Here is a 112,627-nt window from a genome sequence, read left to right as displayed (position 1 = left end):
TCCCGAACAGGACCGTGAAACGACTTTGCGCCGATGATAGTGCTGCAACCAGTGTGAAAGTAGGTCATCGTCAGGCTTTTATTAAAAAACCCTCTAAGCTTAGCGCTTAGAGGGTTTTTGCTTTGCGAAGCCACTTCGTATTGCCCTTCAAAATGACCGCAGATATCTTCAAATCTACTTGAAAATCAACGCTGCGCTGAAATTCGCTGAAGATTCACGCCGCAGACGGCACTGCAATATGGAGAAATGCTGCCTCAGATGCTAAATCTCTCCGATATTTCCTATACCGCCCAGGGAAAATAGGCAAAAAAAAGCCAGTCAGCTTTCGCGACTGGCTTTCTTGCTTACGTATTCTGCTCTTATTTTGATCAACAATCGCCATTAGAACGGATAAGCTACCCGCAATACGGCAAAGTTTGCGCCGCTGTTCGGCTTCTTGATGCCGCCGTTGGAGAAATGCTGCAGCTTGATGCCGACATCAAGGCCGTTGCCGAATACATAGCCCGCGCCCAGGTGGTCGCCAAATTCAAATGCGGTCGAAAAACGGCGGCTGTTGTTGTCATACAGGTGCGACATCAGGTGCACGCCGATGCCGGCTTCACCGTACAGGCCTCTTTTATCGTTGCTCTGGAAGCGGAACACAGGCGTGAAGCCGATGTCAGTCAGGTTCTTCGATTGACCGGGAACATTCTGGTATTGGTTTTGACGGAATTCAGCCAGGCTCAAATCCCAGTAGCCGCCGAGTTGCGTGCTGCTGCCTTGCCACAAAGGCGAACCCCAGTTCCATTGCGCGGCAATCCGGGCCAGTTGGCTCTTGTTGCCGGTGCCGACTTCAAATGAGGCGGAGTCGACGGCGAAGCTATTTGCGTGAACGCCAGCCAGCAGGCAGGCCGCGGCTAGAATCTTGAGTCCGGTTTGTTTTTTTTGCATAAAAGACTTTCGAGCGTAAAAAATAAAAAGCGAATGAAAGGCAAGTCCTCACCCTATTCATGGAACGGTTGCGCTGGCCGACTGGCGCCGACAGGTGCGATTACTTCCCTTGCCGGACTGCCGCGGCGCGCAGCTACAGCCCTAAAGAATAGTCGAAAACGGAGATTGCTGCCGAACTACAGATAATTCCTGTCGCAAAACGGTGACCCTGTGCTTTGCAATCAGGGGATATAAAAGGGTTCTGCGCGGCCAGGCACATCCACGTGCAGCGCTAGGACACAACCTGATAGCGGATATTTTTCCAGTTCCGCCGGACTACGCTTCTCGCGCACACTGGTGATATACAGCGTACGCAGATCAGGCCCGCCAAACGCCATCATGGTCGGGCAGCGCACCGGCACGATCACCTCTTGCAGAACTTCACCTTCAGGCGACAGACGCAGCAGCCGGCCGCCTTCATACATGGCGCACCAGTAAGCGTCTTCGCTGTCGACCGCCGCGCCGTCAGGACGGCCGCCGTAATCCGGCGCATTCTTGTCCATGGCGAACTGCCTGAGCACACGGCCGGCGCCGATCTTGCCGCTGGCCAGGTCGAAGTCGTAGCTGGTGATCCTGTGCGCAGTGGTGTCGCTGTGATACAGGGTACGGCTGTCGCCGCTGAAGCCAAGGCCATTGGAGACCGTCACCGGATTTCCGGCGGCGCGCACCACGCCTTTTTCGATCGCATACAACTGGGCGCCGGCATGGTCGCGCGGCTCATAGATGGTGCCCGCCCAGAAGCGGCCCGCAGCATCGCAGCGACCGTCATTGAAGCGTGCGGTGGCCATGTCATAAGGCGCATCGGCGATGTGCGTGAGCGCGCCGGTGTTCGTATCCAGGTATGCCACGCCGGTGCGCATGGCGACGACCAGGCCGCCGCCGGCGCGCAGGCCGATGCAGCCTGGCTCGGCATCCAGCTGCCACATGGTGTGCTTGCCGTCGGCAGGATGCAGTCGATGCACCTGCATTGCTGAAATATCGACCCAGTAAAGAGACGCTTCCGCTGCATGCCAAAGCGGGCATTCACCCAGTTGCATAGGGACGTCGTACGCGACTGCGATTTGATTCATGTGTGTGACGATGTGAAAAGAGAGGGCGGAAGGAGATCAGGCGGCGGGCTGCGAAAGACAGCTGAATCGCAGTCCGCCTGATCGAATCGTTATAGCGTCGCCGGCATGGCTAGCGACGCGGCAATCATTGCTTCTTCAAATACGTCTCTGCAAGATTAACCCAGTAACTGGCGCCAATCGGCAGCAAGTCGTCGTTAAAATCGTAGCTGGCGTTGTGCAGATTGCATGGGCCGAGGCCGTGGCCGCTGTCCCGGTGGGCGCCTTCGCCATTGCCGATGAAGACATAGCAGCCCGGTTTGTTCTGCAGCATGAAGGCGAAATCTTCCGCGCCCATGGTTGGCTCAACCTCGGGATTGACGTTGTCGCTGCCAACCATCGCCTGCAGCACCTCGACCGCAAATGCAGTCTCCTTGGCATGGTTCACCAGCGGCGGATAATTACGGTGGAAACGGAACTCCACTTCAGCGCCGAAGGCAGCCGCGGTATGCTGTGCCACTTCGCGCATGCGCGCCTCGATCGTGTCCAGCACCGGCAATGAAAAAGTCCGCACCGTGCCGATCAGCGTGGCGACATCGGGAATCACATTGGTGGCGCTGCCGCTATGAATCTGCGTCACCGACAGCACTGCCGGATCGTTGGGGTTGATGTTGCGCGAAACAATGGTTTGCCAGCTCTGCGCGATCTGCACCGCGACCATGACCGGATCGATGCTTTTGTGCGGCTGCGCAGCATGCGAACCCTTGCCCTTGACGATCACTTCGAATTCATTGCTGGACGCCATCATCGGCCCGGGCGTTACGCCAAAGCTGCCGGTCGCCATGCCTGGCCAGTTATGCATGCCGAACACCGCTTCCACAGGACATTTCTCAAACAAGCCATCGTCGATCATGCGCTGCGCACCGCCGCCGCCTTCTTCCGCCGGCTGGAAAATCAGATATACAGTACCGTCGAAATTGCGGTGCCGGGACAGATGGTGCGCCGCACCAAGCAACATCGCCGTGTGGCCGTCATGCCCGCAAGCGTGCATCTTGCCCTGATGTTGGGAGGCATGTGGGAAAGTATTCAACTCCTGCACCGGCAAGGCATCCATATCGGCGCGCAAGCCGATGGCGCGGCCGCTGCTGCCGTTCTTTATGATGCCGACAACACCGGTGACTCCCATCCCGCGCAGGATCGGGATCTGCCATTCAGTCAGCTTGCGCGCCACCACGTCGGAGGTGCGCTGTTCTTCATAGTTGAGTTCGGGATGTGCGTGCAAATCACGCCGGATGGCTTGCAGTTCCGCCTGGAAGGCGATGATGGGATCGATCAAATTCATATTCGGCTCCTGATATGTGGCATGCCTCTTGCCTGTAAAAAAAGGTCGGAGGCGTAGCGTCCAGAATGTGTATATTACGCCTACACGGTCCATCGGTGTTCACTCACAGGAGAGCATTATGCGTCTGATGTCTTGGCCAGCAACCGGATTGCGTGCATTCTTCATGGCTTGTCTGCTGACGCTGGCGGCGTCTGTCCTGCCTCCCGCGGCGGCCCAGGAATTCAAGCTGGCGATGAGTTCCCCGCCGACTTCGATGGATCCCCACTTCTATAATCTATTTCCCAATATCAACGTTTCCGATCATATCTTTGAACAACTGGTGGCGATGGATGCCGACAGCCACATCATTCCAGCGCTGGCCGAATCGTGGACGCTGGTGAACAATGTGACCTGGGAATTCAAGCTGCGCAAGGGCGTCAAATTCCACGACGGTACGCCGCTGACGGCGGAAGACGTAGCCTGGTCGCTGGAACGGCCGGCAACGATTGTCGGCAGCCCGGGAAAATTCGACACCTACACCAAAGCCATCGTCAATAAAAAGATCATCGATCCTTACACGATCCAGCTTACGACCAAAGAGCCGTATCCGCTGCTGCTGGCGGACCTGACCTCGATCTACATCGTGTCGAAGAAGGCTACGCAAGGCCTGAGCAGCGACGACTTCGCCAGCGGCAAGGGCATGGTCGGCACCGGCCCCTTCCGCTTCGTCAAATTCCAGCGCGACGACAGGGTCGAACTGGAACGCAATAACGACTACTGGGGCAAGAAGCCGGCCTGGAGCAAGGTCACCCTGCGCTTCATCCCCAACGACGCGACCCGCCTGGCGGCCTTGCTGGCCGGCGACGTGCAAGCCATCGAAAATGTGCCGACGCCGGATCTGGCCAAAGTCAGGGCGGACAAGAACCTGAGTTTCTACTCCAAGGTCTCGCACCGTGTGATTTATCTATATCCGGACACGCGCCGCGAAAAAACACCGTTCGTCACCGACAAAGACGGCAAGCCGCTCGACAAGAATCCGCTGATGGATCAGCGCGTGCGCCATGCCCTGTCGATCGCCATCAACCGCGATGCGATCCGCGACCGCGTGATGGAGGGATTGTCCGAGCCGACGGTCAACCTGGTGCCGGCCGCGCTGTTTGGCCATAATCCGGATCTCAAGCCGCCCAAATACGATCCCGAGGCAGTCAGGAAGCTGCTGACCGAAGCAGGCTATCCGAACGGCTTCGACCTGACTTTGCATACCCCGAACAACCGCTACATCAACGATGAGAAAATCGCCCAGACGATTGCCCAGATGTGGTCGCGCATCGGCGTAGCCACCAAGGTCGAAGGGGCGCCGATGTCGGTCTACGCGGCACGCGGTGCCAAGAGCGAGTACTCGATCGGCCTGCTGGGCTGGGGCGCGCAGACCGGCGAAGCCTCGTCGCCGTTGCGGGCGATGGTCGCTTGCGATAATCCGGCGAAAGGCATGGGTGCGGTCAACTGGCTGAAATACTGCAATCCTAAGATGGATGCGGTGCTGGCCAAGGCACTCGCCAGCGTCGATGACAAGGAGCGTTCAGGCTTGCTGCAGCAGGCCACCGCGATCGTCATCGACGACGGCGGCGTCATCCCGATTCACCAGCAAGTAACGACATGGGCCGCAAAAAAAGGTATCGTATATATCCCGCGCACCGATGAGCGTACTCACGCTTATCAGTTCTACCCGCAATAACGAGAGGGACAAAACGCGCGCATATCCGCTCACTGCTGGTGGCGAGCGGATTTTTTATGGATTCCGGGATATTCGATGCTGGCTTTTATCATCCGCCGCGTATTGCAAAGTCTGGCCGTGCTGCTGGTCATGTCGCTGCTGGTGTTTATCGGCGTGTACGCGATCGGCAATCCGATCGATGTCCTGATCAGCCCCGATGCCGATCAGATCGAGCGCGCCAAGGTGATCGTCGCCTTTGGCCTCGACAAGCCGCTCTGGCTGCAATATTTCATTTTCCTGAAGAACGCCATCGGCGGCGACCTGGGGCGTTCATTCGCCTATTCGACCCCGGCCCTGAGCCTGATTTTCGAGCGCATGCCGGCGACGCTGGAACTGTCGACCGCGGCGATCCTGCTCTCCATCGTGCTGGGGCTGCCGCTCGGCTTGCTGGCCGGCCTGCGTCCCAACGGCATCGTCGGCAAAGCCATCATGGCGGTTTCCATCCTCGGCTTTTCGCTGCCGACATTCTGGGTCGGCCTGATGCTGATCATGGTGTTTGCGGTGCAGTTGGGATGGCTGCCCACCAGCGGCCGCGGCGAAACGCAATTGCTGCTGGGAGTGCCGGTTAGCTTCCTTGGCTGGGACGGCCTGAAACATCTTCTCATGCCGGCTTTCAACCTGGCGCTGTTCAACATCGCCCTGGTGATCCGTCTCACGCGCTCCGGCGCCCAGGAGGCGCTGATGCAGGACTATGTCAAGTTCGCCCGCGCCAAAGGCTTGCGCAACAGCCGCATCATCGGCGTCCACGTGCTGAAAAACATCTTGATTCCTATCGTCACCGTGATCGCCTTGCAGTTCGGCTCGATCATTGCGTTTTCCATCGTCACCGAAACCGTGTTCGCCTGGCCGGGCATGGGCAAGCTGATCATCGATTCGATCCGCGTGCTGGACCGGCCGGTGATCGTCGCTTATCTATTATTGATCGTCACCATCTTCATCGTCATCAACCTAGCGGTGGACATGCTGTACTCGCTGCTCGATCCGCGCGTGCGCCTGGCAGAAAGCAAAGGCTGACATGCAACCGATCCAGGCAATCGAGACCGTAGAAACACCCTGGCAGCGTTTCGTCAGGAATTATTTCAGCAGCAAGATCGCCACCATCGGCTTCGTGCTGCTGGTGCTGATCCTGCTGGCGGCCATATTTGCGCCTGCGATTTCACCGCAGGATCCCTACGACCTGGCCAAGCTGGATGTCATGGACTCGCGCCTGGAACCGGGCAAGACTTTGGTCGATGGCAGCATGACTTATCTGCTCGGCACCGACGACCAGGGGCGCGACATGCTGTCGGCGATCCTGTACGGCATCCGCATCTCCGTGACGGTCGGCGTGGTCAGCACCGTCATCGCGCTGTCGCTGGGCCTGACGCTGGGCTTGCTGGCCGGGTATGCCGGCGGCCGCACGGAAGCGTTCATCATGCGGATAGCGGATATCCAGCTGTCCTTCCCACCCATCCTGATCGCCCTGATCCTGCTGGCGCTGACCGGCCGCGGCGTGGATAAGATCATCATCGCGCTGGTGGCGGTGCAATGGGCCTACTACGCGCGCACCACGCGCAGCGCCGCGCTGGTCGAACGCAAGAAGGAATATATCGAAGCTGCCACGGCGCTTGGCCTGTCGCCCTTGCGCATCATGTTCCGCCATCTGCTGCCCAACTGCCTGCCGCCGCTGATCGTGATTGCCGCCTTGCAGGTGGCGTCGGCGATTTCGCTGGAAGCGACGCTTTCCTTCCTCGGGCTGGGCTTGCCGATCACGGAGCCGTCGCTGGGACTGCTGATCGCCAATGGCTTCCAGTATCTGCTCTCCGGGAAATACTGGATCAGCGTCTTTCCCGGCATCGCCTTGCTGCTGGCCGTGGTGACCATCAACCTGGTGGCGGACCAGCTGCGCGACGTCCTCAATCCGCGCCTGCAGACGCAATAAGGCGATGATGGATACTCCGACGACACTGGTAGTAAATAATCTGCAGACCCAGTTTGCCACCCGCGCCGGACTGGTGAAAGCGGTCGACCAGGTGTCGTTTTCCATCAAGCGCGGCGAAATCATGGGGCTGGTCGGCGAATCGGGCTCGGGAAAATCGATGACAGGCTATTCCATCATGGGCCTGATCGACGCACCCGGAAAAATCGTCGCCGGCGAGATTCTGCTGCAAGGAAATGAATTGCGCGGGCTGCCGGCGGAAGCCATGCGCAAGATCCGCGGCAACCGCATCGCCATGATTTTCCAGGATCCGATGATGACCTTGAATCCGGTGCTGCGCATCGACACCCAAATGATGGAAGCGGTGCGCGCGCATCAGGATGTCAGCAAGATGGTGGCGCGCGAAATGGCGCGCGAGGCGCTGGTGCGGGTCGGCATCCCCTCGCCGGATGAACGCCTGCAAGCGTATCCGCATCAGTTTTCAGGCGGCATGCGGCAACGGGTGGCGATCGCCATCGCCTTGCTGAACAAGCCGGACCTGATCATTTGCGACGAACCGACTACTGCGCTGGACGTGACGATACAAGGGCAGATCTTGTACGAAATGCAGAAGCTGTGCCGGGAATCAGGCACGGCGCTGATCTGGATCACGCATGACCTGTCGGTGGTGGCAGGCCTGGCCGATACCGTGGCGGTGATGTACGCCGGCCGCATCGTCGAAAGCGGCACGGTGCAGCAAGTGCTGGAACATCCGCGCCATCCCTATACCCATGGCCTGATCGCCTCGGCGCCGTCGCGCAATCCGCGCGGCCAGCCGCTGCAGCAGATTCCCGGCATGACGCCATCGCTGTTGAATCTGCCGGAAGGCTGCGCGTTCCGCACGCGCTGCACCCATGCCACGGATGCATGCCTGCAGACGCCGCCGCTGCACACGGTCGGGCAGCGCATGCTGTGTTGTTTCCACCCGCTGGAGGATAGTCTGAATGGGACAGTGCAATGAGCGCGCTTGAAGATCGCCAGGCCGGCATAGTTCCAGCTTTGCCGCCGCTGCTGGAAATGCAGGCGGTCAGCAAGCAGTTCGTCAAGGGGCTGGACAGCGCGGCGAAAATCGCCAACCTGTTCGGCGCCCGCATGCAGCAGGAAGTGGTGCATGCGGTGGACGACGTCAGCCTGAGCATCGTGCGCGGCGAAGTGGTCGGGCTGGTGGGCGAATCCGGCTGCGGCAAGTCAACCCTGGGGCGGATGGCGGTCGGCCTGCATAGCCTTAGCGCCGGCATGCGCCTGTGGAAAGGGCAGTCGCTGGAACAGCTGGCCGTGCCTGAACGGCGCAAGAAGCAGCTGGCGATCCAGATGATTTTCCAGGATCCCTATGCCTCGCTGAATCCGCGCATGCGGGTGCAGGATATCGTCGGCGAGGCGCCGCTGGTGCACGGCATGGTGAGCGCATCGCAACAGCGCGAATATGTCGAGAGCCTGCTGCAAAGGGTGGGGCTGGACGGCGGCATGCTGCGCCGTTTCCCGCACCAGTTTTCCGGCGGCCAGCGGGCGCGGGTCGGCATTGCGCGCGCCCTGGCGGTCAAGCCGGAATTCCTGGTGTGCGACGAGGCCGTGGCGGCGCTGGATGTGTCGATCCAGGCCCAGGTGCTGAACCTGTTCATCAAGCTGCGCGACGAACTCGACCTGACCTATCTGTTCATCAGCCATGACCTGGGCGTGGTGCGCCATTTGTCGGACCGGGTGCTGATCATGTATCTCGGCCGCATCGTTGAATCGGCCGCGGCCGACACCGTCTTCGCCCGCGCGAATCATCCGTACACCCAGGCCTTGCTGGCGTCGGCGCCCAAGCTGGAAGTCAGGAGAACCGAATTCTTTGCGGTGAAGGGTGAAATCCCGTCGCCGCTGCATCCGCCCGCCGGCTGTCATTTTCATCCACGCTGTCCGCATGCGATGGCGCGCTGTAAAGAGGAAAAACCGGAATTGAAAGAAATCAGCAGCAACCATTTTTCGGCCTGCCACCTGAACGACGGCTAGTTTACCGGACAAATACAGGACAAATTATGACTACCCCGCACACTACAGCACCGACACCATCAGCCGACGTCATGGCAATGATCGAACGCCTGATCGCGTTCCCGACCGTATCGCGCGATTCCAACCTGGGATTGATCGAATGGACCCGCGACTACCTGGCCGGATTCGGCGTCAAATCGCGCCTGACCTACGATGCTAGCGGCAAGAAAGCCAATCTGTTTGCGACCCTGGGCGAAGGTCCCAAGCCCGGCCTGATCCTGTCCGGCCATACCGACGTGGTGCCGGTCGAAGGCCAGGCCTGGGACAGCGATCCCTTCAAGGCCGTCGTCAAGGATGGCCTGCTGTATGGCCGCGGCTCGGCCGACATGAAGAGCTACATCGCCACCGCGCTGGCGCTGACGCCGCAATTTCTGGCAGCGAAGATGGACGCGCCGCTGCATTTCGCCCTGTCGTATGACGAAGAAGTGGGCTGCATCGGCGTGCAAGGATTGATCAAGGACCTGCAGGAACTGGGACTGAAGCCGGCGGCCTGCATCGTCGGCGAGCCGACCTCGATGCAGCCGATCATCGCGCATAAAGGCACGCATCGTTTCCGCTGCTGCGTGCGCGGCCGCGAAGCCCATTCCAGCTACACCACCATGGGTGTCAATTCGATCGAATACGCGGCCCGCGTCATCGTCTACATTCGCCAGATGGCGGACCGCTTCGCCCAGCTGGAGACGCGCGACTATGGCTTCACCGTGCCTTACACCACCATGCAGACCGGCCTGATCCACGGCGGCCTGGCAGCCAACATCGTCCCCAAGGATTGCAGGTTCGAATTCGAGGCGCGCACCATGCCGGGCATCGATGTCGAACGCCTGTATCAGGAAATCCGGGATTTCGCCGCGACCCTGCTGCCGGAAATGCAAAGGGTGGAACCGAATGCCGCCATCGACTTTGAATGGCTGGCGTCAGCGCCCGGCCTCAACATGCAGGAAAGCGATGCCGTGGTGCAGCTGGCCAAGGCGCTGGCGCGCAATAAATCGCATGGTGCGGTGTCCTACGGCACCGAAGCCGGCCTGTTCCAGCGCGCCGGCATTCCGACCGTGGTCTGCGGTCCCGGCAGCATCGAGCAGGCGCACCGGCCGAATGAGTTCGTGGCGCTGGAGCAGGTGGCGCAGTGCGAAGCCTTCATGCTGCGCCTGATGGATCCGGGGATGCAGCTGCAAGCCGGCAAATAGAAAAAAGCCATCGCGTGTCATCCTGTGCGGCTGGATTTTGCTAAAGTAGCGTATTGAAGCGCCTTGGTTCTGATGACATTATGACTACTTCCATTGTTCGTGCCGCCTGCCCGCATGACTGCCCCGATACTTGCGCGTTGCTGGTGACGGTGACCGACGGCGTCGCCACCGAAGTCCGCGGCGATCCCGACCATCCCACCACAGCCGGTGTCCTCTGCACCAAGGTCTCGCGCTACACCGAGCGGACCTATCACAAGGATCGCCTGCTGCATCCGCTCAAGCGGGTCGGCAACAAGGGCGAAGGCAAGTTCGTGCAGATCAGCTGGGATGAAGCCATCGCCACGATTGCCGAACGGCTGGGCCAGATCGCCGCGCGCAATCCGCAAGCCATCCTGCCTTACAGCTATGCAGGCACCATGGGCCTGGTGCAGGGCGAGTCGATGTCGATGCGCTTTTTCAACCGCATCGGCGCCTCGCTGCTGGACCGCACCATCTGCGCCTCGGCCGGCGGCGCCGGCTACAAGTACACCCTGGGCGCCAGGATAGGCACCGACCTCGAACAATTCCAGAACGCCAAGCTGATCCTGATCTGGGGCGGCAATCCGATTGCCTCGAACCTGCATTTCTGGATGCGCGCACAGGAAGCCAAGCGCAACGGCGCCAGGTTGATCGCCATCGATCCCTACCGTTCCCTGACCGCCGACAAATGCCATCAGCATATTGCGCTGCTGCCGGGCACCGATTCGGCGCTGGTGCTGGGCATGATGCATGTGCTGATTGCCAAAGACTTGCTGGACCACGATTACATTGCGCGCCATACGCTGGGCTTCGAGCAGCTCAAGCAGCGGGTGCTGGAATGGACGCCGCAACGGACCGCGGAAGTGTGCGGTATTACTGCCGAGGAAGTGACCGAGCTGGCGCGCGCCTATGGCGCCGCGGCCTTGCGCGGCGAAGGCGCGGCGATCCGCATCAACTACGGTTTGCAGCGCGTCCGCGGCGGCGGCATGGCGGTGCGCAATATCAGCTGCCTGCCGGCGCTGGTCGGTGCCTGGCGCCACGCTGCCGGCGGCGTCCAGCTGTCGGCGTCGGACAGCTTTCCGAAGAACAGCCAGGCTTTGCAGCGTCCCGATTTCCTGACCAGGCAAGGCGTGGCGCCGCGCACCATCAACATGAGCACCATCGGCGACGATTTGCTGCGTGAGGCCTCGCCCGAATTTGGCCCGAAAATCGAAGCGGTGATCGTGTATAACTCGAATCCTGTAGCGGTGGCGCCGGAGTCGGGCGTTGTCGCCCGCGGCTTCGCGCGCGAAGACTTGTTCACCGTGGTGCTGGAACACTTCCAGACCGATACCGCCGATTACGCCGACATCGTATTGCCGGCGACCACCCAGCTGGAACACGTCGACGCCCATTCGGCCTACGGCCACTTGTACATGCTGGCGAACAATGCGGCGATCGCGCCGCTTGGCGAAGCCAAGCCGAACACCGAGATTTTCCGCCTGCTGGCGGCGCGCATGGGATTCGACGATGCCTGCTTCCGCGAGAGCGACGACGAAATCGCAGCGCAGGCGTTCGACCGCAAGAACGTACGCGCCATCCATTTCGATTGGGATACGCTCAAGCAGAACGGCTGGCAGAAACTGAACATGCCGGATGCGCCTTTTGCTGACGGCGGCTTTCCGACGCCCTCCGGCAAATGCGAGTTCTACAGCGCGCAAATGCTGAAAGACGGCCTCGATCCTTTGCCGACGTATATTGCACCGTACGAGTCGCGCGCCAGCAATCCCGAACTGGCCAGGAAATATCCGCTGGGGATGATTTCCCCGCCCGCGCGCAACTTCCTCAACTCCAGTTTCGTCAACGTCAAGAGCCTGCGCGATACCGAAGGCGAACCGCATCTCGACATGCATCCTGCCGACGCCGCACAGCGTGGCCTGGCCACTGGCGATGCGGTCCGCATCTTCAACGACCGCGGCAGCTTCAACGCCAGGCTGAGAGTCACCGACAAGGCCAGGACCGGCCTCGTGGTGGGCTTGTCGATCTGGTGGAAAAAAATGGCCAGCGACGGCAAGAACGCCAACGAGGTGACCAGCCAGCGCCTGACCGACATGGGACGCGCACCGACCTTCTACGATGTGCTGGTGGAGGTGGAAAAATTGCAAATTGGCGGCGCCGGCGGGATGAGCGCCAACGCATGAGAACGCGCCGGCTGCTTCCGCTGCTTGCCTTGCTGCTGGTATCGGGATGCGCCCAGCTGGCCTATTACGGACAAGCCGCCAACGGCCAGTTTTCCCTGCTCGACCGCGCCCATCCGATTGACGACTGGCTGGCCGATCCGAACGCCGATACCGCTCTCAAGGCCAAGCTGAAACGCAGCAAGCAGATGCGCCGCTTTGCCGTCACCGACCTTGGCCTGCCGGACAACCGCAGCTACACCGAATATGCCGACCTGCAGCGGCCCTTCGCTTTATGGAACGTGGTGGCGGCGCCGGCGCTGTCGCTGGAACCCCGGCAATGGTGTTTTCCAATTGCCGGCTGCGTGAATTATCGCGGGTACTTCAGCAAGGAAGCGGCGCAAAAATTTGCCGCAGAGATGCGGCGGCAAGGCTACGATGTCCAGGTCAGCGGCGTGCCGGCCTATTCGACGCTGGGCTGGTTCAACGACCCGCTGCTGTCGACCTTCATCAAATATCCCGACGGTGAAGTGGCGCGCCTGATTTTCCATGAGCTGGCGCACCAGACCGTCTATGTCAAAGACGATACCCAGTTCAATGAATCGTTCGCCACCACCGTGGAACAAGCCGGCGTCGAGCGCTGGCTGCAGGCGGTCGGCGACCAGAAAATGCGCGACGCCTACGTCCAGTTCGAAGGACGCAAGCAAGAATTCCTGGCGCTCTTGCTGAAGTACCGCCAACAGCTGGCAAGCAACTATGCCAGCGATCTCAGCGATGACCGGAAGCTGCAGCAAAAGGCCGCGATCTTCGGCGCCCTGCAGGAAGACTATCAGCGGCTCAAGTCCAGCTGGGGCGGCTACACCGGCTATGACCGCTGGTTCGCCGAGCCGCTCTCGAATGCGCACCTGGCGCTGGTGGCGACCTATTACGACCTGGTGCCGGGATTCAAGGCCTTGCTGGCGCAGCAGCAGACCTTGCCGAAGTTTTATATCGCCGTCGCCAGGCTGGCCAAGCTCAGCAAGGAAGAAAGACACCGCCAGCTGGATGAACTGGCAAAAGCGCCATCCGCATAAGATGCCGGCCGGACCGTCGTATTGCGACAGGCTATTGGTTACAATGACAAGATGACCTTCAATACCGACCTGCATCGCAGCACCTTGAAACTGCCCGGCCGCCTGACGCGCGACGGCAGCTCCGCACTGGAAATGAGCGTCATCGATGCCGGTCCCGAATATGGCCGCGGCGCGCGAAACCAGCAGCCGACCATGGTGTTCATCCACGGCTTCGGCGGCCGCGCCGCCTATTGGGAATACCAGCTGGAACAGTTCCAGGCCGACTACCGCGTGATCGCCCTCGATCTGCGCGGCCACGGCTACACCGATGCGCCGGCCGAGGCCGACGGCGCGCACTACGACGTGCCGGAGCTGGTCGCCGACATTGCCGCGGCCCTTGACCTGCTGGAGCTGCCGCCGCAATTCATCCTGGTGTGCCACTCATTCGGCGGCGCGCTGTCCGCCTTCTTCCTCAAGCAGTTTCCGGAACGCGTGTCGGCATTGATCATGATCGCTTCGGCCGCGCGTTTCCGCCTGCGCTGGGCCGGCCGCACCCTGCTGCGCATGCCGCCGCCGATTTTCGGCATGGTGCGCAGGCTGATGCCGTATTTCGGCATCGCCGCCGCCCGCATCTATCCGCCGCCGCATGTGGTCTACCTGCAAAACAAGAACGCCTTGCTGCCGTGGGACGGCAGCGAATATCTGCGCGCCATCAGGGTGCCGGCGCTGGTGATTCTCGGCCATCGCGATATCCTGTTCGATGAAGCCGCCTACAAGGAAGTCGCCAGCCTGATCCCCGGCGCCGAGGAAGTGGTGGTGCCGGTCTCCGCCCATCAAGTGATGGTGGAGCGGCCGGACGCCGTCAACCGCGCCATCGAACGCTTCCTGCAGATGCAGTCCGATCCGGCCGAGCAGGCCGAGCGCCGCCGGCGGCAAAAGGCGGAACGGCGCGCCGCCCGCAAGCAGCTGGAGAGCGAACGGCCGTGGCTGAAATTCTACGATGCCCGTACTCCCTACCGCATCAAGCTGCCGACGGTGGCCTTGCCGCGCCTGCTGGAGGCGACCGCCAGGCGCTTTGCCAAGACCACCGCCTTGTCCTACCGCGGCGGCAGGATCGGCTGGCGCGAGCTGGACCGCCAGGCGAACCGTTTCGCCAACGGCCTGATCGACATGCGCATCAAGCCCGGCGAGCGGATCTTGCTGGCCATGCCGAATATCCCGTCCCTGGTGATTGCCTATTTCGGCATCTTGAAGGCCGGCGCGGTGGCGGTGCTGAGCGATGCTGCCACCCCTGCGGAAATTTTGCTGACGCGGATTGCCGATGCCGACGCAGTGATGCTGGTGACTACCACCAGCCGCTACGACGAATTGCGCGACGTCTTGCAAAGCGATCGCCGCGCCGCGGCTTTGCGGCGTGTGATATTTGCCTCGATGATCGATCACATGGGCTGGCGCGAGAAGCTCAAGTTCGCCGCCCTGCATCATGTCCAGGAAGGCCATTGGCTGCCATGGTTCCGGCAAGACAAGCAGCACCGCAAGCAGGAGCGGCGCTATCTGAAATTCAAGCAGGTGCTGGGGCGCGGCACGGTCTATCCTGCCGAGCTGACGCAAGACGTCAACGATATTGCCGTGGTGGTCTACACCTATGGCGCCAGCGGCACGCCGCTGCCGGTGGCGCTGTCGCATCGCAACCTGGCGGCGAATGCCTTGCAGCTGCGGCACTGGCTGCCGGAGTCGCGGCCCGGCGACGAACGCTTCCTGGCGCAGCAGCCTTTGTCCAGCGCCTACGGCCTGACGGGCGTATTGCACCTGGGCGTCTACCTGGGCGCCACCCTGATCCTGCTGCCGGGGGCCGAGCTGGAACCCTTGCTGAAGACCGTGAAAAAAATGCGTCCTACTTATTTCCCGACCACGCCGCGCATGGTGCGCGAGCTGGCGCATACGCAGGGAGTACGGCGCTACGGCCTGGCGTCGATCCGCGTGTGCGCCGTCAGCGGTTCGCCGCTGGCGCAGGAAATCCGCGAGGAATTTGAAAAGCTGACGCGCGGCCGCCTGGTTGAAGCCTATGGCCTTACCGAAGCCTCGCCGGCGGTGCTGGCGATGCCGCTGTCGGCGCGCCGCAACCCGGGCGTGGTCGGCGTGCCGCTGCCGGATACCGAAGTGAAAGTGGTCGACCTGGATAGCGGCGAGCCCCTACCTGTCGACACCTTGGGCGAGCTATGGGTGCGCGGGCCGCAGCTGTTCGCCGGCTACGACCAAGGCCATGCCGATGACACAGGACACGGCGCTACCGCCCTCAGCCTGATTGCCAAAAAATTAAGCAAGGAACGCCTGCATGAAGGCTGGCTGGCCACCGGCGACGTCGCTAGCATCGACGAAGACGGTTTTGTCTCCATCATCGACCGCAAGAGTAATATGTTGATACGGGGTGGCCAGCGGGTATTCCCGCGCCAGATCGAAGAAGTCTTGTTCGAGCATCCCGCAGTAGCCGTCGCCCATGTGAAATGGAGTCCGGACGAGGAGGGCGTGAAGCACTTGCGGGCAGAGGTTTTGTTGCACCACAACATGACGCTGAGTGTCGACGATTTGCTCAAATATGCGTCAAAACGCTTGCATGTCGACGCTTTGCCCGATAGCATCGCGATAGAACAAAAAAATACAACCGTGCTTTTTTAGCGGTCACCGGCAATATCCCCTTACAGGCGCGTTTTCTTCCAGTGAAACAAGCCAAAAACAATGCATTTATAACAATCAGAGACTAAAGGCAGAACATGGATAAATTTTGGCTCAAATCGTATCCTGAAGGCGTGGCCACTGAGGTCGATTACACGCAGTACCAGTCGCTGGTGCAATTGCTGGAAGAAGCGTTTCAAAAGTACGCGGCACGCAATGCCTATGCCTGCATGGGCAAATACCTGACCTACGCCGAGGTCGACCAGATGTCCCGCAAGGTCGGCGCCTGGCTGCAAGGCAAGGGTCTGCAAAAGGGCGCGCGCGTGGCCATCATGATGCCTAACGTGCTGCAATATCCGGTGGCGATTGCAGCCATCCTGCGCGCCGGCTATACCGTGGTCAACGTCAATCCGCTGTACACCCCGCGCGAACTGGAGCACCAGCTCAACGATTCCGGCGCCGAAGCCATTTTCATCCTCGAGAATTTCGCCACGACATTGCAGCAAGTGGTTGCTCGGACCAAGGTCAAGCATGTCGTTGTGGCCAGCATGGGCGATCTGATGGGCGTCAAGGGCTTGCTGGTGAACCTGGTGGTGCGCCATGTCAAGAAGATGGTGCCGAGTTTTTCCTTGCCTGGCTCGACGCCGTTCAACAGCGTGCTGTCGCAAGGCGCGGCGACGCAGTTGAAGGCAGTCACGCTGGGGCCGGAAGATGTCGCCTTCCTGCAATATACCGGTGGCACTACCGGCGTCTCCAAAGGCGCAACCCTGACCCACCGCAACGTGGTGGCCAACGTGCTGCAGGCTGAAGCCTGGCTGTCGCCCGGCCTGGCCAGCGGACCGAAAGTCGAACAGCTGGCGTTCGTCTGCGCCTTGCCGCTGTATCACATCTTTGCGCTGACGGTGTGCGGCTTGCTGGGCATGCGCGAAGGCGCCTTGAACCTGCTGATCCCGAATCCGCGCGACATCGCCGGCCTGATCAAGGAAATGTCGAAGTACCAGATCAATACTTTCCCGGCCGTGAATACCTTGTACAACGCGCTGCTGCACCACCCTGATTTCGCCAAGCTGGACTTCTCCGGCTACCGGGTCTGCGTCGGCGGCGGCATGGCGGTGCAAAAGGCGGTTGCCGACAAATGGAAGGAAGTCACCGGCTGTCCGATCATCGAAGGCTACGGCTTGTCCGAAACCTCGCCGATCGCCAGCGCCAATCCTTGCACGATCACCGAGTACAGCGGCACCATCGGCTTGCCGCTGCCATCGACCGAGATCGCCATCCTGGACGACGCCGGCCAGCCGGTGCCGCTGGGACAGCCCGGCGAAATCGCGATCCGCGGCCCGCAAGTGATGCGCGGCTACTGGAACCGCGACGATGAAACCGCCAAAGTCATGACCGCTGACGGTTTCTTCAAGTCGGGCGATATCGGCGTCATGGATGAGCGCGGCTACACCAAGATCGTCGACCGCAAGAAAGACATGATCCTGGTCTCCGGCTTCAATGTCTATCCGAACGAAGTCGAAGGCGTAGTGGTGCAGCATCCCGGCGTGCTGGAATGCGCCTGCGTCGGCGTGCCCGACGAGCATGCAGGCGAAGTCGTGAAGATTTTCGTGGTGCGCAAGGATCCGTCGCTGACGGCCGAGCAATTGATGGCTTACTGCCGCGAGCAGCTGACTGGCTACAAGCGTCCGAAGTACATCGAGTTCCGCACCGATCTGCCGAAGACCAATGTCGGCAAAATCCTGCGCCGCGAATTGCGCGACGAAAAGCCCGCGGAGCAAAAGCAGGCTGCCTGATGGTTGAAAACAGCAGCATCTTGCCGGATGCCGCCGTGACGTAGTAAATACCCCGGATCTGCTACAAGCGGATCCGGGGTTTGTTTTTCAGGGCCATGGAGACGGCCTGTTCCTTACGGCTGCATGCAGCTGCTACCACTCGGCAAAGCTGCCGTCCTTGTGGCGCCAGATCGGATTGCGCCAGCGATGGCCGATGGCGGCGCGCTCCTTGACATACTCTTCATTGATCTCGATGCCCAGTCCAGGCCCTTGCGGGATGGTGACATAGCCCTTGTCATAGGCGAATACGTCCGGCTGCGTCACATAGTCGAGCAAATCGTTGCTCTGGTTATAGTGGATGCCCAGGCTCTGTTCCTGGATGAAGGCGTTGTACGACACCGCATCGACCTGCAGGCAAGCCGCCAGCGCGATCGGGCCGAGCGGGCAGTGCAGCGCCACGGCGACGTCGTAGGCTTCCGCCATGGTGGCGATCTTGCGCGTCTCGGTGATGCCGCCTGCGTGCGAGACATCCGGCTGGATGATGTCGACATAGCCTTCGCTCAGGATGCGCTTGAAGTCCCAGCGCGAATACAGCCGTTCTCCCAGCGCGATCGGCGTGCTGGTCAGGGGCGCCAGCTCCTTCAGCGCTTCGTAGTTTTCGCTCAGCACGGGTTCTTCGATGAACATCAGCTTGTAGGGATCCAGTTCCTTGATCAGGATCTTTGCCATCGGCTTGTGCACGCGGCCATGGAAATCGACGCCGATGCCGATGTGCGGGCCGACTGCTTCGCGCACCGCGGCGACATTGGCCAAAGTGGCTTCGACCTTTTCATAGGAATCAACGAACTGCAGTTCTTCGGTGCCGTTCATCTTCACCGCGGTAAAGCCGCGCGCTACCGCATCCCTGGCTGCCGCCGCGGTATCGGCTGGGCGGTCGCCGCCTATCCATGAATAGACGCGGATGCTGTCGCGCACCGGGCCGCCCAGCAGCTGGCTCACCGAGACGCCGAGCGCCTTGCCCTTGATGTCCCACAGCGCCTGGTCGATGCCGGCCAGTGCGCTCATGTGGATGGCGCCGCCGCGATAAAAGCCGCCGCGGTACAGCACGGTCCAGTGGTCTTCGATATGGCGCGGATCCTTGCCGATCAGGTAGTCCGCCAGTTCTTCGACGGCCGCTACCACGCTGTGCGCGCGTCCTTCCACCACCGGCTCGCCCCATCCGACCACGCCTTCGTCGGTTTCTATCTTCAGAAAACACCAACGCGGCGGTACGATGTAAGTGGTCAGTTTGGTGATCTTCATTAATCCGTTCTCCTGGTTACAGGCCGCGGCTCAGCCGCGCGCCCGGTCGACTATCTGCTGTTTTGTTCTTGTGCCGCGCACCATGCGGCGACAAACTTGTTGGCATGCTGGCCCACCTGTTCGGCGCTCAGGCCAGGCTTGTACAAAGCCGATCCCAGGCCGAAGCCGGAGGCGCCGGCATCGATGAAGGTCGCCAGGTTCTCGGGCGTGACGCCGCCCACTGGCAGCAAGGCGATCTCGCGCGGGATCACCGCGCGCCATGCCTTGACGACATGCGCTCCCAGCTGCTCGGCCGGGAACATCTTCAAGACGTCGGCGCCGGCCGCCAGCGCGGCAAACGCTTCGGTCACCGTGGCGACGCCCGGCGCGCAAGCCAGGCCGGCCTGCTTGGCGGCGGCGATCACCAGCGGATCGCTATGCGGCATGACAATGATTTCACCGCCGGCGCGCTTCACCGCCGCCACCTGGTCGGTGCTCAGGACGGTGCCGGCGCCCACCATGCAGTCCGCCGGCAGGGCGCTGCGCAACGTGCGGATGCTGTCGTAGGGCTCGGGCGAATTGAGCGGGACTTCGATGATCCTGAAGCCGGCCTCGTACAGCTTGAGCCCGATCGCCGCCGCTTCATGCGGCTTGACGCCGCGCAGGATGGCGATCAGCCCGCATTGTTTCATTGCGCTTTTTAGCATGATGTTTTCTCCGATGCCTCAGTCAGGTATGCAGCAATCCGGCGCTGAGCGCCAGTTGCCACAGTCCGCGTTCGGTGGCTTGCTGCGCCACCTCGATCTTGCCGAAGCCATAGGCGCGCAACGCCTGCGCATAGCGCTCGCACAAGCCGGCTTCGCCGACCAGCATGACCTGCGCCGGCAGCCGCTGCTGTGCCTGCAGCATGCCGCGCAAGGCGGCGATCTCATGGCCGATCAGCAGTCCCGACAGGTATTCGCGCTGGCCGGTGCCGTCCAGCACGCCGGTCAGTCCCAGGGTGCGGGTACTGAATATGGTCGACAATACACCAGCTTGTCCGGCCGCGGTTTGCGCCACCTGCAGCCCGCGTTCAAAGCTGCGCTGGGCGTCGCCCGTGTCGTTGTCGCCGGCAACCATGCCGCGGCCGAGAATGGTGTGTCCGCATAGCGCCGCATAGACTTCGCCGGTCATGAAGGTATCGAAATGCCGGACTTCGTTCTGTGTTTCCGCATGCCGGATCTGCACCCATTTGGAATGGGTGCCGGGCAGGCCGATCAGGATGTCTGCCGCTTGGCCTTGCTGCGCATGCAGTGAAAGTACGCCAACCACCTGGGTTTCTTCGCCGCGCATGACGTTGGGCAGCTGCGAGTTTTCCATCAGGCCAGGCACGATATGGATCAGCTGGCCATGGCGGTTGCGCAGGCTGGCCAGGCTGCCGCCGATCTGGCCGACGGCGAGCGGCACTTCCAGGTAGGGCGCCTCGCACCAGCCCTGGCGGCTGCCGACCATGCCTGCCGCAATCACCGGCGTGCCTGGCGCTGCTTGCAGCCAGTCGCCGCAAGCCTGCTCAAAAGCCGCTTCGAAGCCGGCATTTTCTCCATCGCCGGCATCCGGCAATTGCATTACGCCCCATGGCAAGGCACGCAGTTCCAGCCGCTGGCCCTCAGCGCCGAGGCGATAAGCGCGCAGCGACGACGTGCCCCAGTCGAGGGCGATTAAGCGCGTTTGATGCGGTGCTGGATTCATTGGCTTGGGCGGATTCCGAAATGGTTTGCTTTGCTGCCGGTTGCGTACGGGTGTAACAATCTAGTGTTGCGTACTTTATTCCGGCAGCAATGCCTTGTCAATATATGATATGCTATCCCAATATATGGGATTAAATTGTTTGAAGGATGGAGTGATGCGAAAATCGCCGGACTTGATAGCGCCGATGAAAAATGCAGGCGACGAGATCGCCGCGATGCCGACCGGCACCCAGACCCTGACGCGCGGCCTGGCCGTGCTGCAGGCGGTGGCTGGCGGCGCGCGCGATCTGAAAGACATCTCGCAGTTGCTGGGCACGACCCGCAGCACTACCCATCGCCTGGCCAGCTGCCTGGCGCAGGAGCGTTATCTGCGTTTTACGCCCGGCATCGGTTATGTGCTGGGGCCCAAGCTGATTGAACTGGGATTCCAGGCGCGCGAGGAAGTCTCTCTCAGCGTGGCGGCGCGGCCTTATCTGGAACAGCTGGCGGAACAATCCGGCGACACCATTCACCTGGCCTTGCAGGATGGCGACGACGTGCTTTACCTGGACAAGATTCCCGGCAAGAAGGGTTTGGAGATGCGCTCGCGCGTGGGACACCGCATGCCTATCGCTACCACCGGCGTCGGCAAGGCGCTGATGCTGGGAATGAGCGAGGGCGAGTGGAAAAATCTATATGAGAAGCGCAGCTCGGCCACCAGCGTCGATACTTCGCGCCTGCTGCCCAAGCGCAGCTGGACTGAGTTTCGCGACCAGATGCGTGCTTATGTCGAGGGCGGCTATGCCTTCGACCTGGAAGACAACGAGCCGTCGATACGCTGCGTGGCGGCGCCGATCTACGACGCCAGCCACGCCATCGTTGCCGCCATCAGCGTTTCCAGCACGCTGCCTTACATGCCGCTGGAACGGATGCAGTCGTTGATCCCGGTGGTGCAGGCCGCCGCTGCCGGCATCTCCGGCGAACTCGGCGCCAATCCGGAAATGATCGGCAGCAGCCTGGGCTGATCAGGGTGTCAGCGCCGGCAGCTTGCGCGGCTTGCGCTGGTCGTCGGTGGCGACATAGGTCAGCGTGGCTTCCGTCACCTTGACGATTTCGGTCTGCAGACGGTTGCGTTCCGCATAGACTTCGACATTGACCGTGATCGAGGTATTGCCGACCTTGACGATGCTGGCGTAGAACGACAGCAGGTCGCCGACGAATACCGGCTGCTTGAACAGGAAGGAATTCACGGCAATGGTGGCGACGCGGCCGTTGGCGCGGCGCGTGGCCGGCAGCGAGCCGGCAATGTCGACCTGTGCCATGATCCAGCCGCCGAAGACGTCGCCGTGGACGTTGGCGTCGGCCGGCATCGGCATCACGCGCAGTTGCGGCATGGTGTCTGGCGGTAATTGATTGTCGTTTTGATCAGCCATCTTTTATTTTCCCCGAGAGCTACAATTGATTAGTTATTTATTTCTGTAGCTTAAACCATTCTTTAAGATTGTCACCCAATGCGCCACCATTCTGCCCCACAGCCAGACGCCGCTGCCGCCGTGAACAACGGCGCCCAGCCCAAGCGCAGCGACTGGGCCACGCTCAAGACTTTGCTGCCCTATCTCTGGACTTACAAGTGGCGGGTGTCGCTGGCGCTGCTGTTCATGCTCGGCGCCAAGCTGGCCAATGTCGGCGTGCCGCTGGTCTTGAAAAAACTGATCGACAGCATGACCATCACCGCCAGCCATCCGCAGGCGATGCTGGTGCTGCCGCTGGGAATACTGGCGGCCTACGGCTTGCTGCGTCTGAGCACTACCTTGTTCACCGAGCTGCGCGAATTCGTGTTCGCCCGCGTCACCCAGCGCGCCGTGCGCACCATTGCCCTGCAGGTGTTCCGCCATTTGCATTCGCTGTCATTGCGTTTCCATTTGAACCGCCAGACCGGCGGCATGACGCGCGACATCGAACGCGGCACACGCGGCATTTCCTCGCTGGTGTCCTACGCCTTGTTCAGCATCCTGCCGACCCTGATCGAGATCTCGCTGGTGCTGGGCTACCTGGTGCTGCATTACGACATCTGGTTCGCTGGCATCACGGTGGTGGCGCTGGTCAGCTATATCTCCTTTACGGTGACGGTGACGGAATGGCGCACCCACTTCCGGCGCACCATGAATACGCTCGATTCGAGCGCCAACACCAAGGCCATCGATTCGCTGATCAACTACGAAACCGTCAAGTACTTCGGCAATGAAGAGTATGAGGCCAGGCGCTATGACGATGGCTTGATGCGTTACGAAACCGCCGCGGTGAAATCGCAGACTTCCCTGTCGCTTCTGAACACCGGACAATCGCTGATCATCGCCACCGCGGTCACCCTGATCTTGTGGCGGGCGACGCAAGGCGTAATCGACGGCAAGATGACCCTGGGCGACCTGGTGCTGGTCAATTCCTTCATGATCCAGCTGTACATTCCCTTGAATTTCCTCGGTGTGATCTATCGGGAAATCAAGCAGAGCCTGGCGGACATGGAGCGGCTGTTCCACCTGCTGGACGAGAACCGCGAAATCGCCGATGCGGATGGGGCGCGTCCGCTGCTGACCGGCGGCGCGCAGGTGCGTTTTTCGCATGTGGATTTCAGCTACGAAAGCAAGCGCCAGATCCTGTTCGACGTCGACTTCACGATCGCTGCCGGCACCACCACCGCAGTGGTCGGCCACAGCGGTTCCGGCAAGTCGACCCTGTCGCGCCTGCTGTTCCGCTTCTACGATATCAATGGCGGCCGCATCACCATCGACGGCCAGGACCTGCGCGACATCACGCAAGCTTCGCTGCGCCAGGCGATCGGCATCGTGCCTCAGGATACGGTGCTGTTCAACGACAGCATCGAATACAACATCGCCTATGGCAAACCGGGCGCCAGCAAGGCGGAAATCGTGGCGGTCGCCAAGGCCGCGCATATTCACGATTTCATCGAGTCGCTGCCGGACGGCTATGACTCGATGGTCGGCGAGCGCGGCCTGAAATTGTCCGGCGGCGAAAAGCAGCGCGTCGCCATCGCCCGCACCTTGCTGAAGAATCCCGCCGTGCTGATTTTCGACGAGGCGACGTCGGCGCTGGATTCGAAATCCGAGCAGGCGATCCAGGCGCAGCTGAAGGAAATCGCCAGGGACCGCACCACGCTGGTGATCGCTCATCGCTTGTCGACGATTGCCGACGCCGAGCAGATCCTGGTGCTCGATCACGGCCGCATCGTCGAACGCGGCACGCATGTCCAGTTGCTGGCGGCGGACGGCGCCTATGCGCAAATGTGGCTGCGCCAGCAGGCGCATCCGGAGGAAATAGGGAGCGCATCGCCGCCATTGGCCGACGCTGACGGTTACGCTGAAAATGTAATCCGGATGGTGTAACGGCACAACGCCGGCAGAGATTGTCGGCGCGCCGCGCGCCAATTTCCTGTGCCGAGATTCCAGACTCGCGTTACGATAGCGGCATGGAAAGCAAATGGCTAGAAGACTTCATTTCGTTGGCGGAAACCCATAGTTTCAGCCGTTCGGCAGAATTGCGTCACGTGACGCAACCGGCGTTTTCACGCCGCATCCAGTCGCTGGAGGCGTGGCTGGGCGCCGATCTGATCGACCGCACTTCCTATCCGACACGGCTGACCGCAGCCGGCGAAGTCTTTTACGAGCAGGCGCTGGAGATGCTCGGCCAGATCAACAACGCCCGCGCGCTGATGCGCGGCAAGCGGCCGACGGCCTTGAGCACGGTCGATTTCGCAGTGCCCCATACACTCTCGCTGACCTATGTGCCGCGCTGGATCCGGGTGCTGGAAGACGGTTTCGGTCCGCTCAATACGCGCTTGCTGGCCCTGAACGTGCACGATGCGGTGATGGCGATGGTCGACGGCGGCTGCGATCTGCTGCTGTGCTACCACCATCCGCGCCAGCCGGTGCAGCTCGATACCGGCCGCTACGATCTGATCACGCTCGGCAGCGAAGTGCTGCGCGCCTACGCCCATTGCAACAAGGCCGGCGAGCCTGACTATCGCTTCCCGGGCAGCGCCAGCGCGCCTTTGCCCTTCCTGTCGTACACCAGCAATGCCTATCTGGGGCGCATGGTGGAACTGATCCTGGCCGACGCCAAGAAGCCGCTGTATCTTGAAAAGCGCTATGAAACCGATATGGCGGAAGGCTTGAAAATGATGGCGCTGGAAGGGCATGGCGTGGCCTTCCTGCCGGAGTCCGCCGTGACCCGCGAGGTCAAGCTGAAGCAGCTTGCCAGCGTCGACCAGGCGGCGCCGGAATGGGAGGCGACCATGGAAATCCGCCTGTATCGCGAACGGCCGACCATACAAAGACCGGGCAAGCCGGTGGTCGCCAGATTGTGGGCTTATCTGCTGCAACAGCAGGAACTGGCAGCCAAGGGCGCCAAGCGCAAGACTGCCATTCCCGCCATTTCCAGCCAGCGCTGATTGCCCGCCGGTGCGTCGGCAAAAACCATATCTCCGGCACACAAATTGTTCTTTTGATATCAATGCAAAATTTGCATAGTTACATGCGCACAAAGCATTGGCAATGCCCTGTGACGTTGTCCTACGATGCGGCACTAGATCGATTTTGCTCCCGCTGCAGTCTTTCATATGGGAGCCGGTCTGCCACTTCCTGGAGCGCGCAAAAGCATGACTATCAAGCACGAAGTCCCATCTTATCTCACGCAACATGGCATCGGCCCATGGGGCGATTATCTCGAACAAATCGATCGCGTTACACCTTACCTTGGCAACCTGGCCCGCTGGGTCGAGACCATGAAGCGTCCGAAGCGCATGCTGATCGTCGACGTTCCTATCGAACGCGACGATGGCACCATTGCTCACTTCGAAGGTTACCGCGTTCAGCACAATACTTCGCGCGGCCCGGGCAAGGGCGGCGTCCGTTTCCACCAGGACGTGACACTGTCTGAAGTGATGGCGCTGTCGGCCTGGATGACGGTCAAGAACGCGGCGGTCAACGTGCCGTACGGCGGCGCCAAGGGCGGCATCCGGGTTGACCCGAAGACGCTGTCGCAAGGCGAGCTGCAGCGCATGACACGGCGCTACACCAGCGAAATCGGCATCATCATCGGCCCTAACAAGGACATTCCGGCGCCGGACGTCAACACCAACGAACAGATCATGGCGTGGATGATGGATACCTATTCCATGAACCAGGGCAGCACTGCTTCGGGCGTGGTGACCGGCAAGCCGATCTCGCTGGGCGGCAGCCTGGGACGGCGCGAAGCCACCGGCCGCGGCGTGTTCGTGGTGGGTTGCGAAGCGGCGGTCAAGCGCGGCCTGGATATCCATGGCGCCAAGGTTGCGGTGCAGGGTTTCGGTAACGTCGGCAGCATCGCGGCGCGCCTGTTCTCGGACGCCGGCGCCAAAGTGGTGGCGGTGCAGGACCATATCTCCACCGTGACGCGCTCCAGCGGCCTGGACGTGGCGGCATTGCAGGCCCACGTGCAGAAAACCGGCAGCGTGGCCGGCTTCAGCGGCGGCGAAGAAATCAGCGACCGTGCGCAGTTTTGGGGGGTGGATTGCGATATTTTGGTGCCTGCGGCGCTGGAACAGCAGATCACTGTCGAGAACGCCGGCAAGATCCGCGCCAAGATCATCCTGGAAGGCGCGAACGGTCCGACCAGCCCGGCAGCGGACGACATCCTGCATGAAAAAGGCGTGCTGGTGGTGCCTGACGTCATCGCCAACGCCGGCGGCGTGACCGTCAGCTATTTCGAATGGGTGCAGGATTTCTCCAGCTTCTTCTGGACCGAAGATGAAATCAATCTGCGCCTCACCCGCATCATGCGCGAAGCGTTCACTGCGGTGTGGCAACTGGCCGAAGAGAAAAAGGTCTCCCTGCGTACCGCGGCGTTCATCGTTGCTTGTACCCGGGTATTGCAGGCGCGCGAAATGCGCGGTTTGTATCCTTGATTGGATCGAATTGATACAGCGCGAAGTTGAGCTATAGTCGAAATGTTTTGCGCACGCGCAATTGGCGACCCAAATCGCCGCTTGCGCGTGTACTATCTGGCCCCGGTAGAATCCGGGGCGTTTGTCCATCTGGAAGCGATGAAAAACAATCGCGATGGATAAGCGAATAGCTGGCTTGAATATTGCATGTTATGCACATTCCGGACCGAAAAATAATTCGACATCATTAGCAAATATCAACAGGAGAACAGCGTGGCAATCAGGGAAATCAACAAGAATGGTACGGCCGCATGGCGCCGGACAACCAGCTTAAGCGTGGCGCTGGCGCTGAGCCTGGGTTTGAGCGCGGCTGCGGCGCAGGCGGAAGACGCGCTGGCAAGGATCCGCGACAGCAAGACCATCACGATCGGGTACAGAGAGGCATCTTTTCCTTTTTCCTTTCTGGACCAGGACAAGAAGCCGGTGGGCTATACGATCGACTTGTGTCTGAAAATTGCAGATGCCGTAAAGCAACAATTGAAATTGCCGCAATTGAATATCGCCTATGTGCCGGTGACTTCCTCCAACCGGCTTGACTTAATTGCCGGCGGCAAGGTGGACCTGGAGTGCGGATCGACCACCAACAATGCGGAACGGCGCAAGCGGGTCGACTTCACCATTGCGCATTTCATGGCATCCACGCGCATGATCGTGCGGACCAGCGACACCATCAAGAACTGGCCGGACCTGCGCAACAAGAAAGTGGTGACGACCAAGGGCACCACCAGCGTCAAGTCGCTGGATGACCGCGGCCAGGTTCGTGCGCTGAACATGACGGTGCTGGAAGGGCGCGATCACAACGAGTCGTTCAAGATGGTGGAAGACAAGGCGGCCGACGCTTTCGTGATGGACGACGTGCTGCTGTACGGCTTGAAGGCCACGGCCAAGGATCCGGCAGCGTATGCGGTGGTCGGTGATCCTTTGACAACTGAGCCGTACGCTATCATGCTGCCGAAGGGCGACCCGGCCTACAAAGGCCTGGTGGACCGCGAAATGGGCCGCATCATCCACGATGGCGAAATCCAGAAGCTGTATACAAAGTGGTTCCTGAGCGCGATACCGGCAAAAAATAATCTTACGCTAAACATGCCTATGAGCTATCTTTTCAGAGAGTCATTGCGCTTTCCATCGGATCATGTAGGAAATTGACGGTAGCAAGGTCATACCAAGAATAAAATTGGCCGTAGTTGAAAATTCATACAGGTTGGGGAGACCAGTATTTTTGGAGGAGAGCTGTAAAAATAAAAAATATGCATGGGTATAAGTCCGCTGTGCGAGCAGTGAGTTTGTTAAACTATACAGATAATCTTTAACGGGAGTTGTTATGATGTCATCGAAATTGGTCGTCGCTTTGGTTGGCCTGGGAGTGCTGGTTGGCTCCGTGCAAGCGCAAGAACTGACCGGAACACTCAAAAAAATCAAGGACACCGGCACCATCACCCTGGGTGTGCGCGATTCTTCTATCCCTTTCTCTTACCTTGATGACAAACAATCGTATCAAGGCTATTCGATCGACCTGTGCCTGAAAGCCGCTACTGCCATTCAAAAGCAGCTAGGCATGACAGCGCTCAACGTGAAGATGGTTCCGGTGACATCGGCGACCCGTATTCCGCTGATCTCCAACGGCACCATCGACCTGTCCTGCGATTCCGCCACCAACAATGCCGAGCGTCAAAAGGTTGTGTCCTTTGCGCCGACCATGTACGTGACTGCGAACCGCATCCTGGCCAAGAAGTCCTCCAACATCACGAAGCTGGACGACCTCAAGGGCAAGACCATCGTTTCCACTTCCGGCACCTCGAACCTGAAGCAAGTCACGATTCTCAATGGCGAGCGCAACCTCGGCATGAACATCCTGGCTGCCAAGGACCACGCTGAAGCGTTCCTGATGGTTGAAACCGGCCGTGCAGCTGCGTTCGTGATGGACGACATCCTGCTGGCCTCGCTGGCTGCCAGCTCGAGAGCGCCTAACGACTATGCAATCACCACCGAAGCGCTGTCGGTTGAGCCATACGGCATCATCGAGCGTAAAGACGACCCGGCATTCAAGCTGGCAGTCGACACTGCGTTGACCAACCTGTACAAATCGGGCCAGGTTAACGACATCTACGCAAAATGGTTCCTGAAGCCGATTCCACCTAAGGGCGTCAACCTGAACGTGCCGATGAGCCCGCAATTGAAGGCAGCATTTGCTCATCCGACCGATTCCGGCGATCCGGCTGCCTACGCTGCCGTGCCTGAAGCGCAAAAACAATCGTTGAAGAAAAAATAAGATTGGCGATCTAAAGAAATGAAGGGGGAGGCGCAAGCCTCCCATTTTGTTTCTGGAATCGATTTGCTGCGATGCACAATTCGTGCGCCGGACAGCGGCAGGTCCGGCGCATTCGGGTAGTTTTATGCCGCAGCAGTAAGTTAGAGAGTGAGAGGGGACTTAATATGCATTACAACTGGAACTGGGGTATCTTCTGGCAAGAGTCTCCCGACGGTGTCAGCACTTACATGGACACCTTGCTGACCGGCCTGAAATGGACGCTTGCGTTGTCTATTTCAGCCTGGATCATGGCGCTGGTCATCGGTACGGTGATCGGTACGATTCGCACCATGCCGAACAAGTGGGCAGTACGCCTGGCCAACGGCTATGTCGAATTATTTCGTAACATTCCATTAATCGTTCAGATGTTCCTCTGGTATTTCGTCATGCCGGAGATAGTACCTGCGAGCATTGGCGGCTGGCTCAAGAGCTTGCCGAATGCTTCGTTCATCACCGCCTTCCTGGCGCTGGGTTTCTTTACGTCGTCGCGGATTGCCGTACAGGTTTCCGCTGGCATCAATGCACTGCCCCGTGGCCAAAAGCTGGCGGGTACTGCACTTGGCTTGACGTTGCCACAAACATACCGCTACGTATTGCTGCCGATGTCGTTCCGGATCATCATCCCGTCCCTGACCAACGAATTTGCAGCGATCATCAAGAACAGCTCGGTCGCATTGACCATCGGCCTGGTGGAACTGACCGCCGCGACCTACTCAATGCGCGAATTTACTTTCCAGACTTTCGAAGCCCTGACCGGCGCCACGGTGATTTACGTGATCATCTCGGGTATTGCCTTGTTGCTGGCGCGCTGGCTTGAAAGAGCCATTGCGATTCCAGGATTTATTGCCTCTGGCAGTGCTAACACAGGAGGCCATTAATCATGTTTTCAAATTTCGATTTTGACGTCATCCAGCGTTCCTGGTTCTACCTGTTCACCACCGGCATGAAGTTCACGCTGACGCTGACATTGGTAGCGATGATAGGCGGCATCCTGTTCGGCACTGTGCTGGCGATGATGCGCCTGTCGCACAACAAGGCCATCTCGCTGATCGCCACCAGCTATGTCAACCTGATCCGCTCGGTGCCGCTGGTGCTGGTGATTTTCTGGTTCTACTTCCTGGTGCCGTATATCGGCGCCTGGATCATCGGTGCGCAGCAGCCGGTGCAGGTTGGGGCCTTTTCATCGGCGCTGATTACCTTCATCTTGTTTGAAGCCGCTTATTACTGCGAAATCATGCGTTCCGGAATCCAGTCGATTCCACGCGGCCAGATTTCCGCCGGCTATGCGCTCGGCATGAACTACTGGCAGATGATGGGCAATGTGGTGCTGCCGCAAGCGTTCCGCAACATGATCCCGATCCTGCTGACGCAAACCATCGTGCTGTTCCAGGACGTGTCGCTGGTCTACGTGCTGGGCTCGGTGCCGGACTTCGTTACCGTTGCTTCGAAGATCGCGCAGCGCGACGGCCGTCTGGTGGAAATGTACATGTTTGTCGCCGTGGTGTACTTCGTGATGAGCTTCGGTTTGTCGTCGCTGGTCAAGCAGCTGCAGCACAGGGTTGCGATTATTCGATAATGGACGGCGGCATGCCCTGAGCAGGGCTGCCGCCAGTTGCACAATAGAATTCAGGAATTAGGAGAAATACTCATGATTAAGCTTAACAACGTCAGCAAATGGTACGGTCAATTTCAAGTCCTGACCGATTGCACCACGCAAGTGGCCAAGGGCGACGTGGTCGTCGTGTGCGGACCGTCGGGTTCCGGCAAATCGACGCTGATCAAGACCGTCAACGGCCTTGAGCCGTTCCAGAAGGGCGAGATCATGGTCGACGGCGTGTCGGTCGGCGATCCGAAGACCAACCTGTCGAAACTGCGCGCGCGCATCGGCATGGTGTTCCAGAACTTCGAACTGTTCCCGCACATGTCGATCCGCGAAAACCTGACCATCGGCCAGGTCAAGGTGCTCGGCCGCAGCCAGGATGAAGCGAACGAGAAAGGCTTGAAATACCTCGACCGCGTCGGCCTGATCGCACAGAAAGACAAGTTCCCAGGCCAGCTGTCCGGCGGCCAGCAGCAACGTGTGGCGATTGCCCGCGCCTTGTCGATGGACCCGATCGCCATGCTGTTCGACGAGCCGACTTCGGCGCTCGATCCGGAAATGATCAACGAAGTGCTGGACGTGATGGTAGGTCTGGCGCAGGAAGGCATGACCATGATGGTGGTGACCCATGAAATGGGTTTCGCCAAGAAGGTCGCCAACCGCGTGGTGTTCATGGACAAGGGCCTGGTGGTGGAAGACTGCCGCAAGGAAGAGTTCTTCGGCGCGCCGCGTTCCGACCGCGCGCGTGACTTCCTGGCCAAGATCATCCACTGATCGCAGGATTGCCGGCAGGACAAGAAGCCGCTCCGGTGCATGCCCGAGCGGCTTTTTTCATGGCGCCCGCCGGTGCCGGCCGCGGCTGCGATTCAGGCTGGCCGCCGCGGCTGCGGTAAAATGACGCTCATTGAAGCCGTCGCCACACCATGCTCTCCATCAAACCTTATCTGCGCAGCCTGAAACTCAATCCCGACAAGGCGATTGACTACGATGCCTATCCTTTCAGCATTCCTGCCGTACGGGAGCTGGAGCAGATCGAGTTTCATCCTGAAGTGACCTTTCTGGTCGGCGAAAACGGCGCGGGCAAATCGACCTTGCTGGAAGCGATGGCGATCGCCTGGGGTTTCAATGCCGAGGGCGGCACCATGAATGCGCGCTTCTCGACCGCCGATGCACACTCCGAGCTGTACAGCTACCTGCGCACCGTGAAGAGTTTCAAGCGGCCGCGCAACGGCTATTTCCTGCGCGCCGAGAGCTTTTTCAATCTCGCCACCTACGAAGAGGAACTGGAGGAGGGCGCTGGGCGGGTCCACCATTCCTATGGCGACAAAGGGCTGCACCGGCAATCGCATGGCGAATCCTTCCTGGCGCTGCTGCAGAACAAGTTCCAGCCGGATGGCTTCTACATGCTGGACGAACCGGAAGCGGCGCTGTCGCCCAACCGGCAGCTGACAGCGCTGGCGATCATCCACAAACTGGCGCAAGATCGCTGCCAGTTCATTATCGCCACCCACTCGCCGATTTTGCTGGCCTATCCGCACGCCAGGATTTACCTGCTGGACCAGAGCGGGCTCAGCGAAACCCGCTACGAAGACACTGAACACTATACGACCACACGCCATTTCCTGAACAATCCGGCAGCCATGCTGGAACGACTTTTTGCAGAAGAGAATGAAGATGACTGATGCCTTGACCAAAACACTGACCATCACCCGTCCCGACGACTGGCATTTGCACCTGCGCGACGGCGTAGCGCTGGCCAGCGTGCTGCCGCATAGCGCGCGCCAGTTCGGCCGCGCCATCGTGATGCCCAACCTGAAGCCGCCGGTCACCACCACTGCGCAAGCCGCGGCCTACCGCGAGCGCATCCTCGCCGTGCTGCCGCCCGAACTGACGTTCGAGCCTTTGATGACGCTGTATCTGACCAACAACACGCCGCCCGACGAAATCCGCCGCGCCAAGGACAGCGGCTTCGTGCACGCGGTCAAGCTGTATCCGGCCGGCGCCACCACCAACTCCGATGCCGGCGTGACCGATCTCAGCAAGTGCTACAAGACGCTGGAAGTGATGCAAGAGCTGGGCATGCCTTTTCTGGTGCACGGCGAAGTAACCGATCCGGCCATCGATATCTTCGACCGCGAAGCCGTCTTCATCGAGCGCGTGATGCAGCCGCTGCGGCGAGACATGCCGGAATTGAAAGTGGTGTTCGAGCACATCACCACCAAGGAAGCCGCCCAGTACGTCGAGAGCGCCGAAGGTCCGGTCGCCGCCACGGTCACCGCGCACCACCTGCTGTACAACCGCAACGAAATCTTCAAAGGCGGGATCCGTCCGCACTACTATTGCCTGCCCGTGCTGAAGCGGGAAGAGCATCGCCAGGCCCTGGTGCGCGCGGCCACGTCCGGCAGCAGCCGTTTCTTCCTCGGCACCGATTCGGCGCCGCATCCCAAGGGCCTGAAGGAACACGCTTGCGGCTGTGCCGGCTGCTATACCGCGCTGCATGCGATGGAGCTGTATGCACAGGCGTTTGACCAGGCCGGGGCGCTGGATCGGCTCGAAGCATTCGCCAGCTTCAACGGCCCGGCGTTCTACAACCTGCCGCGCAACCAGGGCAGCGTGACCCTGAAGCGCCAGCCATGGACCCTGCCGGCCGAACTGCCGCTGGGCGATACCACGCTGGTGCCGCTGAACGGCGGTGAAACCATAGACTGGCAGTTGGCATAAAGTCATCCGGCCGCCGGCGCGCGGCGGCCGTTCGCATCGGCATGGTGCGATTTTTGCATGCTTGCATGGCAGCGGTGGATAAAACGCTATCCCATCCGGTCTAACCGAAGCTCAATGAGTCGTCCGCAGACGAAGGTTTCAAGCATGCAAAGTCTACGTATCGTTGTGGTCAATCCTGTCGCCATCGAGGGCGAAGACGATCCTGCGTTTGCCGCCCAGGCTGCGCGCGGCAAGGACCTGCGCATCGGTTTGCTGGAGGCCGGCTACAACATCATCGCTTCGCTTCCCGCCGACCTCTATCTCCCTGAAAGAATTGCTCAGTTGCAACCAGACATGATCATCGTCGACGCCGAATCCGATGCGCGCGACGTGCTGGAGCATGTGGTGGTGGCGACCCGCGACGCCCGCCGCCCGATCGTGCTGTTTACCGAGGATGCCAAGACCTCCAGCATGGATGCCGCCATGGCCGCCGGCGTCTCTGCCTACATCGTGGCAGGGTTGCAGCCGGCGCGCATCAAACCCGTGCTGGATGTCGCCCTGGCGCGCTTCCGCCAGGAGCAGAAATTGCTGGCGGAACTGTCCGACACCAAGCTCAAGCTGGCGGAACGCAAGGTGCTGGAGCGCGCCAAAGGCTTGCTGATGGAACATCACAAGCTGAGCGAGCAGGAGGCTTATCAAAAGCTGCGCCGGCTGGCAATGGACAAGAACCTGAAGTTATCCGAGGTAGCGCAGCGGATCATCGATGCCGCCGATTTGCTGGGCTGAGTCTCGCCTGGGCCTCGCCTGAATCTCGCCTGAATCTCGCCTGAGCCTTGCGATTGACGCAAGCCGGCACCGGCAGAAATGCCCGAAAATCGTGAGCTTCTTTGGTGCGATGCACAAAACGGGTGCGCTTTGCCGCCGGGATCCTGGCGCTGTTCTCCCTGCAACTGCTGGCACGTGGTTTGCATAGTCAATAACAGGCGCCGGCGTCGGCGCTGCTGGAATCGGCTAACGGCGGTCTTTTCCACATAAGACAAAGGTGTCTTTCCACATGACTTGTTCATTGTGGAACGACGCCTTTTTGTTTGCCGAAAACAAAGTGGAGCCATGCGATGGAATCAACAAAAGCACTGCCGCAAGATGATCTTGACCTGAGCCTGGCTGTCGACGGCAAGCGCCGCCAAATACTACAAACCGCCGCGCTCGCGGCAGGAGCCAGCATGTTGGGATTATCTAGCACCGGTGCATGGGCAGCAGGCTCGGACAAGCCGGAAAAAACCGAAGTCAAGATCGGCTTCATTCCGCTCACGGATTGCGCCTCGGTGGTGATGGCGTCGCTGCTCGGCTTCGATAAGAAATACGGCATCAAGATCGTCCTCAGCAAGGAAGCCTCCTGGGCCGGCGTGCGCGACAAGCTGGCCAACGGCGAGCTCGATGCGGCACATGTCTTGTCGGGTTTGATCTACGGCGTGCAGATGGGCATCGGCGGCCAGAAGAAGGACATGGCGATCCTGATGGGGCTCAACAACAACGGCCAAGCCATCACGCTCTCGAAGAAGCTGGCGGACAAGGGGGCGGTGGACGGTCCTTCGCTGGCGAAGCTGATGGCCAGCGACAAGCGCGAATACACCTTTGCCCAGACTTTCCCGACCGGCACCCACGCCATGTGGCTGTACTACTGGCTGGCCGCCAACGGCGTCAATCCGCTCAAGGACGCCAAGGTGATTACCGTGCCGCCGCCGCAGATGGTGGCCAATATGCGGGTCGGCAATATGGATGGCTTCTGCGTCGGCGAACCATGGGGCCACCGGGCGATAGTCGACGGCGTCGGCATCACCGCCATCACCACCCAGGAAATCTGGAAAGACCATCCGGAAAAGGTGCTCGGCACCACCGCCGAATTCGCCGCCAGGAATCCGAACACCTGCCGCGCCCTGATTGCCGCGGTGCTGGAGGCCGGCAAGTGGATCGACGCCTCGCTTGCGAACAAGAACAAGATGGCGGAAGCGATTGCCGACAAGTCCTATGTCAACACCAGCAAGGACGTGATCGACCAGCGCATCATGGGGCGCTACCAGAACGGCCTGGGCAAGACCTGGGACGATCCGAACTACATGAAGTTCTACAACGACGGCCTCGTCAATTTCCCCTACCTGTCGGACGGCATGTGGTTCATGACGCAGCACCGGCGCTGGGGTTTGCTGAAGACGGATCCCGACTACCTGGCAGTGGCCAGGTCGGTGAGCCAGATCGATCTGTACAAGGATGCCGCGGCCATGACCAAGACGCCGGTGCCTAAGGACGCGCTGCGAACCTCGAAGCTGATGGATGGCACGGTGTGGGATGGCAAGAACCCCCAAGCCTATGCCGCCTCGTTCAAGATCCGCGCATAACATGGCGCGCGCCATCCGGATGTATCGGGATCGCATTTTTTGGGAGGGCCATTATGAGTGCAATCATGGACACAGCGGTAAATGCAAATCGTCAGGCGGCGACCATGCGTGACGGCGCCGAAATGGCCGACGCGGCCAAAGCTGGCGCGCCAGCCGCAGCAAGCGGCGACGCTGTCCGGCCGCCGCCGAAAAGCAGCAGCCGGCGCAGCAGCATGCAGCCGTGGCTGCTGCAGATTGTCGCGCCGCTGCTGGGGCTGGCCTTCCTGGCGCTGGTCTGGCAGATCATCGCCATGCACAACAGCCAGTTCCCGACGCCGCTGCTGACCTTGCAGGAAGCGCTCAAGCTGTTCGCCGATCCGTTCTACCGCACCAGCCCCAACGACCAGGGCATAGGCTGGAATATCCTGGCCTCGCTGCAAAGAGTCGGCATCGGTTTCGGACTGGCGGCGCTGGCCGGCATCCCGCTGGGTTTCATGATCGGCCGTTTCAATTTCCTCTCCAGCATGTTCGGCCCCATCATCAGCTTGCTGAAGCCAGTGTCGCCGCTGGCCTGGCTGCCGATCGGCCTGCTGGTGTTCAAGTCGGCCAATCCCGCGGCGATCTGGGCGATCTTCATCTGCTCGATCTGGCCGATGGTGATCAACACCGCGGTCGGGGTGCAAAGAGTGCCGCAGGATTACATGAATGTGGCGCGCGTGCTGAACCTGTCGGAATGGAAAATCATCACCAAGATCCTGTTTCCATCGGTGCTGCCTTACATGCTGACCGGCGTGCGGCTGGCGATAGGCACTGCCTGGCTGGTGATCGTGGCGGCGGAGATGCTGACCGGCGGCGTCGGCATCGGCTTCTGGGTCTGGGACGAGTGGAACAACCTCAACGTGCCGCACATCATTATCGCGATCGTGGTGATCGGCGTGGTCGGCCTGCTGCTGGAGCAGTTGCTGGTGACGCTGGCGAAAGCGTTCACCTACGAACAAGTAGCCGGTTAATTCGATAGCGAGGACCAAACATGGAACAGCGCGACGCCAAATTCATCGACATCCACCAGGTTGAAATGCTGTTCAGCACCCGCAAAGGCCAGTTCCACGCGCTGCGCGATATCAGCCTGACGGTGCGCAAGGGCGAGTTCGTGACCCTGATCGGCCATTCCGGCTGCGGCAAGTCGACCTTGCTGAACCTGATCGCCGGCTTGCTGATGCCCAGCGATGGCGTGCTGATTTGCGCCGGCCGCGAAATCGGCGGACCGTCGCCCGAGCGCGCGGTGGTGTTCCAGAATCATTCGCTGCTGCCCTGGCTTACCTGCTTCGAGAATATCTATCTCGGCGTTGAGCGGGTGTTTTCAGCAACGGAAAACAAGAGCGCCATGAGGGAGCGCACCAAGGCGGCGCTGGCGCTGGTGGGCTTGAGCGCCGCCGGGCAGAAGCGGCCGCATGAAATTTCCGGCGGCATGAAGCAGCGCGTCGGCATCGCGCGGGCGCTGGCGATGGAGCCCAAGGTATTGCTGATGGACGAACCCTTCGGCGCGCTGGATGCGCTGACGCGTGCGCACTTGCAGGACGAGCTGCTGAAGATCGTCGCCAAGACCGGATCGACGGTGGTGATGGTGACCCATGATGTCGACGAAGCGGTGCTGCTGTCGGACCGCATCGTGATGATGACCAACGGCCCGGCCGCCACCATCGGCGAGATCGTCCAGGTCAGGCTGGCGCGGCCACGCGAGCGGCTGGCGCTGGCGCAGGACCCGCTGTATTCCGAGTACCGCACTTCGGTGCTGGAATTTTTGTATCGCAAGCAGGCGGTCGCCCATGCGGCCTGACGCCTGGCCGGGAGAATGAATATGCAGGCAGGCAAAGTGATATTGGTAGGGGCGGGGCCGGGCGATCCGGACCTGCTGACGCTGAAGGCCGTCAAGGCGATTGCCCAGGCGGACGTGCTGCTGGTGGACGATCTGGTCAATCCGGCGATCCTGCAGCATGCGCGGGAAGGCGCGCGCGTCGTCCATGTCGGCAAGCGCGGCGGCTGCCAGTCGACTTCGCAAGAATTCATCCAGCGCCTGATGGTGCTGGAAGCGCGCGGCGGCCAATGCGTGGTGCGACTGAAAGGCGGCGATCCCTATCTGTTCGGCCGCGGCGGCGAAGAGCGCGCCTATTTGCGCCAGGCTGGCGTGGCGGTAGAGGTGGTGCCTGGCATCACCAGCGGCATGGCCGCTGCCGCCAGCATCGGCATCGCACCGACCCATCGCGACCATAGCCAGGGCGTGATTTTCGTGACCGGCCACGGCAAGAACGAGGCGGCGCAGCCGCACTGGCCGGCGCTGGTGGCGTCCGGCCTGACCCTGGTGATCTATATGGGTGTAGCGCGCTGCCGCCAGTTGCAGCGGCAGCTGCTGGATGCCGGCATGGTTGCATCGATGCCGGTGGCGGTGGTGCAGTCGGCGACGCTGCCCGGGCAATCGCAATTGCTGACCAGCCTCGATCGCTTGCCGCAAGCCTTGCAGGAAAGCGGCCTTGGCAGCCCCAGCATCATTGTCATCGGCGAAGTAGTGCGCTGTGCCGATGCTTTTGCTGATATCGCGCTGGACCAGATGCAGCAGGCGCTGGCTTGAGCCGCGTGTCTGCCGCAGCGTTGGCGGGCGGCCGGGCGCGATGTAAAATGCGCGGCAAATGCCTAGTCCCGACACCCCGCCGCTCCCCGACCCCGCCGCATCGTTTCTCACAGCGATAGACTGGTCGCAACCCTGGCTGCAACCGTTGCAGCAGCTCGGCCGGCGCCTCTGCGAGGCGGCCGACTGGCGCCAGGCCTTGAACGCGGTCGCGCAGGAGCGCAATATCCGCAACTACCTGGGTTTGCCGCTGCGTTTTGTGGCGCAGGCCGAACTGCCTGCCGCCACGGCCTACGAAGCCTTCATCGGCAGCAGCGGCAAAGTGCCGACCCGCGACAATCTCCACGATTTCCTGAATGCGCTGATCTGGCTGTCCTTTCCGGCCATCAAGGCGCGCCTGAACGCGCTGCAGGCGGCCGAACTGGTCAAGGCCGGCACGCTGTCAGGCAGCAGCAAGCCGCGCGGCGCCGCGCGCGACGCCGCCACCATTTTCGATGAAAACGCGGCCCTGCTGCTGGTGCGCGACAACCTTGCGGGACAAGCGCTGATTGCAGCGTTGCGCAACCATCAGTGGAGCGACGCCTTTGTCGCGCAACGGCAATTGTTCGGCAGCGACGCCGAGGTCTGGCTGTTCGGCCATGCCTTGCTGGAAAAGCTGGTGCGTCCTTACAAGGCGATTACCGCCCATACCCTGGTAGTGAGCGCGCCTGAATCCTATTTCGCGCTCGGCGAGGATGCCAGGCGCGGCTGGATCGATGGCCACATCGCCGCCGACCTGGCGCTGCGGGGCTCGCTGGTCGGACGCCTGACGCCGCTGCCGGTGCTGGGCGTACCGGGCTGGCGCCAAGGCCAGGACGCTGATTTCTATGCCGACGCGGCCGTGTTCCGTCCGAAGCGGGCCAAATAGTGCCGGCCTGATAAAATTCGCCCATCTACCCCGATTATCTACTTTTACAGATCGCGCCAGCATGCCATTCCTAGACAAAGCCATCACCGACTTCGACAACGCCCTGCGCGTCATCACCGGGCAAGCTTCAGCTTCACGCCCGAGTCCGGCTTTGCAGGCGCCGGACGGCGTGCTGGACGCGGCCGAGCAGCGCCATAGCGCCGGCCTGATGCGCGTCAATCATGTCGGCGAAGTCTGCGCCCAGGCGCTGTACGACGCCCAGGGCCGCTTCGCCCAGGGCGCACCGATCAAGCAGCAGTTTGCCGAGGCGGGCAGGGAAGAGGAAGACCATCTGGCCTGGACTGCGGAACGCTTGCGTCAGCTGGGTTCGCATGTCAGCTTCCTGAACCCTTTGTGGTACGCCGGTTCCTACGCGTTGGGAACGCTGGCGGCGCGGCTGGGCGATACGCGCAGCCTGAGCTTTGTTTCGGAAACCGAGCGCCAAGTGGAAAAGCATCTCAACAGCCATCTGGAAAAGCTGCCGCTGCAAGACGCCAAATCGCGCGCCATCGTCGAGCAGATGCGCGACGACGAAATCGCCCACGGCGAGGCGGCGCGTGCTCTGGGAGGGGTGGCGATGCCTTTGCCGGCGCAGAAGGCGATGCAGGCGATGTCGAAAGTGATGACGACAGTCGCCTACTACATTTGAGGCAATGCGCCGAGGCAGCGGCGCCGCGGATTTATGCGCCGGCCGGGGTTTCCGCCAGGTCGTCGATGATTTCGAAGGAATGCGTCATTTCGGCGGTCTTTTCCAGCATGATCGAGGCCGAGCAGTATTTCTCGTGGGACAGCTTGATCGCGCGCTCTACCAGGTTGGGCTTCAGGTTGCGGCCGCGTACAGTGAAGTGGAAATGGATCTTGGTGAAGACCTTGGGTTCTTTCTCTGCCCGTTCCGATTTCAGCGTGACATCGCAGCCGCGCACATCCTGATGGCTTTTACGCAAGATCAGCACCACATCGTAGGCGGTGCAGCCGCCGGTGCCTGCCAGCACGACTTCCATCGGCCGCGGCGCCAGATCGCGACCGCCGCCGTCGGGCGCGCCGTCCATCGTCAAGATGTGGCCGGAGCCGGTTTCAGCTAAAAAAGTCATGCCGGACAAGCCGGTCCAGCGTACTGTGCATTCCATAGGGTCTCGCGGGCTGTTGGTGGTGGTCGCGATATTCTAACTGCTCTTGGCGGCTGCCGTTCAGGCCGGCTTTGTTGTCATTCGGAAAATTCAAGCTGGGATTTTTGGTAAAACTCCCTAATTTTCTACCTTGCGATGCACAATTCCGTTTGCTAAGATGGGTTATCGATGGCCGGAGTTGGCTTCTGGCAATCAACCCATGTCTCCTCCACCCCTCCACAGGAGTGGATTTAAACCCGACGCCCAAGTGCAGATCGGGTTTTCTTTTGTCCGGGACCGCCCTCAATCAGGAATTTGCCACCGGCTTTCCAAGCGTATTTACAACAATTCCTAGCCCAAATGCCGATTATTTTCAATCGGTTTGACGCCAAGTCCTTGAAAAGGCTATAATTTACGGCTTTTCCGTTTGCTCAGGAAAAGATAACAAGGAAGAGTCTGTCGCTGATGCGGGACGAGGATCAAGGTTAACAGCTTGGTCTCCGGTAGCGATGGAACCACCATTTGAGCGAATTAAACTAGTTAGGAAGTCAACATGAAAACTTTTTCCGCTAAGGGCCATGAAGTCCAGCGTGATTGGTTCGTGATTGACGCGACGGACAAAGTCCTCGGACGTGTTGCCAGCGAAGTGGCACTCCGACTGCGCGGCAAACACAAACCGGAATTTACTCCACACGTTGATACCGGCGATTTCATCGTCGTCATCAATGCAGGCAAACTGCGCGTCACTGGCGCCAAGGCAACCGACAAGACATATTTCCGTCACTCCGGTTACCCAGGCGGCATCTACGAAACAAATTTCCTGAAAATGCAACAGCGTTTTCCAGGTCGTGCGCTGGAAAAAGCGGTCAAGGGCATGCTGCCTAAGGGTCCGCTTGGCTACGCCATGATCAAGAAGCTCAAAGTGTACGCAGATGGCACCCATCCGCACACTGCGCAGCAACCTAAAGCACTCGAAATCTAAGGAACTGACATGATCGGTAACTACAACTACGGAACCGGCCGTCGCAAGAGTGCAGTGGCTCGCGTTTTCATCAAGTCCGGCTCGGGCCAGATCATCGTCAACGGCAAGCCAGCGAATGAATATTTTTCGCGCGAAACCGGCCTGATGGTGATTCGTCAACCGCTGGAACTGACCAACCATGTCGAAACTTTCGACATCAAGGTCAACGTCAGCGGCGGCGGCGAGTCCGGCCAGGCTGGCGCAGTTCGCCACGGTATCACTCGTGCACTGATCGACTACGATGCAACGTTGAAATCGGAGCTGTCCAAAGCCGGCTTCGTTACACGTGATGCACGTGAAGTTGAACGTAAAAAAGTTGGTCTGCGCAAGGCACGTCGCGCAAAACAATTCTCCAAGCGCTAATCTACGCTTTCAGAATATCGAAAAGCCGCCAGGTTCGCGCCTGGCGGCTTTTTGTCATTTGCTGCAGCAGAATTCCACGGGCGTAACATTGGTTGTTGGCATTGCCATGCTAATAACGGCAAATTATTGCCGTAGTGAATGTTAACAAGCTCAAACAATTGGCTGATAAAATAGTCGGCCCTATACTGTGCTACTGCAAAAAGCGGCAGCGGTGGATGGCCGGTTATCAGGTTCAGGAAGACAAAGCGCACAACGCTTCCAAGCAAGGAAAAGAAATGATCAAAGTCGGGATTGTGGGTGGTACGGGATATACCGGGGTCGAGTTGCTGCGTTTGCTGGCAACCCATCCGCAGGTGCAGTTGCAGGCAGTGACTTCGCGCAAGGAAGACGGCATGCCGGTTGCGGATATGTACCCGTCCCTGCGCGGCCGCGTTGCGCTGGCATTCTCGGCGCCTGAAAAAGCCAACCTGAGCGAATGCGATGTCGTATTTTTCGCCACCCCGCATGGCGTCGCCATGGCGCAGACGCCGGAATTGCTGGCCGCCGGCGTCAAGGTGATCGACCTGGCTGCCGATTTCCGCCTGCAGGACACCGCGGTGTTCGAAAAATGGTACAAGATGCCGCACAGCTGCCCCGAATTGCTGGAAGAAGCAGTGTACGGCTTGCCCGAACTGAATCGCGCCGCCATCAAGGATGCGCGCATCATCGGCAATCCAGGCTGTTATCCCACCACCATGCAGCTCGGCCTGGCGCCGTTGCTGAAGGCTGGGGTAGTGGATGCCGGACATCTGATCGCCGATTGCAAATCGGGCGTTTCCGGCGCCGGCCGCAAGGCTGAAGTCGCCATGCTGTTCTCAGAAGCCAGCGACAATTTCAAGGCTTACGGCGTCTCCGGCCATCGCCATTCGCCGGAAACTCTGGAGCAGCTGAGCAAGCTCTCCGAGCAGAAGGTCGGCTTGCTGTTTACGCCGCATCTGGTGCCGATGATACGCGGCATGCATTCCACCATTTACGCGCGCCTGACCAGGGAGCTCGACAATGCAGCGCTGCAAGCGCTGTTCGAGGAAGCTTACAAGAACGAACCGTTTGTCGACGTAATGCCGTTCGGCGCGCATCCGGAAACCCGGTCCACCCGCGGCTCGAACATGCTGCGCATCGCCCTGCATCGGCCGGATGACGGCGATACCCTGGTGGTGCTGGTAGTGCAGGACAACCTGGTCAAGGGTTCGGCCGGCCAGGCGGTGCAATGCATGAACTTGATGTTCGGCCTGGAAGAAACGACTGGTCTGATGCACGTGCCGGTCATGCCATGATGCTAGCGCTATCGGGGCTGGCCGCCACGCCGGCGACTGCGCGTGTGCGACGGAATCAGCCGCGATGAAGTACAAGCTGTGGGTCCGGCGCATGTCGATTTCGGCGCCGAAAATGACCGTGAAAAGCCATTTTCCATGGCCGCTGAAGGCGCTTTTCCTGATTGTGGTGCTCGGTTTCGGCGGCGCCATTGCCATGTGGATGTACGATCTGGGCCGCGATTTCACCGGCCACAGTCCGGGCGTCAGCAAGCAGCAGCTGGCTGACCTGAACGAAAAGGTGAGCAGCCTGACGGCGGAGCGCGACCGCTTTTCGACCACCGTCAACGCAGCCGAAAGCCGGATGAATATCGAGAAGGCGGCGCAAGAACAACTGGGCCAGCAGATCAAGGTGTTGGAAGCCGAAAACGCCAAGTTGAAAGAGGATTTGGCGTTCTTTGAAGGTTTGCTGCCGAATGCGACCGGCAGCCAGGGCATTACCATTCAGCGCCTGACCGCGGAAATGAAGACGCCGACGCAGCTGCGTTACCGGATGCTGATCATGCAGGGCGGCAAAGCGCCTAATTTCACCGGCGAAGTGCAATTGCTGGTGACGGCGACGGTAGCGGGAAAAAGCACGGTGCTGACTTTTCCGAGCGCCGGCGCCATGGCGGCCGACAAGGCTGCCTACAAGTTGGATTTCAAGTATTACCAGCGGGTCGAGGCCGAACTGACTTTGCCGGAAGGCGCTGTGGTCAAGGCGATTCAAGCCAAGGTCATGGACAGAGGCCAGGTGCGGGCGCAGCAAACCACTAATTTGTAAAAAAGGAAACATCATGTTCAACCGCAAAGCAAAGAGCACCATCGACAGCCTGATCGGTTCGTCGACCAGCATCCAGGGCGATGTCCATTTCAAGGGTGGTCTGCGTATCGACGGCCACGTCAAGGGCAACGTGGTGGCCGAAATCGGCCAAGCCAGCGTGCTGGTGATTTCCGAGAGCGCCAAGGTGGAAGGCGAAGTGCGGGTTGCGCACCTGGTGGTCAACGGCGAGATCAGCGGCAACGTTTTCTCGTCGGAACTGCTTGAATTGCAGCCGAAAGCCCGCATAACCGGTGATGTCAATTACAAGGCGCTGGAGATGCATAGCGGCGCCCTGGTAAGCGGCAAGCTGACCCATGAACAGAACGTGATCGAGCCGGTGTTGAAACTTGCCATGACGCAATCTGCCTGACAACCGCAAGCGGTTTCGGGCTTTGCCTGCATGAATCCGGGCAAGCGCCTATAATGCAGTATTGTATGTATTCCCCCGCAGGAGCAAAAAATGAATGCTGTCGCTGAAATCCAAGATGTAGTCGCATCCCCTATCGTGTTTACCGATAGCGCCGCCGCCAAAGTTGCGCAACTGATCGAAGAAGAAGGCAATCCCGACCTCAAGCTGCGCGTATTCGTGCAGGGTGGCGGTTGTTCCGGCTTCCAGTACGGCTTCACTTTTGACGAAATCGTCAATGAAGACGACACCACCATGAGCAAGAACGGCGTGCAGCTGCTGATCGACTCGATGAGCTACCAGTATCTGGTCGGCGCCGAAATCGATTACAAGGATGACCTGGAAGGCGCGCAATTCGTGATCAAGAATCCGAATGCAACCACCACTTGCGGTTGCGGTTCTTCGTTCTCGGCCTGATGCATCCGGCCGGATTCGAACCGGCCTGAGCAGGACGCAGCAGTAAAAAAAGACGCTGGGGAAGCCATTCCCGAGCGTCTTTTCTTTTGTATGCGGCGCCGCGCCTGTCAGGCCGGATAGAGCGCTCCCAGGATGCGTGAGCCGCGCGCTCCAGTCACCAATGGCAGATTGCCGGGCAGGCGCTGGTCGAAGCGCAGCGCCAGCCAGGCGAACGCTATCGCCTCGACATGGTTGGGGGCGATCCCCAGCGCCGCGGTCGATTGCACGTTGGCCTTCAGGCCGTGGCTTTGCAGCGCCTGCGCCAGCTGCGCCATCAGATAAGGGTTATAGGCGCCGCCGCCGCAGACATACGCCGTTTCTGTCGCCGGCGCATGGTGCGCAATCGCATCGGCGATGGTGCTGGCGGTCAGTACAGCCAATGTAGCCTGGACATCGGCCGGGCTCAGCTTCAATTGCGCCGCATGCCCCAATTGCTTGTCCAGCCAGGCCGCATGGAACAGGTCGCGGCCGGTGCTCTTGGGCGGCGCGGCGGCAAAGTACTCTTCCTTGCGCATCTGCGCCAGCAACGCCGCCGAGGGCTGGCCGCTGGCGGCCCACTTGCCGCCTTCATCGTAATCCTTGTCGTGATGACGTTTGATCCACAAGTCCATCAGGACATTGCCCGGTCCGGTGTCGAAACCGATGACGTCGCGGTTCCCGTTCTCCGCTGCAGCGCCATGCAGGACGCTGATGTTGCCGATGCCGCCGATATTCACCACCACCCGGGTTTGCGCCGGATCGGCGAACACCGCCTGGTGAAAAGCCGGCACCAGAGGCGCGCCCTGGCCGCCGGCGGCGACGTCGCGGCTGCGGAAGTCGGCGATGACGTCGATGCCGGTGAGCTCCGCCAGCAGCGAGGGGTTGTTGGCCTGGCGCGTAAAGCCAAGCTCGGGACGATGGCGGATGGTCTGCCCGTGGACGCCGATCGCGCGGATCTGGGTTGGCTGCACGCCGGCCTCCGCCAGCAGGCGCTCGACGCAGGCGGCGTAGTGCGCGGCCAGGGTATTGGCCACCAGCGCCTCGCGTTCGATCTCGTCATGGCCTGCGCTTTGCAGGGCCATCAGTTCGGCGCGCAGGCCGGCGGAAAAGGGGACGTAAGCCGAGGCGACGGTGGCGACAGCCTGTTGTGCCGGCGCGGCGGCAAAGGCGGCAATGACGCCGTCGACGCCATCCAGGCTGGTGCCGGACATCAGGCCGATATACAAATCGCTGGGGGAATGTGGAGTGGGCATAATAAAACCGTTGTCAGATCGCTTGATTTTACTAGCGCTCCGGCAACGGTTCTATGTTTATCCTGCCTTCGGGCAGAAATTTACTTTGCGGCCAGCTTGGCGACAGCCGTCGCCGGCTTTGCTTCACTGCCGCTCAGCAGGTTGAAGCGATGGGTGATATCCGCCGCCACCGTCTTGAAACGTTGCAGCTCGGCGCCGGCCAGCGGGCTGGCGGTAGGCACCACCACCGAGAGCGGATCGCGGGGCTCGTTGGCGACGCGGAATTCGTAGTGCAGATGCGGGCCGGTGGCCCAGCCGGTCATGCCGACATAGCCGATGACATCGCCCTGGCTGACTTTGCCGCCTTTACGCGAGGCCGGCGCGAAGCGGCTCATGTGCGCGTACACGGTTGAATACTTGCTGTCGTGCTTGATGATGACGACGTTGCCGTAGCCGCTTTCGACGCCGGCGAAGTCAATCACGCCATCGGCTGTTGCATGGATGGGCGTACCCGTTGCCGCGGCGAAGTCGACGCCGGTGTGCTTCTTCCACTTGCCGAGGATGGGGTGGACGCGCATCGAGAAGCCGGAAGAAATGCGGGTGAAGGTCAGCGGTGATTTCAGGAACGCCTTTTTCAGCGACTTGCCGTCGAAACCGTAGTAGCCGCCCTGGCCGCTGCTGTCCGGATCGTCGAACCAGACTGCCTGGAACGGCTTGCCGCCGTTGACGAATTCGCCAGCGAGGATGCGGCCGGCGCGCAGGAACTGGCCGTCTTGCCAGAATGTTTCGTAAGCAACATTAAAATGGTCGCCGCGTTTCAGGTCGGAGGCAAAATTGATGTTGGTGCCGAACATGGCGACAATCTGCGACGCCACGCTGTCCGGAATATCGGCCGCATCGGTGGCGGCGAACAGCGAGGAGCGGATCACGCCGGTATGCATTTCGATGCGGCGTTCGACAGTCGGTGTTTCTTCGGCAACGCTGAATTTGTCGCCATCGCGCCGGACCAGCAGGTTCTTGGGTGAATTGTCGCGACCGTCGGTGATGGTGGCGCGCAACATCTGCAATTGGCCGTCATTGCTGGTCTGCGCCTGCACCGCGGTGCCCGGTTTCAGGCGCAGCATAGCGCGCGCGCTGCTGTCGGACTTGATGAAACCGGCTGCCTCGTCGTCATCCACGCCCAGCCGCGTCAGCAAGGCCGCCAGGGTATCGCCGGCACGCATCTTGTCTTCGGCAACATACAACTGTTGCTGAGCTTCAAGCTTGGCAATCTGCTCACCCAGGCTAGGCAATTCCAGTTCCGCGGAAATCGCTCGTACAGGGACATCGTCAGGATCCGTTGGCAACGGTGCAACACCGGCCGCGCCAAAGGCAACCAGGGTCAGCAGCACGGCGGAAGCGGAGACAATACGGGTTTTACGTGAGGAATCAGTAAACAGGGCGGGTATCTGCTGGAAAAACGGCTTGATACTGGACCGCAAGTTGATGATTTTATCTTTGAGAGACATGCAATACGTTAAAATTTGCCGTTTGCTACCGATTCTTGTGTTGTTGTTTGATTGAACGACTTGCGGCGGGATTAAAAGGATCAGGGATTATACCTTAGCCCATCCAGGCAAACCGTAGGACTATCCTGAATTATCGTAACCCTATGTAGTCCTTGTATTTCCTGCCCTTGCAGCACAAGCGCTGTTTTTTAGATTTTTAGATTTCATTTTCGCTGGATTTTTATTTCCTATGGCTCACGATTCTCAAAACGCATCACCGCAAGCAGGCGCTGCTGCTGAAAACACCCCTCTGGTGCTGTCGGACCGGACCCTGGAAGCGCTGGCGATCACCAAGCGCGGCGTCGACGAACTGCTGATCGAGAGCGATTTTGCGCGCAAGCTGCAGCGCTCCGAACAAAGCGGCAAGCCGCTGCGCATCAAGCTGGGCCTGGACCCGACCGCACCCGACCTGCATCTCGGCCATACCGTGGTGCTGAACAAGATGCGCCAGCTGCAGGATCTCGGCCACAACGTGATTTTCCTGATCGGCGACTTTACCTCGATGATCGGCGATCCGTCCGGCCGCAACGTCACGCGGCCGCCGCTGACGCGCGAGCAGATCGAAGAAAACGCCAAGACCTATTTCGCCCAGGCCAGCCTGGTGCTGGACCCGGCGCGCACCGAAATCCGCTACAACTCGGAATGGTCGGACAAGCTCGGCGCGCGCGGCATGATCCAGCTGTCGGCCAAATACACGGTGGCTCGCATCCTGGAGCGGGAAGATTTCACCAAGCGCTTCAAGGCCGGCACGCCGATTTCGGTGCACGAACTGCTGTACCCGCTGATGCAGGGCTACGATTCGGTGGCGCTGGAGTCCGACCTGGAACTGGGCGGCACCGACCAGAAATTCAATCTGCTGGTGGGGCGCGAGCTGCAAAAGGATTATGGCCAGGAACCGCAATGCATCTTGACCATGCCGCTGCTGGAAGGCCTGGACGGCGTCGAGAAGATGTCCAAGTCCAAGGGCAATTACATCGGCATCACCGAGCCGGCCAACACCATGTTCGCCAAGGTCATGAGCATTTCCGACGTCATGATGTGGCGCTACTACGAACTGCTGTCGTTCAAGTCGCTGGCGCAGATCGCCGCTTACAAGACGCAGGTCGAGGGCGGCCAGAATCCGCGCGACATCAAGGTCGCGCTGGCGCAGGAAATCGTGGCGCGCTTCCATAGCCAGCAGGCGGCGGAAGATGCCCTGAGCGATTTCAACAATCGCGCCAAGGGCGGCATTCCGGACGACATTGCTGAACTGACCTTGAGCGGCGCGCCGCTTGGCATCGGCCAGTTGCTTAAGCAAGCCAATCTCTGTCCGTCGACCTCGGAAGCGTTACGCATGGTGGAGCAGGGCGGGGTGCGGATCGACGGCGCGGTGATCAGCGACAAGGGTTTGAAGGTCGATGCCGCGACCTTCGTGATACAGGTCGGCAAGCGCAAGTTCGCCCGCGTTACCCTGACCGCATGATCGCCCTGTTGCAACGGGTCAGCCACGCCAGCGTGGTAGTGGACGGCGCCACTGTCGGCGCTATCGAAGCCGGCCTGATGGTGCTGCTGTGCGCCGAGCGCGGCGACAGCGAAAAGCAGGCCGATGCCTTGCTCGCCAAGCTGCTTGCTTATCGCGTGTTCAGCGACGATGCTGGCAAGATGAACCGCAGCGTCAGCGATATCGGCGGCGGCTTGCTGCTGGTGCCGCAGTTCACGCTGGCGGCCGATACGCAGTCCGGCACCCGGCCTTCCTTCACGCCGGCAGCGGCGCCGGAAGACGGCCGCCGCCTGTTCGATTATTTTGTGAAGCAGGCCGGCAGCAGCCACGCACAAGTGCAAACCGGCCGCTTCGGCGCCGACATGAAAGTGTCGCTGACCAATGACGGCCCGGTGACTTTCTGGCTGCAGGTAAAACCGCCGCTGGCCAAAGCGTAAGGTGTTTTTGCTGTAGTCTGGCGGAATTGAAATTATCCACGGGAGCTTGCCATGAAACTCTGGAGCAATTCTTTTAAGGACGGCGCCTATATTCCTGGCGAATTCGCTTTCGCCGTGAGCCATCCGGAAACCCATATCAGCTTGTCGGCCAACCGCAATCCTCACTTTGCATGGAGCCAGTTGCCGGCCGCCACGCAATCGCTGGCGCTGATCTGTCACGATCCGGACGTGCCTTCGCGCGGCGACGACGTCAACCAGGAAGGCAAGACGGTCGCGGCGGATTTGCCGCGCGTCGACTTTTTCCACTGGCTGCTGCTGGACCTGCCGCCGGCCACCACATCGATTGCCGCCGCCGCATTCAGCAACGGCGTCACGCCGTGCGGCAAGCCCGGTCCGGAAATCGACAGCAACCCGGGCCTGCGCCACGGCTTGAATGACTATACCGGCTGGTTTGCCGGCGATGCGGCGATGAGCGGCGACTACTTCGGCTATGACGGCCCTTGCCCGCCGTGGAATGATGAAATCGTCCACCGATATATCTTCACCTTGTACGCCCTCAGCATTCCGCGCCTGGCAGTGACCGGCAAATTCACCGGCGCGCAAGTGCTGGCGGCCATGCACGGCCACATCCTGGCGGAAGAAGCCATGGTCGGCCTGTACACCTTGAATCCGGCTTTATAGCTATACCCGTACCTGCAGAAAATTTATGGCAACTACTGAAATCTTATTGATACGCCACGGCGAAACGGACTGGAACCTGGAGCGCCGCCTGCAGGGCCATCTCGACATTCCGCTTAACCAGGTCGGCGAACGCCAGGCGCTGGCGCTGGCCCGCAGCCTGGACGGCATCGCCCTCGACGCGGTCTTCAGCAGCGATCTGCAGCGCGCCCGGCAAACCGCGGCGCCGCTGACAGCTGCCCGCAACCTATCCTTGCGACTCGACGCCGGTTTGCGCGAGCGCTGCTACGGTGCGCTGGAAGGCCTGCGCTATCCGGAAGCGGCGCAGCGCTTTCCTGAGGCCTACGCGGCCCTGATGGAGCGCGCAGTCGACTATCGTTATCCGGCCGGCGTGCATGCGGCGGAAACCATGCGCGAATTTTACGAGCGGACGGTGAGCGCCTTGCTCGCTGTGCTGCGCGCCGGCGCGCTGGCGCGGATTGCGATAGTCGCCCATGGCGGCGTGCTCGACTGCATTTACCGTTTCGCCAATCAATTGCCGCTGGAGCAGCCGCGCAGCTGCGATATTTTCAACGCCAGCATCAATCGCCTGAGCTGGAATCCGGATTGGGCGCAGCCCTTGCGCGTGGATGGCTGGGCCGAAGTGGTCCATCTGGACGAGCTGGCGCTGGACGAAATCGATCGCTGACCTCGTAGACGGGCAAGTACACGAAAAATCCTCGCCAGCGCGCATTTTGTTGCTGTAGATTAATATCGTAAAACTGCTATAAATCTGTATAAGCTGCAGCCAAAACAGTTGCGATAAAGGCAGCGAGCTTGTGCTAATCTTGCCGATAAGAACTAAAACAATAGTGGGGCCGCCAGCATGAAACTTAATCTCTTCCCCTCTTGGGCGCAGCGTACTGCTGACCCCGAGCAATTCGTGGAATCGGCCACAGGGAAAAAGGCTGCCGCGGAGCCTGCAGCCCCTGCACTGAATGAAGAGCAGCTGGCGCTGGTCGGCGTCTTGCACCAGCTGCTGCAGACCCTGCCGCAAGCCTATAGCGGCCGCGAAAGCGTCAAGCGCCTGTGCCAGATGATCTTGCCGGCCAGTCAGCATATCCGGCTGGTGTGGGTCGGCTTTTGCCAGGATGACTCGGAGGCGGCGATCAAGCCGACTGCGATCGTCGGTAAGGCCCTGAGCGAATCGGATCATTGGCAGCTGTCCAAGGACTGTTTTGATTACGTTGCGCCGTTTGCCCAGGAAGCAGACTGGGAAGCCGGCCACGACAGCGACTTCCAGTCATTGTTTGCGCCTTGGCAAGCCCATCCGGAAAAATGCTCCGCCACGGCGGCGCTGGCGATACCGCTGCGCTCGGAAAAAGCCCGCATGCACGGCATGATGGTGTTTTATGCCGACCGGCATGATTATTTCGCCGACACCGGGTACGCTTCGTTCCAGGCTTTCGGCCATGTCTGCGAGGTGATCTGGAAGCAGTCCAACCTGTCGCATCTGCTGACGCGGCAAGCCCAGCTCGATTCGCTGACGGGCTTGCTGACGCGGCGCCGCATTGTCCATGTCTACGAAGAAGCGGTGGCCGCCACCGCGACCGACGAATCGCCGCTGTCGATCCTTTATTGTCAGCTGGACGAGTTTCACAAGATCAACGATCTCTACGGCTGGGCCGTGGCCGACAATATCCTGGCGGCGTTTGCCAAGGATACCGGCGGACAGCTGCGCAAGAGCGACAGCGGCGGCCGCTGGAATGCCACTGAATTCCTGTATGTGTTGCCGGCGACCGACACGGTGGATGCGGAAAACCTGGCCGCAGCCTTCCTCGGCCATTTCAAGCATCATCCGGTGAATATCGAAAACTGGTCGATCCGGCTGGCGCTCTCGGTGGGGGTGGCTACCTATGGCGCCGATGGCCGCGGGCTCGACGAACTGATCCATTACGCTACCCAGCATCTGCACAGCTCCAGTACGGTAGCCGAAGACGAGCTCTAAAGTACACACCGAGAATAACCCGCGTGCGGCGGCAATCGCGATAAAATGACGCCTTTCCCGCTGCAACTCATCTCGAGCTTTCGATACCGCCATGAATATCGGCCCTTATTTCCTGCGCAACAATGTCTTTGTGGCACCGATGGCCGGTGTCACGGACAGGCCGTTCCGACAGCTCTGCAAAGAGCTGGGCGCCGGCTATGCGGTGTCGGAAATGGCCGCCTCCAATCCGCGCCTGTGGCAGACCGAAAAGACGTCGCGCCGCATCAACCACGATGGCGAGATGGAGCCGCGGGCGGTGCAGATCGCTGGCGCCGATTCGCAGATGCTGGCGGAATGTGCAAAATACAATGTTGACCACGGTGCGCAAATCATCGATATCAACATGGGCTGCCCGGTCAAGAAAGTCTGCAACAGCTGGTGCGGTTCGGCATTGTTGCAGGACGAGCAACTGGTGGCGCGGATCCTGGAAGCGGTAGTCGGTGCGGTGGATGTCCCGGTGACGCTGAAATTTCGCACCGGCTGGGATCGCCTCAACAAGAACGCCTTGAATATCGCGCGCCTGGCCGAAGCCAGCGGCATCGCCATGCTGACTTTGCATGGGCGCACGCGCGCCGACGGCTACAGCGGCGACGCCGAATACCAGACGATTGCAGCCGTCAAGGCCGCGGTGTCCATCCCGGTAGTCGCCAACGGCGACATCACGACGCCGGAAAAGGCGCGCCAGGTGCTGGAATACACCAAGGCCGACGCCATCATGGTCGGCCGCGCGGCGCAGGGGCGGCCCTGGATTTTCCGCGAAATCGCGCACTACCTGCGCACCGGCGAATATTTGCCGGCGCCGCTGGTGGCGGAAGTGCAACAACTGATGGATGAGCATCTGCGCGCGCATTACGGCTTCTATGGGGATTACCTGGGCGTGCGCACTGCCCGCAAGCACATTGGCTGGTATGTGCGCGATTTGCCGGGCGGCGAGGCATTCCGGCAACGCATGAACCTGCTGGAAGATTGCGGCCAGCAGCTGGCTGCAGTAAATAGCTTCTTCGAATCGCAGTTTGCGTTTGGGGAGCGGTTACAATACGGGGTGGCCGAGCAGATGGCGGCCTGAATCAGATCAACAAGAAACAGGACTGGGCGGGATTTTCCGGCAAGCTGGCCGCGGCAAGAGTGTGGCAAAAGCGTGGCGCTGCAGGAGATCCGGCCCGGATCTTAAAAAAAAGAATAGTAAAAAAGAATGAGTAAAGAAAGTATCCAAGACGTGGTAAAGCAAAGCCTTGAAAAATATTTCAAGGATTTGGGCGAACAGCCGCCGTCGAATGTCTACGACATGGTGATTTCCACGGTTGAAAAACCGGTATTGGAAGCCGTGATCGCGCGCGCCGAAGGCAACCAGTCGCATGCCGCCGAGATGTTGGGCATCAATCGCAACACCCTGCGCAAGAAATTGCAGCAGCACGGCCTTTTGTAATTTGTAATTTTGTAATTTGTAGTTTTGCGTTGCCCGATGCCAGTTGCGCCGGTCACGCCCGGTCAAGCAGGTTTTAGCAACGCCAGGCTGCCAATCCCGCCATCGGGGGGGCAGCCCTGAAGCGGTTTTCCAGTAGAGCTTATCCGCAGTCCGCCTTTTCGTCATTCATCACCTTCCTGAGTTTTCACTATGATCAAACAAGCCCTCATTTCCGTATCCGATAAAACCGGGATACTCGATTTCGCAAAAGAGTTGTCGGCGCTGGGCGTGAATATTCTCTCGACCGGCGGCACCGCCAAGCTGCTGGCCGACAACGGCATCAAGGTCACGGAAGTGGCGGACTATACCGGCTTTCCGGAAATGCTCGACGGCCGCGTCAAGACCCTGCACCCGAAAGTGCACGGCGGCATCCTGGCGCGGCGCGATTTCCCAGAGCATGTGGCGGCGCTGGCGCAGCATCAGATTCCGGTGATCGACATGGTGGTGGTCAACCTGTATCCGTTCCAGCAGACCATCGCCAAGGAACAGTGCTCGCTGGAAGATGCGATCGAGAATATCGACATCGGCGGCCCCGCCATGCTGCGCTCTTCGGCCAAGAACCATAAGGACGTGATCGTCCTGTGTGATCCTAGCGACTATGCTGCCGTACTGAGCGAACTGAAAGCCAACCAGGGCGAAGTCGGCTACGGCACCAAGTTTGCGCTGGCCAAGAAGGTCTTCGCCCACACTGCGCAATACGACGGCGCGATCACCAATTACTTTACCTCGCTGGGCGAAGACAAGCAGCACACCACGCGCAGCGCCTATCCTGCGACCTTGAACCTGCATTTTGAAAAAGTGCAGGAAATGCGCTACGGCGAAAACCCGCACCAGTCGGCGGCGTTCTACCGCGACACCCGGCATGTCGAAGGCGCGCTGGCCAACTACAAGCAGTTGCAGGGCAAGGAGCTGTCCTACAACAACATCGCCGATGCTGATGCCGCCTGGGAATGCGTCAAGACCTTCAATGACACCGCCTGCGTCATCATCAAGCACGCCAATCCCTGCGGCGTCGCCATCGGCGGCAATCCGCTGGAAGCCTACAGCAAGGCGCTGCAAACCGATCCGACCTCGGCGTTTGGCGGCATCATCGCCTTCAACCAGGAGCTCGACGGCAATGCCGCCGAAGCGGTCGCCAAGCAGTTCGTCGAAGTGATCATTGCGCCATCCTTCACCGAGCAAGCCAAGCAGATCTTTGCCGCCAAGCAGAACGTGCGCCTGCTGGAAATCCCGCTGGCGCATGCGATCAACCTGCATGACTTCAAGCGCGTCGGCGGCGGTTTGCTGGTGCAGTCGCCGGATGCCCGCAATGTCGCTTTGAGCGAACTGAAAGTCGTCAGCAAGAAGCAGCCGACCCAGCAGCAGCTGCAGGACCTGATGTTTGCCTGGCGCGTCGCCAAGTTCGTCAAGTCGAATGCCATCGTGTTTTGCGGCAATGGCATGACCCTGGGTGTCGGCGCCGGCCAGATGAGCCGCGTTGACTCCGCCCGCATCGCTTCCATCAAGGCGCAGAACGCCGGTTTGTCGCTGGTCGGTTCGGCCGTGGCGTCGGACGCCTTCTTCCCGTTCCGCGACGGCTTAGACGTCGTGGTCGACGCCGGCGCCACCTGCGTGGTGCAACCGGGCGGTTCGATGCGCGACCAGGAAGTGATCGATGCCGCCGACGAGCATGGCGTAGTCATGCTGCTGACCGGCACCCGCCATTTCCGTCACTAAGTAGCTGAGCGAGGCTTTGCCGCCGCTCGCGGCAAAGCCCGTTCCAGAATATGAAAATCCTCGGTATCGACCCGGGTCTGCGGACCACCGGTTTTGGCATCATCGACAAGCAGGGCAACAAGCTCAGCTATATCGGCTCGGGCACCATCAAGACGCCGGACGCCGATCTACCGCAACGCTTGAAGGTGATCCTTGCCAGCGTGTCGGAGGTGATACGCACCTATGCGCCGGATTGCTCGGCCATCGAAAAAGTTTTCGTCAACGTCAATCCACAATCTACCTTGCTGCTGGGGCAAGCGCGCGGCGCGGCCATCTGTGCGTTAGTGAGCGCAGACTTGCCGGTGGCGGAATACACCGCCTTGCAGATCAAGCAGGCAGTCGCCGGCCATGGCAAGGCGCAAAAACAGCAGGTGCAGGACATGGTGCAGCGCTTGCTGCAACTGCCCGGCTTGCCCGGCACCGATGCCGCCGACGCGCTGGCGGTGGCGATTTGCCATGCGCACAGCGGCGATGCCCTGGCGCATCTGAGCGCGCTGGCGCCAGGCCTGGCCAAAAAAGGTTTGCGCGTGCGCGGCGGCCGGCTGGTTGGCTGATCGGGGCTAAAAAGTACGCGATTGTTTTCCATTGTTATGTCTGGATCTCCCCATAACCACTCGACCTCGCGGTTCATTCCGCGTGATCAAGCTGCCTACTCCTTTCTTTATCTGCGATTTGTGGCATTTTGGATGTCCCATGCGGCATCCAATTGTGAACCTTTGTTTCGGCAAATTTGCCGCAAACACATGTATATAGCTGAGAGCTGACATTTACAACTCTCGCTAAGTCCTTCATTTATTTAGTAATTCAATGTAAATACATTCATTGCACATTGTCAGGTATTGGCGCTAAGTCATTGACTTTACTCGAATATTTTCCAATTTCTCCCTCCTAAATGGCTTGACCTAGAATAGTGCATCCTCTAAAGTGGGTGAAAGTGTGGAAAAGTGTTTTTTTGTGGGGCATTTTTGCTGACTTGCAAAGAAAACTTTCTCAGGATTCAGCAGCAAATCGACAGGAGCGTGTGCGGTGTTTCAGGGTGCGTCAGCATTAAATCTCGATGCGAAAGGACGGATGGCAGTGCCATCCAAGCATCGTGACGCGCTGACCGTTCAGTGCGAGGGCCGGCTGACGCTGACCAAGCACCCGCATGGCTGCCTGTTGCTGTTCCCGCGTCCGGTGTGGGAGAGCCACCGCGAGCAGATCGCCGCCTGGCCGATGTCGGCGCGCGCCTGGCAGCGGATTTTCCTGGGCAATGCCTCTGACGTCGAACTCGATTCCGCGGGGCGGATCCTGGTGGCGCCGGAACTGCGTTCAGCGGTCGGCCTGACGCGCGAGGTAATGCTGCTGGGCATGGGAAGCCATTTCGAGATTTGGGATGCAGCCAAGCTGGCTGAGAGCGAGTCGCAAGCAGTTGCGGCTGGCATGCCCGAAGTGTTAAGCAATTTTTCGTTCTGACAGGCCCGCCATGAGTGAACCAGTGGTGCCCGAGTTCCAGCACCGCACCGTGTTATTGGATGAGGCTGTCAGTGCGCTGGCGATCGAGGGCGCGCGCGCCGACGGTATTTACGTCGACGGCACTTTCGGCCGCGGCGGCCACAGCCGCAAGATTTTACAGAGCCTGGGCGAGCGCGGCCGTCTGATCGCGTTCGACAAGGACCCGCAAGCCATCGCCACCGCCAGCACTATCGCCGATCCGCGTTTCGAGATCGTGCACGATAGTTTTGCGACGATGGCGCAGGCCTTGCGGGAAAGAGGCATACAACAAGTCGATGGCGTGCTGCTGGACCTGGGCATTTCATCGCCGCAGGTGGACGACGCCAGCCGGGGGTTCAGCTTCCGCGCCGACGGCCCGCTCGACATGCGGATGGATACGACGCGCGGCATATCGGCAGCAGAATGGCTGGCCAGCGCGGATGAACAAACAATCGGAAAGGTGGTACGTGATTATGGGGAAGAACGGTTTGCTGTTCAGATTGCAAAGGCGATTGTTGCTAGCCGGACAATCAAGCCCATTACTGGCACACGACAGCTTGCCCAGATCGTGGCAAACGCCGTCAAGACCCGCGAGAAAGGCAAAGACCCGGCCACTCGTACCTTTCAGGCTATACGGATTTTCATCAATCAAGAGCTTGAAGAACTCGAGATAGTACTGGACCAGGCATTTCGGCAGATGGGCCGGCAAGGGAGATTAGTCGTGATCAGCTTTCATTCGCTGGAAGACCGGATCGTCAAGCAGTTCCTGGCCTCGAAAGCCCGGTTGCCGCAGCCTGACCGCCGCCTGCCGATCCGCGCGGTCGACCTGCCGCAGCCGGCGTTGAAGCTGATCTCCCGCGTCAAACCATCGGATGCGGAAGTAGCGGAAAATCCGCGCGCCCGTTCCGCCATCATGCGCGTCGGCGAGCGTCTGACCGCCAACGAGGCGCAGGCATGAGCGGCCGCCTCAATTTCATCCTGGCGCTGGCGCTGGTGCTGTGCGCACTGGCGCTGGTCAATTCCCAGTACCAGGCGCGCCAGCTGTTCATCGAGCTGGAGCGGGCCGCCAGCCAGTCGCGCCAGCTGGATATCGAATGGGCGCAATTGCAGCTGGACCAGTCGACCCTGGGCAAGAACGCCAGGATTGAAGCCGCCGCCACGCGCGACCTCAACATGGTGCCGCTGACCGCCGCCCGTACCCAATATCTGACGGTGGGGGAAAAATGACGCGCAATCCCCCGCGCAGCTCGCATACCGGCCGTATCGCGGCAGGCAAAGGCGTGCCGTTTTCGGCCAGCCCGGTGCTGAAGGTCAAGCTGCCGGTATGGCGTTCGCGGGTGGTGCTGTTCGCCATGTTCGCGGCCTTCCTGGCGCTGATCGTGCGGGCTCTGTGGCTGCAAGGCATCTCCACCGATTTCCTGCAAAAGCAGGGCGCCTCGCGCTACGCCCGCACGCTTGAGCTGCCGGCCACGCGCGGCAAGATCACCGACCGCAACGGCCAGGTGCTGGCGTCGTCGGTGCCGGTCAAGGCGATCTGGGCGATTCCTGACGACGTCAAGGACGCGCCCAAGGAAAAATTGCAGGCCCTGGCCAAGCTGCTCGACATGAGCAGCGCCGAGCTGAGCAAGAAGCTCGATTCCGACCGCAATTTCGTCTACCTCAAGCGTCAGGTCGAACAGGATATCTCTGACCAGATCATCAAGCTCGGCATCGATGGCATAGAAACCCGCAAGGAATACAAGCGCTTCTATCCCGAGGGCGAGGTTGCGGCGCACGTGGTCGGCTTTACCAACGTCGAAGATGCCGGCCAGGACGGCATGGAACTGTCGCAGCAAAAAAACCTGGCGGGCGCCACCGGCAGCCGCCGCGTGATCAAGGACCGGCTCGGCCGCATCGTCGAAGATATCGAGGCGGTCAAGGAGCCGCATGACGGCAAAGACCTGGTGCTGTCGATCGACAGCAAGATCCAGTACATTGCCTTCACCCAGCTCAAGGAAGCGGTCGAGAAGTTCAAGGCCAAGGCGGGCGGCATCGTGGTGGTCGACGCCAAGAGCGGCGAAGTGCTGGCGCTGGCCAACCTGCCAAGCTATAACCCTAACGATCGCTCGGTGCTGACCGGCGCGCAGCTGCGCAACCGCGTGATGACCGATACCTTCGAGCCCGGCTCGACCTTGAAGCCGTTTACGGTCGCCCTGGCGCTGGACACCAACCGGGTGCAGGCCACCACGACTTTCCAGGTGCCGGACAAGATGACCATCGGCACCGCAACCGTGGGCGATTCCCATCCGCACCCGGTGCAGACCATGAGCGTTGCGCAGATCATCCAGAAGTCGTCGAATATCGGCACTGCCAAGATTGCGCTGCAAATGCCGGCCGAAGAGATGTGGGAGATGTTTACTACTGTAGGTCTGGGCCAGCAGCCGAAATTCGGTTTCCCTGGCGCTGTCGCCGGCCGTGTGCGGCCGTTCAAGTCATGGCGTCCGATCGAACAGGCCACCATGAGCTACGGTCACGGCATCTCCGTATCGCTGATCCAGATGGCGCACGCCTATACCATATTTGCCCGCAACGGCGACCTGATCCCGCTGTCGTTCCAGAAGGTGACCGAGCCGCCGGTCGGCCAGCGCGTGGTCTCTGAAAAGACCGCGCTCACCATGCGCGCGATGCTGGAAAGAGTCACCGCGCCTGGCGGCACCGCGCCGAAAGCGCAAGTGCCGGGCTACCGCGTCGGCGGCAAGACCGGCACCGCCTACAAGATCGAAGGCGGCAAGTACGTCAAAAAATACATTGCCGATTTCGTCGGCTTTGCGCCGGCTTCCGATCCGCGCCTGATTATTGCGGTGATGGTGGATGAACCGGCGGTCGGCTCGCACTTCGGCGGCGACGTTGCCGCGCCGGTGTTTGCGACGGTGGCGGCGAACGCCTTGCGCGCGCTGAACGTGCCGCCCGATTCCAGCGTCACTGACATCATCATCCCGACCGACGGTCCGCAGGAGGGCTTGTGATGACCTCCATAGCGAAACGACTGCAAGACATCCAGCAGTGGCTGGGCAGCGTAGCGCCGGCCGGCGCCGAACTGGTGTCGGACTCGCGCAAGGTCAAGGCCGGCGATGTGTTTTTCGCCTATCCGGGCGATGCCGCGGACGGCCGCGCCTATATTGTGCAGGCGCTGAAAAACGGCGCTTCGGCGGTACTGTACGAGAGCGAGAAATTCAGCTGGGATACGGCGTGGACGGCGGCACATCTGGCGGTAAGCGGGCTGAAGCAGCTGTCCAGCCAGATCGCCGCCGCCTACTATCAGCAGGCGGACAAGGACATGCTGGTGGTGGCCGTCACCGGCACCAATGGCAAGACTTCCTGCAGCCAGTGGCTGGGACACGCGCTGTCGCATCTGGGGCAGGCTACCGGTGTGATCGGTACGCTCGGCACGGGCGTTTATGCGCAGGGCCTGCGCGGCGAATTTGAAGAAACCGGCAACACCACCCCGGACGCGCTGTTGTTGCAGCAGACCTTGAGCGCCATGCGCAAGCAAGGCGTCAAGGCGCTGGCGATTGAAGCATCCTCGATCGGCCTCGAGCAAGGGCGCCTGAACGGCATGCATGTCGACATCGCGCTATTCACCAATTTCACTCGCGACCACCTGGATTACCACGGCGACGAGCAGCACTACGAAGCCGCCAAGCGCATATTGTTCGACTGGCCGGGCTTGCAGCAGGCGGTGATCAATCTGGATGACGACATGGGCTTGCGCCTGGTCAGCCATCTGCAGAAAAAGAAGCGGGCCATTCCCGTGATCGGCTATACCTGCGCCGAACCGGCAGCGCCGGCAGATATTGCCGTCCTGCGCGCCTCGGCGATCCGCACCAGCGCCGGCGGCACCGTTTTCCACGTCGAATCGCCATTCGGTTCCGGGCAGTTGAAGACGCAGTTGGTGGGCCAGTTCAATGTCAGCAATGCGCTGGGTATCCTGGGCGTGCTGCTGGCCCATGGCATTGAATGGAAGGCGGCGCTCGATGCGATTGAACTGTTGGTCGCCGTGCCGGGTCGAATGCAGCAATTCGGCGGCCAGGATGCGCCGCTGATCGTGATCGATTATGCCCACACGCCGGACGCGCTGGAAAAGACCTTGAGTACGCTGCGCCAGGTTGCGCAGCAACGCAATGGCGAATTGTGGTGCGTATTCGGCTGCGGCGGCGACCGCGATCCCGGCAAGCGGCCGCAGATGGGCGCAGTGGCGGAACTGGCGGATCACGTCATCGTCACCAGCGACAATCCGCGCAGCGAAGAACCGGCCGCCATCATCAGCCAGATCCTGGCCGGAATGAAGGCGCCGCAGGCAGCGCAAGCCCTGGAAGACCGCGCTGCGGCGATCCTGTGGGCAGTACGGCATGCGGCCAAGGCCGACGTCGTGCTGCTGGCAGGAAAAGGACATGAAACATATCAGGAAATCAAAGGAAAGAAATTGCCGTTTTTAGACGCCGACCATACTGCCCTGGCGCTCGCTGCGCGGGCGACGATGAAGGGCGGCAGCCTATGAATACTACATTGGCGCAACTGCAGTCGTGGCTGGGCTTGCCTGCCAGCGCCGGCGCCGCCGGCCAGGCCGTGATCAGCGGCTTGTTTACGGACAGCCGCGCAGTGACCCCCGGTTCTGTGTTCGTCGCCTTGCGCGGCGAGCGTTTTGACGCCCACGATTTCCTCGATCAGGTCATCGCCCAGGGCGCCGCCGCGGTAGTGGTCGAGCAAGCTCCCGCAGGGCTGGCGGTGCCGGCGCTGGTGGTGGCCGATACCCGCCTGGCCTTGGGCGCGATAGGGCAGCGCTGGCGCCAGCAATTCAGGCTGCCGCTGATCGCCGTCACCGGCAGCAACGGCAAGACCACTGTCAAGGAAATGATCGCCGCGATCCTGGTCGCGGCTTTTGGCGTCGACAAGTCGCTGGCGACGCGCGGCAATTTCAATAACGAGATCGGCGTGCCGCTGACCTTGCTGCGGTTGCAGGCAGAACATCAGGCTGCCGTGATTGAGCTGGGCATGAACCATCCCGGCGAAATCGCCGTGCTGACGGCACTTGCCGAACCCACTGTCGCGCTGGTCAACAATGCCCAGCGCGAACATCAAGAGTTCATGGCCAGCGTCGAAGTCGTTGCCGAGGAAAACGGCAGCGTGATCCGTGGCCTGGCAGCCGATGGCATTGCGGTCTTCCCTGCGGATGATCCGTATACCGGCCTGTGGCGCGGCTACAGCGCAGGCAAGGGCGGCAGTCTGACTTTCGGCCTGACGCCGGCGGCAGACGTCCATTGCAGCTACAGCAATGGCGCCGACGGCTTCGGCAGCGACTTGACGGTGAGCGTTCCCGGCCAGCCTTCGTTCCTGGTGCAGCTGGCGGCTGCCGGCGAGCACAATGTACGCAATGCGCTGGCGGCGATCGCCTGCACGCTGGCGATCGGCGTAGACCTCGCTGCCATCAAGCGCGGCCTGGAATCGTTCGCGCCGGTCAGCGGCCGCCTGCAGCGCAAGCTGGCAACCCGCGCAAGCTGCACCGGTGCACTGGTGATCGACGATACCTACAACGCCAATCCGGATTCGGTGCGGGCTGCGATCGACGTCCTGGCGCAGGCTGCCGCGCCGCGTCTGCTGGTGCTGGGCGAGATGGGCGAAGTCGGCAACGACGGCCGCCAGTTTCACCACGAAATCGGCGCTTACGCGCAGCAGCGCGGCATTACGCAGCTGTTCACGCTGGGCCAGATGGCGGCCGAGGCAAGTATCGCCTTCGGCCCTCAAGCCTGCCACTTTACCGACATCGCAGCGTTGCTAGCCGCGCTCGATGCCACCATGACACCTAATACGACCGTGCTGGTCAAAGGCTCGCGCTTCATGAAAATGGAGCGCGCCGTCCAGCACCTGGTTGGCACAACATCCGAGGGGATTCACTAACATGCTGCTATGGCTGGCACAAAATTTTCAGCAGGATTTCAGTTTCCTGCGCGTCTTCAACTTCATCACGTTCCGCGCGGTGTTTGCGACCCTGACGGCGCTGATGATCGGCCTGATCGCCGGACCGGGCGTGATCCGCATGCTGGCGCGCCTCAAGGTCGGCCAGGCGGTGCGTACCGACGGCCCGCAGACGCACCTCATCAAGTCCGGCACGCCAACCATGGGCGGCGTCCTGATCCTGATCGCGATCGGCATTTCGACTTTGCTGTGGAGCGATCTCGGCAACCGTTTCGTCTGGATCGTGCTGATCGTGACGCTCGGTTTCGGCACCATCGGCTGGGTCGACGACTATCGCAAGGTGGTCTACAAGGATCCGAACGGCATGCGTTCGCGCGAAAAATATTTCTGGCAATCGGTGATCGGCGTGGTCGCCGCGATCTACCTGGCGTTCTCGGTGTCCGCGCCGAACAATACCCAGGTGTGGGATTTGTTCGTGGCCTGGGTCGAGTCGGGTTTCAGCCTGGATCTGCCGCCCAAGGCCGATCTGATCGTGCCGTTCTTCAAGACCGTCAGCTATCCGCTGGGCGTGTGGGGTTTCATGGCCTTGACCTATTTCGTCATCGTCGGCACCAGCAACGCCGTCAACCTGACCGACGGCCTGGACGGCCTGGCGATCATGCCGACCGTGATGGTCGGCGCGGCGCTGGGATTGTTCGCCTACCTGACCGGCAACGTCACTTTCGCCAAATACCTGCTGATCCCGCATATCCCGGGCGCCGGCGAACTGCTGATCTTCTGCGGCGCCATGGCCGGCGCAGGACTCGCCTTCCTCTGGTACAACGCTTATCCGGCGCAGGTGTTCATGGGCGATGTCGGCGCGCTGGCCCTGGGCGGCGCCCTTGGCACGGTGGCTGTCATCGTGCGCCAGGAAATCGTGCTGTTCATTATGGGCGGTATTTTCGTGGTTGAAACTTTGTCGGTGATGTTGCAGGTAATCTATTTCAAGTACACCAAGAAGCGCTTCGGCGTTGGCCGCCGGGTGCTGCTGATGGCGCCTTTGCACCATCACTATGAACAAAAAGGCTGGAAGGAAACGCAGGTTGTGGTGCGTTTCTGGATCATCTCGATGATGCTGGTGTTGTTTGGACTTTCAACTCTGAAGTTAAGGTAGTGGGCAGTACTCATGAACTATACGGGTAAACATGTTCTGGTATTAGGGCTTGGAGAATCGGGCCTGGCATCCGCTTTGTGGCTGGCACATTGCGGTGCGACCGTGCGCGTGGCCGATACCCGCAGTGCGCCCGAAAGGCTGCCGCTGCTGCAGCAAGCCATTCCGGATGTGGAGTTTTGCGGCCCTGATGAAAATGCTGAGGCGGGCTTTGCCGTCAGCCTGCTGGACGGCATCGATTTTGCCGTCACCAGTCCGGGCCTGGCGCCGGCACGCGAGCTGAAAGACATCCTGTCCGCCGCCACCGACCGCGACATCCCGGTATGGGGCGAAATCGAAATATTCGCCCAAGCCCTGGCGGCATTGCGCGAGAGCCAGGGCTATGCGCCGAAAGTGATTGCCATCACCGGGACCAACGGCAAGACCACCGTCACCAGCCTGACCGGACTGCTGTGCGAACGCGCCGGCCTGACGGTGCAGGTAGCCGGCAATATCAGCCCGGCAGCGCTGGATGTCTTGCGCAGCGCGCTGGAGCGCGATGCCTTGCCCCAGGCCTGGGTGCTGGAATTGTCCAGCTTCCAGCTGCATGCCACCTGCGGCCTGCATGCCGACGCCGCCACCATTCTGAACATCACCCAGGATCATCTGGACTGGCATGGCGACATGGCCTCGTATGTGGCTGACAAGGCGCGCATCTTCGGCGCCAATACGGTGCGCGTGCTCAATCGCGACGATCCGTTGACGATGCAGTTCGCCAGCGGCAACAGCATCAGTTTCGGTTTCGATGAACCGCATGAAGGCGATTGCTTTGGCCTGGTCAGCGACAATGGCATGCAATGGCTGTCGGTCGCGGTCCCCGGCGACGAAGAGGAACGCGTAGAGAAGCGACGCAACAAGAAAGAACAGCTGGCCTTGCTGCCGGTGACGGTCAAGCGCCTGATGCCGGCCGACGCCTTGCGCATCCGCGGCCGCCATAATGCCGCCAATGCGCTGGCGGCGCTGGCCCTGTGCCGCGCGATCGACTTGCCGTTTGCGCCTTTGCTGCACGGCTTGCGTGAATACCACGGCGAACCGCATCGGGTCGAGCTGGTGACTACGATAGGCGGGGTTGAATACTACGACGACAGCAAGGGCACCAACGTCGGCGCCACGGTCGCGGCCCTGAACGGCCTGGGGCGTGGCTGCGACGGCGACGGCGCGGGTGCCAATCCTAGCCGCTTGCTGCTGATCGCTGGCGGCGACGGCAAAGGACAGGATTTTGCTCCGCTGGCGGCGCCGCTGGCGGCCTATGGCCGGGCGCTGCTGCTGATCGGCCGCGACGCGCAGGCAATTCGCGCCGCGGTTGAAGGCACGGCCGGCGGACTGGAGATCGTCAACTGCGCGACGCTGGAAGAAGCGGTAAGCCGCGCGGCAGAATTGGCTCATTCTGGCGACGCCGTGCTGCTGTCGCCAGCCTGCGCCAGTTTCGACATGTTCCGCAACTATGCGCACCGGGCGCAGGTGTTCGTCGATGCAGTGCGCGAACTGGCTTTGTCGCGCGGCGAGGTCGGACTATGAAATTCGCCTTTCCATCATTTTCAGGCAAGGCCGCAGACAGCTCGGTGAGCAATGCTGCGCCGCGGCCGCGCGCGCTCGACAGCCAGAAGCCCGGCGTCCAGCGTTCGAAAATGATGGAATACGACCAGCCGCTGGTGTGGGTGGTGATATTGCTGATGCTGTTCGGCCTGGTGATGGTGTATTCGGCCTCGATCGCCTTGCCGGATTCGCCCAAGTATTCGAACTACACGAATGCCCATTTCCTGGTGCGGCAAGCGATCTTCATCTGTGTCTCGCTGGTGGCCGGCCTGGTGACCTTCCGCATTCCCATCGCCACCTGGCAGCGCTGGGCGCCGTACCTGTTCGTGGTCACCCTGATCCTGCTGGCGATGGTGCTGGTGCCGGGCCTGGGGCGCGGCGTCAACGGCGCCAAGCGCTGGCTGTCGTTCCGCGTCTTCAATTTGCAGCCTTCGGAACTGATGAAGCTGTTCATCGTGCTGTACGCCGCCAACTACACGGTGCGCAAGCAGGAAGTGATGCACAAGCTGACCAAGGGGTTCCTGCCGATGACGGCGGCGGTCGGCCTGGTCGGCCTGCTGCTGATGCTGGAGCCGGACCTGGGCGCGCTCGGCGTGATCGTCTGCATCGCCATGGGGATCCTGTTCCTCGGCGGGATCAATGGCATCTGGTTTGGCGGCATCGGCGCCATGCTGGCGGGCATGTTTACCCTGGTGATCTGGTTGTCGCCCTGGCGCCGCGAGCGGATTTTTGCTTACCTGAATCCATGGGCTGAAGAGAATGCCCTGGGCAAGGCTTACCAGCTGTCGCACTCGCTGATCGCCTTTGGCCGCGGCGAGCTGTTTGGCGTCGGTCTCGGCGCCAGCGTCGAAAAACTGCACTATTTGCCGGAAGCGCATACCGACTTCCTGTTGGCGGTGATCGGTGAGGAACTGGGGTTTGCCGGCGTGCTGGTGGTGGTGATGCTGTTTTACTGGATTATCAAACGCTCCTTTGAAATCGGCCGCCAGGCGATCGCGATGGAACAGACTTTCGCCGGCCTGACAGCCAAGGGCATCGGCATCTGGATCGGCGTGCAGACTTTCATCAACATGGGCGTCAACCTGGGCTTGCTGCCGACCAAGGGTTTGACCTTGCCGCTGATGAGCTACGGCGGTTCGGGGGTGCTGATCAATTGCATCGGCCTGGCGATCCTGCTGCGCATCGATTATGAAAACCGGGTTCTGATGCGCGGAGGCCGGGCATGAGCATGCATCAAAAACGTCTCGTCATCATGGCGGCGGGCACAGGCGGCCATATATTTCCAGGCCTGGCGATTGCCGAGACCATGCGCGCGCGCGGCTGGCAGGTCAGCTGGCTGGGCACCACGCACGGCATGGAATCCGACCTGGTGCCGCAGCATGGCATCGAGATGGACAAGATTGTGTTTGCGGGTTTGCGCGGCAAAGGATTGGCGCATACCGTGCGCGGCGCCTGGCGGATGTTGCTGAGTTTCCCGGCTTGCTTCGGCATCCTGGGGCGGCGCCAGGCCGATGTCGTGCTGGGCATGGGCGGCTATGTGACGGTGCCGGGCGGCGCCATGGCGCGTTTGCGCGGTGTGCCGCTGGTGCTGGTGAACGCCGATGCGGCCTTGCTGCTGTCGAACAAAACCCTGACGCCATTGGCGCAGCGCGTGCTGTTCGGTTTCCCTGCCGATTTTGGCAAGGCGGCCAGCAAGGCGCTGGTCACCGGCAATCCGGTGCGCAAGGAAATCCTGGCGCTGCCTTTGCCGGAGCAGCGCTATAGCGGGCGCATCGGTCCCTTGCGTCTGCTGGTAGTGGGCGGCAGTCTCGGCGCCAAGGCATTGAATGATTGCCTGCCGGCGGCGCTGGCATTGATCCCCGCCGAGCTGAGGCCCAGCATCACGCATCAGTCGGGCAAACAGCATATCGAGGCCTTGCGCAATGCTTATGCGGCGGCGGGCGTGACGGCGGAGGTGGTGGCGTTCATCGACGACATGCCGCGCCGCTACGCCGATGCCGACCTGGTGATTTGCCGGGCCGGGGCGATCACGGTGTCGGAATTGACCGCTGCGGGCGTTGCCAGCGTATTGGTGCCGCTGGTGGCTTCCACCACCTCGCACCAGCGCGACAATGCGCGCTGGATGGCGACACAGAAGGCGGCGATTCATTTGCCGCAAACGGATTTGAGCAAAGAGCGCCTGGCCGCGCTGCTGACGCGGATCTCGCGCCAGGACTGCCAGACGATGGCGCAGGCAGCATATGAAAACGGCCGGCGCGATGCGAATGAAGCAATCGCGCAGGTTCTTGAAGAATTGGCAGGTGATGTATGAAACATAAAGTTAAAAATATCCATTTCGTCGGAATCGGCGGCAGCGGCATGAGCGGCATCGCCGAGGTGCTGCTCAATCTCGGCTATACCATTTCCGGTTCCGACCTCGGCGACAATGCGGCGACGCGCCGCCTGGCAGGACTGGGCGCCAAAGTCAGCCGCGGCCACGCCGCCAAGCATATCGACCAGGCCCACGCTATCGTCACATCGACCGCAGTGCAGGCAGACAATCCGGAAGTCGTCGCGGCCCGTGAAAGGCATATTCCCATCGTGCCGCGTGCGGTCATGCTGGCGGAACTGATGCGCCTCAAGCGTGGCATCGCCATTGCCGGCACCCACGGCAAGACCACCACCACCAGCCTGGTGGCCAGCGTGCTGGCGCAGGGCGGACTGGACCCGACCTTTGTGATCGGCGGCCGCCTCACCAGCGCCGGCGCCAACGCCAAGCTCGGTTCCGGCGACTTTATCGTGGCCGAAGCCGACGAATCGGATGCCTCGTTCCTGAATCTGTCGCCGGTGATCGAGGTGATCACCAATATCGACGCCGATCATATGGATACCTACGATCACGATTTCGGCAAGCTGAAACAGGCTTTCGTCGAGTTTACCCAGCGCCTGCCGTTCTACGGCGTCGCCGTGCTGTGCATGGATGACGCCAATGTGCGTGAAATCATGCCGCAGATTTCCAAGCTGATCACCACCTACGGCTTCCACGAAGAAGCCGATGTGCGCGCAATCGACGCCAAGGCGGTCGGCGGCCACATGCAGTTCACGGTGATCCAGAAAGGTTATGCGGCGATGCCGATCAGCCTGAACCAGCCTGGCATGCACAATGTGCAGAACGCCTGCGCGGCGATTGCGATTGCGCGCGAGCTGGGCGTCGCCGATAGCGCGATCCAGCAGGCGTTGACCGAGTTCAACGGCGTTGGCCGGCGCTTTACCCGCTACGGCGAAATCAAGCTGCAGGATGCCGCAGGCAAGTCCAAAGGCGAATTTGCGCTGGTCGACGATTACGGCCATCACCCGGTGGAAACCGCGGCCACCATCCAGGCGGCGCGCGGCGCCTATCCGGGTCGGCGGCTGGTGCTGGTATTCCAGCCGCATCGCTATACCCGCACCCGCGATCTGTTTGAGGATTTTGTCAAAGTGCTGTCGACCGTCGATGTGCTGGTGCTGGCTGAAGTGTACGCTGCCGGCGAAGCGCCGATTGTCGCTGCCGACGGCCGCGCGCTGGCGCATGCCTTGCGGGTGGCTGGCATGGGCGAGCTCGTGTTTGTGGAAGATATCAGTGACATGCCGGCATCGATCTTGAATATCGTCCGCGACGGCGACGTCGTGATGACCATGGGAGCCGGATCGATTAGCGGCGTGCCTGGCAAGCTGGCACAACTGGTAGAGCAATGAATATGAGTGATGCGATGAGCAAAAAAAAGACAGGTCATCAATTCGGAAAAGTCGGCGTGCTGTTCGGCGGCCGTTCGGCTGAACGCGAAGTGTCCATCATGTCCGGCAACGGCGTGCTGAAGGCATTGAAAAGCCGCGGCGTCGACGCCCATCTGTTCGATCCGGCCGAACGCAGCCTGGCGGAACTGGCGGCGGAAAAGTTCGACCGCGTGTTCATCGCCTTGCACGGCCGCTACGGTGAAGACGGCACGCTGCAAGGCGCGCTGGAACAGCTGGGCATTCCGTATACCGGCCCGGGTGTGATGGCGTCGGCGATTGCGATGGACAAGGTGATGACCAAGCGTGTCTGGCAAAGCGCGGGCTTGCCGACACCGCGCTTCCTGGTGCTCGATGCGCACGGCGCAACCCGCGAAGAGCTGCGCCAGGTGCCGGATGTGCTGGGCTTGCCGCTGATGCTGAAAGCGCCGCATGAAGGTTCGACCATCGGCATCGCCAAGGTCGCCGGCTATTCCGACATGAGCGAGGGTTTTGCCTTGTGCGCCAAGTACGACGAGGTGGTGCTGGCGGAAGAATTCATCCGCGGCCGCGAGCTGACGGTGCCGGTGCTGGGCGCCGGCCGCACAGCGCGCCCTCTGCCTATCGTCGAGATCCGCGCGCCCGAAGGCAATTACGACTATCAGCACAAGTATTTTACCGACGACACCAAGTATTTATGTCCGGCGCCGCTGGATGCTGCGCTGACCCAGCGCATCCAGGCGCTGGCGGTGCAGGCCTTCAAGGCGATCGGCTGCGAAGGCTGGGCGCGCGTCGACTTCATGCTGCGCGATGGGGATAACGAGCCGTTCCTGCTGGAGATCAATACTTCGCCGGGGATGACCGGCCATTCGCTGGTGCCGATGGCTGCCAAGGCGGACGGCGTCAGCTATGAAGATTTGTGCGTTGAAATCCTGGCCTCGGCGGCGCTCGACCTGGCGCCGACCGCGGATTGGAAACCGGAATGAGCGGCAAGCAGAGAAAGAAGATTGAAAGAAATTAATTAAAGATTTACCTAACGATCCAAGCGATAAAGTCGATAACCATGTGGCAAGACGTCAAAATGTTGAACGCGATCTCCGGCACCTTGCTAGGACTGGCAGCGCTCGCATTGCTGGCGTCCGGCATCTGGTGGCTGGCGCAGCGTCCGATGTTTACGCTGAAGACCATCCGCATCGAAGGCGTCGGCCAGAGCGAGCTGCGGCGGGTGAATCCGCTGATCGTGCGCGCTGCCGCGCTGCCGCGCATCAAGGGTAATTTCTTTACGGCGAACCTGGATACGGTGCGCACGGCATTCGAATCGGTGCCGTGGGTGCGCAAGGCGACGGTGCAGCGCGAATGGCCGAACACGCTGATCGTGACGGTTGAGGAACATGAGCCGCTGGCGACCTGGGATGACGACGGCCGCTTGATGTCGGTGCGCGGCGATTTGTTTACCGCCAACCTGGCCGAGGCGGAAGAAGACGGCGAATTGCTGCGCCTGTCCGGCCCTGCCGGCAGCGAGAAGGATGTGGTAGCGCGCCTGGCGGATTTCCGCCAGTGGTTTGCGCCGCTCAAGCTGAACCCGGTGGACGTGGCTTTATCGAGCCGCTACGCATGGACAGTCAAGCTGGACAACGGCATGACGGTGGAGCTGGGGCGGGAACAGAACAAGACCACGCTGAAAGACCGGGTGGCGCGGCTGGTGCAGATCTATCCGCAACTGCTGTCGCGTTTGCAGAACCGGATCGAGAGTGTAGATATGCGGTATCCGAATGGCTTGGCGCTGAAGGCTAGCGGCATGACGAGCGGATTGGGAAGCAAGAAAAAATAAGCGAAACATTATGACAAAAGACGCAAAAAACTTGATCGTCGGTCTCGACATCGGCACCTCGAAAGTGGTGGCGGTGGTAGCCGAGGTATTGTCGGATGGACGCCATGAAGTGATCGGCCTGGGCCAGGCTGAATCCAAGGGTTTGAAAAAAGGCGTGGTGGTGAACATCGAAGCCACCGTGGAATCCATCCAGCGCGCGCTGGAAGAGGCCGAGCTGATGGCCGACTGCAAGATCCGCAATGTCTACACCGGGATCGCCGGCAGCCATATCCGCAGCTTCAATTCCAGCGGCATGGTGGCGATCAAGGACAAGGAAGTCAGCGCAGCGGATGTCTCGCGCGTTATTGAAACGGCCAAGGCGGTCAATATTCCGACCGACCAGCAACTGCTGCACACCGTACCGCAGGAATTTATTGTCGACAGCCAGGAAGATGTGCGCGAACCAATCGGCATGAGCGGCATCCGACTTGAGGTCAAGGTGCACATCGTCACCGGCGCCGTGTCCGCGGTGCAGAACATCGTCAAGTGCATCCGCCGTTGCGGACTGGAAGTGTCGGACCTGATCCTGCAGCCGATGGCTTCGGCCGATGCGGTGCTGACGCCGGACGAGAAGGAGCTGGGCGTGGTGCTGGTGGATATCGGCGGCGGCACCACCGACGTCGCGGTGTTCACCGAAGGGGCGATCCGCCATACCGCCGTGATTCCGATTGCCGGCGACCAGATCACCAACGACATTGCGATGGCGCTGCGCACGCCTACCAATGAAGCCGAAGAGATCAAGCTGCGCTACGGCGTCGCCAAGCAGATCCTGGCCGATCCGGGCGAAACGCTGGAAGTGCCGGGCCTGGGGGACCGCAATCCGCGCACCTTGTCGCGCCAGGCATTGGCGGCGGTGATCGAGCCGCGGGTGGAGGAATTGTTCGCGCTGGTGCATCAGGTGGTGCGCGAGTCAGGTTACGAAGAAGTGCTGTCGAGCGGCGTGGTGCTGACCGGCGGTTCGGCCATGATGCCGGGCATGATCGAGCTGGCGGAAGACATCTTCCTCAAGCCGGCACGCCTGGGCACGCCGGAATACCGCGGCCAGCTGGCCGACGTGGTGCGCAGCCCGCGCTATTCGACGGTGCTGGGGCTGCTGCTGGAGGCGAAGAAGCAATACCTGCGCGGCTATATCGTGACGCGCCAGGAAGGATCGGCGAAGGCGATCTGGCAGCGGATGAAGGAATGGTTTCTGGGTAATTTTTAGTTTTTATTTCTGCGGGACAGAGTTTAAGAGTCGCCCTGGCAAGTGGATGGCGAAGCACTTTGTACTCGCAGATCACCGTGAAGTTTAATTTTAATGTTGTTTGTGCAACACGCAGTTGTCAGTTGCTAGGCCTCACACCGCGTGATGCCTATTGACTGAATGCTGCATCTTTATGAGGAAATATCATGGAAATCGATATGCTTGACAATGCAACTTTGGGCACCGTGATTAAAGTCGTCGGTGTCGGCGGCGCCGGCGGCAATGCGGTCCAACATATGATCAACAAGGGTGTGTCGGGAGTGGAGTTCATCGCTGCCAACACGGATGCACAGGCGCTCAAGCAGTCGAAGGCGCATAACGTCATCCAGATCGGCGAGACCGGCCTGGGCGCCGGCATGAAGCCGTCGGTGGGCCGCCAGCTGGCGGAAGAGTCGCGCGGCCGGATCGAAGACGCACTGCGCGGCGCGCACATGGTGTTCATTGCCGCCGGCATGGGCGGCGGCACCGGCACCGGCGCCGCGCCGGTGGTGGCGCAGATCGCCAAGGAACAGGGCGCGCTGACCGTGGCGGTGGTTTCCAAGCCATTCTCTTACGAAGGCCAGAAGTGCATGGATATCGCCGACGAAGGCCTGGAAGCGCTGTCGCAGCACGTCGATTCGCTGATCATCATTCTCAACGAAAAGCTGGAAGAGATCTATGAAGACGACAGCATGATGGAATGGCTGCAGCACGCCGACGATGTGCTCAACAATGCCGTTGCCGGCATTGCTGAAATCATCAATGTGCCTGGCCATATCAACGTCGACTTCAACGACGTCAAGACCATCATGGGCGAACAGGGCAAGGCGATGATGGGTACCGCCACCGCATCCGGCGTCGACCGCGCCCGCCTGGCGGCCGAGCAGGCAGTCGCCTCGCCGCTGCTGGACGGCATCGATCTGTCCGGCGCGCGCGGCGTGCTGGTCAACGTTACCGCCAGCCGCAGCCTGAAGGGTAAGGAAATCAAGGAAGTCATGGCGACCGTGCGCGCATTTGCGGCGCCGGATGCTTCGATTGCCCAGGGCATTGCCTACGACGAAGCGATGGGCGACGATATCCGCGTCACCGTGGTTGCTACCGGCCTCGGCCGTGCGCGCAAGGCGGTGCAGCTGGTGCAGGCGCCGATGATGCGTACCGGTACCCACAATGAGCCGCTGATGCACGGCCAGCCGTCGGTTGGCCATGGCGGTTCGTCGTTCGAAGGCATGAAGGCGCCGGCGGTATGGCGTCGCGAATCAGCTTCCGACACGGTGCGCGCACTGGAAAAGAACGGTATGGAAACTTACGACATCCCAGCTTTCCTGCGCAAGCAGGCTGACTGAGCCGGCCCGTAGTTTCCTGCACGAGCCTGGCGGCCGATAGCGGATTGATATACCCGCTATCAGCCGCCGGGCCCTGCATGAATTTGCGGAACAAGGCATACTGCGGATTCCACGCCGCGTCGCAAGGCGCGGCGTTTTCTTTTAGCATGCGCTACTATGCGCTGTCTCGGCAGATCGGTGTACGGCTCAGGCCGTGGCGCCGCTCTGGAGGCTTTATTCACTAGACAAGGACTTATCATGACCATCAAGATCGGCGATCGCCTGCCGGAAGGCAAATTAGCAGAATTCATCGAAACCGAGACCGCAGGTTGCGCGCTCGGCCCAAATACATTCAATGTCAGCGATCTGGTCAAGGGCAAGAAGATTGCCCTGTTCGCGGTTCCTGGCGCATTCACGCCGACCTGCTCGGCCAAGCATCTGCCAGGCTACATCCAGCATGCAGCAGAATTCAAGGCCAAGGGCGTTGACGAAATCTGGGCGATTTCGGTGAACGACGCTTTCGTCATGGGCGCCTGGGGCCGCGATCAGAAGGCGACCGGCATCGTGCGCCTGCTGGCTGACGGCAATGCGGATTTCGTCAAGGCGCTGGGCCTGGACGCCGATTTCGGCAAGTTCGGCATGGGTACGCGTTCGCAGCGTTTCTCGGCGCTGATCGACGACGGCGTGGTCAAGCAATTGAACGTTGAACAAGGCGGCGCATTTGAAGTATCCAATGCGGAAACACTGCTGGGCCAGCTGGCATAAGATGCAGTTTTGTCGGTAAGCAAGGCGGCGCCAAGTGCGCCGCTTTTCACATCTGCAGCCGGGAATTTCAGTGCCAGCCGATAGCTTACCGATATGCCCGCGATAGAAAAAAATAGCTTGGAAACCCAAGCGTGTTTTTTATCCCACACCGGGTACACATCGTTACAGAATAATTATCAGTCAGACTTATAATGTCATCATGTTGAAACAACGCACCATCAAGAAAATTGTCAAGACGACAGGCATTGGCGTCCATTCCGGCACCAAGGTCGAGCTGACCCTGCGCCCGGCCGCCATCGATACCGGGATTGTCTTCCGCCGGGTCGACCTTGATCCTGTTGTCGATTTCCCGGCGAAAGCCACCGAAGTCGGCGATACCCGCATGGCTTCCGTGCTGGTGAAGGACGGCGCGCGGGTGTCGACCATCGAGCATCTGATGTCGGCCTGTTCCGGACTGGGCATCGATAATCTGTATGTCGACGTCACCGCGGAAGAAATCCCGATCATGGACGGTTCGGCATCCTCCTTCGTGTTCCTGCTGCAGCAGGCGGGGCTGGAAGAACAGAACGCTGCCAAGAAATTCGTCCGCATCAAGAAAAGCGTGGAAGTGCGCGAAGGCCAGGGCGAGCGCGAAAAATGGGCGCGGCTGGATCCTTGCAACGGTTTCAAGCTCAAATTCTTTATCGAATTCAATCATCCTGCGGTCGACGGCACCGGCCAGACCGCGGAAGTCGATTTCAGCGTCGAGTCGTATGTGAAGGAAGTGGCGCGTGCGCGCACCTTCGGTTTCATGCAAGACGTGGAAACCATGCGCGGCCTGGGCCTGGCGCGCGGCGGTTCGCTGGAAAACGCGATTGTGATGGATGAATACCGGATTTTGAACAGCGACGGCTTGCGCTACGAAAACGAATTCGTGCGCCACAAGATCCTGGACGCCATTGGCGATCTGTACCTGATCGGCCATCCGCTGTTGGCCAGCTACACTGCCCACAAATCAGGGCACGGCTTGAACAACCAGCTGCTGCGCGCCTTGCTGGCGCAGCCGGATGCGTATGAAGTGGTCAGCTTCGATGAACTCGCCGAAGCGCCGGGCGCCTATCAGCGGCAAGTCGGACAAGAGTGGGCCTTGAACTAGACGCGTTCTCCTTCTCCATTAAGCGCTGCGCATCAAAGCACAAAGCAAGCGCCTATCCGGCGCTTGTTCCCTTTGCTTCATGTTCCTCATGCACCTCCAGGTGGACGCTTCCAGTGCGCTGATCGTAGTCCAGAATCTCTGCGTAGCGGCCCCAGGAAATCAGCGTGGCGAACAGGCTCTCTGGTTGATCATAGGGCAGCAAGCTCGCCAGTTGCTCCAGAATCTCATCCTCTTTTACCCGCGCCCCCGGATTTTCGTTGAGGCGCGCCGTCAGCATCTGGAACAGGCGCAAGCGCAAAATCTGCTTCCTGAACAGCGTCTTGCGCGCCGCCAGCGGCGCGGCCAGGAAATACCAGCCGAGCGTGGTCATGGTCACTTCGTGTTTCGGCGTATCCACCAAATCCAGCATTTCAGCAGCCTTGACGATCGCAATCGTTTCCCCGAAATCGGTGCCGATGCGGGTGCTCAGCTCGTAGATATTGATGGTCTCCTGATTGTTCTGGAGAATCTCCAGCAAGCCGACGATCCGCCCCACCGGTACATTAGGAATCGGTTCGACACGGCCGGCGCCTGCCTCCTGCACGGCGACCGCCTGCGCCTCCTGTTCCTGCGTTTGGTCTACGCCGGCTTCCGCCGCCTCGATTTCGTCGCCCGGTTCGTCCGGCAGCGCCAGCGCGGTGATCGCGTCGTGGATCTGGTTGACCAGGGCGGCGAATTCCTTCGACTTGACGTCGCGCGGGTAGGGCAGCGGGTTGGCGATCACATTCTTGATGCGTCCCGGATGCGATGAAATGATCACGATGCGCGAAGCCATATAGGCCGCTTCGACGATGTTGTGGGTGACGAAGAAAATGCTCTTGATGCCGGTCTCGCTGCCGTTGTTCCACAGGTCGACCACTTCGGCGCGCAGGTTCTCGGCGGTGAGCACATCGAGCGCGCTGAAGGCTTCGTCCATGCACAGCACCTCGGGCTTGGCGACGATCGCGCGCGCCAGGCCGACGCGCTGGCGCATGCCGCCGGACAGCTCCTTGGGGAAGGCATTCTCGAAACCGGACAGGCCGATCAGCGTCAGCACCTTTTCAATTTCTTCCTGTTCCTGCCGAGCGCTGAGGCGGCGCTGGGTCAGGCCGACCTGGACATTCTGCTGCACCGTCAGCCACGGATACAGGGCGAAACTCTGGAACACGATGGAGAGCTTGCGATTGATGCCCTCCAGCGCCTTGCCATGACTGAGCACGGCGCCGCTGGTGGGATCCGTGAGCCCGGCGATCAGGCGCAGGATGGTCGATTTTCCGCTGCCGGACTGCCCCAGCAGCGCCAGCATTTCGCCTTCGCGCACGGCAAGGCTGATGTCGTCGAGAATGGTGACGGGTTCGCCGCCGCCGGTGGTATAGGCTTTCGATACATGCTGCAGTTCGATCAGCGGCGCTGCAGAGCTGCGGCTGGCGCCGGCAGATGGCGGCGTGGTGGAAGCAGTGGAAACGGAGTCAGACATCGGTCACATCCTTGGAACGCTTATTGAATGCTCATTAGGTGCTTGCTGAGCAATTAATCGAGCTTGAATTTATGCTCTGCCAGCGCATACAGCCGGCGCCACAGGAAACGGTTGATCAGCACCACGAACAGCGACATCACCACGATGCTGAAATAAATGGCAGGCTTGTCGCCTTTCTCGGTGACCTGCGCGATATATGCGCCCAGGCCATCGGCCACCAGTTTGTTGTTGCCCCACGACGCAACCTCGGCCACGATGCTGGCATTCCATGCGCCGCCGGTGGCGGTGACGGCGCCGGTCACCCAGAACGGAAAAATGGCCGGAATGATCACAGTCTTCCACAGGCGCCATTTGCGCAAGCCGAAGATCTGCGCCGCCTCGCGCAGGTCGGTAGGAATCGCCATGGCGCCGGCGATGACATTAAACAGGATATACCACTGGGTGCCCAATGCCATCAGCAGGATGCTGCCGACGTTGATGGGGATATTCGCCGTGATGAAAAACACCACGATGAAGGGAAAAGTCATGTTGACCGGAAACGAGGCGGCAATCTGCGCCAACGGCTGGGCGATGCGCGCAACCCGCGGCCGCAAGCCGATCCAGACCCCGATCGGAGTCCAGATCAGGGTGGCGACGATCATCATCGCCAGCACCCGCAAGAAGGTCAGGACGGCCAGCCAGACCACGTGCAGCATCGCGGCGCCGGTCATCTCGGTCTTGATCTCGCGGGCGACGCCGAAGGCGTCGATCACCAGCCAGGCGATGCCGGCGGCGATTGCCAGCCAGAGCGCCACGCGCAAGCCCTGTTTGAAGAGTGTCGGCGCATTGCGCGTCACGCTTTCCGTGACATCGCTGGCAACCGAGGACAGGCGCTGGCTGACACGCCCGACGACGCGCCCGATGCGCTGGAACAACCAGCCGATCACGTTGGAACGCTGCAGCAGATCCAGCATCCAGGATTGCGGGCTGTCTTTCGCCTCGGTGTTTTCCAGCTTGAATTTCTCGGCCCAGGCCACCAGCGGCCGCCACACCAGCTGATCGATCAAGAGAATGGTGAAGATCATGGCGCCGATCGCGTACAGCGCGGCGCGGGTATTGCCGGCCTCGACCGCCGCCGCCATGTACGAGCCCAGCCCTGGCAGCTTGATGTTCTTGTTCAGCACCGTGATCGCTTCGCTTTGCGCGACGAAAAACCAGCCGCCGCCGAAGCTCATCATCGAGTTCCACATCAGGCCGATGGCCGATGTCGGCAGTTCCAGCGTGGTAAAGCGCTGCCAGCGGTTGAGGCGGAAGATGGACGCGGCCTCCGACAGCTCGGCCGGAATCGTCACCAGCGAATGGTAAAAGCCGAAAGTCATGTTCCAGGCTTGCGCCGTGAACACCGCAAAGATGCTGGCGCATTCGACGCCCAGCAGGCTGCCCGGGAACAGGGCCAGGAAGCCCGTCACCGTGATGGACAGGAAACCCAGCACCGGCACCGATTGCAGGATATCAAGGATCGGCAGCATGACCTTGCGCGCGCGCGGACTCTTGGCTGCGATGTAGCCCCAGATAAAGGTGAACAGCAGGGAGGCGCCGAAGGCGATGAACATCCGCAACACGGTGCGCGCGGTGTAATACGGAATCATCCCGACTTCCAGCGACAGCGGCGGCGGGTGCAGTTCGTCGAAATGCACGCGCATGTCGCCGCTGAGCGAGAACACCAGCCAGAACAGCAGCAGCATCGCCAGCACAACCAGGATGTCGACCCAGCCGAAGCGCCAGCCAGTCCGCAGCTGGGGCGCCGTGATATCGGGATATGCGCGTTTGGGCATTTTTATGTCTTATTCAGGCCAGCTGGTAAAGGCGCGGTGGGCGGCGGCAGCGTCGCTGCACGAGACCAGTCGTTCGCGGAAGCGCCGATCCTGGAACATTTCGGCGACTTCTGCCAGCAGTTTCAGATGCTGGTCGGTGGCGTGTTCGGGGATCAGGATGACGATGATGTCCGATACCGGCCGGGCGTCAGGCGCGTCGAAGGGAATCGGCGTGCATGGCCGCATATACGCCAGCACGGCCTGCGCCAGGCCGCGGATGCGCGCGTGCGGCACCGCGACGCCGGCGCCCAGCCCGGTCGAACCCAGCGCCTCGCGCTCCGTCAGCGCATTCAGCGCCTGGTTGCCGGACAGGCCATGGCGGCCGCGGAAGAGTTGCTCGGCCGCCTCGAAAACCTGTTCTTTGTGCGATACATCCAGATCAAGCAGGATATGCTCGGCAGCCAGCAGTTCACCAATACTGTTCATCAATCTGTCTATCGCGGTTCGAAGTTCAATGGAGGGCGTTGTTTCTGCCGGCAGGCAACAGGATATCCGTCTTGTCCGGCTGCAACAACGTTTTTGAAGCGAGAGAACGATTTTTGCCGCGCACTATGCATCAGCCATGCAAGGTGCTTGAATTAAGTTCGTGGATATTTTTGATGACTAAACCTGGGAGAGGGAACGGCAGCTGGCGTATAATGTTTTTTATGCAATATTTTATTGGCTTGAAGCAAAAAGAATCCAGTCTTTACGGTCAGCCTTTATTATTTTTGCTGCGATGACGATTGACCATCGCCGCGATGGCATTTTTCAGCGCTTCATTGGCGGCCGACGGCGCCAGATCTTCCATCAGTGAAGCGAATGCCAACACCGCGTTGGATGAAAGCAGGGCTTGCTTGGGCGGCGGTGCTTTGACGACGTTTTGGCTTACTTGCACTTTGATTCGGATTGCATTAATCTGCCAATTTCCTGATTGCAACTGGTTTTGCAGGCGCGGCAGTTGTTGCTTCAGTTTAGTTGCAAGAGCGGCATTAGGCGCTGACAAGACGAGTTGTCCTGCTTCACATTGCAGCACTTCGCAAGCACTGAACATGGGTGGCAATTCGGCGGCGCATTGCTTTTGCAAGGCCGCCATGCGTGTGACAGCGGGCAGTAGCGCCGCCATCCTGTCATTTCCCCGTAAAAAATCCGTGGCGTCCCTGGATGTTTTGGTTTGTGGCCTGGAGCTGATTGCCGATGGCCGGTATGAAGAAGGTGAGAGTCTACGCATGATGGTGAAACATTATCACACCTGTGATCCCGCCGGCGCATCACGGGAGCCGCAATGCAGGTAATTCTGTTGCACCCGCGCTTTAATCGCGCAAAATCCATCACGTTGGGCGCCAAGCACCTGGCATTGATGGTCGCCGCCTTCCTGTTCTCGGTATTGCTGGCGACTGCCTTGCTGTATTTCCTCACGATCCATTATTCTCTCAGCTTGCCCTTTGCCGGCAAGGCCGCGGTCAGCGCTGCGGCCGGCGGTGTGCCGGACAAGGACAAGTATCTGAAAGAAAACCTGGCGGCGATGGCGATCAAGCTGGGTGAAATGCAGGCGCAGCTGATGCGTCTCGACGCCCTGGGCGAGCGGGTGCAGGGACTGGCCGGCGTCAAGCCGGAAGAATTCAACTTCAAGGAGGCGCCGGGACGCGGCGGCGCCGAATCCAGCAGCCTGAGCGGCCGCGCTTCCCATGACATGAGCATGAGCGAGTTCCAGCAGGCGCTGGACGCCATGTCGCGCGATGTCGGCTATCGCGCCGACTACATGAACGTGGTCGAAACCGTGCTGATGAGCGACCGTATCAAGTCCAAGCTGCTGCCGACCAACCAGCCGGTCAATGTCGCCTATAACTCATCGAGTTTCGGCTGGCGCCTCGATCCCTTCACTGGCCGCAGCGCCTTCCATGAAGGACTGGACTTCCCGGCGACCGTTGGCACCGCGATCGTGGCGGCAGCGGGCGGCGTGGTCATCGACGCCGAATATCACCCGCAGTACGGCAATATGCTCGATATCGACCACGGCAACGACATCATTACCCGCTATGCGCACGCCTCGCGCCTGCTGGTCAAGGTGGGCGATATCGTGCAGCGCGGCCAGCATATTGCCGATATCGGCACCACCGGGCGTTCCACCGGACCGCATCTGCATTTCGAGGTAAGAATCAAGGGCGTGGCCCAGGATCCGCGCAAATTCCTGAATGCCGGCACCGATTTGGCCAAGATGGCGACATTGGCAAGAAAGTAACAGCTGTTGTTGTATTGACGTCGTACTGAAGTAATGCAATGTAAGCAAGATGCGCAGAAGATTAGGCGCAGGCCGTGCGAATGCGGCACAATTTGCGCAACTTGCTATTGTTTCCTGGCGCATAACCCCAATGTGTCGGGGACTGCATGATAAAATTCTCCGATTATTTAGCCACAGCCCGGATTCGTGCTCACGTGTTCATTCACAAGATGTCACGGAATGTCGCCGGCGCTCTTTTTTAGAATCCAAGCATGTCATTACTGACCCAGATTTTCGGTAGCCGCAACCAGCGCCTGCTCAAACAATATAAAAAAGTCGTCCGACAAATCAACGCACTCGAACCGGCATTCGAAAAGCTGTCCGATGCCGAGCTGCAGGCCAAGACGCCTGAGCTGAAGCAACGCATAGCCGATGGCGCCAAGCTCGATGACCTGTTGCCAGAAGCTTTCGCGGTGTGCCGCGAAGCCGGCAAGCGCGTCTTGAAAATGCGCCATTTCGATGTCCAGCTGATCGGCGGCATGGTTTTGCATTATGGCAAGATTGCCGAAATGGGCACCGGCGAAGGCAAGACGCTGATGGCGACCCTGCCGGCCTACCTGAATGCGCTGTCCGGCAAGGGCGTGCACGTGGTGACCGTCAACGATTACCTGGCGCAGCGCGATGCCGAATGGATGGGGCGCCTGTACGGCTGGCTCGGCCTGACCACCGGCGTCAACCTGTCTTCGGTCGAGCACGACGCCAAGCAAGTCGCTTATAGCGCGGACATCACCTACGGCACCAACAACGAATTCGGTTTCGATTACCTGCGCGACAACATGGTGTACGACGCCGCCGACCGCGTCCAGCGCACCTTGAACTTCGCCATCGTCGATGAAGTCGACTCGATCCTGATCGACGAAGCGCGTACCCCGCTGATCATTTCCGGCCAGGCTGAAAACCATACCGACCTGTACTACAAGATCAACGAAGTGCCGCCGCTGCTGACCCTGCAGATCGGCGAAGAAACGCCGGACGGCAAGGGCAAGATTGAATTGCCTGGCGACTACACCAAGGACGAGAAGGCGCACCAGGTCTTGCTGACCGAAGCCGGCCATGAAAAGGCTGAGCAGATCCTGACCAGCATGGGCCTGCTGGCGGAAGGCGCTTCGCTGTACGACGCCGCCAACATCAGCCTGATCCACCATCTGTACGCCGCGCTGCGCGCGCATTCGCTGTACTTCAAAGACCAGCACTACGTGGTGCAGGGCGGCGAAATCGTCATCGTCGACGAATTCACCGGCCGCATGATGACCGGCCGCCGCTGGTCGGATGGCTTGCACCAGGCGGTGGAAGCCAAGGAAGGCGTCAAGATCCAGAACGAGAACCAGACCCTGGCCTCGATCACATTCCAGAACTATTTCCGCATGTACGGCAAGCTGGCCGGCATGACCGGCACCGCCGATACCGAAGCGTACGAATTCCAGGAAATCTACGGCCTGGAAACCGTGGTGATCCCGCAAAATCGCCCGAACCAGCGTAAAGACCGCCAGGACCAGGTCTACAAGACGTCGCAGGAAAAATACAATGCGATGCTCAAGGATATCCAGGATTGCTACGAGCGCGGACAGCCGGTGCTGGTCGGCACCACCTCGATCGAAAACTCGGAACTGCTGGCCGAGATCCTGAGCAAAGCCAAGCTGCCGCACAATGTGCTGAACGCCAAGCAGCATGCGCGCGAAGCGGAAATCATTGCCCAGGCAGGCCGTCCCAAGGCGATCACGATCGCGACCAATATGGCCGGCCGCGGTACCGACATCGTGCTGGGCGGGAATGTCGAGAAGCAGATCCAGTTCATCGAAGCTGACGAAGCGCTGAGCGAAACAGAAAAGCAGCTGCGTTCCGACAAGCTGCGCGACGAGTGGCAATCGCTGCATGACCACGTGGTGCATGCCGGCGGCTTGCACATCATCGGTACCGAGCGTCACGAATCGCGCCGGGTGGATAACCAGTTGCGCGGCCGCGCCGCACGCCAGGGCGATCCGGGTTCTTCGCGTTTCTACCTGTCGCTGGACGACGCCTTGCTGCGTATCTTCGCCGGCGACCGCGTGCGCGCCATCATGGACCGCCTGAAAATGCCGGAAGGCGAGCCGATTGAAGCCGGCATCGTGTCGCGCTCGATCGAATCGGCACAGCGCAAGGTGGAAGCGCGCAACTTCGATATCCGCAAGCAATTGCTGGAATACGATGACGTCGCCAACGACCAGCGCAAGGTGATCTATCAGCAGCGAAATGAATTGCTGGAATCGCAAGGCGTTTCCGAGACCGTGGCCTCGCTGCGCGAAGGCGTGCTGGACGAGACTTTCCGCACCCACGTGCCGGCGGAGTCGCTGGAAGAGCAATGGGATATTCCAGCGCTGGAAGCGACCCTGGCCAACGAACTGCATCTGGAAGTGCCGCTGGGCGAAATGCTGAAGTCGGAACCGAACCTGACCGATGAAGAATTGCTGGAACGCGTGCTGAAGACTGCCGAAACCAGTTATGCCGCCAAGACCGAGATCGTCGGCAAGGAGTCGTTCGCCGGCTTCGAACGCAGCGTCATGCTGCAGAGCGTCGACAGCCATTGGCGCGAGCATCTGGCGGCGCTGGACCATCTGCGCCAGGGCATCCACCTGCGCGGCTACGCACAGAAGAACCCGAAGCAGGAATACAAGCGCGAAGCGTTTGAACTGTTCGGCCAGATGCTGGACCTGATCAAGAATGAAGTGGTCAAGGTAGTGATGACGGTGCGCATCGAAAACCGCGAAGAAATCGCCGCGGTGGAAGAAGAGCTGGCGCAGTCGCATGTGGAAAACGTCCATTACCAGCATGCCGACTTCGATCCGACGGCAGCGCCGGAAGCACTGCTGGCGCCGACCGCCCATCACGATGAGTCGCAGCAGCAGGTCAATGAAGTGCCTAAGGTCGGCCGCAATGATCCTTGCCCTTGCGGCAGCGGCAAGAAGTACAAGCAGTGCCATGGGCAACTGATGTAAGCGGTGGTGACCGGCGAGTGCGGCCGGCCAGCGTGATCGGCTGTAGTTGAAGCAGTGCAGGGCGGAGAAATCTCCGCCCTTTGCTTTTGTTGCGGTTGATTGCACACGGCTTGGCCTTACACCTTAAAATAGCCGTCTGGCAGTGCAGCCGACTGCTGCCGGCGTCATTCAGCGATGCTGGATCACTGTAGTTATCAACGTTAATGTTTATATTTAGTTAAGGATTCCCATGGCTGTCAATTCCCCTGTTCCAGTTGCTGCTGACCTGCTGCCCGTTGCCGGCATCGAGCTTGGCCATGCCGAAGCCGGCGTGCGCAAGGCGAACCGCAAGGATCTGCTGGTGATGAAACTGGCGCCCAGCGCCACCGTGGCCGGGGTGTTCACGCAAAACCGCTTTTGCGCCGCACCGGTACAAGTCAGCAAGGCGCACCTGGCGGCGGCGGAGATTTCCGGCGAGCCTATCCGCGCGCTGCTGATCAATACCGGCAACGCCAACGCCGGCACCGGCGAAGCCGGCCTGGCCGCTGCCAATGCGACTTGCGATGCGCTGGCGGAATTGCTGGGCTGCCACGCGGCGCAGATCTTGCCGTTTTCTACCGGCGTGATTCTGGAGCCGCTGCCGGTCGAGCGCATCATTGCCGGCTTGCCGCTGGCGCTCGGCAACCTGCAAGGCGATAACTGGTTCAATGCCGCAGAATCGATCATGACCACCGACACGCAGCCGAAAGCGGCCTCGCGCAGCATGGTTATCGCCGGTAAAACGGTCAATTTTTCCGGCATCAGCAAGGGCGCCGGCATGATCAAGCCGAACATGGCGACCATGCTGGGTTTCCTGGCAATCGATGCGAAAGTGGCGCAGCCGGTGCTGGAAAAGATGGTGCGGCAGGCGGCCGACCGCTCCTTCAATTGCATCACCATCGACGGCGATACCTCCACCAACGATTCCTTCATGCTGATCGCCACCGGCGCCGGCGAACTGGAAGTTACCAGCGTCGACAGCCCGGAATACGCGGAGCTGGCCGCTGCCGTCACCGATATTTCGCAGCATCTGGCGCAGATGATCATCCGCGACGGCGAGGGCGCGACCAAGTTCATCACGGTGACGGTAGAGCAAGGGCAGAACGTCGCCGAATGCCGCAAGATCGCTTACTCGATCGCCCATTCGCCATTGGTGAAGACGGCATTCTTTGCCTCAGATCCTAACCTGGGCCGCATCCTGGCGGCGATAGGCTACGCCGGCGTCGACGACCTGGATGTCAGCAAGCTCGACCTGTATCTGGATGATGTGCTGGTGGCCAAGAATGGCGGCCGCAATCCTGAATACCAGGAAGCGGATGGCCAGCGCGTGATGAAGCAAAGCGAAATCACGGTGCGGGTGCAGCTGGCGCGTGGCGACGCCGACGCGACCGTCTGGACTTGCGATCTGTCGCACGACTATGTCTCGATCAATGCGGACTACCGTTCCTGATATGCCGTAACAGGATTGCAGCCGGACCGACTCCGGCTGCCGTCCGGCTGGTCCTGTGCAGCCAGTGCGACGAATAATATTCATCTACTATCATTGTGCTTTACGCCAGAATGGTGGCCAGCCAGCGATCATCCGGTCGCCTGCATTCCTGATTTCTTGAGCCATGACCCAATTAGACCAGTTCCTACTCCGTGCCGAGGCCTTGCTGGGCCGTCTTGAATCGATTTTGCCAAAGGCTGATGCTGCGCCCGACTGGAACGCAGCGACAGCCTTCCGATGGCGCCATCGCGGCGGTGCGGCAGCCGGATATTTGCAGCCGGTGGGCCACATCTCGGATATCGCCCTGGCTGATTTGCACAATATCGAAGTGCAAAAGCAGCAGATCGACCAGAACACTCGCCAGTTCGTCGACGGCAGGCCGGCCAATAACGTGCTGCTGACCGGCGCCCGCGGCACCGGCAAGTCATCCTTGATCAAAGCTTGTTTGAACCAGTACGCACCCCAGGGTTTGCGCCTGATCGAGGTGGACAAGGACGATCTGGCGGCACTGCCCGATATCGTCGACCTGGTGGCGGCGCGTCCCGAGCGTTTCATCATATTCTGCGACGACCTTTCGTTTGAAGAAGGCGAGAGCGGCTACAAGGCGCTCAAGGTGGCGCTGGACGGCAGCATCGCTGCGCAGTCGGACAACGTCTTGATCTATGCCACCTCGAATCGCCGTCACTTGCTGCCGGAACGGATGTCTGACAACGCCACTTACAAGACGACTGAAGACGGCGATCTGCATCCGGGCGAAACCGTTGAGGAAAAAATTTCACTTTCGGAGCGCTTTGGCCTGTGGGTATCGTTTTATCCATTCAAGCAAGACGACTACCTGGACATTGTCAGCCATTGGCTTGGTCATTTCGGCTGCAATGCCGAGCAGATCGCCGAAGCGCGTGCCGATGCCTTGCGCTGGGCCTTGCAGCGCGCCTCGCGTTCCGGCCGGGTGGCCTGGCAGTTCGCGCGTGATTATGCCGGCCGCATGAACAGCAACGATTAAGCAGGATTTTGATGACGACAGAACAAGTATTGCCGGTCAACGTCGCCGTTGGCATTTTGATGAAACCGAATGGCGACGTGCTGCTTGGCCAGCGGCCTGAGGGCAAGCCGATGGCTGGTTATTGGGAATTTCCTGGTGGCAAGGTCGAGCCGGGAGAGTCGATTTTCGATGCGCTCAGGCGCGAACTGCTGGAAGAGCTGGGGATAGAGATCCACGCCGCCGAGCCATGGTGCGGCATCGAGCATCAATACGCTCATGCCCATGTCCGCCTGCACTTCTACATCAGCCGCGACTGGAGCGGCGAACCGCAAAGCCTGGAAGGCCAAGCCTTTTCCTGGCAGGGCAGCGTCGGCGTCGAGCCTTTGCTGCCGGCCGCCATTCCCTTGATTGAGTGGCTGGATGAATTGCGGCGGGAAATGCCAGCTTAAATCTCTATTTGTGCTGAAGTTGCGATAAATTACTGCTTCAGCTTATTATCATCGTCAATCTCGTCGGGCGGATTGACTGCCGGAATGGCATATTTTTCTTCAGCCCAGGCACCCAGGTCAATCTGCTTGCAGCGTTCCGAACAAAACGGCCGGAATTTATTCGCCGCAATCCATTCAACTTTTGTGCCGCAGGTCGGGCAATCGACGGTAGTAGTCATACAAATCTGTTCAAAAAACAATTAAAAGTTGCACAAAGTCAGCTCAAACGGCACATCGCCTTCGTAAGCTCTGGGCTTGAGGTCGCCGCCTTGCGAAGTGAAGCGCACCCACAGCATGTATTTGTTGGCGGAAATTTCGGGAATGGCCTGCAATTGCTCATCGATGATCAGGCGCAGCATCTGGTAAGACTTGCCTTGCAGCATTTGCTGATAACTGCCGTTTTGTGCGTCTATTTTTACCGAACTTCCGGTTTCCCGCAGCAATCGCAGGACGATGCTGATCGCGTCGAACAACGGGGCCAGCGGGCCGAACCAGCTGATGATGTCGGCAAAACGCTGCTCGGCAGGGTGTTGCTGCCAGGCGTAATAGGAGGGCAGGTCGAATTCGCAGGCGCCGCCTGGAATGATGGTGCGGCCGCGAATGCTCATCAGCCACTCGTTATCGCGGATATGCTGGCCGGTCTTGCCCTGGGTCGCCATCAGGGCGGTGCTGATGCGGTCGATTTCTTGCAGGATGGCATCCAGCATGTCAGGCGCTACATTCGGATTCGATTTGAAGCCGAGCAGGGTTTGTCTTTGTCGTTCCAGTTCTTGCAGCAGATCCGATTTCAAGTCGGCGCGTCCGGCGACCTCCAGCATTTCAAAAATGGTGGACAGCGCGATATGGTGCTGCAGCGGACTTTCCTGATGCACGAAGAAGCCGAATCTTTCATGCAGGTCTTCCAGCCGCAACAAGGTGCGAATGCGCTCGTTGAAAGGATATTCGTAGACGATCAAAGTGACATCCCTTAAAAATTTGAGCCAGATAAGACATGATTCTGAACGATGCGAACCGAAATTACAAATGCCCGTCTACTTTTAACGGTACCAATGGGTTCGCCCGGCAAGCACGTATGGCTTTATACCATTTATAACGATCGGCCAAATGCCTCATATAGGGCGTGCAGGCGCTCCACCTGCGGCAATAGCGCCGCCCGCTCACCGTCATTGACGATCACGTCGTCTGCGGCCTGCAAGCGCTGCTGCCTGGTCGCTTGCGTCGCCATGATGGCGCGTACCTGCGGTTCAGTCAGTGCACTACGCTGCATGACGCGCTGCAGCTGGACCTGCTCGTCGCAGTCCACCACCAGTATGCGCCCAACCCGCTGTTTCCAGTTGCCGGATTCAACTAATAGCGGTACGGCGAAAATCAGATACGAACCTGCCGCGCGCTCGCCGGCATTGACTGTCTCGGCGCGGATCAAGGGATGCAGTATCGCTTCCAGCTGTTGCTTTGCCGTCGGGTCTGAGAATACGTGGGCGCGCATCAGTTCCCTGTCCATGGCGCCGCTGGCGTCGATGAAGGCATCGCCGAAGCGGGCTCTGATCGCTTCGATGGCGATGCCGCCAGGGTTCGTCAGTTGACGGGCGATGACATCGGTGTCGATGACCGCCGCGCCACGTTCCGCGAACATGTCGGCAACCGTGCTTTTGCCGCTGCCGATGCCGCCGGTCAGGCCGACGCTGAATCTCGGCTTGGCCGGTGCAGGCTGGACGGGATTGCTGGCATCGTGCGGCTTCATGCAGTGTTAGGCAGCGAAATTGAAATAAGTTTCCATGATGGTGCGGCCGTAGAGCAGCGCCAGCAAGCCGGCCGCTGCCAGGTAGGGACCGAATGGGATGGGAATGTCGCGTCCGCGACGAGCAACGATGATCAGGACGATGCCGACCACGGCGCCGACTAGCGACGAAAACAGGATGATAATGGGGAGCATTTTCCAGCCCAGCCAGGCGCCCAGCGCCGCCAACAGCTTGAAATCGCCGTAGCCCATGCCTTCCTTGCCGGTCAGCAGTTTGAATGCCCAGTAGATCAGCCACAGGCTCAAGTAACCGGCAGCGGCGCCTATCACCGCGTCGCTGAGCGGCACAAACAGGCCGGACAGGTTCAGCAGCAAGCCCAGCCACAGCAAGGGCAGGGTCAGGTCGTCAGGCAGCAGCTGGGTATCGGCATCGATGAAGGTCATGGCGATCAGCAGGTAGGCAAAGACCAGCGTCGCCAGACCTGCCCAGCCGCTGCCGAAATGCCAGATCAGCAGCGCCGACAGGGCGCCGGTAAACGCTTCCACGATAGGATAACGCGCTGAAATTGGCGTTTTGCAGGAGGCGCATTTGCCGCGCAACGCCAGATAGCTCAGCACCGGGACGTTTTCCAGCGCGCCGATCTGGTGCTTGCATTGCGGGCAGGCCGAACGCGGCACCACCAGGTTGTAGCGCTCGGTATGCGGCAGCGGCTGGCCGCTTTCGTGGGCGACGTAGTTATCCGAGTCACGTTGCATCATGATCGGCAGCCGGTGAATCACGACATTCAGGAAGCTGCCGATCAGCAGGCCAAAGATGGCAGCGATGACGGTGGGAAGCAGGCTTCCCGCCGCCAGGAAGAAAATACCGTCCTGCATCAGACCACTGAGCCCAGTTTGAAGATAGGCAGGTACATGGCGACTACCAGGCCGCCGATCAGGACGCCTAAGATCACCATGATCAGGGGTTCCATCAGGCTGGACAGAGAAGCTACTGCATCATCCACTTCCGCTTCATAGAAGTCAGCCACTTTGCCCAGCATCTGGTCCAGGGAGCCGGATTCCTCGCCGATCGAAACCATCTGTGTCACCATGTTCGGGAACACGTTGGCGTTTTCCATTGCAGTCGTCAGACTGGTGCCTGTACTTACTTCACTTTGGATTTTCTTGGTCGCATCCAGATATACGGCATTCCCCGATGCGCCGCCGACCGAGTCGAGTGATTCGACCAAAGGCACACCCGCAGCAAACATAGTCGCCAACGTGCGAGTCCAGCGCGCAATCGTGGCTTTGCGTATGACATCACCGAAGATCGGTGCTTTCAGCAATAGTTGATCCATGAAGCGCTGTACCTTGATCGAACGTCTCCAGGATTGGAAAAACAGGTATAAACCGGCAAAGATGGTCGGGAAAATAATGTACCAGTTACCCACCATGAAATCCGAGATTGCCATGACGAAGAGAGTCGGCGCCGGCAGATCAGCCCCGAAACTCGAGAATACCTGTTTGAACGCCGGTACCACCCAGATCATGATGACCGCGGTCACGACAAACGCCACCGCCAGAATTGAAATGGGATAAAACAATGCCGATTTGATCTTGCCTTTAATGGCGAGGGTTTTTTCTTTGTAGATTGCCAGTCGTTCCAGCAAGTCTTCCAGAATACCGGCTTGCTCGCCGGCCCCGACCAGATTGCAGAACAGCGGGTCGAAATACAGCGGGAACTTGCGGAAGGCTTGGCTCAAGCTCGTGCCTGTTTCGACGTCGCCGCGAATATCATTCACCAGTTTCGAGACTGATGGATTGGCATGGCCCTTGGCCACGATATCGAAGGACTGCAGCAGCGGTACGCCTGCCTTCATCATGGTGGCCAACTGGCGCGTAAACAAGGAAATATCCTTGTCTGAGATTTTTTTCCCGCTGCGGAAGGTTTTCTTTTTGACTTTCGTAACCAGGATCCCCTGCCGACGCATGGTGACGTTGACTACCGTCTCGCTGCCGGCGCGCAGTTCGCCACGCACTACCTTGCCTTTTTTATCCTTGCCTTCCCAAAGATAAACCAATTCCTTGACCTGACGTGAGCTTGCCGCAGTTGCCATGAACTATTCCCCTAATTAGATATTGGTGCAACCGAGCACTTCTTCGAGGCTGGTCAACCCTTGTTTAACCTTCATCAGTCCCGATTGGCGTAAAGTCTTGACGCCCTCGCGCTTGGCTTGTGCTTCGATTTCCAGCGCCGTGCCATGGGCCAGAATAATGCGTTCTATTTCTTCCGTGATCGGCATGATCTGATAGATGCCGACCCGGCCCTTGTAGCCGGTGCCGTTGCAGCGTTCGCAGCCGACTGCCTTGTACGGCAGCCAGCTGCCGTCCATGTCGTCCTCGGTGAAGCCGGCTTCAGCCAGGGCCTCATCCTGTATCGTGATCGGCTGCTTGCAGCTGCACAGGCGACGCGCCAGCCGCTGCGCTGTGATCAGGATCACTGAGGATGCGATATTGAATGCCGGCACGCCCATGTTCATCAGGCGCGTCAGCGTCGACGGCGCATCGTTGGTGTGCAAGGTGGAAAACACCATATGCCCGGTTTGCGCCGCCTTGATCGAGATGTCTGCGGTTTCCAGGTCGCGGATTTCACCGACCATGATGATGTCGGGATCCTGCCGCAGGAAGGCTTTCAGCGCGACAGGGAAAGTCAGTCCGGCGCGGTCGTTGATGTTGACCTGGTTCACGCCGGGCAAATTGATTTCGGCCGGATCTTCAGCGGTGGAAATATTGATGCCGGGCTGGTTCAGGATATTCAGGCAGGTGTAGAGCGACACTGTTTTACCGGAACCTGTCGGACCGGTCACCAGCACCATGCCGTAGGGGCGCTGGATAGCGTCCATCAGGATCGCCTTCTGATCCGGATCGTAGCCCAGCGCGTCAATCCCCATCTGCGCCTGGCTTGGGTCCAGGATACGCATGACGATCTTTTCGCCGAACAGGGTAGGCAGGGTGCTGACCCGGAAATCGATCGCGCGTGTCTTGGAAACCACCAGCCGCATGCGGCCGTCCTGCGGCACCCGTTTTTCGGAAATATCCAGCTTCGAGATCACCTTGATGCGGGATGCCAGCTTTTCCTTGATCGACAGCGGTGGCTGCGCCATGTCGCGCAGCACGCCGTCGACCCGGAAACGGATCCGGTAGAATTTTTCGAACGGTTCGAAGTGCAAGTCGGATGCGCCCTGGTTGATCGCATCGGTCAGGATTTTTTGCAGGAAGCGCACCACCGGCGCGTCGTCAATATCGGCGGTGGCATCGGCAACCGATGCCGTATCCTCTTCGACGAAATTGATTTCCTGTTCGTCGCCGACCATTTCGCTCAGGCTCTGCTCGGTGGATTTGACCAGCTTCTGGATCTGCTTCACCAGCACCGGATGCTCGACGATGATCGGTTCGACCATCAGTTCAGTCTGGAACTTGATCTGGTCCAGCGCCTGGATGTTGGTCGGGTCGGACAGCGCCACGTAAATCTTGTTGCCGCGCTTCGCCAGCGGCAGCACGGAGTGGCTTTCCATCAGCTTGGCGTCGATGGCTTTTTCCGGCAGCGTGCTGAGATTGAGTACGCTCAGGTCCAGCTGCGGATAACCAAATGTCTCGGCGCAAAACAGCGCCAGCGCGCGCGCATCGAGATGGCCGCTATCCAGCAAGGCCGCGATGAACGGCGTTTGGTCGCCGCTGGCCTTCTTGTGCAAGGCTTCCATCTGCGCCGTCGACAGGCGGCCGGCTTGCAGCAATGCGCGGGCAAGTCCCGAGATCGGACCGGTGGTACTAGCGTTCGGAAATACTGCAGCCATAGGGGGATCAATATCAAAAGATGTGCGGAACCATTACAACCGGCCAATGATGCCCTACGAGAAACTCACTTGTAAAGGTTTTGTGAATAAATGTGTCGAAAAAATTGCCGCATGGCAGTTTTCTATCGTTCTTGTAGTGTATTCGGCCGCATCAGTTTAGCAACCTTGATCGCCTGGTTTTGCACCTGCACGATTTCTATGATGCATCCGGCAATTTTCAGGCTGACATTATTGTCTGGAATATCTTGCAACCATTCCAGCAGCAAGCCGTTCAGCGTCTTGGGACCGTCCAGCGGGAAATTCAGGCCGAGGCGCTTGTTGATGTCGCGCAAGGTTGTTGCGCCTTCCAGCAAACATTGGCCCTGAGCGTTCCAGGCGAAGCTGTCGGCGCGGGCGGCGCCCGGTTTCGACGTGGTGAATTCGCCAATCATTTCTTCAATGATGTCTTCCAGCGTGACCAGCCCCTGCACTTCGCCGTACTCGTCGACGATGATGCCGAGCCGCTCGTGATTTTCCTGGAAGTATTGCAGCTGCGTGAAAACGTCGGTGTCTTCCGGAATGAAATACGGCGTGCTGAGCAGCTGGCGGAAATGATCAACGGTCAGCTCGGCTTCCTGGTTGAGCAATGCCATAGCCTTGCGCACGTGCAAAATGCCGACGATCTGGTTGATTTCGCCTTCGTACACCGGCAATTTATTGTGATAGCAGGTCGTCAGCTGATGCTTGATGTCGTCCACCGAAGCCGCCAGATCCAGCGCTTCGACTTGCGCCCGCGGCGTCATGACGTCTTCCACTGAAATTTTTTCAAGATCGAACAAATTCAGCAAAATGCTTTTGTGCTTTTGCGGCATGAAATTGCCGCCTTCCAGCACGATCGAGCGCAGCTCTTCCGGCGAGACGCGCTGTTCCTGGGCGTGCTTGCCGGTTTTGATGTGCAGTACTTTAAGGATGCCCGAGACGAACAGATTGACGAACCAGACCAAGGGCTTGGCCAGCGCCATCAGCGGTTTGAGGATGAAGCTGGTCGGCAGCGCAATCCGTTCCGGATAGGTCGCGCCAATCACCTTCGGGGTGATTTCGGCAAACACGATCAGCAGGAAAGCGACGCCGGCAGTGGCAATCGTGATCACATTCTGGTGGTTGCCGAATGTCGTAATGGCAATCGCCGTCACCAGCGCGGTGGCGAGAGCATTGACCAGGGTATTGACGATCAGGATCAGCGACAGCAGCTTATCGGTGCGTTCCAATAGCCATAGGGTGGTGGCGGCGGACTTGCTGCCGCGCTTCGCCAGATGGCGCAGGCGATGCTTGTTGGCGGCAATCAAGGCAGTTTCCGCCATGGCGAAAAATGCTGAGAGGAAGATGAGTACGACTAGTGCAAGAATCTGCACCCAAATGGGCACGGCATCCAAAGGGTCACCGTAAAGAAAAGGTTAATAAACCAAGTGTTATATGGTCGGGGTGAGAGGATTCGAACCTCCGGCCTCTACGTCCCGAACGTAGCGCTCTACCAGGCTAAGCTACACCCCGATTTAGCCGTTCAATGATTTGAACAGGTTTTTTGGGCTGCCTGTCCGTACGGTGGCGGTGCGGCAGTCCCCTTGCAAATTTCTTAGTGATTGCGCTCAGTGATTGCGATCTACTGCGAATACGGATAATTGTAGCAAAGAATCTTTGAACTGACTATTTGGCAAGCCTGTAATTGCTGCCGCGGCGCGTTGTGCTGCTTTTTCGGCTTCCTGCCGGGTGTAGTCAAGGGCGCCTGAAGTGGTGATGGCCGCCAGGATTTCATCGAAATGCTGTTCGTCGCCATTCTCGATGCAGCTGCGCACCAGTTCTCTTTGTTCCGGCGTGCCGTGGCTCATCAGGTAAATCAGGGGCAGGGTCGGCTTGCCTTCGCGCAGGTCATCGCCGACGTTCTTGCCGATATCGCTGGCGTTGCCGGAATAGTCCAGCACGTCGTCGATCAGCTGGAAAGCGGTGCCCAGCGAACGGCCGTATTCGCCTGCCGCCTCAATTGCAGCCTCAGTCGCTGCGTCATCGGCGCCGGCAATCAGCACGCCCAGCTGGGCGGCCGCCTCGAACAGCTTGGCGGTCTTGGAGCGGATCACCTGCAGATAGTTTTCTTCGGAGACGTCCGGATTGTGCATGTTCAGCAACTGCAGCACCTCGCCTTCGGCGATGACGTTGGTGGCGTCGGCGACGATCTGCATCACGCGCGCGTTATCCACCGCAACCATCATCTGAAAGGCGCGCGAATACAGGAAATCGCCCACCAGCACCGAGGCGGCGTTGCCGAACAAGGCATTGGCGGTCTGCCGGCCGCGCCGCAGGGACGACTCGTCCACCACGTCATCATGCAGCAGGGTGGCCGTGTGGATGAATTCGATCACCGCCGCCAGTTCGTGATGCTTGTCGCCGGCATAACCGCAAGCGCGCGCCATCAGCAAGACCAGCACCGGGCGCAGGCGCTTGCCGCCGGCGCTGATGATGTACTCGGCAATCTGATTCACCAAGGGCACTTCCGAGTGCAATTGACGGCGAATCACCGCATTGACCGCGTCCATATCGGCCGCGATCGGGGACATCATGAATTGTGAGGATGAGGTGTTGGGAGCGGCTGACAAAATAAAACCTGTTGGAAATCGATTGTGCCGTGATTATACGATGACAAGGGGCCCGGCATTAGGTCCAGACTGATTTTGTCGGCGTGGCCTGGATTCAGCCAGCGCCAGTGAACCGGCGCCGGCTGATGGAGTTGCCTAACTGTTATCCCTTCAGCTTGGCGAAAGCCGCAGCCATGGCGTTGTTGGCCGGGGCCGGGGCAGTTTGCCGTTGCTGATGCTGGGACAGGCGCTTGGCGTCGTTGCGGTCGGCCCGCTGCTCCGGCTTGGCGCCGGCTACCGGCGCACTGTCGCTGAGGCGCATGGTGAGCGCGATGCGCTTGCGCTTTTCATCGACTTCCAGCACCTTGACCTTGACTACCTGGCCGGCCTTGACCACGCTGTGCGGATCCTTGACGAAAGTATTGGAGAGCGCAGAAATATGCACCAGGCCGTCCTGATGCACGCCGATGTCGACAAAGGCGCCGAACGCCGCCACATTGGTGACCACGCCTTCCAGGATCATGTCGGGCCGCAGGTCGCGGATTTCTTCGACGCCGTCCTTGAAGGTGGCGGTGGTGAATTCCGGACGCGGGTCGCGGCCCGGTTTTTCCAGTTCCTTGAGGATGTCGGCGATGGTCGGCACGCCGAATTTTTCATCGGCATACTTGGCAGGATTGAGCGAGGTCAGCAGCCTGCTGTCGCCGATGACGCCCTTGACGTCCTTCCTGATGTCAGCCAGGATTTTTTCCACCAGCGGGTAGGATTCCGGGTGCACCGCCGAGCCATCCAGCGGATTGTCGCTGTTCATGACGCGCAGGAAGCCGGCGGCTTGTTCAAAGGTTTTTTCACCCAGCCGCGGCACCTCGCGCAACGCCGCGCGCGAAGTAAACATGCCCTTCATGTCGCGATAGGTGACGATGCTTTGCGCGACGCTGGCATTGAGACCGGAGACGCGCGCCAACAATGGCGCCGAGGCGGTGTTGACGTCGACGCCGACCGCATTCACGCAGTCCTCTACCACCGCATCGAGCGAGCGCGCCAGCTGCGTCTGGCCGACGTCGTGCTGGTACTGGCCGACGCCGATCGATTTCGGATCGATCTTGACCAGCTCCGCCAGCGGATCCTGCAGGCGGCGCGCAATCGATACCGCACCGCGCAGCGAGACGTCCATGTCCGGCAGCTCGCGCGAAGCGAATTCGGATGCCGAGTAAACCGAGGCGCCGGCTTCCGACACCACGATCTTGGTCAGTTTCAGTTCCGGCCGCAGCTTGATCAGGTCCTGCGCCAGCTTGTCGGTTTCGCGCGAAGCGGTACCGTTGCCGATAGAGATCAGCGAGACCTGGTGCTGCTCCGCCAGCTGCGCCAAGGTATGCAGCGAACCGTCCCAGTCGTTGCGCGGCTGGTGCGGATAAATCGCAGTGGTGGCGACCACCTTGCCGGTGGCGTCGATCACCGCCACCTTGACGCCGGTGCGCAGGCCCGGATCCAGGCCCATGGTGGCGCGCGGGCCGGCCGGCGCCGCCAGCAGCAAGGCTTTCAGGTTGAGGGCGAAGACATTGATCGCTTCGACTTCGGCCTTTTCGCGCAACTTGGTCATCAGCTCGGTTTCCAGGTGCATGAAGACCTTGACGCGCCAGCTCCAGCGCACCGTGTCGCTGAGCCATTTATCGGCGCTGCGGCCCTTGTTGCTGATGCCGAAACGGGCAGCGATGCGGCCTTCGCACGGATTGTGCGGCGCATCCCACTTTGGCTTTTCCTCTTCGGTATCGAGGCGCAGCACCACGTTGAGGATTTCTTCGCGGCGACCGCGGAACAAGGCCAGCGCGCGATGCGATGGAATGGTGCCGATGGTTTCCGAGTAATCGAAGTAGTCGGCGAATTTTTCACCGGCATCCTGTTTGCCTTCCACTACTTTGGATTCGACCACGCCATGCTCGGTCAGGTATTCGCGCAGCGCCTGCAGCAGCGTTGCATCTTCGGAAAAACGCTCCATCAGGATTTGCCGCGCGCCATCCAGCGCGGCCTTGGCGTCGGCAACGCCGGGGTTGTCGCCGTTGTCAGTGCTGAAGGCCGGCTTGATATATTTCTCGGCTTCCTGTTCCGGATTCAGTTCCGGATCGGCCAGCAGCGCATCGGCCAGCACAGTCAGGCCTGCTTCCGCGGCGATCTGCGCCTTGGTGCGGCGCTTGAGTTTGTACGGCAGGTAGAGATCTTCCAGCCGGGTCTTGTCTTCCGCCAGGGTGATTGCCTGCAGCAGCACCGGCGTCATCTTGCCCTGTTCTTCGATCGAAGCCAGGATGGCGCCGCGGCGCGCTTCCAGTTCACGCAGGTAACGCAGGCGTTCTTCCAGCAGCCGCAGCTGGATATCGTCGAGGCCGCCGGTGGCTTCCTTGCGGTAGCGGGCGATAAAAGGCACGGTCGCGCCTTCGTCCAGCAGGGCGACGGCAGCGGCGACTTGCGCCGGTTTGGCGGCAAGTTCAAGGGCGAGGCGTTGTTCGATCGAAGGCAGCATGAGAATTAGTTCTTAAGAATGAAAATCAAGCGTTGGATCATACGCAATCCAGATAATTTCGCTAGTCTTGACAGTCCGAAAAGTAAGCGGCCCGGAATTCCTGCTCGCCCGAAGGCTTCGGAATTGCTTGCCATGCCGCCACAATATATTTCTCGATGGTATTATTTGTGCCGTCAGGCCTTAGGGTTTATCTAGTCTGATTAATATTATTTCTGTCATCAGAACGTAGGATTTATCCAGTCTGAGAGAGGATCGCTGGAAAAGTGAAAATTATTGTTAAATGATAATTTTTTTTCTTGTTTGTCGATGAGTCAGCAAATATGCTTGTGGCCGCATGCGACTGGGCGATGCTGTGCAACCCGCTAGCCCGTTGCCCGTTCAGGTAAATCACACAGTAGTATTTCTTCAGGAGTCAAATATGCATCTCTCTAAACGTCTGGGCGCCGAAGCACTCGGCACTTTCTGGCTGGTTCTCGGCGGTTGCGGCAGCGCAGTGCTGGCGGCTGGTTTTCCGGGCCTCGGCATCGGTTTCCACGGCGTCGCGCTGGCGTTCGGCCTGACCGTGCTGACGATGGCGTTTGCCATCGGCCATATTTCCGGTTGCCATCTGAATCCGGCAGTGACGCTGGGACTGGCTACCGCCGGCCGTTTCCCCAAGAGTGAAATCCTGCCTTACTGGGTCGCCCAGGTGGTGGGCGGCATCATTGCCGCGGGCATCCTGTACCTGATCGCCACCGGCAAACCAGGCGCGGAAATCGGCGGCTTCGCGGCCAACGGCTACGGCGAACATTCACCTGGCCTGTATTCGATGAGCGCTGCCTTGATCTGCGAAATCGTGATGACCTTCGTCTTCCTGATCGTGATCCTGGGCGCCACCGACAAGCGTGCGCCGGCCGGCTTTGCGCCAATCGCGATCGGCTTGTGCCTGACCTTGATCCACCTGATCAGCATCCCGGTCACCAACACCTCGGTCAATCCTGCGCGCAGCACCAGCCAAGCGCTGTTCGTCGGCGGCTGGGCATTGCAGCAGCTGTGGCTGTTCTGGGTAGCGCCGCTGGTTGGCGCCTTGCTTGCCGGGATTGTGTATCCGGCGATCTGGGGCGAGAAGGACTGATTCTCTGGTCCGGCAAGAAAGTAAAAAAAGCGCGGCATGCCGCGCTTTTTTATTTGCTGATCAACCTGTTGCAGGCCGCCTGCCGCCGCTGACGCGTTCAATCTCGGCCAGGTCCTGCCAGCTTTGCACAGCCTCGAACTGCTGCGCCTGCAACAAGGCGCGCACAGCGGACGCCTGATCGTAGCCGTGTTCCATCAGCAGCCAGCCGCCGTTCTTCAGATAGCGGCCGGCGCCGTCGATAATGCTGCGCAGCGCGCTCAAGCCATCCGCATGATCGGTCAAGGCATCCTGCGGTTCAAAGCGCAAATCGCCTTCGGCAAGATGCTGGTCGCCGGCGACGATATAAGGCGGATTGGCGACGATGACATCGAATTGCTGTTCGCCCAGCGCGCTGTACCAATTGCTTTGCAGAAGCCGGAATGCTCCCTGCTCATGCTGCAGATGGCGGGTCGCATTGCGGCCGGCCACCGCCAGCGCAGCGCCGCTGACGTCCAGTGCGGTCACCTCAAGATCGGGGCGGCTGTGAGCAATGGCGATGGCAATGGCGCCGGAGCCGGTGCCGAGGTCAAGCACGCTCAGCTGCTGCCGGCTATCGGACGGCAGATGCTGCAAGGCGAGGTCCACCAGCAGTTCAGTTTCGGGGCGGGGAATCAAAACGTCCGGCGTGACTTCCAGCGGCAGGCCGTAAAATTCGCGCTGGCCGATAATGTAGGCAATCGGCTCGCCGCGCAGGCGCCGGCCAAACAGGGCTGACAACTGCCGCGCCTGTTGCGCATCGATGCAGCGCTCATCTTGTGTAATCAGCTGGATGCGGGTCAGTTGCAGCGCGTGCATCAGCAGGATACGGTTTTCCAGCGGCGCCAGCGGTGCTTGCTTCAAGAGCGCGCCGATACTGCAGCCGGCTTCTACCGTGAATGTGTCGGCAATCCCTGTCATGTCAGCACCAGTCCGGGGGCAGATCAGTAGCGGCGATTGCTGCCGTTACCGCGTTTGAACAAAGTAGCCACAAGGATTACCAGCAGTATGACAAAACCCAGCAAAGACCATTGCGGTATCGACAGGCCCATGATCGGATCGTAGGCAGTGGTGCAGAGCGCAAAGGCGTCTACCTGGAATACCGATGGCAGCAAGGTCGCAGGCGGCAAGGCGTTCATCGGCGCTTCCAGTACATCGCGGCCGCAAGAGACGGCTGGATGGGCGATGATCCACAGGTGCCAGATGGCGGTGCCGGCGCCGCCCAGTGCGGCCAGGATGCCGAGACCGGCGCCGGCTTTCTGGGCGCCCGCCGGCAGGCCGGCGCAAATCAGGCAGATCAGCGCGATCACCGCGAAAGCATAGCGCTGGATCACGCACAAGGGGCAAGGCTGCATGTTCTGGTAGTGCTGCAAGTACAGGGCAGCGCCGAGGATGGCCAGGCAGATGAAAGCGACTGCAAGCAAAATGGATTTGGATGTTTTCATTTTTTATCGATGTATGGTGGTCGAAGAAGCCATGGTCATGCCGAGCATCAGATAGTGCCGCTGCTGCTTGGTTCCGGGCCAGACAGTAGCATAGGCGTTTTTTATCTGATCTGCCCCGCAATCGGCTAGATCGCATCCCCCAGCGCCGCCAGCAAGTCAGCCTGATGTTCGGCCGCCAGGGCGTTGGTCAGCTCCGTGAGATCGCCATCCATGATGAAATCGAGCTTGTACAAGGTCAGGTTGATGCGATGGTCGGTCATGCGGCCCTGCGGAAAATTGTAGGTGCGGATCCGTTCGCTGCGGTCGCCCGAGCCGATCAGGGACTTGCGGGTTGCCGCTTCCTGCGATTGCTGTGCGCGCAGCTGGCCGTCCTTGATGCGCGCCGCCAGCACCTTCAGGGCCGAGGCCTTGTTCTTGTGCTGGCTGCGGTCGTCCTGGCATTCGACCACGATGCCGGTCGGCATATGCGTGATGCGCACCGCGGAATCGGTCTTGTTGATGTGCTGGCCGCCAGCGCCCGAGGCGCGGTAGGTGTCGATGCGGATATCTGCCGGATTGATGTCGACGTCGCCGACCTCGTCCGCCTCCGGCATGATGGCCACGGTGCAGGCCGAGGTATGGATGCGGCCCTGGGTTTCGGTCGCCGGCACGCGTTGTACGCGATGGCCGCCGGATTCGAACTTGAGCTTGGAATAGGCGCCGAAGCCGAGCACGCGCACGATCACTTCCTTGTAGCCGCCGATTTCCGAAGCCGATTCAGACACCATTTCGACCTGCCAGCGGTTGCGTTCGGCGAAGCGGGTGTACATGCGCAGCAGGTCGCCGGCGAACAGCGCCGATTCGTCGCCGCCGGTGCCGGCGCGGATTTCCAGGAAAATATTGCGTTCGTCGTTGGGGTCTTTCGGCAGCAGCATTTTTTGCAGGTCGCCTTCCAGCTGCTCCATGCGCGCCTTGGCCGCCGTGATTTCATCCTGGGCGAATTCTTTCATGTCCGGATCGGACTGCATTTCCTGCGCCGCTTCGATGTCGCCGACGGCCTGCTGATACGATTGGTACAGTTCTACCAGCGGTCCCAGTTCAGCATGTTCGCGCGACAGCTTGCGATAGTTGTCCATGCTGGCGGTCGCATCTTCCTGCATGAGCAGGTCATTGACCTCGACCAGGCGGTTGGCGAGTTGGTCGAGTTTGGCGAGCATTGATGGTTTCATGGCGTATTTCGGTCAGAAGTAGACGGGTTGAAGCGTTGGACAGTAAAGCGCCGGCAGCTTGACACGGCGAAGCGCGTCTGTGCACGGGAGCAGCGCAGATGCGCTAACGCTTGGTGCGGAACAGTTGCGGCAGGAGGGCTGCCAGGCGCGCGCGTTCGTCGCCCTGGGCATTGTGCAAGGCCTGTTGCGGGCCGTGCATGAATTTGGCGGTGAGGCCTTTGGACAGTGCTTCCAGCACCACTTCGATGTCTTCACCCTTGGCCAGCATCTTGCGGGCGCGTTCCAGTTCCAGCCGGCGCATTGCTTCGCTCGATTCTTGCAGGTCCTGGATCACCGGCACCACGACCCGGTTATCGACCCAGTGCATGAATGACTGCACGCGGGTTTCAATGATGGCTTCCGCCTGGGCCACGGCGGCCTGGCGATTTTCCATGCCGGTTTGCACGATAGCGCCAAGGTCGTCGACGGTGTACAGGAAGATATCGTCGAGGCGGCCGATTTCCGTCTCGATATCGCGCGGTACCGCCAGGTCCAGCATGAACATCGGCTTGTGGCGGCGCGCCTTGACGGCGCGCTCGACCATGCCGAGGCCGATGATGGGCAGGCTGGATGCGGTGCAGGAAACGATGATGTCGTATTTGCCCAGCTGCGTCGGCAAATCGATCAGCCGGATCGCCTGGCCGTTGAAACGATGCGCCAGCAGCTCGGCGCGTTCCATGGTGCGGTTGGCGACCGTCAGCGATTTCGGGTTTTGCGCGGCAAAGTGGGTGGCGCACAGCTCGATCATTTCGCCGGCGCCGATGAACAGCACGTGCTGGCCGGCGACGGTATCGAAAATCCGTTCCGACATGCGCACCGCCGCCGCCGCCATGGAAACGCTGTGGGCGCCGATTTCCGTGGTGCTGCGCACTTCCTTGGCGACCGCAAAGGTGCGTTGGAACAGCTGGTGCAGATAGGTGCCGAGCCCGCCCGCCGCTTCGGCGTGACGCACCGCGTCTTTCATCTGCCCCAGGATCTGCGCCTCGCCCAGCACCATCGAATCCAGTCCGGAGGCGACGCGGAAGGCGTGGCGCACGGCATTGTCCTGCGGCAGCGTGTACAGATGCGGACGCAGGTCGGTGTAGGGCAGCTGGTGATAGTGGGCCAGGAAGTGCGCGGTGGAATCGATGGCAGCATCGACGCCATGCTGCAGGTTGCCAGCGGCATACAGCTCGGTGCGGTTGCAGGTTGACAGGATCGCCGCTTCGTCCGACATGTTGACGTCGTTGCCGCCGCTGAACCAGGCGCGCGCCGCCATCACCGCCTGACCGATCTGGTCAGCCGGGAAAGCCACCTTTTCGCGCAAGGAAACAGGCGCGGTGGTGTGGTTGAGTCCGACGGTTAGCAGGTGCATAGAGGCGGTTACGGACGGGAAGGGTGCTTATTCGGGCAACAATATTGTTAACTCGCGATTATACTCTTAGTCGCCCGGATCGAATCGCCAGGCAGCCAATACCAGCTATGCCCGCCAGTAATACAGCCGCGCCTGGCTCAGCTGATGGCTGGCAAAGTGACAATAAATGTGCTGCCTTCGCCTAAAGTGCTTTCCAGCGAGATTTCGCCGAAATGGCGTTCGACCACGGTTTTGACGAATACCAGGCCGAGGCCGGTGCCGTCCGAGTGCGGCTGGCCGGGGGCGCTGACTCTTTGATAACGCTGGAACAGCTTGACCTGGTCGTGCGGCGCAATGCCGAAGCCCTGGTCGCTGATGCGGCATATCACCTGCGGCAGCAATTTGACGTATTTCAGGCGCAGGGTGCAGGTAATCCGGGTGTCCGGCAGGCTGTAGCTGATGGCGTTGGAAATCAGGTTGCACAGCGCACGCGCCATCAGCGAACGGTCGATATTGGTCAGGAACTCCGGCCCCTCGATGTCGGTGATCAGCTCGATTTTCTTGTTGTTGGCCAGGCTCCACATTTCATCGACGGCGTCGTACAGCACGTCCTGGAAATCGACTTCTTCCAGCCGGTATTCCGACGATTCGGCGCGCGCCAGCTGGACGAAATTGTCGGCCAGCCCGAGGGTTTTGCGGGCCGCTTGCTCCAGGCGCGCGAAGAATTCCTTTTGCGGCAAGGCTGAGGCGGGGTTGCCTTGCAGTTCCAGCAAGGCCAGGATCGAAGCCTGGGGCGCGCGCATGTCGTGCGACAGGAAACGCAGGGTTTCATCGCGGCTGCGCTCGGCGGCGCGGATGATGGTGATGTCGACGATGCTGACGATCCAGCCGGTCAGCACATGGTGCGCCGAGTGGCAGGGGCCGCTCTTGATCAGCAGGTCGCGTCCCTGCTGATCCTGCACCGTAGTGCCGCTGGTGAGCGTGGAAACGTGTTCCAGGTCGATCAGGTCCCACCAGCTGAAGGTATGGTTGGCCGAAGTATTGGTCGCCTGCGGCGTGCTCATGTTGGAGAACAGGTAAGGCAGCAGCGCGCCGTCGATATTGCGGATGCCCGCGGCGGCGAAGTAGTCGCGCGCAAACTGATTGGAAACCAGCACATGGCCGTCGATGGTGGTGATCAGGGTGGCGTCCGGCAGGCTGTTGACGCTGTCGGAAATGAACTGGCGCAAATCGCGTACCCGGCGCGCCGCCACGCGCATGGCGTTGATGCGCTGCTCAAGCAAGTCTTCCACCTGCTGCGGAGCGCGCTCGGTGTTCACTTCCGGCAACAGATGCGGCTCCTGGTCGAGGAGCATGAATTCCTGCCCGAGATAGGAAATCGCCGATTCCAGGCGGATCCAGTTCCATATCGGATGCGCAATCGCCAGCGCGATCAGGGCGGCGGTCGGCGCGATCCATATCCCCAGCGTCAGCAGGAAATAGCTGACCGCCATGGTCAGCACCATCAGGGCGGCGGTAATCAGCAGCGAGATGCGCGGCGTCCACAGCAGATAGCTGGACAGTGCGATCAGTACCGGAATGATGCTGAACAGCGCCGTCTGCAAGGGACGCGCAATGCTGATGGTCTTGTGGTCAAGCAGGCCGGCCAGGATATTGGCATTGATTTCTATGCCGGGCATGACCCCGGAGGTGCCCGAGACGGGCGTTGGGAAGGTGTCCGCCATGCCAAGCGCAGTGGCGCCGATCAACACATATTTACCGGTGAAAAACTGATCGGGAACGTCGCCGCGCAACACCGAGGCATACGGCACCGAGCGGAAATGGCCGGTGCCGCCGGCGAACGGGATCTGGATCTGGTAGTCGCGCTGCCAGCTGTCCGACTTGTGCGGTTCGACCTCAGGCGGCATCGCACCCAGGCGGGCGCCGGGCAGGTTGCCGGCGGCATCGGTGATCTTTTGTCCGGCTACGCCCGCCAGCGCTACCGCAAAATGCGGCCACCACTTGCCATCCTGGCCTTCTTGCAGGAAGACGCTGCGCACCACGCCGTCCGAATCGAGTTCCAGATGGATGTGGCCGAGCGCGCGCGCGGCGTCCATGAATTCGGGAGTCGGCGGCAATGCTTTCAAGCCTGGCCCGGCGCTGGCCACCACGATCGGCAGCACGGTCAGCTTGCTCGCGGTCAGCGCTTTGGTCAGCGCGCGGTCGTCGGCGCGCTGACCCTGCGTTTGCCCCTGCTCCGCTTCCGGCATGATGACATCGAGCCCGATCGCCAGCGGATTGGCGTGCATGACGCGGTTCAGCAGCTTGGCGTGCAGGTTGCGTTCCCACGGCCAGCGCCCCAGTTTGCTGATGCTGTAGTCGTCGATGGCGACGATGATGATGTCGTCGCGCGCCGGCCGCGAGTCGGCGCGCATGAACTGGTCGTACAGGGTGGTGTCGAGCCGCCCCAGGCCATTCACATAGCCCATGCTGCCGGCCACGATCAGCATCAGTATGGTAATCGCCAGCCATTGGCGAAACGCCACCCGTTTGATGAGTGGGATCACCTGTTTGATCATGTACGCTGCGCGAATGCTTGCATGGCGGGCCCCGGTTTAATAGCCGGCCTGGGTAATGCCGCCGACGTTGAGCAAGGGCGAGCCGTCGCTGGTGACCCAGCGGCTGCCGATATACACTTTTTGCGCCGGCGAAAACGGGCTGACGTAGCCGTCGGCATCGATTGCCTTGATGCGGATGAAATAGGTGTCGCTGGCCGGACGCGGCACATTGATTTCCGGCGTCGCGGTGTCCTGCGTCAGCAGCAGGCTGGAGAAGCCGGCGTCGCGGCCGATCTCGACCACGAATTTTTGCCCTGGCTCGCCGGTCCAGCGGAACGACAGGTCGCCGTCGACCGCGTCGGCAATCTTAGGAATCTGCAAGGCGGGCAGCAGGCTGAAGCCTTGCGGGTCGCCGTAAGGCCCCTGGTCGCGGCCGCCTGCGGTTTCAACGATGGTCGCCACGCGCCAGTAGTAGGCGCCGAGGGCCAGCTTGCCTGCGTTGAACTGCGCTGCGCTCAATGCCGCTTCGTCGATGACGACGTGGCTGAACTCTGCGTCGCTGGCTACCTGCAGATGATAGGCCTGGGCATTGCCGACCTCGGCCCAGCTGAACATCAGGTTTTCGCTGCGCGATTTGTTTTTCGGTTCGATCGAGATCGGCGGTTCCGGCCGGGCCTTCAGGGTAAACGCCGCGATCAGCGGCTTGCCTTGCAAGCCGGCCTGGTCCAGCGCGGTGATGCGCACGAAATACTTGCCGTCTTCCAGTCCGTTGATCTTGATTTCAGGGCTGTCCGACTCAGCTTCGCTGATGACGTTGTTGAGGCCGGCGTCGGTGGCGACTTGCGCGCGATAGCCGCCGGCGCCGCTGACTGGATTGACGGTAAAGTGTACTGTCGGCCGTTCCTGCAGCTGCGGCCGGCTATCGGTGAACTCTGGTTGCGGCAGCAGCGCCACTGCCTTGCCAACGCCCTTGGTGCTGGTGATATTGCCTTGGCCCGCGCGCAGGGTCAGGGCGGCCGGCTTGTTCTTTTTCGCCACAGCGACGCCGCCGCTCAAGACTTCGGTCAGGACCCTGTCGCCGACCAGGTCGACGCGGAAATCGGTGCCGCGCACGCCCGCCACCGCCAGCGGCGAATGAACTTCAAAGCGGCCTTTGTTCTTTTCCAGCGGCGAGACCTTGGATTCGACGCGGCCCTTCAGCAAGGTAATCTCGGTGCGCGGACTCTTGGTATATCGCGCGCTGCGCAGTTTGCTGAGTTTCACCTGGCTGTTGGACGGGATCGCGATATGCGACTGGTCGGGCAGGCTCAGCGTCAGAAAGCTGTTGCTGCCGGTATTGATGACTGCGCCTTCGGTCAGGGTTGTGCCGATGCCGAGAGCAACCGGGCGGCCGTCGGCGCCGGTGGCGTCGATCGTGCCGGACATGGCTGCCACCTGGGCCGAGCTGGGATCGTCCGGCAGCAGCGCTACCGGGATGATGATGGCGGTGCCGATCGGAATGGTGCGGTCATTGCCGATGTGGTTCAGTTTCGCCAGCTGCACCCAGTTGCTCTTGTTGTCGGTGAGCTGGTCGGCGATGACGCTTAAGGTGTCGCCCTGTTGCGCCCGGTAGGTGATGGTGGCAGCGTCCACCTGGAGCGCTGCCGGGTCGAGTGCTGGCGGGGCGGCAAATAACAGCGAGGAAGGCGCCGACAACAGCGCCAATAGAGCCAGTTTGGTGAATGTGCTGCGCATATTTGTCTATCAGCGCAACCGCAACGCGCCTTATCCTGTTAGTTGTTCCAATCGATACCCATAGCTATAAACCGGTGCGAGCCGATAGCCGTTTTCTGGTCGTAATTGTAACTTACTCCTTACCCGCGATACGTGTGTATCCATGGTGCGGGAGGGGATGTCGACATCGCGCGACCAGACTGCCTCTAGGATATATGCACGTGAGAGGGGGCGGCCTAGGTTGCGAAAAAACAACAGGGCCAGGTCGAATTCCTTCTGGGTAATCTCGATCGGCTTGCCGGCCAAGGTCAGGCGACCCGAACGGGTTTCAAACAAATAGTCGTTGAAAACGATTTGTTCGCTGGTGTTCTGGATCGGATAGGCGCGTCGCAGCAGGGCTTGCACCCGCGCCACCAGTTCGCTGCGCCGGATCGGCTTGATCATGTAGTCATCGGCGCCGGCGGCCAGGCCTTCCACGATGTCATCCTCGCCGGAGCGGCTGGTGATGAACAGGACCGGAATGGTCCGCGGCAGTTTGTCTCTTACCCAGCGCAATACCTCGGGCCCGCTCAGATCCGGGACCTGCCAGTCCAGAACCAGCATGTCATAGCTTTCCCGCCGCAGCTGGTTCAATATTTCTTTCCCGCTTTGAAACGGGTGGCAAATATGGCCACTGGATGTGAGCACCTGGCAAACTAGATCGGTTTGACTGGGATCGTCATCAAGGACAGCAATTCTCATATTTTATATATGTTAGGTGAGCCAGGCATGGTGGGCCGGCATCGGTGTTGTGGCGTGTACTAGGAGTATATTATTCTTATTGCTACATTGCTGTAGATAAATGTTCTATATATTTCCAGTGTCTTGCAATTGCCACAAATCAATTTAAAAACAGTGTCGGATGAATTTAACAAAGCATGCGCCAAAACTCTGGATGACGCAGGGCTTGTTGGGGTCCGATTGTCATACAGTGTACGACGGGAATTGTAAAATTCCACCGTCAAGGCAGCACGCCATGGTCCGCGCCTGCAAGGGGAACAGAATCAGTCGCAGCACTTTGCTGACTATCCGGTGACCAGAATTTTGCGAAGCGCTTGGTGCGCTGCGGCGTCCAGCGCCCGCTCAGGCGTCCGGCAACACCACATTCACGTCCAGCACTTCAAGATTGCCCTGGCGATCCAGGGAAATCTTGATGTCGTCCGCATTGACCTTGGTGTACTTGGAAATCACCTCGATCAGCTCCTTGTGCAGCGCCGGCAGGAAATCGTGGCCCGAGCGGCCATTGCGTTCGCGGGCAATGATGATCTGCAGACGCTCCTTGGCGGCCGATGCGGTTTTGGGCTTGCTGTTAAACAAGAACGAGAGCAATGCCATCTTATTTCCCTCCAAAGATGCGGTGCAGGAAGCCCGGCTTTTCGTAGGAGGTAAAGCGCAGGGTGACTTCTTCGCCGAGGAAGCGCGAGACCACGTCTTCATAGGCCAGGGCGACATCGCTGCCTTTGATGTGGATTGCCGGGTTACCCTGGTTGGAGGCGTGCAGCACCGACTCCGATTCAGGGATGATGCCGACCAGCGGGATGCGCAGGATATCCTGGACATCGGTATACGACAGCATTTCGCCGGCTTCGACCCGTTTCGCCGAATAGCGGGTGATCAGCAAGTGTTCCTTGACCGGCTCGCCGCCGTTTTGCGCACGGCGCGACTTGGCCTGGATGATGCCGAGGATGCGGTCGGAGTCGCGCACCGACGATACTTCCGGATTGGTGACGACGATCGCTTCATCGGCAAAGGTCAGCGCCATCACGGCGCCGCGCTCGATGCCGGCCGGCGAGTCGCAGATGATGTATTCGAAGTCCATCTTGACCAGGTCGTTGAGAACGGTCTCGACGCCTTCTTCGGTCAAGGCATCCTTGTCGCGGGTTTGCGAGGCCGGCAGGATAAACAGGTTTTCGCAATGCTTGTCCTTGATCAGGGCCTGGGTCAGCGTGGCTTCCTTGTTGACGACATTGATCAGGTCGTACACCACGCGCCGTTCACAGCCCATGATCAGATCCAGGTTGCGCAGGCCGACGTCAAAGTCGAGCACGGCGGTTTTGTGGCCGCGCATGGCCAGACCCGATGCAAAACTGGCGCTGGAGGTGGTCTTGCCAACTCCGCCTTTGCCGGACGTAACAACGATGATTTTTGCCACGAAGAGCTCCTTTATGCATTGCGGGACAGAGTTTAAGAGGCGCCGCAGTGCGACGAATTACACTCCCCGTGCGGCTCTGTCCCCAACTGACTAGATAAAAACGTTCAAGTTACAGTGGAAGGCTGCAAAACAAGACTGCAGCGCTTCGACAAAATTTATGTGATCCCAGGCGCCATCAATTGCGCGAAGCGGAATTGAGCGATAGTACGTCAATCCGGTCGCCGCTCAGTCGAATTTGTGCGGGCTGGCCTTTTTGTTCCGGCGGCAGGCCGTTTTCAAAAGTGCGGTAGACGCCGGCGATGGACACCAGTTCGGCTTCCATGCTGGCGGCAAAGATGCGCGCCGAAATGTCTCCGCTGGCGCCTGCCAGCGCCCGCCCGCGCAAGGGAGCGTAGACGTGGATGCTGCCGTCGGCAATGATTTCGGCGCCATTGTTAACTGTGGCGGTGATGACCAGGTCGGCGTCGCGCGCATAAATGCGTTGTCCGGCACGTATCGGCGTATCGATGATCATGGTGCTGGCTGCGGCTTTGAGCGGGGCTGCGATTGGGGCGGGCGGGGGAGGCGGTGCTGCGGCGGGTTCCTGGCGCGCAGCCGCCATCTGGTCGATGCTCAGTCCGCTGGCGAGGATGCCTTCTTCCATATCGGCCGGCGCATTGCGTACTGCAACTGCGTTCAAACGGTATTTTTTCAGCAGCGAGATCAATTGCGGCCAATCTATCGGCGGCCTGTCCGTTCCCAGTGCGGCGACATCGATGACGGCAAATTCGTTGTCAAAGAAATCCGCCGTGCCTCCCGTCATTTCCTGCAAGGCTGCTTCCAGGGCCATGGGATCGGAATCATGCAAGATCGCCGAGACAGCGACCACGGTTGCAATTTTTATTTCAATCGGCTTGCGGGATTTGTTTTTGAGCATAAAGCAGTGTGGTGTATGAGCTAAACGCAGCGGAAAGCGCCGGCGATTGGCTTATAGGAACGTTTAGACGGCGATTGGTTCGTTTTAAAGGAATATAAAATATTGTCTTGGTTTGTGATCTTACCAAATCTCGGGGGGATCACAAAAAAGGATTGCCGTTTGTTGTTGCAATCTGTAGCGATGTAGGACGCCGGCAAGTCCGGCACGAGGATTGCCCTCGCTTGAAATCGTCGCGCAAACGCAAAAAGGGCTTAGCCGAAGCTAAGCCCTTTTTGATGTTTTGGTGGCCCGGGGCGGAATCGAACCACCGACACAAGGATTTTCAAGCCTCACCAAAAATCAGCTAAATCAAGAGATTAGACAAAAATTTTTCTACAAAAGGATTATACACTCCCCCTGCTAAGCCTTTATCGTAGCGATGCGATTTCGAATTGTAGAAGCAATCTTCCTTGTTGAATCAGAAAAAAATGGGGGGCAGATGAGCATAGCTATTCAGTCGATCAATCAAGCAGGGGCCACTATTGCAATTCAGCTTGTGACTCTGGTGATTATTGCGATCGGCAGTTCTATTATGAAAACGGGACTTCCTGGGGTGTCGGTGTATGACAACGCGTATCCACGCCTGGTGTATCAAAAAGTAGATGCTCTTATAGTCTGGTTCGCGCTGTCGTCGTTCGTCATCATTGTGATGTCGGAGCAGTTTCTCCCTGTCTGGAAGCCTATTATGGGGGATTTGCCAATGCGGCCAATTCTTAAGGAGTTCTCATTCCCCATATTATTTGTTCTTGATCTGGGATTCGTCGGCGTGCTTATTTTAGTCACGGGTGGCGCCAAGAGCAGCCCATTCACGTCGATACTTGGCATGTTGCCGGGACTGGCTATCTTCCTTCGCCAGCCACCGGAGTTGTTCCTTACATACGCGGTTCTTGCCGGTAGCCTGTTCTATGGCCTATCTTCGAACAAGCTTGTCGGATTTGAACAAGAGAAAAACCCAAAATATACGCTCTCATTTCGGACGGTGAATATACTTTGCTTGGTGCTTTCAACAGCTATCGGGTACGCTACCCGCCCTATTCCGGTGTAGCATGTCGTTTTTCTAGCGTTGCTTAGTTTTACGTTTATCGCCACTCAGACCCGAAGGAGATGCTGAGCAAAACTGGCTAGAAGCTAGACAACTAAAGGGCTACCGTCTAGTACAACCGTTTAGTCGAACTGAGTTACGCATGGTAAAAAAAACTAAAACTAGCGAGAAATCTCATCTTTCCTCTGAGAAGTCGCAGGCGCTCGCACGTGCTCACGCTCTGGATAAGCAACTGGAATCTGGGGGCGACTCTTTGTCTTTTGGCGTGGACACATCGGAGCCTGAGCAGGAGCTTGGACAGCGATTGCAGTTTAGTCGCGAGGCAAAGGGACTGACCCAAGGACAACTGTCTGACCTGACAAAGAGAGCAGATAAAGACGGTAAGGGGGTATCAAGAGCGGTTATTTCGCTGTACGAGGCAAATACATGTTCCTTTGCTAGCAGAATTGACCCTATCCAACTGATCCACTCGCCACTGTCGCGCAAAGGCGGCAACCCGATCGTAGGATCCCTCAAAGCCTAGCGCAGATAAATCAGCATGGATCTGTTTTAAGCTGCGCCGCTGTTTTCGAGATTTTGTCGCTTCTGTTTTAAGCCAGGACGAAAGTTTGAAGGCGTACTGATCAAGAGCGCTGGGAGTGCGTCGATCCCGATAAGCCGGCTCTACGATTTCTGAGCGTAGATAGCGTCTGACGGTGTTTCTGGAGATCCCCAAACGCCTGGCGATCTCCCTCAAGGAGACCTGGTCACGAAGGTGCCAGCGTCGAATAATGCCTAATAATGCCACGTCGATCACTCCAATCTCCCACTCACTATATTGAGTAGGATTGTGGTCTATACGTGGGTCAATTTTCGATGCAAATTATCCAGCTAATGGACTGAACCCCTCGGGCTGGACCAAGGCCACGAGAGGAAGTGATACGCTTGTCGAGCCTTCTCAGGAGGAGCGACACCATGTCAGCAAGAGGACCTTATCGGCGGCATAGCCCGCAATTTAAAAT

The 112,627-nt window shown here is 60.0% G+C and carries 102 protein-coding genes, 1 tRNA gene and 1 pseudogene; 68 read left to right on the top strand and 36 right to left on the bottom strand.

Annotation, left to right across the window (positions count from 1 at the left end; translation table 11 throughout):
- Positions 1-381: 381 nt before the first annotated feature.
- The 3 genes from KHU30_RS24470 to KHU30_RS24460 form a co-directional block, all read right to left on the bottom strand.
- Positions 382-930 (bottom strand): acyloxyacyl hydrolase, encoded by a 549-nt coding sequence (locus KHU30_RS24470; protein ID WP_211445202.1) that lies wholly within the window; start codon positions 928-930, stop codon positions 382-384.
- Positions 931-1,151: 221 nt separating this feature from the next.
- Positions 1,152-2,039, bottom strand: a complete 888-nt coding sequence (locus tag KHU30_RS24465) for an SMP-30/gluconolactonase/LRE family protein (RefSeq protein ID WP_211445201.1) — start codon at positions 2,037-2,039, stop codon at positions 1,152-1,154.
- A 124-nt stretch (positions 2,040-2,163) separates the two neighbouring features.
- Positions 2,164-3,357 carry a M20 aminoacylase family protein gene (locus KHU30_RS24460; protein ID WP_211445200.1) on the bottom strand — a complete coding sequence of 398 codons (1,194 nt, stop codon included), beginning with the start codon at positions 3,355-3,357 and terminating at the stop codon, positions 2,164-2,166.
- A 163-nt stretch (positions 3,358-3,520) separates the two neighbouring features.
- On the opposite strand from KHU30_RS24460, the gene KHU30_RS24455 reads away from it, so the two are divergent.
- The 10 genes from KHU30_RS24455 to KHU30_RS24410 all read left to right on the top strand — a co-directional run bounded on the left by KHU30_RS24455 (position 3,521) and on the right by KHU30_RS24410 (position 17,974).
- Positions 3,521-5,071: an ABC transporter substrate-binding protein gene (locus KHU30_RS24455; protein ID WP_211445207.1), complete on the top strand. Its 1,551-nt coding sequence runs from the start codon at positions 3,521-3,523 to the stop codon at positions 5,069-5,071.
- Between the two features lie 75 nt (positions 5,072-5,146).
- On the top strand, positions 5,147-6,124 hold the full coding sequence (locus KHU30_RS24450; RefSeq protein ID WP_211445199.1) for an ABC transporter permease: 978 nt from the start codon (positions 5,147-5,149) through the stop codon (positions 6,122-6,124).
- A 1-nt stretch (position 6,125) separates the two neighbouring features.
- Positions 6,126-7,031, top strand: a complete 906-nt coding sequence (locus KHU30_RS24445) for an ABC transporter permease (protein WP_211445198.1) — start codon at positions 6,126-6,128, stop codon at positions 7,029-7,031.
- A gap of 4 nt (positions 7,032-7,035) precedes the next feature.
- A complete protein-coding gene (locus KHU30_RS24440; protein WP_407928142.1) occupies positions 7,036-8,028 on the top strand; it encodes an ABC transporter ATP-binding protein in 993 nt (330 codons plus the stop codon).
- Positions 8,025-9,059, top strand: a complete 1,035-nt coding sequence (locus KHU30_RS24435; RefSeq protein WP_211445197.1) for an ABC transporter ATP-binding protein — start codon at positions 8,025-8,027, stop codon at positions 9,057-9,059. The genes KHU30_RS24440 and KHU30_RS24435 overlap by 4 nt, the downstream gene beginning before the upstream one ends.
- Positions 9,060-9,085: 26 nt before the next feature.
- Positions 9,086-10,282, top strand: a complete 1,197-nt coding sequence (gene argE, locus KHU30_RS24430) for an acetylornithine deacetylase (protein ID WP_211445196.1) — start codon at positions 9,086-9,088, stop codon at positions 10,280-10,282.
- 80 nt (positions 10,283-10,362) lie between these two features.
- Positions 10,363-12,480 carry a molybdopterin-containing oxidoreductase family protein gene (locus KHU30_RS24425; RefSeq protein WP_211445195.1) on the top strand — a complete coding sequence of 706 codons (2,118 nt, stop codon included), beginning with the start codon at positions 10,363-10,365 and terminating at the stop codon, positions 12,478-12,480.
- On the top strand, positions 12,477-13,529 hold the full coding sequence (locus KHU30_RS24420; protein ID WP_211445194.1) for an aminopeptidase: 1,053 nt from the start codon (positions 12,477-12,479) through the stop codon (positions 13,527-13,529). The genes KHU30_RS24425 and KHU30_RS24420 overlap by 4 nt, the downstream gene beginning before the upstream one ends.
- Before the next feature lie 51 nt (positions 13,530-13,580).
- Entirely contained in the window at positions 13,581-16,184 is a 2,604-nt protein-coding gene (locus KHU30_RS24415) for an alpha/beta fold hydrolase (protein WP_211445193.1), read from the top strand.
- 95 nt (positions 16,185-16,279) lie between these two features.
- Positions 16,280-17,974 carry a long-chain fatty acid--CoA ligase gene (locus tag KHU30_RS24410; RefSeq protein ID WP_211445192.1) on the top strand — a complete coding sequence of 565 codons (1,695 nt, stop codon included), beginning with the start codon at positions 16,280-16,282 and terminating at the stop codon, positions 17,972-17,974.
- A 132-nt stretch (positions 17,975-18,106) separates the two neighbouring features.
- Here KHU30_RS24410 and dgoD read toward each other — a convergent pair whose 3' ends face one another.
- From dgoD to KHU30_RS24395, 3 genes are read right to left on the bottom strand one after another with little or no spacing between them, the layout of a single operon-like run.
- Positions 18,107-19,255 carry a galactonate dehydratase gene (dgoD, locus tag KHU30_RS24405; RefSeq protein ID WP_211445191.1) on the bottom strand — a complete coding sequence of 383 codons (1,149 nt, stop codon included), beginning with the start codon at positions 19,253-19,255 and terminating at the stop codon, positions 18,107-18,109.
- A gap of 50 nt (positions 19,256-19,305) precedes the next feature.
- A complete protein-coding gene (locus tag KHU30_RS24400; protein WP_211445190.1) occupies positions 19,306-19,941 on the bottom strand; it encodes a 2-dehydro-3-deoxy-6-phosphogalactonate aldolase in 636 nt (211 codons plus the stop codon).
- A gap of 22 nt (positions 19,942-19,963) precedes the next feature.
- Complete coding sequence (locus KHU30_RS24395; protein ID WP_211445189.1) at positions 19,964-20,962, bottom strand: 2-dehydro-3-deoxygalactonokinase; 999 nt, start codon at positions 20,960-20,962, stop codon at positions 19,964-19,966.
- Positions 20,963-21,116: 154 nt separating this feature from the next.
- Between KHU30_RS24395 and KHU30_RS24390 the strand changes: the two genes are divergently transcribed.
- Positions 21,117-21,965, top strand: coding sequence for an IclR family transcriptional regulator (locus KHU30_RS24390; protein ID WP_211445188.1), 849 nt, complete (start codon positions 21,117-21,119; stop codon positions 21,963-21,965).
- Here KHU30_RS24390 and KHU30_RS24385 read toward each other — a convergent pair whose 3' ends face one another.
- Entirely contained in the window at positions 21,966-22,373 is a 408-nt protein-coding gene (locus KHU30_RS24385) for an acyl-CoA thioesterase (protein ID WP_211445187.1), read from the bottom strand.
- Positions 22,374-22,451: 78 nt separating this feature from the next.
- Between KHU30_RS24385 and KHU30_RS24380 the strand changes: the two genes are divergently transcribed.
- The 17 genes from KHU30_RS24380 to coq7 all read left to right on the top strand — a co-directional run bounded on the left by KHU30_RS24380 (position 22,452) and on the right by coq7 (position 40,142).
- The gene (locus tag KHU30_RS24380; RefSeq protein ID WP_211445186.1) at positions 22,452-24,341 is read left to right on the top strand and encodes an ABCB family ABC transporter ATP-binding protein/permease; all 1,890 of its coding nucleotides are present in this window, start codon (positions 22,452-22,454) and stop codon (positions 24,339-24,341) included.
- An 83-nt stretch (positions 24,342-24,424) separates the two neighbouring features.
- A complete protein-coding gene (locus tag KHU30_RS24375) occupies positions 24,425-25,405 on the top strand; it encodes a LysR family transcriptional regulator (RefSeq protein ID WP_211445185.1) in 981 nt (326 codons plus the stop codon).
- 207 nt (positions 25,406-25,612) lie between these two features.
- Positions 25,613-26,899, top strand: coding sequence for a Glu/Leu/Phe/Val family dehydrogenase (locus KHU30_RS24370; protein ID WP_211445184.1), 1,287 nt, complete (start codon positions 25,613-25,615; stop codon positions 26,897-26,899).
- Between the two features lie 252 nt (positions 26,900-27,151).
- The gene (locus KHU30_RS24365; protein ID WP_211445183.1) at positions 27,152-28,087 is read left to right on the top strand and encodes an amino acid ABC transporter substrate-binding protein; all 936 of its coding nucleotides are present in this window, start codon (positions 27,152-27,154) and stop codon (positions 28,085-28,087) included.
- A gap of 175 nt (positions 28,088-28,262) precedes the next feature.
- Positions 28,263-29,210, top strand: coding sequence for an amino acid ABC transporter substrate-binding protein (locus tag KHU30_RS24360; RefSeq protein ID WP_211445182.1), 948 nt, complete (start codon positions 28,263-28,265; stop codon positions 29,208-29,210).
- Between the two features lie 164 nt (positions 29,211-29,374).
- Positions 29,375-30,127: an amino acid ABC transporter permease gene (locus KHU30_RS24355; protein WP_211445181.1), complete on the top strand. Its 753-nt coding sequence runs from the start codon at positions 29,375-29,377 to the stop codon at positions 30,125-30,127.
- A 2-nt stretch (positions 30,128-30,129) separates the two neighbouring features.
- Positions 30,130-30,825 (top strand): amino acid ABC transporter permease, encoded by a 696-nt coding sequence (locus tag KHU30_RS24350; protein WP_211445180.1) that lies wholly within the window; start codon positions 30,130-30,132, stop codon positions 30,823-30,825.
- Positions 30,826-30,897: 72 nt separating this feature from the next.
- Positions 30,898-31,623 carry an amino acid ABC transporter ATP-binding protein gene (locus KHU30_RS24345; RefSeq protein ID WP_211445179.1) on the top strand — a complete coding sequence of 242 codons (726 nt, stop codon included), beginning with the start codon at positions 30,898-30,900 and terminating at the stop codon, positions 31,621-31,623.
- A 149-nt stretch (positions 31,624-31,772) separates the two neighbouring features.
- Positions 31,773-32,531: an AAA family ATPase gene (locus KHU30_RS24340; protein WP_211445178.1), complete on the top strand. Its 759-nt coding sequence runs from the start codon at positions 31,773-31,775 to the stop codon at positions 32,529-32,531.
- Complete coding sequence (pyrC, locus tag KHU30_RS24335) at positions 32,518-33,570, top strand: dihydroorotase (protein WP_407928140.1); 1,053 nt, start codon at positions 32,518-32,520, stop codon at positions 33,568-33,570. Before KHU30_RS24340 ends, pyrC begins: the two co-directional genes overlap by 14 nt.
- A gap of 144 nt (positions 33,571-33,714) precedes the next feature.
- Entirely contained in the window at positions 33,715-34,335 is a 621-nt protein-coding gene (locus tag KHU30_RS24330) for an ANTAR domain-containing response regulator (RefSeq protein WP_211445177.1), read from the top strand.
- A 437-nt stretch (positions 34,336-34,772) separates the two neighbouring features.
- Positions 34,773-35,945, top strand: coding sequence for a CmpA/NrtA family ABC transporter substrate-binding protein (locus tag KHU30_RS24325; RefSeq protein ID WP_211445176.1), 1,173 nt, complete (start codon positions 34,773-34,775; stop codon positions 35,943-35,945).
- 212 nt (positions 35,946-36,157) lie between these two features.
- Complete coding sequence (ntrB, locus tag KHU30_RS24320) at positions 36,158-36,934, top strand: nitrate ABC transporter permease (RefSeq protein WP_407928143.1); 777 nt, start codon at positions 36,158-36,160, stop codon at positions 36,932-36,934.
- A gap of 20 nt (positions 36,935-36,954) precedes the next feature.
- Positions 36,955-37,761, top strand: coding sequence for an ABC transporter ATP-binding protein (locus KHU30_RS24315; protein ID WP_211445174.1), 807 nt, complete (start codon positions 36,955-36,957; stop codon positions 37,759-37,761).
- Between the two features lie 15 nt (positions 37,762-37,776).
- On the top strand, positions 37,777-38,550 hold the full coding sequence (cobA, locus tag KHU30_RS24310) for a uroporphyrinogen-III C-methyltransferase (protein WP_407928139.1): 774 nt from the start codon (positions 37,777-37,779) through the stop codon (positions 38,548-38,550).
- 58 nt (positions 38,551-38,608) lie between these two features.
- A complete protein-coding gene (locus tag KHU30_RS24305; RefSeq protein WP_211445172.1) occupies positions 38,609-39,454 on the top strand; it encodes a DUF3025 domain-containing protein in 846 nt (281 codons plus the stop codon).
- A gap of 61 nt (positions 39,455-39,515) precedes the next feature.
- Positions 39,516-40,142, top strand: coding sequence for a 2-polyprenyl-3-methyl-6-methoxy-1,4-benzoquinone monooxygenase (coq7, locus tag KHU30_RS24300; protein ID WP_211445171.1), 627 nt, complete (start codon positions 39,516-39,518; stop codon positions 40,140-40,142).
- A gap of 31 nt (positions 40,143-40,173) precedes the next feature.
- On the opposite strand, the gene KHU30_RS24295 is transcribed toward coq7, so the two are convergent.
- Positions 40,174-40,620 carry an OsmC family protein gene (locus KHU30_RS24295; RefSeq protein ID WP_211445170.1) on the bottom strand — a complete coding sequence of 149 codons (447 nt, stop codon included), beginning with the start codon at positions 40,618-40,620 and terminating at the stop codon, positions 40,174-40,176.
- A 532-nt stretch (positions 40,621-41,152) separates the two neighbouring features.
- Between KHU30_RS24295 and rplM the strand changes: the two genes are divergently transcribed.
- Positions 41,153-41,581: a 50S ribosomal protein L13 gene (rplM, locus tag KHU30_RS24290; RefSeq protein ID WP_211445169.1), complete on the top strand. Its 429-nt coding sequence runs from the start codon at positions 41,153-41,155 to the stop codon at positions 41,579-41,581.
- Between the two features lie 9 nt (positions 41,582-41,590).
- The gene (gene rpsI / locus KHU30_RS24285; RefSeq protein WP_038493344.1) at positions 41,591-41,983 is read left to right on the top strand and encodes a 30S ribosomal protein S9; all 393 of its coding nucleotides are present in this window, start codon (positions 41,591-41,593) and stop codon (positions 41,981-41,983) included.
- Here the strand turns inward: rpsI and KHU30_RS24280 are convergent.
- Positions 41,980-42,234, bottom strand: coding sequence for a hypothetical protein (locus KHU30_RS24280; protein WP_211445168.1), 255 nt, complete (start codon positions 42,232-42,234; stop codon positions 41,980-41,982). The two genes, rpsI and KHU30_RS24280, sit on opposite strands and share 4 nt — an antisense overlap.
- 24 nt (positions 42,235-42,258) lie before the next feature.
- Here KHU30_RS24280 and argC point away from each other — a divergent pair, with 24 nt between their 5' ends.
- The 4 genes from argC to erpA all read left to right on the top strand — a co-directional run bounded on the left by argC (position 42,259) and on the right by erpA (position 44,957).
- Positions 42,259-43,296 (top strand): N-acetyl-gamma-glutamyl-phosphate reductase, encoded by a 1,038-nt coding sequence (argC, locus tag KHU30_RS24275; protein WP_211445167.1) that lies wholly within the window; start codon positions 42,259-42,261, stop codon positions 43,294-43,296.
- Positions 43,297-43,360: 64 nt separating this feature from the next.
- On the top strand, positions 43,361-44,095 hold the full coding sequence (locus tag KHU30_RS24270; RefSeq protein WP_230427563.1) for a DUF6776 family protein: 735 nt from the start codon (positions 43,361-43,363) through the stop codon (positions 44,093-44,095).
- A gap of 13 nt (positions 44,096-44,108) precedes the next feature.
- Positions 44,109-44,504 carry a bactofilin family protein gene (locus KHU30_RS24265; protein ID WP_061944545.1) on the top strand — a complete coding sequence of 132 codons (396 nt, stop codon included), beginning with the start codon at positions 44,109-44,111 and terminating at the stop codon, positions 44,502-44,504.
- A gap of 90 nt (positions 44,505-44,594) precedes the next feature.
- Positions 44,595-44,957: an iron-sulfur cluster insertion protein ErpA gene (erpA, locus tag KHU30_RS24260; protein ID WP_014007938.1), complete on the top strand. Its 363-nt coding sequence runs from the start codon at positions 44,595-44,597 to the stop codon at positions 44,955-44,957.
- A gap of 107 nt (positions 44,958-45,064) precedes the next feature.
- Here erpA and KHU30_RS24255 read toward each other — a convergent pair whose 3' ends face one another.
- On the bottom strand, positions 45,065-46,228 hold the full coding sequence (locus KHU30_RS24255; RefSeq protein WP_211445166.1) for an anhydro-N-acetylmuramic acid kinase: 1,164 nt from the start codon (positions 46,226-46,228) through the stop codon (positions 45,065-45,067).
- Between the two features lie 80 nt (positions 46,229-46,308).
- On the bottom strand, positions 46,309-47,715 hold the full coding sequence (locus tag KHU30_RS24250) for a M23 family metallopeptidase (protein ID WP_211445165.1): 1,407 nt from the start codon (positions 47,713-47,715) through the stop codon (positions 46,309-46,311).
- A gap of 229 nt (positions 47,716-47,944) precedes the next feature.
- On the opposite strand from KHU30_RS24250, the gene tyrS reads away from it, so the two are divergent.
- The 26 genes from tyrS (at position 47,945) to lpxC (ending at position 75,788) form a co-directional block, all read left to right on the top strand.
- On the top strand, positions 47,945-49,216 hold the full coding sequence (gene tyrS / locus KHU30_RS24245) for a tyrosine--tRNA ligase (protein ID WP_211445164.1): 1,272 nt from the start codon (positions 47,945-47,947) through the stop codon (positions 49,214-49,216).
- A complete protein-coding gene (dtd, locus tag KHU30_RS24240; RefSeq protein WP_211445163.1) occupies positions 49,213-49,671 on the top strand; it encodes a D-aminoacyl-tRNA deacylase in 459 nt (152 codons plus the stop codon). The genes tyrS and dtd overlap by 4 nt, the downstream gene beginning before the upstream one ends.
- 51 nt (positions 49,672-49,722) lie before the next feature.
- Positions 49,723-50,352 carry a YbhB/YbcL family Raf kinase inhibitor-like protein gene (locus KHU30_RS24235; RefSeq protein WP_211445162.1) on the top strand — a complete coding sequence of 210 codons (630 nt, stop codon included), beginning with the start codon at positions 49,723-49,725 and terminating at the stop codon, positions 50,350-50,352.
- A 25-nt stretch (positions 50,353-50,377) separates the two neighbouring features.
- Complete coding sequence (locus tag KHU30_RS24230; protein ID WP_211445161.1) at positions 50,378-51,037, top strand: histidine phosphatase family protein; 660 nt, start codon at positions 50,378-50,380, stop codon at positions 51,035-51,037.
- Positions 51,038-51,214: 177 nt separating this feature from the next.
- The gene (locus tag KHU30_RS24225) at positions 51,215-52,336 is read left to right on the top strand and encodes a GGDEF domain-containing protein (protein WP_211445160.1); all 1,122 of its coding nucleotides are present in this window, start codon (positions 51,215-51,217) and stop codon (positions 52,334-52,336) included.
- Positions 52,337-52,427: 91 nt separating this feature from the next.
- Entirely contained in the window at positions 52,428-53,441 is a 1,014-nt protein-coding gene (gene dusB / locus KHU30_RS24220) for a tRNA dihydrouridine synthase DusB (RefSeq protein ID WP_211445159.1), read from the top strand.
- Positions 53,442-53,567: 126 nt separating this feature from the next.
- Positions 53,568-53,801 carry a Fis family transcriptional regulator gene (locus KHU30_RS24215; protein WP_014007929.1) on the top strand — a complete coding sequence of 78 codons (234 nt, stop codon included), beginning with the start codon at positions 53,568-53,570 and terminating at the stop codon, positions 53,799-53,801.
- Between the two features lie 189 nt (positions 53,802-53,990).
- Entirely contained in the window at positions 53,991-55,556 is a 1,566-nt protein-coding gene (gene purH, locus KHU30_RS24210; RefSeq protein WP_211445158.1) for a bifunctional phosphoribosylaminoimidazolecarboxamide formyltransferase/IMP cyclohydrolase, read from the top strand.
- Positions 55,557-55,606: 50 nt separating this feature from the next.
- Positions 55,607-56,149: a crossover junction endodeoxyribonuclease RuvC gene (gene ruvC / locus KHU30_RS24205; RefSeq protein ID WP_061944505.1), complete on the top strand. Its 543-nt coding sequence runs from the start codon at positions 55,607-55,609 to the stop codon at positions 56,147-56,149.
- 472 nt (positions 56,150-56,621) lie between these two features.
- Complete coding sequence (gene mraZ, locus KHU30_RS24200; protein ID WP_211445157.1) at positions 56,622-57,050, top strand: division/cell wall cluster transcriptional repressor MraZ; 429 nt, start codon at positions 56,622-56,624, stop codon at positions 57,048-57,050.
- A gap of 10 nt (positions 57,051-57,060) precedes the next feature.
- The gene (gene rsmH, locus KHU30_RS24195; RefSeq protein ID WP_211445156.1) at positions 57,061-58,026 is read left to right on the top strand and encodes a 16S rRNA (cytosine(1402)-N(4))-methyltransferase RsmH; all 966 of its coding nucleotides are present in this window, start codon (positions 57,061-57,063) and stop codon (positions 58,024-58,026) included.
- Positions 58,023-58,295, top strand: coding sequence for a cell division protein FtsL (ftsL, locus tag KHU30_RS24190; RefSeq protein ID WP_211445155.1), 273 nt, complete (start codon positions 58,023-58,025; stop codon positions 58,293-58,295). The genes rsmH and ftsL overlap by 4 nt, the downstream gene beginning before the upstream one ends.
- Positions 58,292-60,073 carry a peptidoglycan D,D-transpeptidase FtsI family protein gene (locus tag KHU30_RS24185; RefSeq protein ID WP_211445154.1) on the top strand — a complete coding sequence of 594 codons (1,782 nt, stop codon included), beginning with the start codon at positions 58,292-58,294 and terminating at the stop codon, positions 60,071-60,073. Before ftsL ends, KHU30_RS24185 begins: the two co-directional genes overlap by 4 nt.
- The gene (locus tag KHU30_RS24180; RefSeq protein ID WP_211445153.1) at positions 60,073-61,605 is read left to right on the top strand and encodes a UDP-N-acetylmuramoyl-L-alanyl-D-glutamate--2,6-diaminopimelate ligase; all 1,533 of its coding nucleotides are present in this window, start codon (positions 60,073-60,075) and stop codon (positions 61,603-61,605) included. The genes KHU30_RS24185 and KHU30_RS24180 overlap by 1 nt, the downstream gene beginning before the upstream one ends.
- Positions 61,602-63,002: a UDP-N-acetylmuramoyl-tripeptide--D-alanyl-D-alanine ligase gene (locus KHU30_RS24175; RefSeq protein WP_211445152.1), complete on the top strand. Its 1,401-nt coding sequence runs from the start codon at positions 61,602-61,604 to the stop codon at positions 63,000-63,002. Before KHU30_RS24180 ends, KHU30_RS24175 begins: the two co-directional genes overlap by 4 nt.
- A 1-nt stretch (position 63,003) precedes the next feature.
- On the top strand, positions 63,004-64,173 hold the full coding sequence (mraY, locus tag KHU30_RS24170) for a phospho-N-acetylmuramoyl-pentapeptide-transferase (protein WP_038493304.1): 1,170 nt from the start codon (positions 63,004-63,006) through the stop codon (positions 64,171-64,173).
- A gap of 12 nt (positions 64,174-64,185) precedes the next feature.
- Positions 64,186-65,727, top strand: a complete 1,542-nt coding sequence (gene murD, locus KHU30_RS24165) for a UDP-N-acetylmuramoyl-L-alanine--D-glutamate ligase (RefSeq protein WP_211445151.1) — start codon at positions 64,186-64,188, stop codon at positions 65,725-65,727.
- On the top strand, positions 65,724-66,971 hold the full coding sequence (ftsW, locus tag KHU30_RS24160; RefSeq protein ID WP_211445150.1) for a putative lipid II flippase FtsW: 1,248 nt from the start codon (positions 65,724-65,726) through the stop codon (positions 66,969-66,971). Before murD ends, ftsW begins: the two co-directional genes overlap by 4 nt.
- Positions 66,968-68,056: an undecaprenyldiphospho-muramoylpentapeptide beta-N-acetylglucosaminyltransferase gene (murG, locus tag KHU30_RS24155; protein WP_211445149.1), complete on the top strand. Its 1,089-nt coding sequence runs from the start codon at positions 66,968-66,970 to the stop codon at positions 68,054-68,056. Before ftsW ends, murG begins: the two co-directional genes overlap by 4 nt.
- Positions 68,053-69,459, top strand: coding sequence for a UDP-N-acetylmuramate--L-alanine ligase (murC, locus tag KHU30_RS24150; RefSeq protein ID WP_211445148.1), 1,407 nt, complete (start codon positions 68,053-68,055; stop codon positions 69,457-69,459). Before murG ends, murC begins: the two co-directional genes overlap by 4 nt.
- Positions 69,460-69,473: 14 nt before the next feature.
- Positions 69,474-70,460, top strand: a complete 987-nt coding sequence (locus KHU30_RS24145; protein ID WP_211445147.1) for a D-alanine--D-alanine ligase — start codon at positions 69,474-69,476, stop codon at positions 70,458-70,460.
- Between the two features lie 77 nt (positions 70,461-70,537).
- On the top strand, positions 70,538-71,305 hold the full coding sequence (locus KHU30_RS24140; RefSeq protein ID WP_211445146.1) for a cell division protein FtsQ/DivIB: 768 nt from the start codon (positions 70,538-70,540) through the stop codon (positions 71,303-71,305).
- 10 nt (positions 71,306-71,315) lie between these two features.
- Positions 71,316-72,548, top strand: a complete 1,233-nt coding sequence (ftsA, locus tag KHU30_RS24135) for a cell division protein FtsA (protein WP_211445145.1) — start codon at positions 71,316-71,318, stop codon at positions 72,546-72,548.
- Between the two features lie 185 nt (positions 72,549-72,733).
- Positions 72,734-73,909, top strand: coding sequence for a cell division protein FtsZ (gene ftsZ, locus KHU30_RS24130; protein WP_211445144.1), 1,176 nt, complete (start codon positions 72,734-72,736; stop codon positions 73,907-73,909).
- Positions 73,910-74,146: 237 nt separating this feature from the next.
- Positions 74,147-74,653, top strand: coding sequence for a peroxiredoxin (locus tag KHU30_RS24125; RefSeq protein ID WP_211445143.1), 507 nt, complete (start codon positions 74,147-74,149; stop codon positions 74,651-74,653).
- 199 nt (positions 74,654-74,852) lie between these two features.
- A complete protein-coding gene (gene lpxC, locus KHU30_RS24120; protein ID WP_211445142.1) occupies positions 74,853-75,788 on the top strand; it encodes a UDP-3-O-acyl-N-acetylglucosamine deacetylase in 936 nt (311 codons plus the stop codon).
- Positions 75,789-75,840: 52 nt separating this feature from the next.
- Here lpxC and KHU30_RS24115 read toward each other — a convergent pair whose 3' ends face one another.
- The 4 genes from KHU30_RS24115 to KHU30_RS24100 form a co-directional block, all read right to left on the bottom strand.
- Complete coding sequence (locus KHU30_RS24115; RefSeq protein WP_211445141.1) at positions 75,841-77,283, bottom strand: ABC transporter ATP-binding protein; 1,443 nt, start codon at positions 77,281-77,283, stop codon at positions 75,841-75,843.
- A 53-nt stretch (positions 77,284-77,336) separates the two neighbouring features.
- The gene (locus KHU30_RS24110) at positions 77,337-79,097 is read right to left on the bottom strand and encodes an ABC transporter permease (protein WP_211445140.1); all 1,761 of its coding nucleotides are present in this window, start codon (positions 79,095-79,097) and stop codon (positions 77,337-77,339) included.
- Positions 79,098-79,106: 9 nt separating this feature from the next.
- Positions 79,107-79,562: a PTS sugar transporter subunit IIA gene (locus tag KHU30_RS24105; RefSeq protein ID WP_211445139.1), complete on the bottom strand. Its 456-nt coding sequence runs from the start codon at positions 79,560-79,562 to the stop codon at positions 79,107-79,109.
- 268 nt (positions 79,563-79,830) lie between these two features.
- A complete protein-coding gene (locus tag KHU30_RS24100; RefSeq protein WP_230411411.1) occupies positions 79,831-80,241 on the bottom strand; it encodes a DciA family protein in 411 nt (136 codons plus the stop codon).
- Positions 80,242-80,400: 159 nt separating this feature from the next.
- Here KHU30_RS24100 and KHU30_RS24095 point away from each other — a divergent pair, with 159 nt between their 5' ends.
- The 5 genes from KHU30_RS24095 to KHU30_RS24075 all read left to right on the top strand — a co-directional run bounded on the left by KHU30_RS24095 (position 80,401) and on the right by KHU30_RS24075 (position 87,306).
- The gene (locus tag KHU30_RS24095; protein WP_211445137.1) at positions 80,401-81,357 is read left to right on the top strand and encodes a M23 family metallopeptidase; all 957 of its coding nucleotides are present in this window, start codon (positions 80,401-80,403) and stop codon (positions 81,355-81,357) included.
- A 251-nt stretch (positions 81,358-81,608) separates the two neighbouring features.
- Positions 81,609-84,368, top strand: a complete 2,760-nt coding sequence (secA, locus tag KHU30_RS24090) for a preprotein translocase subunit SecA (RefSeq protein ID WP_211445136.1) — start codon at positions 81,609-81,611, stop codon at positions 84,366-84,368.
- A gap of 229 nt (positions 84,369-84,597) precedes the next feature.
- Positions 84,598-85,836: a bifunctional glutamate N-acetyltransferase/amino-acid acetyltransferase ArgJ gene (gene argJ / locus KHU30_RS24085; RefSeq protein ID WP_211445135.1), complete on the top strand. Its 1,239-nt coding sequence runs from the start codon at positions 84,598-84,600 to the stop codon at positions 85,834-85,836.
- A 163-nt stretch (positions 85,837-85,999) separates the two neighbouring features.
- Complete coding sequence (locus KHU30_RS24080) at positions 86,000-86,878, top strand: ATP-binding protein (protein ID WP_211445134.1); 879 nt, start codon at positions 86,000-86,002, stop codon at positions 86,876-86,878.
- Between the two features lie 11 nt (positions 86,879-86,889).
- A complete protein-coding gene (locus tag KHU30_RS24075) occupies positions 86,890-87,306 on the top strand; it encodes an NUDIX domain-containing protein (RefSeq protein WP_211445133.1) in 417 nt (138 codons plus the stop codon).
- Positions 87,307-87,335: 29 nt separating this feature from the next.
- Here KHU30_RS24075 and yacG read toward each other — a convergent pair whose 3' ends face one another.
- From yacG to KHU30_RS24025, 10 genes are all read right to left on the bottom strand, one after another.
- Positions 87,336-87,524, bottom strand: coding sequence for a DNA gyrase inhibitor YacG (yacG, locus tag KHU30_RS24070; protein WP_211445132.1), 189 nt, complete (start codon positions 87,522-87,524; stop codon positions 87,336-87,338).
- A gap of 21 nt (positions 87,525-87,545) precedes the next feature.
- Entirely contained in the window at positions 87,546-88,301 is a 756-nt protein-coding gene (gene zapD / locus KHU30_RS24065; RefSeq protein WP_211445131.1) for a cell division protein ZapD, read from the bottom strand.
- Positions 88,302-88,432: 131 nt separating this feature from the next.
- Positions 88,433-89,086, bottom strand: a complete 654-nt coding sequence (gene coaE, locus KHU30_RS24060; protein ID WP_211445130.1) for a dephospho-CoA kinase — start codon at positions 89,084-89,086, stop codon at positions 88,433-88,435.
- Positions 89,087-89,092: 6 nt separating this feature from the next.
- Positions 89,093-89,959: a prepilin peptidase gene (locus KHU30_RS24055; protein ID WP_211445129.1), complete on the bottom strand. Its 867-nt coding sequence runs from the start codon at positions 89,957-89,959 to the stop codon at positions 89,093-89,095.
- Positions 89,959-91,179, bottom strand: coding sequence for a type II secretion system F family protein (locus tag KHU30_RS24050; protein ID WP_211445128.1), 1,221 nt, complete (start codon positions 91,177-91,179; stop codon positions 89,959-89,961). The genes KHU30_RS24055 and KHU30_RS24050 overlap by 1 nt, the downstream gene beginning before the upstream one ends.
- Before the next feature lie 15 nt (positions 91,180-91,194).
- Positions 91,195-92,916, bottom strand: a complete 1,722-nt coding sequence (gene pilB / locus KHU30_RS24045) for a type IV-A pilus assembly ATPase PilB (RefSeq protein ID WP_211445127.1) — start codon at positions 92,914-92,916, stop codon at positions 91,195-91,197.
- Between the two features lie 122 nt (positions 92,917-93,038).
- Positions 93,039-94,328, bottom strand: a complete 1,290-nt coding sequence (locus KHU30_RS24040) for an HlyC/CorC family transporter (protein ID WP_211445126.1) — start codon at positions 94,326-94,328, stop codon at positions 93,039-93,041.
- A 41-nt stretch (positions 94,329-94,369) separates the two neighbouring features.
- A tRNA-Pro gene (locus KHU30_RS24035) sits at positions 94,370-94,446 on the bottom strand.
- Between the two features lie 95 nt (positions 94,447-94,541).
- The gene (ispB, locus tag KHU30_RS24030; RefSeq protein WP_230411424.1) at positions 94,542-95,504 is read right to left on the bottom strand and encodes an octaprenyl diphosphate synthase; all 963 of its coding nucleotides are present in this window, start codon (positions 95,502-95,504) and stop codon (positions 94,542-94,544) included.
- 181 nt (positions 95,505-95,685) lie between these two features.
- Positions 95,686-98,034 carry a Tex family protein gene (locus tag KHU30_RS24025; RefSeq protein ID WP_211445125.1) on the bottom strand — a complete coding sequence of 783 codons (2,349 nt, stop codon included), beginning with the start codon at positions 98,032-98,034 and terminating at the stop codon, positions 95,686-95,688.
- Between the two features lie 418 nt (positions 98,035-98,452).
- On the opposite strand from KHU30_RS24025, the gene aqpZ reads away from it, so the two are divergent.
- A complete protein-coding gene (gene aqpZ / locus KHU30_RS24020) occupies positions 98,453-99,148 on the top strand; it encodes an aquaporin Z (RefSeq protein ID WP_211445124.1) in 696 nt (231 codons plus the stop codon).
- 60 nt (positions 99,149-99,208) lie between these two features.
- Here the strand turns inward: aqpZ and prmC are convergent, their stop codons facing one another.
- The 10 genes from prmC to minC form a co-directional block, all read right to left on the bottom strand.
- Positions 99,209-100,084 (bottom strand): peptide chain release factor N(5)-glutamine methyltransferase, encoded by an 876-nt coding sequence (gene prmC, locus KHU30_RS24015; protein ID WP_211445123.1) that lies wholly within the window; start codon positions 100,082-100,084, stop codon positions 99,209-99,211.
- 23 nt (positions 100,085-100,107) lie between these two features.
- The gene (locus tag KHU30_RS24010; RefSeq protein WP_211445122.1) at positions 100,108-100,608 is read right to left on the bottom strand and encodes a disulfide bond formation protein B; all 501 of its coding nucleotides are present in this window, start codon (positions 100,606-100,608) and stop codon (positions 100,108-100,110) included.
- Between the two features lie 125 nt (positions 100,609-100,733).
- Positions 100,734-101,816 carry a peptide chain release factor 1 gene (gene prfA, locus KHU30_RS24005; protein ID WP_211445121.1) on the bottom strand — a complete coding sequence of 361 codons (1,083 nt, stop codon included), beginning with the start codon at positions 101,814-101,816 and terminating at the stop codon, positions 100,734-100,736.
- Positions 101,817-101,919: 103 nt separating this feature from the next.
- Entirely contained in the window at positions 101,920-103,209 is a 1,290-nt protein-coding gene (hemA, locus tag KHU30_RS24000; protein WP_211445120.1) for a glutamyl-tRNA reductase, read from the bottom strand.
- Between the two features lie 137 nt (positions 103,210-103,346).
- Positions 103,347-105,734 (bottom strand): CHASE2 domain-containing protein, encoded by a 2,388-nt coding sequence (locus tag KHU30_RS23995; protein WP_329956715.1) that lies wholly within the window; start codon positions 105,732-105,734, stop codon positions 103,347-103,349.
- A gap of 48 nt (positions 105,735-105,782) precedes the next feature.
- Complete coding sequence (locus KHU30_RS23990; protein ID WP_211445118.1) at positions 105,783-107,459, bottom strand: FecR domain-containing protein; 1,677 nt, start codon at positions 107,457-107,459, stop codon at positions 105,783-105,785.
- Between the two features lie 30 nt (positions 107,460-107,489).
- Positions 107,490-108,179, bottom strand: a complete 690-nt coding sequence (locus tag KHU30_RS23985; protein WP_098494190.1) for a response regulator transcription factor — start codon at positions 108,177-108,179, stop codon at positions 107,490-107,492.
- Positions 108,180-108,560: 381 nt separating this feature from the next.
- Positions 108,561-108,812, bottom strand: a complete 252-nt coding sequence (gene minE / locus KHU30_RS23980) for a cell division topological specificity factor MinE (RefSeq protein WP_038493233.1) — start codon at positions 108,810-108,812, stop codon at positions 108,561-108,563.
- A gap of 1 nt (position 108,813) precedes the next feature.
- On the bottom strand, positions 108,814-109,629 hold the full coding sequence (gene minD / locus KHU30_RS23975; protein ID WP_211445117.1) for a septum site-determining protein MinD: 816 nt from the start codon (positions 109,627-109,629) through the stop codon (positions 108,814-108,816).
- Between the two features lie 175 nt (positions 109,630-109,804).
- Positions 109,805-110,545 (bottom strand): septum site-determining protein MinC, encoded by a 741-nt coding sequence (gene minC / locus KHU30_RS23970; protein ID WP_211445116.1) that lies wholly within the window; start codon positions 110,543-110,545, stop codon positions 109,805-109,807.
- Between the two features lie 478 nt (positions 110,546-111,023).
- Between minC and KHU30_RS23965 the strand changes: the two genes are divergently transcribed.
- Together KHU30_RS23965 and KHU30_RS23960 are read left to right on the top strand one after the other, a co-directional pair.
- The gene (locus tag KHU30_RS23965; RefSeq protein WP_211445115.1) at positions 111,024-111,629 is read left to right on the top strand and encodes a hypothetical protein; all 606 of its coding nucleotides are present in this window, start codon (positions 111,024-111,026) and stop codon (positions 111,627-111,629) included.
- 139 nt (positions 111,630-111,768) lie between these two features.
- On the top strand, positions 111,769-112,149 hold the full coding sequence (locus KHU30_RS23960) for a helix-turn-helix domain-containing protein (protein ID WP_211445208.1): 381 nt from the start codon (positions 111,769-111,771) through the stop codon (positions 112,147-112,149).
- Here KHU30_RS23960 and KHU30_RS23955 read toward each other — a convergent pair.
- Positions 112,042-112,422, bottom strand: a pseudogene (locus KHU30_RS23955) (helix-turn-helix domain-containing protein); the annotation flags it as partial. The gene KHU30_RS23960 and the pseudogene KHU30_RS23955 sit on opposite strands and share 108 nt — an antisense overlap.
- Between the last annotated feature and the right edge of the window lie 205 nt (positions 112,423-112,627).

The sequence above is a fragment of the Collimonas humicola genome, from assembly GCF_018304945.1.
GTDB classification, from domain to species: domain Bacteria; phylum Pseudomonadota; class Gammaproteobacteria; order Burkholderiales; family Burkholderiaceae_D; genus Collimonas; species Collimonas humicola.
Note: the sequence above shows the minus strand (reverse complement) of the source record. Positions and strands in the feature narration are given on the sequence as shown.

What these genes read in the sequence shown, in the direction of transcription:
- KHU30_RS24140 (WP_211445146.1), top strand. Translation starts at nt 70,538, where the DNA reads ATGTGGCAAGACGTCAAAATGTTGAACGCGATCTCCGGCACCTTGCTA.
- KHU30_RS24315 (WP_211445174.1), top strand. Translation starts at nt 36,955, where the DNA reads ATGGAACAGCGCGACGCCAAATTCATCGACATCCACCAGGTTGAAATG.
- KHU30_RS24110 (WP_211445140.1), bottom strand. Translation starts at nt 79,097, where the DNA reads ATGCCCAAACGCGCATATCCCGATATCACGGCGCCCCAGCTGCGGACT.
- KHU30_RS24435 (WP_211445197.1), top strand. Translation starts at nt 8,025, where the DNA reads ATGAGCGCGCTTGAAGATCGCCAGGCCGGCATAGTTCCAGCTTTGCCG.
- lpxC (WP_211445142.1), top strand. Translation starts at nt 74,853, where the DNA reads ATGTTGAAACAACGCACCATCAAGAAAATTGTCAAGACGACAGGCATT.
- KHU30_RS24455 (WP_211445207.1), top strand. Translation starts at nt 3,521, where the DNA reads ATGGCTTGTCTGCTGACGCTGGCGGCGTCTGTCCTGCCTCCCGCGGCG.
- prmC (WP_211445123.1), bottom strand. Translation starts at nt 100,084, where the DNA reads ATGACAGGGATTGCCGACACATTCACGGTAGAAGCCGGCTGCAGTATC.
- dgoD (WP_211445191.1), bottom strand. Translation starts at nt 19,255, where the DNA reads ATGAAGATCACCAAACTGACCACTTACATCGTACCGCCGCGTTGGTGT.
- KHU30_RS24050 (WP_211445128.1), bottom strand. Translation starts at nt 91,179, where the DNA reads ATGGCAACTGCGGCAAGCTCACGTCAGGTCAAGGAATTGGTTTATCTT.
- murG (WP_211445149.1), top strand. Translation starts at nt 66,968, where the DNA reads ATGAGCATGCATCAAAAACGTCTCGTCATCATGGCGGCGGGCACAGGC.
- purH (WP_211445158.1), top strand. Translation starts at nt 53,991, where the DNA reads ATGATCAAACAAGCCCTCATTTCCGTATCCGATAAAACCGGGATACTC.
- yacG (WP_211445132.1), bottom strand. Translation starts at nt 87,524, where the DNA reads ATGACTACTACCGTCGATTGCCCGACCTGCGGCACAAAAGTTGAATGG.
- KHU30_RS24415 (WP_211445193.1), top strand. Translation starts at nt 13,581, where the DNA reads ATGACCTTCAATACCGACCTGCATCGCAGCACCTTGAAACTGCCCGGC.
- KHU30_RS24385 (WP_211445187.1), bottom strand. Translation starts at nt 22,373, where the DNA reads ATGGCTGATCAAAACGACAATCAATTACCGCCAGACACCATGCCGCAA.
- mraY (WP_038493304.1), top strand. Translation starts at nt 63,004, where the DNA reads ATGCTGCTATGGCTGGCACAAAATTTTCAGCAGGATTTCAGTTTCCTG.
- ftsA (WP_211445145.1), top strand. Translation starts at nt 71,316, where the DNA reads ATGACAAAAGACGCAAAAAACTTGATCGTCGGTCTCGACATCGGCACC.
- coaE (WP_211445130.1), bottom strand. Translation starts at nt 89,086, where the DNA reads ATGAAGCCGCACGATGCCAGCAATCCCGTCCAGCCTGCACCGGCCAAG.
- pyrC (WP_407928140.1), top strand. Translation starts at nt 32,518, where the DNA reads ATGAAGATGACTGATGCCTTGACCAAAACACTGACCATCACCCGTCCC.
- argJ (WP_211445135.1), top strand. Translation starts at nt 84,598, where the DNA reads ATGGCTGTCAATTCCCCTGTTCCAGTTGCTGCTGACCTGCTGCCCGTT.
- KHU30_RS24370 (WP_211445184.1), top strand. Translation starts at nt 25,613, where the DNA reads ATGACTATCAAGCACGAAGTCCCATCTTATCTCACGCAACATGGCATC.
- KHU30_RS24185 (WP_211445154.1), top strand. Translation starts at nt 58,292, where the DNA reads ATGACGCGCAATCCCCCGCGCAGCTCGCATACCGGCCGTATCGCGGCA.
- KHU30_RS24175 (WP_211445152.1), top strand. Translation starts at nt 61,602, where the DNA reads ATGAATACTACATTGGCGCAACTGCAGTCGTGGCTGGGCTTGCCTGCC.
- KHU30_RS24255 (WP_211445166.1), bottom strand. Translation starts at nt 46,228, where the DNA reads ATGCCCACTCCACATTCCCCCAGCGATTTGTATATCGGCCTGATGTCC.
- KHU30_RS24105 (WP_211445139.1), bottom strand. Translation starts at nt 79,562, where the DNA reads ATGAACAGTATTGGTGAACTGCTGGCTGCCGAGCATATCCTGCTTGAT.
- KHU30_RS23985 (WP_098494190.1), bottom strand. Translation starts at nt 108,179, where the DNA reads ATGAGAATTGCTGTCCTTGATGACGATCCCAGTCAAACCGATCTAGTT.
- dtd (WP_211445163.1), top strand. Translation starts at nt 49,213, where the DNA reads ATGATCGCCCTGTTGCAACGGGTCAGCCACGCCAGCGTGGTAGTGGAC.
- KHU30_RS24295 (WP_211445170.1), bottom strand. Translation starts at nt 40,620, where the DNA reads ATGGAATGCACAGTACGCTGGACCGGCTTGTCCGGCATGACTTTTTTA.
- KHU30_RS24075 (WP_211445133.1), top strand. Translation starts at nt 86,890, where the DNA reads ATGACGACAGAACAAGTATTGCCGGTCAACGTCGCCGTTGGCATTTTG.
- KHU30_RS24345 (WP_211445179.1), top strand. Translation starts at nt 30,898, where the DNA reads ATGATTAAGCTTAACAACGTCAGCAAATGGTACGGTCAATTTCAAGTC.
- hemA (WP_211445120.1), bottom strand. Translation starts at nt 103,209, where the DNA reads ATGCACCTGCTAACCGTCGGACTCAACCACACCACCGCGCCTGTTTCC.
- KHU30_RS24305 (WP_211445172.1), top strand. Translation starts at nt 38,609, where the DNA reads ATGCCTAGTCCCGACACCCCGCCGCTCCCCGACCCCGCCGCATCGTTT.
- secA (WP_211445136.1), top strand. Translation starts at nt 81,609, where the DNA reads ATGTCATTACTGACCCAGATTTTCGGTAGCCGCAACCAGCGCCTGCTC.
- KHU30_RS23990 (WP_211445118.1), bottom strand. Translation starts at nt 107,459, where the DNA reads ATGCGCAGCACATTCACCAAACTGGCTCTATTGGCGCTGTTGTCGGCG.
- ftsZ (WP_211445144.1), top strand. Translation starts at nt 72,734, where the DNA reads ATGGAAATCGATATGCTTGACAATGCAACTTTGGGCACCGTGATTAAA.
- rsmH (WP_211445156.1), top strand. Translation starts at nt 57,061, where the DNA reads ATGAGTGAACCAGTGGTGCCCGAGTTCCAGCACCGCACCGTGTTATTG.
- KHU30_RS24010 (WP_211445122.1), bottom strand. Translation starts at nt 100,608, where the DNA reads ATGAAAACATCCAAATCCATTTTGCTTGCAGTCGCTTTCATCTGCCTG.
- rpsI (WP_038493344.1), top strand. Translation starts at nt 41,591, where the DNA reads ATGATCGGTAACTACAACTACGGAACCGGCCGTCGCAAGAGTGCAGTG.
- KHU30_RS23965 (WP_211445115.1), top strand. Translation starts at nt 111,024, where the DNA reads ATGAGCATAGCTATTCAGTCGATCAATCAAGCAGGGGCCACTATTGCA.
- KHU30_RS24145 (WP_211445147.1), top strand. Translation starts at nt 69,474, where the DNA reads ATGAGCAAAAAAAAGACAGGTCATCAATTCGGAAAAGTCGGCGTGCTG.
- KHU30_RS24420 (WP_211445194.1), top strand. Translation starts at nt 12,477, where the DNA reads ATGAGAACGCGCCGGCTGCTTCCGCTGCTTGCCTTGCTGCTGGTATCG.
- argC (WP_211445167.1), top strand. Translation starts at nt 42,259, where the DNA reads ATGATCAAAGTCGGGATTGTGGGTGGTACGGGATATACCGGGGTCGAG.
- KHU30_RS24055 (WP_211445129.1), bottom strand. Translation starts at nt 89,959, where the DNA reads ATGCAGGACGGTATTTTCTTCCTGGCGGCGGGAAGCCTGCTTCCCACC.
- murD (WP_211445151.1), top strand. Translation starts at nt 64,186, where the DNA reads ATGAACTATACGGGTAAACATGTTCTGGTATTAGGGCTTGGAGAATCG.
- KHU30_RS24410 (WP_211445192.1), top strand. Translation starts at nt 16,280, where the DNA reads ATGGATAAATTTTGGCTCAAATCGTATCCTGAAGGCGTGGCCACTGAG.
- KHU30_RS24395 (WP_211445189.1), bottom strand. Translation starts at nt 20,962, where the DNA reads ATGAATCCAGCACCGCATCAAACGCGCTTAATCGCCCTCGACTGGGGC.
- KHU30_RS24440 (WP_407928142.1), top strand. Translation starts at nt 7,036, where the DNA reads ATGATGGATACTCCGACGACACTGGTAGTAAATAATCTGCAGACCCAG.
- KHU30_RS24355 (WP_211445181.1), top strand. Translation starts at nt 29,375, where the DNA reads ATGCATTACAACTGGAACTGGGGTATCTTCTGGCAAGAGTCTCCCGAC.
- KHU30_RS24215 (WP_014007929.1), top strand. Translation starts at nt 53,568, where the DNA reads ATGAGTAAAGAAAGTATCCAAGACGTGGTAAAGCAAAGCCTTGAAAAA.
- KHU30_RS24225 (WP_211445160.1), top strand. Translation starts at nt 51,215, where the DNA reads ATGAAACTTAATCTCTTCCCCTCTTGGGCGCAGCGTACTGCTGACCCC.
- KHU30_RS24180 (WP_211445153.1), top strand. Translation starts at nt 60,073, where the DNA reads ATGACCTCCATAGCGAAACGACTGCAAGACATCCAGCAGTGGCTGGGC.
- KHU30_RS24025 (WP_211445125.1), bottom strand. Translation starts at nt 98,034, where the DNA reads ATGCTGCCTTCGATCGAACAACGCCTCGCCCTTGAACTTGCCGCCAAA.
- KHU30_RS24115 (WP_211445141.1), bottom strand. Translation starts at nt 77,283, where the DNA reads ATGTCTGACTCCGTTTCCACTGCTTCCACCACGCCGCCATCTGCCGGC.
- KHU30_RS24080 (WP_211445134.1), top strand. Translation starts at nt 86,000, where the DNA reads ATGACCCAATTAGACCAGTTCCTACTCCGTGCCGAGGCCTTGCTGGGC.
- tyrS (WP_211445164.1), top strand. Translation starts at nt 47,945, where the DNA reads ATGGCTCACGATTCTCAAAACGCATCACCGCAAGCAGGCGCTGCTGCT.
- cobA (WP_407928139.1), top strand. Translation starts at nt 37,777, where the DNA reads ATGAATATGCAGGCAGGCAAAGTGATATTGGTAGGGGCGGGGCCGGGC.
- KHU30_RS24350 (WP_211445180.1), top strand. Translation starts at nt 30,130, where the DNA reads ATGTTTTCAAATTTCGATTTTGACGTCATCCAGCGTTCCTGGTTCTAC.
- ftsL (WP_211445155.1), top strand. Translation starts at nt 58,023, where the DNA reads ATGAGCGGCCGCCTCAATTTCATCCTGGCGCTGGCGCTGGTGCTGTGC.
- ftsW (WP_211445150.1), top strand. Translation starts at nt 65,724, where the DNA reads ATGAAATTCGCCTTTCCATCATTTTCAGGCAAGGCCGCAGACAGCTCG.
- KHU30_RS24235 (WP_211445162.1), top strand. Translation starts at nt 49,723, where the DNA reads ATGAAACTCTGGAGCAATTCTTTTAAGGACGGCGCCTATATTCCTGGC.
- aqpZ (WP_211445124.1), top strand. Translation starts at nt 98,453, where the DNA reads ATGCATCTCTCTAAACGTCTGGGCGCCGAAGCACTCGGCACTTTCTGG.
- KHU30_RS24390 (WP_211445188.1), top strand. Translation starts at nt 21,117, where the DNA reads ATGCGAAAATCGCCGGACTTGATAGCGCCGATGAAAAATGCAGGCGAC.
- ntrB (WP_407928143.1), top strand. Translation starts at nt 36,158, where the DNA reads ATGCAGCCGTGGCTGCTGCAGATTGTCGCGCCGCTGCTGGGGCTGGCC.
- ispB (WP_230411424.1), bottom strand. Translation starts at nt 95,504, where the DNA reads ATGTCCCCGATCGCGGCCGATATGGACGCGGTCAATGCGGTGATTCGC.
- rplM (WP_211445169.1), top strand. Translation starts at nt 41,153, where the DNA reads ATGAAAACTTTTTCCGCTAAGGGCCATGAAGTCCAGCGTGATTGGTTC.
- KHU30_RS24465 (WP_211445201.1), bottom strand. Translation starts at nt 2,039, where the DNA reads ATGAATCAAATCGCAGTCGCGTACGACGTCCCTATGCAACTGGGTGAA.
- ruvC (WP_061944505.1), top strand. Translation starts at nt 55,607, where the DNA reads ATGAAAATCCTCGGTATCGACCCGGGTCTGCGGACCACCGGTTTTGGC.
- minC (WP_211445116.1), bottom strand. Translation starts at nt 110,545, where the DNA reads ATGCTCAAAAACAAATCCCGCAAGCCGATTGAAATAAAAATTGCAACC.
- KHU30_RS23960 (WP_211445208.1), top strand. Translation starts at nt 111,769, where the DNA reads ATGGTAAAAAAAACTAAAACTAGCGAGAAATCTCATCTTTCCTCTGAG.
- KHU30_RS24230 (WP_211445161.1), top strand. Translation starts at nt 50,378, where the DNA reads ATGGCAACTACTGAAATCTTATTGATACGCCACGGCGAAACGGACTGG.
- KHU30_RS24265 (WP_061944545.1), top strand. Translation starts at nt 44,109, where the DNA reads ATGTTCAACCGCAAAGCAAAGAGCACCATCGACAGCCTGATCGGTTCG.
- KHU30_RS24125 (WP_211445143.1), top strand. Translation starts at nt 74,147, where the DNA reads ATGACCATCAAGATCGGCGATCGCCTGCCGGAAGGCAAATTAGCAGAA.
- murC (WP_211445148.1), top strand. Translation starts at nt 68,053, where the DNA reads ATGAAACATAAAGTTAAAAATATCCATTTCGTCGGAATCGGCGGCAGC.
- KHU30_RS24375 (WP_211445185.1), top strand. Translation starts at nt 24,425, where the DNA reads ATGGAAAGCAAATGGCTAGAAGACTTCATTTCGTTGGCGGAAACCCAT.
- pilB (WP_211445127.1), bottom strand. Translation starts at nt 92,916, where the DNA reads ATGGCTGCAGTATTTCCGAACGCTAGTACCACCGGTCCGATCTCGGGA.
- KHU30_RS24425 (WP_211445195.1), top strand. Translation starts at nt 10,363, where the DNA reads ATGACTACTTCCATTGTTCGTGCCGCCTGCCCGCATGACTGCCCCGAT.
- coq7 (WP_211445171.1), top strand. Translation starts at nt 39,516, where the DNA reads ATGCCATTCCTAGACAAAGCCATCACCGACTTCGACAACGCCCTGCGC.
- KHU30_RS24400 (WP_211445190.1), bottom strand. Translation starts at nt 19,941, where the DNA reads ATGCTAAAAAGCGCAATGAAACAATGCGGGCTGATCGCCATCCTGCGC.
- KHU30_RS24380 (WP_211445186.1), top strand. Translation starts at nt 22,452, where the DNA reads ATGCGCCACCATTCTGCCCCACAGCCAGACGCCGCTGCCGCCGTGAAC.
- prfA (WP_211445121.1), bottom strand. Translation starts at nt 101,816, where the DNA reads ATGAAACCATCAATGCTCGCCAAACTCGACCAACTCGCCAACCGCCTG.
- argE (WP_211445196.1), top strand. Translation starts at nt 9,086, where the DNA reads ATGACTACCCCGCACACTACAGCACCGACACCATCAGCCGACGTCATG.
- KHU30_RS24450 (WP_211445199.1), top strand. Translation starts at nt 5,147, where the DNA reads ATGCTGGCTTTTATCATCCGCCGCGTATTGCAAAGTCTGGCCGTGCTG.
- KHU30_RS24470 (WP_211445202.1), bottom strand. Translation starts at nt 930, where the DNA reads ATGCAAAAAAAACAAACCGGACTCAAGATTCTAGCCGCGGCCTGCCTG.
- KHU30_RS24270 (WP_230427563.1), top strand. Translation starts at nt 43,361, where the DNA reads ATGAAGTACAAGCTGTGGGTCCGGCGCATGTCGATTTCGGCGCCGAAA.
- KHU30_RS24095 (WP_211445137.1), top strand. Translation starts at nt 80,401, where the DNA reads ATGCAGGTAATTCTGTTGCACCCGCGCTTTAATCGCGCAAAATCCATC.
- KHU30_RS24325 (WP_211445176.1), top strand. Translation starts at nt 34,773, where the DNA reads ATGTTGGGATTATCTAGCACCGGTGCATGGGCAGCAGGCTCGGACAAG.
- minE (WP_038493233.1), bottom strand. Translation starts at nt 108,812, where the DNA reads ATGGCATTGCTCTCGTTCTTGTTTAACAGCAAGCCCAAAACCGCATCG.
- KHU30_RS24250 (WP_211445165.1), bottom strand. Translation starts at nt 47,715, where the DNA reads ATGTCTCTCAAAGATAAAATCATCAACTTGCGGTCCAGTATCAAGCCG.
- KHU30_RS24100 (WP_230411411.1), bottom strand. Translation starts at nt 80,241, where the DNA reads ATGGCGGCGCTACTGCCCGCTGTCACACGCATGGCGGCCTTGCAAAAG.
- erpA (WP_014007938.1), top strand. Translation starts at nt 44,595, where the DNA reads ATGAATGCTGTCGCTGAAATCCAAGATGTAGTCGCATCCCCTATCGTG.
- dusB (WP_211445159.1), top strand. Translation starts at nt 52,428, where the DNA reads ATGAATATCGGCCCTTATTTCCTGCGCAACAATGTCTTTGTGGCACCG.
- KHU30_RS24340 (WP_211445178.1), top strand. Translation starts at nt 31,773, where the DNA reads ATGCTCTCCATCAAACCTTATCTGCGCAGCCTGAAACTCAATCCCGAC.
- KHU30_RS24460 (WP_211445200.1), bottom strand. Translation starts at nt 3,357, where the DNA reads ATGAATTTGATCGATCCCATCATCGCCTTCCAGGCGGAACTGCAAGCC.
- KHU30_RS24330 (WP_211445177.1), top strand. Translation starts at nt 33,715, where the DNA reads ATGCAAAGTCTACGTATCGTTGTGGTCAATCCTGTCGCCATCGAGGGC.
- KHU30_RS24360 (WP_211445182.1), top strand. Translation starts at nt 28,263, where the DNA reads ATGATGTCATCGAAATTGGTCGTCGCTTTGGTTGGCCTGGGAGTGCTG.
- KHU30_RS24445 (WP_211445198.1), top strand. Translation starts at nt 6,126, where the DNA reads ATGCAACCGATCCAGGCAATCGAGACCGTAGAAACACCCTGGCAGCGT.